Annotated in this window: 100 protein-coding genes and 3 pseudogenes (1 of these 103 running past the window's edge); 71 read left to right on the top strand and 32 right to left on the bottom strand. The window is 66.3% G+C overall.

Features of this window, described 5'->3' with window-relative positions:
• From GJG85_RS35050 to GJG85_RS22800, 3 genes and pseudogenes are all read right to left on the bottom strand, one after another.
• A pseudogene (locus GJG85_RS35050) lies at positions 1–104 on the bottom strand (alpha/beta hydrolase) (its annotated part extends 7 nt beyond the left edge of the window); the annotation flags it as partial.
• Positions 101–907, bottom strand: a complete 807-nt coding sequence (locus GJG85_RS22805) for a DinB family protein (RefSeq protein WP_204384442.1) — start codon at positions 905–907, stop codon at positions 101–103. The gene GJG85_RS22805 and the pseudogene GJG85_RS35050, both read right to left, overlap by 4 nt.
• 111 nt (positions 908–1,018) lie before the next feature.
• Positions 1,019–1,450 (bottom strand): YciI family protein, encoded by a 432-nt coding sequence (locus tag GJG85_RS22800; protein ID WP_089489645.1) that lies wholly within the window; start codon positions 1,448–1,450, stop codon positions 1,019–1,021.
• Between the two features lie 215 nt (positions 1,451–1,665).
• Here GJG85_RS22800 and GJG85_RS22795 point away from each other — a divergent pair, with 215 nt between their 5' ends.
• Positions 1,666–1,896: a hypothetical protein gene (locus GJG85_RS22795; RefSeq protein ID WP_050012270.1), complete on the top strand. Its 231-nt coding sequence runs from the start codon at positions 1,666–1,668 to the stop codon at positions 1,894–1,896.
• Between the two features lie 191 nt (positions 1,897–2,087).
• Here GJG85_RS22795 and GJG85_RS22790 read toward each other — a convergent pair whose 3' ends face one another.
• From GJG85_RS22790 to GJG85_RS22780, 3 genes are all read right to left on the bottom strand, one after another.
• A complete protein-coding gene (locus tag GJG85_RS22790) occupies positions 2,088–3,512 on the bottom strand; it encodes an MFS transporter (protein ID WP_050012271.1) in 1,425 nt (474 codons plus the stop codon).
• Between the two features lie 161 nt (positions 3,513–3,673).
• Entirely contained in the window at positions 3,674–4,435 is a 762-nt protein-coding gene (locus GJG85_RS22785; RefSeq protein WP_050012272.1) for an ABC transporter permease, read from the bottom strand.
• A gap of 3 nt (positions 4,436–4,438) precedes the next feature.
• Positions 4,439–5,383 (bottom strand): ABC transporter ATP-binding protein, encoded by a 945-nt coding sequence (locus tag GJG85_RS22780; protein ID WP_050012273.1) that lies wholly within the window; start codon positions 5,381–5,383, stop codon positions 4,439–4,441.
• 424 nt (positions 5,384–5,807) lie between these two features.
• Here GJG85_RS22780 and GJG85_RS22775 point away from each other — a divergent pair, with 424 nt between their 5' ends.
• The 6 genes from GJG85_RS22775 (at position 5,808) to GJG85_RS22750 (ending at position 12,540) form a co-directional block, all read left to right on the top strand.
• Positions 5,808–6,104 carry a cupin domain-containing protein gene (locus tag GJG85_RS22775; RefSeq protein ID WP_050012274.1) on the top strand — a complete coding sequence of 99 codons (297 nt, stop codon included), beginning with the start codon at positions 5,808–5,810 and terminating at the stop codon, positions 6,102–6,104.
• Positions 6,105–6,743: 639 nt separating this feature from the next.
• Positions 6,744–8,348, top strand: coding sequence for a DUF2957 domain-containing protein (locus GJG85_RS22770; RefSeq protein WP_204384440.1), 1,605 nt, complete (start codon positions 6,744–6,746; stop codon positions 8,346–8,348).
• Between the two features lie 71 nt (positions 8,349–8,419).
• A complete protein-coding gene (locus tag GJG85_RS22765) occupies positions 8,420–9,673 on the top strand; it encodes a DUF2957 domain-containing protein (RefSeq protein WP_204384438.1) in 1,254 nt (417 codons plus the stop codon).
• A gap of 73 nt (positions 9,674–9,746) precedes the next feature.
• On the top strand, positions 9,747–10,571 hold the full coding sequence (locus GJG85_RS22760; protein WP_050012277.1) for an OmpW family outer membrane protein: 825 nt from the start codon (positions 9,747–9,749) through the stop codon (positions 10,569–10,571).
• Between the two features lie 121 nt (positions 10,572–10,692).
• Complete coding sequence (locus GJG85_RS22755) at positions 10,693–11,196, top strand: hypothetical protein (RefSeq protein ID WP_050012278.1); 504 nt, start codon at positions 10,693–10,695, stop codon at positions 11,194–11,196.
• A 240-nt stretch (positions 11,197–11,436) separates the two neighbouring features.
• Positions 11,437–12,540 (top strand): hypothetical protein, encoded by a 1,104-nt coding sequence (locus tag GJG85_RS22750; RefSeq protein ID WP_124555525.1) that lies wholly within the window; start codon positions 11,437–11,439, stop codon positions 12,538–12,540.
• A gap of 74 nt (positions 12,541–12,614) precedes the next feature.
• Here GJG85_RS22750 and betA read toward each other — a convergent pair whose 3' ends face one another.
• Genes betA through betI form a run of 3 tightly spaced genes read right to left on the bottom strand, consistent with a single transcriptional unit; the run spans position 12,615 to position 16,418 of the window.
• Positions 12,615–14,315: a choline dehydrogenase gene (betA, locus tag GJG85_RS22745; protein WP_050012280.1), complete on the bottom strand. Its 1,701-nt coding sequence runs from the start codon at positions 14,313–14,315 to the stop codon at positions 12,615–12,617.
• A gap of 16 nt (positions 14,316–14,331) precedes the next feature.
• Positions 14,332–15,801, bottom strand: coding sequence for a betaine-aldehyde dehydrogenase (betB, locus tag GJG85_RS22740; protein ID WP_050012281.1), 1,470 nt, complete (start codon positions 15,799–15,801; stop codon positions 14,332–14,334).
• Between the two features lie 32 nt (positions 15,802–15,833).
• On the bottom strand, positions 15,834–16,418 hold the full coding sequence (gene betI / locus GJG85_RS22735) for a transcriptional regulator BetI (protein WP_050012282.1): 585 nt from the start codon (positions 16,416–16,418) through the stop codon (positions 15,834–15,836).
• Positions 16,419–17,137: 719 nt separating this feature from the next.
• On the opposite strand from betI, the gene GJG85_RS22730 reads away from it, so the two are divergent.
• From GJG85_RS22730 to fdhA, 8 genes are all read left to right on the top strand, one after another.
• Positions 17,138–18,040: an alpha/beta hydrolase gene (locus GJG85_RS22730; protein WP_050012283.1), complete on the top strand. Its 903-nt coding sequence runs from the start codon at positions 17,138–17,140 to the stop codon at positions 18,038–18,040.
• Positions 18,041–18,107: 67 nt separating this feature from the next.
• The gene (locus GJG85_RS22725) at positions 18,108–18,677 is read left to right on the top strand and encodes an isoprenylcysteine carboxylmethyltransferase family protein (protein ID WP_050012284.1); all 570 of its coding nucleotides are present in this window, start codon (positions 18,108–18,110) and stop codon (positions 18,675–18,677) included.
• A 17-nt stretch (positions 18,678–18,694) separates the two neighbouring features.
• Positions 18,695–19,978 (top strand): nucleotide disphospho-sugar-binding domain-containing protein, encoded by a 1,284-nt coding sequence (locus GJG85_RS22720; RefSeq protein ID WP_089489643.1) that lies wholly within the window; start codon positions 18,695–18,697, stop codon positions 19,976–19,978.
• Positions 19,975–21,582, top strand: coding sequence for a DHA2 family efflux MFS transporter permease subunit (locus GJG85_RS22715; protein WP_089489642.1), 1,608 nt, complete (start codon positions 19,975–19,977; stop codon positions 21,580–21,582). Before GJG85_RS22720 ends, GJG85_RS22715 begins: the two co-directional genes overlap by 4 nt.
• Before the next feature lie 10 nt (positions 21,583–21,592).
• Positions 21,593–22,531 (top strand): glycosyltransferase family 2 protein, encoded by a 939-nt coding sequence (locus GJG85_RS22710; protein ID WP_124631567.1) that lies wholly within the window; start codon positions 21,593–21,595, stop codon positions 22,529–22,531.
• Between the two features lie 2 nt (positions 22,532–22,533).
• A complete protein-coding gene (locus GJG85_RS22705; RefSeq protein ID WP_050012288.1) occupies positions 22,534–24,384 on the top strand; it encodes an efflux transporter outer membrane subunit in 1,851 nt (616 codons plus the stop codon).
• Positions 24,384–25,574 (top strand): efflux RND transporter periplasmic adaptor subunit, encoded by a 1,191-nt coding sequence (locus tag GJG85_RS22700; RefSeq protein ID WP_050012289.1) that lies wholly within the window; start codon positions 24,384–24,386, stop codon positions 25,572–25,574. Before GJG85_RS22705 ends, GJG85_RS22700 begins: the two co-directional genes overlap by 1 nt.
• Positions 25,575–25,816: 242 nt before the next feature.
• The gene (fdhA, locus tag GJG85_RS22695) at positions 25,817–27,013 is read left to right on the top strand and encodes a formaldehyde dehydrogenase, glutathione-independent (protein WP_011547090.1); all 1,197 of its coding nucleotides are present in this window, start codon (positions 25,817–25,819) and stop codon (positions 27,011–27,013) included.
• Positions 27,014–27,142: 129 nt separating this feature from the next.
• Here the strand turns inward: fdhA and GJG85_RS22690 are convergent, their stop codons facing one another.
• Together GJG85_RS22690 and GJG85_RS22685 are read right to left on the bottom strand one after the other, a co-directional pair.
• Positions 27,143–27,901, bottom strand: coding sequence for a hypothetical protein (locus GJG85_RS22690; protein WP_124555530.1), 759 nt, complete (start codon positions 27,899–27,901; stop codon positions 27,143–27,145).
• 188 nt (positions 27,902–28,089) lie between these two features.
• Positions 28,090–29,526, bottom strand: coding sequence for a PLP-dependent aminotransferase family protein (locus GJG85_RS22685; RefSeq protein WP_204384437.1), 1,437 nt, complete (start codon positions 29,524–29,526; stop codon positions 28,090–28,092).
• A 266-nt stretch (positions 29,527–29,792) separates the two neighbouring features.
• Here GJG85_RS22685 and GJG85_RS22680 point away from each other — a divergent pair, with 266 nt between their 5' ends.
• Positions 29,793–31,202, top strand: coding sequence for a discoidin domain-containing protein (locus GJG85_RS22680; protein ID WP_050012292.1), 1,410 nt, complete (start codon positions 29,793–29,795; stop codon positions 31,200–31,202).
• Between the two features lie 74 nt (positions 31,203–31,276).
• Here GJG85_RS22680 and GJG85_RS22675 read toward each other — a convergent pair whose 3' ends face one another.
• The 5 genes from GJG85_RS22675 to GJG85_RS22655 all read right to left on the bottom strand — a co-directional run bounded on the left by GJG85_RS22675 (position 31,277) and on the right by GJG85_RS22655 (position 35,211).
• Positions 31,277–31,735, bottom strand: a complete 459-nt coding sequence (locus GJG85_RS22675) for a hypothetical protein (RefSeq protein WP_235356160.1) — start codon at positions 31,733–31,735, stop codon at positions 31,277–31,279.
• Entirely contained in the window at positions 31,722–32,369 is a 648-nt protein-coding gene (locus tag GJG85_RS22670; protein WP_060734308.1) for a M35 family metallo-endopeptidase, read from the bottom strand. Before GJG85_RS22670 ends, GJG85_RS22675 begins: the two co-directional genes overlap by 14 nt.
• Before the next feature lie 4 nt (positions 32,370–32,373).
• Positions 32,374–32,910, bottom strand: a complete 537-nt coding sequence (locus tag GJG85_RS22665) for a PAAR domain-containing protein (RefSeq protein WP_060734309.1) — start codon at positions 32,908–32,910, stop codon at positions 32,374–32,376.
• A 10-nt stretch (positions 32,911–32,920) separates the two neighbouring features.
• Positions 32,921–33,415, bottom strand: a complete 495-nt coding sequence (locus tag GJG85_RS22660; protein ID WP_235356161.1) for a hypothetical protein — start codon at positions 33,413–33,415, stop codon at positions 32,921–32,923.
• A gap of 680 nt (positions 33,416–34,095) precedes the next feature.
• Positions 34,096–35,211, bottom strand: a complete 1,116-nt coding sequence (locus GJG85_RS22655) for a GlxA family transcriptional regulator (protein WP_124594757.1) — start codon at positions 35,209–35,211, stop codon at positions 34,096–34,098.
• Positions 35,212–35,566: 355 nt separating this feature from the next.
• Between GJG85_RS22655 and GJG85_RS22650 the strand changes: the two genes are divergently transcribed.
• The 11 genes from GJG85_RS22650 to GJG85_RS22600 all read left to right on the top strand — a co-directional run bounded on the left by GJG85_RS22650 (position 35,567) and on the right by GJG85_RS22600 (position 49,904).
• Positions 35,567–36,841 carry a serine hydroxymethyltransferase gene (locus GJG85_RS22650; RefSeq protein WP_050012294.1) on the top strand — a complete coding sequence of 425 codons (1,275 nt, stop codon included), beginning with the start codon at positions 35,567–35,569 and terminating at the stop codon, positions 36,839–36,841.
• A 42-nt stretch (positions 36,842–36,883) separates the two neighbouring features.
• A complete protein-coding gene (locus GJG85_RS22645; protein WP_050012295.1) occupies positions 36,884–37,855 on the top strand; it encodes a dipeptidase in 972 nt (323 codons plus the stop codon).
• Positions 37,856–37,993: 138 nt separating this feature from the next.
• Positions 37,994–38,527, top strand: coding sequence for a DUF5943 domain-containing protein (locus tag GJG85_RS22640; protein ID WP_204384436.1), 534 nt, complete (start codon positions 37,994–37,996; stop codon positions 38,525–38,527).
• Positions 38,528–38,603: 76 nt separating this feature from the next.
• Positions 38,604–40,667 (top strand): NADH:flavin oxidoreductase, encoded by a 2,064-nt coding sequence (locus tag GJG85_RS22635; protein ID WP_006488987.1) that lies wholly within the window; start codon positions 38,604–38,606, stop codon positions 40,665–40,667.
• Between the two features lie 3 nt (positions 40,668–40,670).
• Positions 40,671–42,596 (top strand): (Fe-S)-binding protein, encoded by a 1,926-nt coding sequence (locus GJG85_RS22630; protein ID WP_204384435.1) that lies wholly within the window; start codon positions 40,671–40,673, stop codon positions 42,594–42,596.
• 4 nt (positions 42,597–42,600) lie between these two features.
• Complete coding sequence (locus GJG85_RS22625; protein ID WP_176016347.1) at positions 42,601–43,770, top strand: electron transfer flavoprotein subunit alpha/FixB family protein; 1,170 nt, start codon at positions 42,601–42,603, stop codon at positions 43,768–43,770.
• Complete coding sequence (locus GJG85_RS22620) at positions 43,767–44,552, top strand: drug:proton antiporter (protein WP_089489634.1); 786 nt, start codon at positions 43,767–43,769, stop codon at positions 44,550–44,552. The genes GJG85_RS22625 and GJG85_RS22620 overlap by 4 nt, the downstream gene beginning before the upstream one ends.
• 53 nt (positions 44,553–44,605) lie before the next feature.
• A complete protein-coding gene (locus GJG85_RS22615) occupies positions 44,606–45,847 on the top strand; it encodes an aromatic ring-hydroxylating dioxygenase subunit alpha (RefSeq protein ID WP_050012300.1) in 1,242 nt (413 codons plus the stop codon).
• A gap of 29 nt (positions 45,848–45,876) precedes the next feature.
• Entirely contained in the window at positions 45,877–47,025 is a 1,149-nt protein-coding gene (locus tag GJG85_RS22610; protein ID WP_050012301.1) for a hybrid-cluster NAD(P)-dependent oxidoreductase, read from the top strand.
• A 134-nt stretch (positions 47,026–47,159) separates the two neighbouring features.
• Positions 47,160–48,023, top strand: a complete 864-nt coding sequence (locus tag GJG85_RS22605) for a glycine betaine ABC transporter substrate-binding protein (protein WP_050012302.1) — start codon at positions 47,160–47,162, stop codon at positions 48,021–48,023.
• 225 nt (positions 48,024–48,248) lie between these two features.
• The gene (locus GJG85_RS22600) at positions 48,249–49,904 is read left to right on the top strand and encodes an APC family permease (RefSeq protein WP_050012303.1); all 1,656 of its coding nucleotides are present in this window, start codon (positions 48,249–48,251) and stop codon (positions 49,902–49,904) included.
• Positions 49,905–50,067: 163 nt separating this feature from the next.
• On the opposite strand, the gene purU is transcribed toward GJG85_RS22600, so the two are convergent.
• Positions 50,068–50,952: a formyltetrahydrofolate deformylase gene (gene purU, locus GJG85_RS22595; protein ID WP_050012304.1), complete on the bottom strand. Its 885-nt coding sequence runs from the start codon at positions 50,950–50,952 to the stop codon at positions 50,068–50,070.
• Between the two features lie 202 nt (positions 50,953–51,154).
• Complete coding sequence (locus tag GJG85_RS22590; RefSeq protein WP_050012305.1) at positions 51,155–52,060, bottom strand: LysR family transcriptional regulator; 906 nt, start codon at positions 52,058–52,060, stop codon at positions 51,155–51,157.
• A 240-nt stretch (positions 52,061–52,300) separates the two neighbouring features.
• Here GJG85_RS22590 and betC point away from each other — a divergent pair, with 240 nt between their 5' ends.
• The 4 genes from betC (at position 52,301) to GJG85_RS22570 (ending at position 57,741) form a co-directional block, all read left to right on the top strand.
• Positions 52,301–53,836, top strand: coding sequence for a choline-sulfatase (gene betC / locus GJG85_RS22585; protein WP_050012306.1), 1,536 nt, complete (start codon positions 52,301–52,303; stop codon positions 53,834–53,836).
• 43 nt (positions 53,837–53,879) lie between these two features.
• The gene (choX, locus tag GJG85_RS22580; RefSeq protein WP_089489633.1) at positions 53,880–54,848 is read left to right on the top strand and encodes a choline ABC transporter substrate-binding protein; all 969 of its coding nucleotides are present in this window, start codon (positions 53,880–53,882) and stop codon (positions 54,846–54,848) included.
• A 259-nt stretch (positions 54,849–55,107) separates the two neighbouring features.
• The gene (locus GJG85_RS22575) at positions 55,108–56,247 is read left to right on the top strand and encodes a porin (RefSeq protein WP_050012308.1); all 1,140 of its coding nucleotides are present in this window, start codon (positions 55,108–55,110) and stop codon (positions 56,245–56,247) included.
• Between the two features lie 243 nt (positions 56,248–56,490).
• Positions 56,491–57,741: an MFS transporter gene (locus tag GJG85_RS22570; protein ID WP_089489632.1), complete on the top strand. Its 1,251-nt coding sequence runs from the start codon at positions 56,491–56,493 to the stop codon at positions 57,739–57,741.
• Between the two features lie 13 nt (positions 57,742–57,754).
• Here the strand turns inward: GJG85_RS22570 and GJG85_RS22565 are convergent, their stop codons facing one another.
• The 5 genes from GJG85_RS22565 to GJG85_RS22545 all read right to left on the bottom strand — a co-directional run bounded on the left by GJG85_RS22565 (position 57,755) and on the right by GJG85_RS22545 (position 63,783).
• Positions 57,755–58,117, bottom strand: a complete 363-nt coding sequence (locus GJG85_RS22565; RefSeq protein ID WP_050012310.1) for a YbjQ family protein — start codon at positions 58,115–58,117, stop codon at positions 57,755–57,757.
• A 134-nt stretch (positions 58,118–58,251) separates the two neighbouring features.
• Positions 58,252–59,505, bottom strand: a complete 1,254-nt coding sequence (locus GJG85_RS22560) for a M20/M25/M40 family metallo-hydrolase (protein ID WP_050012311.1) — start codon at positions 59,503–59,505, stop codon at positions 58,252–58,254.
• Between the two features lie 79 nt (positions 59,506–59,584).
• Positions 59,585–61,297, bottom strand: a complete 1,713-nt coding sequence (locus tag GJG85_RS22555) for a M36 family metallopeptidase (RefSeq protein ID WP_204384434.1) — start codon at positions 61,295–61,297, stop codon at positions 59,585–59,587.
• A 477-nt stretch (positions 61,298–61,774) separates the two neighbouring features.
• Complete coding sequence (locus GJG85_RS22550) at positions 61,775–62,719, bottom strand: GlxA family transcriptional regulator (RefSeq protein ID WP_050012313.1); 945 nt, start codon at positions 62,717–62,719, stop codon at positions 61,775–61,777.
• Between the two features lie 101 nt (positions 62,720–62,820).
• On the bottom strand, positions 62,821–63,783 hold the full coding sequence (locus GJG85_RS22545; RefSeq protein ID WP_089489630.1) for a helix-turn-helix domain-containing protein: 963 nt from the start codon (positions 63,781–63,783) through the stop codon (positions 62,821–62,823).
• Between the two features lie 241 nt (positions 63,784–64,024).
• On the opposite strand from GJG85_RS22545, the gene GJG85_RS22540 reads away from it, so the two are divergent.
• The 7 genes from GJG85_RS22540 to GJG85_RS22510 are packed head-to-tail and all read left to right on the top strand — an operon-like array spanning position 64,025 to position 69,542.
• Entirely contained in the window at positions 64,025–65,182 is a 1,158-nt protein-coding gene (locus tag GJG85_RS22540) for an amine dehydrogenase large subunit (protein WP_176016344.1), read from the top strand.
• 7 nt (positions 65,183–65,189) lie between these two features.
• Positions 65,190–65,744, top strand: coding sequence for a MauE/DoxX family redox-associated membrane protein (locus GJG85_RS22535; protein WP_050012316.1), 555 nt, complete (start codon positions 65,190–65,192; stop codon positions 65,742–65,744).
• Positions 65,741–66,376: a methylamine dehydrogenase accessory protein MauD gene (gene mauD, locus GJG85_RS22530; protein ID WP_050012317.1), complete on the top strand. Its 636-nt coding sequence runs from the start codon at positions 65,741–65,743 to the stop codon at positions 66,374–66,376. The genes GJG85_RS22535 and mauD overlap by 4 nt, the downstream gene beginning before the upstream one ends.
• Positions 66,377–66,415: 39 nt before the next feature.
• Positions 66,416–66,970, top strand: a complete 555-nt coding sequence (locus tag GJG85_RS22525; protein ID WP_050012318.1) for a methylamine dehydrogenase light chain — start codon at positions 66,416–66,418, stop codon at positions 66,968–66,970.
• On the top strand, positions 66,967–67,467 hold the full coding sequence (locus GJG85_RS22520; protein ID WP_204384433.1) for a cytochrome c: 501 nt from the start codon (positions 66,967–66,969) through the stop codon (positions 67,465–67,467). Before GJG85_RS22525 ends, GJG85_RS22520 begins: the two co-directional genes overlap by 4 nt.
• A complete protein-coding gene (locus GJG85_RS22515; RefSeq protein WP_050012320.1) occupies positions 67,464–68,003 on the top strand; it encodes a cytochrome c in 540 nt (179 codons plus the stop codon). The genes GJG85_RS22520 and GJG85_RS22515 overlap by 4 nt, the downstream gene beginning before the upstream one ends.
• A gap of 33 nt (positions 68,004–68,036) precedes the next feature.
• Positions 68,037–69,542: an aldehyde dehydrogenase family protein gene (locus tag GJG85_RS22510; protein ID WP_089489627.1), complete on the top strand. Its 1,506-nt coding sequence runs from the start codon at positions 68,037–68,039 to the stop codon at positions 69,540–69,542.
• Between the two features lie 53 nt (positions 69,543–69,595).
• On the opposite strand, the gene GJG85_RS22505 is transcribed toward GJG85_RS22510, so the two are convergent.
• The gene (locus GJG85_RS22505; RefSeq protein WP_050012447.1) at positions 69,596–70,039 is read right to left on the bottom strand and encodes a DMT family transporter; all 444 of its coding nucleotides are present in this window, start codon (positions 70,037–70,039) and stop codon (positions 69,596–69,598) included.
• A 121-nt stretch (positions 70,040–70,160) separates the two neighbouring features.
• Between GJG85_RS22505 and GJG85_RS22500 the strand changes: the two genes are divergently transcribed.
• The gene (locus GJG85_RS22500) at positions 70,161–71,042 is read left to right on the top strand and encodes a LysR family transcriptional regulator (protein WP_124555550.1); all 882 of its coding nucleotides are present in this window, start codon (positions 70,161–70,163) and stop codon (positions 71,040–71,042) included.
• Positions 71,043–71,077: 35 nt separating this feature from the next.
• Here the strand turns inward: GJG85_RS22500 and GJG85_RS22495 are convergent, their stop codons facing one another.
• Entirely contained in the window at positions 71,078–71,245 is a 168-nt protein-coding gene (locus GJG85_RS22495; RefSeq protein ID WP_160300498.1) for a hypothetical protein, read from the bottom strand.
• A 447-nt stretch (positions 71,246–71,692) separates the two neighbouring features.
• On the opposite strand from GJG85_RS22495, the gene GJG85_RS22490 reads away from it, so the two are divergent.
• From GJG85_RS22490 to GJG85_RS22465, 6 genes are all read left to right on the top strand, one after another.
• Complete coding sequence (locus tag GJG85_RS22490) at positions 71,693–72,646, top strand: choline ABC transporter substrate-binding protein (RefSeq protein WP_050012323.1); 954 nt, start codon at positions 71,693–71,695, stop codon at positions 72,644–72,646.
• 61 nt (positions 72,647–72,707) lie between these two features.
• Complete coding sequence (locus GJG85_RS22485) at positions 72,708–73,637, top strand: 3-keto-5-aminohexanoate cleavage protein (protein WP_050012324.1); 930 nt, start codon at positions 72,708–72,710, stop codon at positions 73,635–73,637.
• 89 nt (positions 73,638–73,726) lie between these two features.
• Positions 73,727–74,692 (top strand): L-carnitine dehydrogenase, encoded by a 966-nt coding sequence (locus GJG85_RS22480; RefSeq protein ID WP_124594773.1) that lies wholly within the window; start codon positions 73,727–73,729, stop codon positions 74,690–74,692.
• A gap of 10 nt (positions 74,693–74,702) precedes the next feature.
• Positions 74,703–75,191: a thioesterase family protein gene (locus GJG85_RS22475; RefSeq protein WP_050012326.1), complete on the top strand. Its 489-nt coding sequence runs from the start codon at positions 74,703–74,705 to the stop codon at positions 75,189–75,191.
• 57 nt (positions 75,192–75,248) lie between these two features.
• Positions 75,249–76,205: an alpha/beta hydrolase gene (locus GJG85_RS22470; RefSeq protein ID WP_204384432.1), complete on the top strand. Its 957-nt coding sequence runs from the start codon at positions 75,249–75,251 to the stop codon at positions 76,203–76,205.
• Between the two features lie 23 nt (positions 76,206–76,228).
• Complete coding sequence (locus GJG85_RS22465) at positions 76,229–77,425, top strand: TauD/TfdA family dioxygenase (RefSeq protein WP_204384431.1); 1,197 nt, start codon at positions 76,229–76,231, stop codon at positions 77,423–77,425.
• Positions 77,426–77,618: 193 nt separating this feature from the next.
• Here GJG85_RS22465 and GJG85_RS22460 read toward each other — a convergent pair whose 3' ends face one another.
• The 3 genes from GJG85_RS22460 to GJG85_RS22450 all read right to left on the bottom strand — a co-directional run bounded on the left by GJG85_RS22460 (position 77,619) and on the right by GJG85_RS22450 (position 79,580).
• Positions 77,619–77,918 (bottom strand): DUF4148 domain-containing protein, encoded by a 300-nt coding sequence (locus GJG85_RS22460; RefSeq protein ID WP_050012329.1) that lies wholly within the window; start codon positions 77,916–77,918, stop codon positions 77,619–77,621.
• Between the two features lie 214 nt (positions 77,919–78,132).
• Positions 78,133–79,119 (bottom strand): oxidoreductase, encoded by a 987-nt coding sequence (locus GJG85_RS22455; protein WP_089489788.1) that lies wholly within the window; start codon positions 79,117–79,119, stop codon positions 78,133–78,135.
• Positions 79,120–79,289: 170 nt separating this feature from the next.
• Positions 79,290–79,580 (bottom strand): DUF3331 domain-containing protein, encoded by a 291-nt coding sequence (locus tag GJG85_RS22450; protein ID WP_039366241.1) that lies wholly within the window; start codon positions 79,578–79,580, stop codon positions 79,290–79,292.
• Positions 79,581–80,242: 662 nt separating this feature from the next.
• On the opposite strand from GJG85_RS22450, the gene GJG85_RS22445 reads away from it, so the two are divergent.
• The 10 genes from GJG85_RS22445 to GJG85_RS22400 all read left to right on the top strand — a co-directional run bounded on the left by GJG85_RS22445 (position 80,243) and on the right by GJG85_RS22400 (position 90,810).
• Positions 80,243–81,007, top strand: coding sequence for an SDR family oxidoreductase (locus tag GJG85_RS22445; RefSeq protein ID WP_050012331.1), 765 nt, complete (start codon positions 80,243–80,245; stop codon positions 81,005–81,007).
• Positions 81,008–81,064: 57 nt separating this feature from the next.
• Positions 81,065–81,907: an ureidoglycolate lyase gene (locus tag GJG85_RS22440; protein WP_050012332.1), complete on the top strand. Its 843-nt coding sequence runs from the start codon at positions 81,065–81,067 to the stop codon at positions 81,905–81,907.
• 23 nt (positions 81,908–81,930) lie between these two features.
• On the top strand, positions 81,931–83,208 hold the full coding sequence (locus GJG85_RS22435; protein ID WP_050012333.1) for an L-fuconate dehydratase: 1,278 nt from the start codon (positions 81,931–81,933) through the stop codon (positions 83,206–83,208).
• 88 nt (positions 83,209–83,296) lie between these two features.
• Positions 83,297–84,073 carry an SDR family oxidoreductase gene (locus GJG85_RS22430; protein WP_050012334.1) on the top strand — a complete coding sequence of 259 codons (777 nt, stop codon included), beginning with the start codon at positions 83,297–83,299 and terminating at the stop codon, positions 84,071–84,073.
• Positions 84,074–84,085: 12 nt separating this feature from the next.
• Positions 84,086–85,624 carry a sugar ABC transporter ATP-binding protein gene (locus tag GJG85_RS22425; RefSeq protein WP_204384426.1) on the top strand — a complete coding sequence of 513 codons (1,539 nt, stop codon included), beginning with the start codon at positions 84,086–84,088 and terminating at the stop codon, positions 85,622–85,624.
• A 27-nt stretch (positions 85,625–85,651) separates the two neighbouring features.
• Complete coding sequence (locus tag GJG85_RS22420) at positions 85,652–86,689, top strand: ABC transporter permease (protein WP_050012336.1); 1,038 nt, start codon at positions 85,652–85,654, stop codon at positions 86,687–86,689.
• Positions 86,690–86,760: 71 nt separating this feature from the next.
• The gene (locus GJG85_RS22415; protein WP_050012448.1) at positions 86,761–87,702 is read left to right on the top strand and encodes an ABC transporter substrate-binding protein; all 942 of its coding nucleotides are present in this window, start codon (positions 86,761–86,763) and stop codon (positions 87,700–87,702) included.
• A gap of 64 nt (positions 87,703–87,766) precedes the next feature.
• Complete coding sequence (locus tag GJG85_RS22410; RefSeq protein WP_204384473.1) at positions 87,767–88,657, top strand: amidohydrolase family protein; 891 nt, start codon at positions 87,767–87,769, stop codon at positions 88,655–88,657.
• A gap of 68 nt (positions 88,658–88,725) precedes the next feature.
• Positions 88,726–89,493, top strand: coding sequence for a FadR/GntR family transcriptional regulator (locus GJG85_RS22405; protein WP_050012337.1), 768 nt, complete (start codon positions 88,726–88,728; stop codon positions 89,491–89,493).
• Positions 89,494–89,664: 171 nt separating this feature from the next.
• On the top strand, positions 89,665–90,810 hold the full coding sequence (locus tag GJG85_RS22400; protein ID WP_050012338.1) for an alpha-hydroxy acid oxidase: 1,146 nt from the start codon (positions 89,665–89,667) through the stop codon (positions 90,808–90,810).
• Between the two features lie 52 nt (positions 90,811–90,862).
• On the opposite strand, the gene GJG85_RS22395 is transcribed toward GJG85_RS22400, so the two are convergent.
• Positions 90,863–92,104 carry an FAD-binding oxidoreductase gene (locus GJG85_RS22395; protein WP_124594778.1) on the bottom strand — a complete coding sequence of 414 codons (1,242 nt, stop codon included), beginning with the start codon at positions 92,102–92,104 and terminating at the stop codon, positions 90,863–90,865.
• Positions 92,105–92,499: 395 nt separating this feature from the next.
• Here GJG85_RS22395 and GJG85_RS22390 point away from each other — a divergent pair, with 395 nt between their 5' ends.
• The 8 genes from GJG85_RS22390 (at position 92,500) to GJG85_RS22355 (ending at position 104,812) form a co-directional block, all read left to right on the top strand.
• Positions 92,500–93,207 (top strand): YfiR family protein, encoded by a 708-nt coding sequence (locus GJG85_RS22390; protein WP_089489623.1) that lies wholly within the window; start codon positions 92,500–92,502, stop codon positions 93,205–93,207.
• The gene (locus GJG85_RS22385; RefSeq protein ID WP_050012341.1) at positions 93,204–94,472 is read left to right on the top strand and encodes a diguanylate cyclase; all 1,269 of its coding nucleotides are present in this window, start codon (positions 93,204–93,206) and stop codon (positions 94,470–94,472) included. Before GJG85_RS22390 ends, GJG85_RS22385 begins: the two co-directional genes overlap by 4 nt.
• A gap of 86 nt (positions 94,473–94,558) precedes the next feature.
• A complete protein-coding gene (locus GJG85_RS22380) occupies positions 94,559–95,068 on the top strand; it encodes an OmpA family protein (protein WP_050012342.1) in 510 nt (169 codons plus the stop codon).
• Between the two features lie 277 nt (positions 95,069–95,345).
• Entirely contained in the window at positions 95,346–97,226 is a 1,881-nt protein-coding gene (tssF, locus tag GJG85_RS22375) for a type VI secretion system baseplate subunit TssF (RefSeq protein WP_204384425.1), read from the top strand.
• Positions 97,227–97,359: 133 nt separating this feature from the next.
• Positions 97,360–99,480, top strand: coding sequence for a type VI secretion system tip protein TssI/VgrG (gene tssI / locus GJG85_RS22370; RefSeq protein ID WP_089489620.1), 2,121 nt, complete (start codon positions 97,360–97,362; stop codon positions 99,478–99,480).
• A 21-nt stretch (positions 99,481–99,501) separates the two neighbouring features.
• On the top strand, positions 99,502–99,924 hold the full coding sequence (locus GJG85_RS22365; protein WP_089489619.1) for a DcrB-related protein: 423 nt from the start codon (positions 99,502–99,504) through the stop codon (positions 99,922–99,924).
• A gap of 7 nt (positions 99,925–99,931) precedes the next feature.
• The gene (locus tag GJG85_RS22360; protein WP_239468992.1) at positions 99,932–104,428 is read left to right on the top strand and encodes a DUF6531 domain-containing protein; all 4,497 of its coding nucleotides are present in this window, start codon (positions 99,932–99,934) and stop codon (positions 104,426–104,428) included.
• A gap of 6 nt (positions 104,429–104,434) precedes the next feature.
• Positions 104,435–104,812: an immunity 22 family protein gene (locus tag GJG85_RS22355; RefSeq protein WP_089489618.1), complete on the top strand. Its 378-nt coding sequence runs from the start codon at positions 104,435–104,437 to the stop codon at positions 104,810–104,812.
• Between the two features lie 53 nt (positions 104,813–104,865).
• Here GJG85_RS22355 and GJG85_RS22350 read toward each other — a convergent pair.
• Positions 104,866–105,191 (bottom strand): annotated as a pseudogene (locus GJG85_RS22350) (IS5/IS1182 family transposase); the annotation flags it as partial.
• A gap of 133 nt (positions 105,192–105,324) precedes the next feature.
• Here GJG85_RS22350 and GJG85_RS22345 point away from each other — a divergent pair.
• Positions 105,325–105,696: a hypothetical protein gene (locus GJG85_RS22345; RefSeq protein WP_089489617.1), complete on the top strand. Its 372-nt coding sequence runs from the start codon at positions 105,325–105,327 to the stop codon at positions 105,694–105,696.
• A gap of 500 nt (positions 105,697–106,196) precedes the next feature.
• The gene (locus GJG85_RS22340; RefSeq protein WP_059721886.1) at positions 106,197–106,418 is read left to right on the top strand and encodes a hypothetical protein; all 222 of its coding nucleotides are present in this window, start codon (positions 106,197–106,199) and stop codon (positions 106,416–106,418) included.
• Between the two features lie 96 nt (positions 106,419–106,514).
• Here GJG85_RS22340 and GJG85_RS22335 read toward each other — a convergent pair whose 3' ends face one another.
• A complete protein-coding gene (locus GJG85_RS22335) occupies positions 106,515–107,165 on the bottom strand; it encodes a hypothetical protein (protein WP_089489615.1) in 651 nt (216 codons plus the stop codon).
• A gap of 185 nt (positions 107,166–107,350) precedes the next feature.
• Positions 107,351–107,467: pseudogene (locus GJG85_RS22330) on the bottom strand (transposase); the annotation flags it as partial.
• 18 nt (positions 107,468–107,485) lie between these two features.
• Between GJG85_RS22330 and GJG85_RS22325 the strand changes: the two are divergent.
• The 6 genes from GJG85_RS22325 to GJG85_RS22300 all read left to right on the top strand — a co-directional run bounded on the left by GJG85_RS22325 (position 107,486) and on the right by GJG85_RS22300 (position 114,506).
• Positions 107,486–108,700 carry an RNA-guided endonuclease TnpB family protein gene (locus tag GJG85_RS22325; RefSeq protein WP_089489785.1) on the top strand — a complete coding sequence of 405 codons (1,215 nt, stop codon included), beginning with the start codon at positions 107,486–107,488 and terminating at the stop codon, positions 108,698–108,700.
• A gap of 824 nt (positions 108,701–109,524) precedes the next feature.
• The gene (locus GJG85_RS22320) at positions 109,525–110,643 is read left to right on the top strand and encodes a branched-chain amino acid ABC transporter substrate-binding protein (protein ID WP_050012348.1); all 1,119 of its coding nucleotides are present in this window, start codon (positions 109,525–109,527) and stop codon (positions 110,641–110,643) included.
• 182 nt (positions 110,644–110,825) lie between these two features.
• Positions 110,826–111,752 carry a high-affinity branched-chain amino acid ABC transporter permease LivH gene (livH, locus tag GJG85_RS22315; protein ID WP_006749488.1) on the top strand — a complete coding sequence of 309 codons (927 nt, stop codon included), beginning with the start codon at positions 110,826–110,828 and terminating at the stop codon, positions 111,750–111,752.
• 11 nt (positions 111,753–111,763) lie between these two features.
• Complete coding sequence (locus tag GJG85_RS22310; RefSeq protein ID WP_204384421.1) at positions 111,764–113,035, top strand: high-affinity branched-chain amino acid ABC transporter permease LivM; 1,272 nt, start codon at positions 111,764–111,766, stop codon at positions 113,033–113,035.
• Positions 113,032–113,805, top strand: a complete 774-nt coding sequence (gene livG, locus GJG85_RS22305) for a high-affinity branched-chain amino acid ABC transporter ATP-binding protein LivG (protein WP_050012350.1) — start codon at positions 113,032–113,034, stop codon at positions 113,803–113,805. The genes GJG85_RS22310 and livG overlap by 4 nt, the downstream gene beginning before the upstream one ends.
• A complete protein-coding gene (locus tag GJG85_RS22300) occupies positions 113,805–114,506 on the top strand; it encodes an ABC transporter ATP-binding protein (protein WP_006484776.1) in 702 nt (233 codons plus the stop codon). The genes livG and GJG85_RS22300 overlap by 1 nt, the downstream gene beginning before the upstream one ends.
• The last annotated feature ends 118 nt before the right edge of the window (positions 114,507–114,624 follow it).

The raw sequence follows: 114,624 nt of genomic DNA, 5'->3' as shown, positions 1-114,624 counted from the left end.
CCGTAGCCGAGCAGGTCGGGGCAAAGAGGCGGGCCGTGCCAGCCGTGCACGTCGAACGTGCCGATGAAACCGTGAATGGAGACGACGGGCGCGGGCGCGATCATGCGGCCGCCGCTGCAGGCAGGGGCGGCAATTCGAGTTCGGCGAGGAGTTCGTCGAGTTCGAGCACGTGCGTGCGGTCGTGATCGAGCAGTTCGCGCACGAGTTCGTCGAGCGACATGCGGCGGATGCCGTCGCGCAGCCCGCACCGTTGGAGTTGCGCTGGCTCCAGCGCGGCCGCGGTGGCGCACAGCGCGGCGCGGCCACTGCCGAATGCCGCGACGGCGAGATCGAGCGGCTGCGCGAGATAGTCGCGTTGCGCGGCGAGCGCGGTGCCGTCGACGGATTCGATCGCGGGAAGCTCGGCCGTGCGCACGGCGTCGATGCGGGCGGCGAACACCGCATCGAGATCGCGCAGGTGGCACGCATGTTCGACCAGCGAGAAGCCGGTGCCGGCCGGGCGGCGCGTGGCCAGCGCGGCCGGCACATGCGCCGCGCAGGCGGCGAGCCGGGCCGGCATGCGCGCCAGCGCGGCGACGATGTCGGCGAACGGCAGCCGGTGCGGGGATGCGCTGAACACCGCGCCATAGCTGAACAGCACACCGCCGAGCCGCCCGCGCGCCTGCACGACCTCGTGGCCGTGGCGGCGCATGACGTCGGCGACCATCGCGCCGCAGAATTGGCGGGCCGTCGTGTCGGCTTCGATTTCGGGGAATTTGTGCGCGATCTCGTCCTGGATCGCGCCGATCGCGGCGACGCCGACGCGCGACAGCGCCGCGAACTCGAGATAGCGCTCGGGCTGTTCGATCAGCGCTTCGAGCTGGGCGCCGAGCGCGGTCAAGCGGAAACGGTCGAAACGGGAATGCATGACGAAGCCCCGGTCAGTAACGTGACAAAAAGATACGTTACTGACCGGGGCTTCGTCAACCGGCTCATTGGGGTACACGCGGACCGCTCCCGCGCCGCCCGCTTGCCCCGCTCAGCGCTTCTGCCGCGCGTCCATTTCCGCGACGATGCGCGCTTCCTGCTCCTGAAGCTCGGGCGTAAACGCGTCGCCGAATTCCTCGAGTTCGTACAGCGGGCGGATCTCGATGTCCGAGTCGCCGGGCATCGGGTTCGGGCAGCGCTTCACCCATTCGACGGCTTCCTCCATCGATTTGACCTGCCACAGCCAGTAGCCGGCGACGAGCTCCTTCGTTTCGGAGAACGGGCCGTCGACGACCGTGCGGTTCTTGCCGGAAAAGTGCACGCGCTTGCCGCGGCTGCTCGGGTGCAACCCGTCGGCGGCGAGCAGGATGCCGGCTTTCACGAGTGCCTCGTTGAACTGGCCCATCGCGGCCAGCATGTCGGTGTCGGGCAGCCGACCGGATTCGGAATCGGCGGTGGCTTTGACGATGACCATGACGCGCATTGTCGTCTCTCCTTGAAAGGGAACAGGGCGCTTGCCGACGGTGCGACGGCAAAACGATCGGTTACGACAACACGACGCGCGACGGCGACGCGAATCGACATCGCGGGCGAGAAATTTTCACGCGCGATGGAGCCGGTGCGCCGCGCGGCCGCTGTCACGGAGCGCATCGGCAAAACTGGTATGCTGATCCGCATCACGTGTACGCGGAGGGCGCCATGGCTGCTAAGGAAGTCTCGAAGAAGAAGTATCTGAAAATCCTGAACAAACGCCTGCGCGCGGAGCCGGCGGCCCCGGCCGGCGCGTCGTTCGTCTTTTTCCCGCTGGGCGCGAAGGCGAAGCACGCGACGGGCGTCGTGTCCGGCGACACGCGCAGCAAGCGCGAGTTGGCCGTGATGGCCGCGGTCCAGCGCAAGGCGGCCGAAGAGTTCGTCGTCGCCGACGCCTGACGGGCGCCGCTGTACCCGTGCCGGATGACCGCCGCCGCGGCTTACGCGGCGGCGGCCTCGCACTGGACGATCGCGCGGCGAGCACGCGCGGAATGTCATGCGCGATCGCCGCGCCGTGCATCGGCAGGATGAGGTCGAGATCGAGGAGCACCTGGATTCGGCTCGAAACGGCCTGAAAACCCACCCGGCGATCAGGACGCCTCGTCCGCCGCCGGTGCCGGATACCGGCCGCTGCCGCCCGCGCCGTCGCCTGCCGCCAGTTGCTCCAGCGCGAGCCCCTTCGTCTCGATCCCGAGCGTCCACACGGCGATGGCCGCCGCGATGAACGACAGCGCGCCAAGCGTGAACACGCCGCCTTGGCCGAACACCGGCAACACCACGCCGACCACGTAAGGCCCGATCAGCGAGCCGATCCGGCCGATCGCCGACGCGAAGCCCGAACCCGTCGCGCGGGCGCCGGTGCCGTACAGCTCGGGCGTGTACGTGTACAGCGCCGCCCACATCCCGAACAGGAAGAACTGCATCGCGAGGCCCGTGACGATCAGCAGCGTCGTGCTGCCGCCGTACAGCGCGCTCTGGCCGTACGCGTACGCCATCGCGCCGCCGCCGATCAGCGACGCGATGCAGGTCGGCTTGCGGCCCCAACGCTCGACGAGCCACGCGGCGCACAGGAAGCCCGGCACGCCGCCGAGCGAGATCAGCACCGTGTAGAACACCGATTTCGTGACTTCGAAGCCGGCCTGCTGCAGCAGCGCGCCGAGCCACGACGTGAGGCCGTAGAAGCCGAGCAGCGCGAAGAACCACAGCAGCCACACCATCACCGTGCGGCGGCGGTACACGCCGCTCCAGATCTCGCGCAGCGCGCCGTGGCCGCGCGCGGCGGCCGGCTCGGCGAGCCGCGACGGCGGCGGCAGCGTCGTGACGCCGGCAGAGCGCATCACCTTCGCCTCGATCGTCTGCATCACCGTGTCGGCTTGCGCGTGCCGGCCCGCATGTTCGAGCCAGCGCGGCGATTCCGGCACGATGCGGCGCACGACCAGCACGAACACGGCCGGAATCGCGAGCAGCGCGAACACGGTCCGCCAGCCGAATTGCGGCAGCACGAAATACGCGACGATGCCGGCCGTGATGAAGCCGAGCGGCCAGAAGCCGTCCATCAGCGCGATCAGGCGGCCGCGCTTCTCGGTCGGCACGAATTCGGACAGCAGCGTCTGCGCGACCGGAAACTCCATCCCCATCCCGATGCCGAGCAGCACGCGGTAGACGATCAGCGCGTCGACGCTCTGCGCGGTCGAGCACAGGTACGACGCGGCGCCCCACAGCACCATGCTCCACTGGAACACGGGCCGGCGGCCGAAGCGGTCGGCGAGCAGGCCGGCCACGGCCGCGCCAAGCACCATCCCGAAGAAGCTCGCGCTCGCGACGAGGCCGGCGGCGGCCGTCGACAGCCCGAACTCCTTGCGGATCGAGCCGAGCACGAACGTCATCGTGCCGAGATCGACCGAGTCGAAGAAGAACGCGATCGCGATGATGAAGAAGATGCGCTTGTGATAGCCGGAGAACGGCAGGCGTTCGAGCCGGGCGGCGGCGGAGGCGGGAGCGGTGGCGGTGGGCATGGCGTCCTCTGAAATGAAAAAGGGGCCGCGCAGCGCATGCTCGACGGCCCCGATGCTTCGTATTCAGTAGACGCGACCACAAACTGCCGCATCGGAGGAAAAGCGCCGCCTGCTTGCCCAAATGCGTCATCGTCGGGCGGCGCGCGCGACGCTCGCCGGCGTCAATTCTTCAGTTTGTAGCCGGTGCGGAACATCCACGCGACGATCGCGAGCAGGATCACGAGGAACAGCGCGGTCGCGGCGAGGCTGATCCACACGTGCACGTCGGCGATCCCGTAGAACGACCAGCGAAAGCCGCTGATCAGGTAGACGATCGGATTGAACAGTGTGACGACGCGCCATGCGGGCGGCAGCATGTCGACCGAGTAGAAGCTGCCGCCGAGGAACGTGAGCGGCGTGATGATCAGCAGCGGCACGAGCTGCAGCTTCTCGAAGCTGTCGGCCCAGATGCCGATCACGAAGCCGAACAGGCTGAACGTGACAGCCGTCAGCACCAGGAACAGCACCATCCAGACCGGATGCAGAATGTGCAGCGGCACGAACAGGCCGGCCGTGGCGAGGATGATCACGCCGAGCAGGATCGACTTCGACGCGGCCGCGCCGACGTACGCGATCACGATCTCCCAATACGACACGGGCGCGGACAGGATCTCGTAGATCGTGCCGGTGAAGCGCGGGAAGTAGATGCCGAACGACGCATTCGAGATGCTCTGCGACAGCAGCGACAGCATCACGAGGCCCGGCACGATGAACGACCCGTAGCCGATGCCGTTCACGTCGCTGATGCGTGAGCCGATCGCGGAGCCGAACACGACGAAATACAGCGACGTCGAGATCACCGGCGCGATGATGCTCTGCATCAGCGTGCGGCGCGTGCGAGCCATTTCTGCGCGGTAGATCGCGCGGATTCCATGCCAGTTCATACGTCAGGCTCCTTGCACGCCGTTGCGGCGGTTGTCGATCAGGCTGACGAAAATGTCCTCGAGCGAACTCTGCGTCGTGTGCAGGTCGCGAAAGCCGATGCCGGCCGAGCCGAGCGCGTTGATCAGCTTCGCGATGCTCGCGTCGTCGCGCTGCGAGTCGTACGTATAGACGAGCGCGGCGCCGTCTTCCGCGCGTTCGAGCCCGAACGGCGCGAGCGCGGGCGGCACGTCCGCGAGCGGCTGCTCGAGCTGCACGGTGAGCTGTTTCTTGCCGAGCTTGCGCATCAGTTCGCGCTTTTCCTCGACGAGCACGAGCTCGCCGCCGAGGATGATGCCGATCCGGTCGGCCATTTCCTCCGCTTCCTCGATGTAGTGCGTGGTCAGCAGGATCGTCACGCCGCTTTCGCGCAGCGAATCGACGAGCTTCCACATGTCGCGGCGCAGCTCGACGTCGACGCCGGCCGTCGGTTCGTCGAGGAACAGGATGCGCGGCTCGTGCGACAGCGCCTTCGCGATCATCACGCGGCGCTTCATGCCACCCGACAGCGTCATCAGCTTGTTGTCGCGCTTGTCCCACAGCGACAGCGCCTTCAGCGTCTTCTCGATGTACGCGGGATCGGGCGCCTTGCCGAACAGGCCGCGGCTGAACGACACGGTGGCCCAGACGGATTCGAACGCGTCGGTGGTCAGCTCCTGCGGCACGAGGCCGATCATTTCGCGGGCCGCGCGGTATTGATCGCGGATGTCGTGGCCGCCGACCGTCACGCGGCCTTCGGTCGGCGTGACGATGCCGCAGATCGAGCCGATCAGCGTCGTCTTGCCGGCGCCGTTCGGCCCGAGCAGCGCGAAGATCTCGCCGGGGCGGATGTCGAGGGTCACGTGCTTCAGCGCCTGGAAGCCGGACGCGTAAGTCTTGGAGAGGTCGGAGACGGAAAGGATCGGTTGCATGCTCACGGATGGCACGGCCGGCCGGCGCGACGGCGGGCGCCGCCCGTGCCCGGCGCCGCCGCCGCTGCGAAGCGGCCGGGACCGGGGACGGCATGGCGAACGGGCGTCATGTCGAACGGCAGGGTAGTGCGGGATCGCGGGACCGCCATATTAGCAATCGGCAGATCGAAATGCATTCTGATGGAAAGGCCGGGTCGTGCCGGTGCCGAATTTGGGTGGATTGCGGTGATATTGCTCAATGATTCGGTGTTTTATTCGAGTGGCGCGAACAATTCCGGTCGTTTTCCGTCAATCGGCCCGCGCTCGCGTGGCCACCCGGCCGGCTGGCCGACTGTGCCGCCCGCCGGCCCTCGCGCCGTACCGGGACGACACGCGTGGCGCTCGCGATAATGCGTTCCTTTCCCGGCGATACGGAGCGGCGCGCATGTCTTTGATCGATTTGAAATCCGTGGCAAACGCGCAGGCCTGCGCATGGCAATCCACGATCGTCGGCGAAGTGGGTCCGGCCCGGATCAAGGTGCTGCGCATGGATGCCCAGCCTTACGAAGCGGAAGTGCACGACTACAACGAGGGGCTGCTGGTGCTCGACGGCACGTTGATGCTCGAGGTCGAAGCGGAAACGGTCGTGGTCGGCGCCGGGCAGATGTATCTCGCGCGCGCCGGCACGCGCCACGCGGTGCTGCCCGGCAGTCACGGCACGCTCGCGATCATCGACGTGTGAGGGTGCGCCGCAGCATGCGTGCTGGCCGCGGAAGGCCGGCCGGCTTGGCCCGGCGCGGATTCGCAGGGCCGTTCAAACGCGTGTTCCACGCGGCGTTTATTTGTCTGAGCAAATAAAATGAAGGCCGTTTGAAAATCTGTTAAATACCGTATAAACGCTAGGATCGCGCGGCGTCCGTCGTTTGGAACTCTGCATCCATTTACTTGCGGGAATGGTCCGATCATAGTCTCGACACACGACGCATCACGAAAACGAATCAAGCGTACGTATGGAGACCAACATCATGAGACGCCTATCCGCCGGGCCGGCGGGACTGCCGCTTCCCGATTTTTCGCTGAATGCAGGCGCGACGCAGGTCGCATGCCTGCGCCGTCACCTCGCCGTGTAGCGGCAGGCCGTAGCGGCGAGCCGTAGCGGCAAGCCACTTTCCGTTTCGATCGTTCCGACGGCGCCGTGCCGCATGACGGCGCCGCGGGAGCGCGTTTGTCCGCCGCCGCGTGTGCCGCCTATGCCCGACCGGTTCGCGGCGGTCCCGCGTGCAGCGTCATGCGCCGCGCATTCGTGCGGCGGCGCGATACCAACCGGCAGGCCATGCAGCCCGGCCGGACGAGACTTGTCGTACCTGAAAAGGAGGGGTTGATGATTTGCATTCCTGAATGGCGGAAGGCGATCCTGTCGTGCGCGGTGCTGGTGCTGCCGTTCGTCGCCGGTTGCGGCGGCGGCGACGATCCGGGGCCGATCACCGTGCCGCAGTGCTCGGGCAGCGCATGCGGGCCGAGCGGCGCCGAAACGACGCCGCCCGTCGTGACGAAGCTGTGTCCGGACGCGCTCGATTACACGACGACGTATACGGGCGGCGCCGGCAGCGGCGAATACGTGAAGGTGAAGTTCGACACGACGAAGCTGACTTACCAGATGCAATTCATCGACTCGTCGGTGCCGACCTCGGCAGGGCAGATCAACGACACGCGCGCGGGCCTGACGATCAGCGGCGCGTTCCATCATCCGACCAACCTCCCGACGGCCGAGCAGAATCGTTGCGCGTTCGTGCTCGACAGCGGCGCGACGAGCGACGGCGCATATTCGGTGACGATCAATCGCGCCGATCCGCCGATGCTGTTCGTCGGCAACGGCGTGGTCGGCGGCGGCATTCCGGGCGCGACGATCGCGTTCCAGGGCATCGAACTCGCGCCGGGCTTCTTCCTCGGCTCGGTGCCGTCGCGCACGTTCGACTTCTATCCGTTCATCGGCTTTACCGATACCGAAACGGACTTCACGAAGGTGGCCGGCGTGTACAACGAAGTCGGCATTCATCTGTCGCCGACCGGCACCACCTATCAGACGACCACGCCGCAAGGCTGGCAGCCGGACGTCGTGAACTGGAACCAGACGCTCAATGCGGACGGCTCCTGCACGATCACGCAAGGCAGCGACTACTCGTGTCAGACGACCGGTTCGCCGTGGACCTTGCGCAAGAATGCGGACGGTACGCCTGACAACGTGTTCGTCAGCAACGCGCAGTCGGGGCAGGCCTATCCGTCGGCAGGCCAGGGGCAGCCGCTCGTGATCCTCGTGCCGAGCCAGGCGCACGGCGTGATGATCGTCGGCAAGCTGAACGGTGCGCTGGTGCCGGTCGTGATCCGCGTCGGGTATGCGTATGCCGCGCCGGGCAATCCGCTGGGCTCGGTGGCCGATGCGGAGGTCGGCATCTCGATGCTCGCGCCCGCCAAAGCCGTCGCGCGCAACGTGCTGAAGGGCGGGTTCATCGGGGCGACGAGCGCATCCGCATGCGGCGTGGTGACCAACAACGGGCCGTCGGGCAGCGCGGCAGGCCAGGGGCCGAGCTTCAATCCGTTCGTTCCGCATCCGGACCTGCCCGGCGCGTTCAACACGACTTTCAATTACTTCACGCCGTCTGCCGGCAACTGCAGCGACGGCACCGCCGTGTCGACCATCGCGGCGAACTACACGTCGACGCTGTTCCAGGGCAATACCGCGGCGTTCATCGATCCGCAAACGTCGTCGCCGACCGCGCAGTTCGGGCTCGACTACACGCAGGCATCGCCCGGCAAGGTCAAGGTCACGGCCAACAGCGACTTCAACGCGAAGGGCGCGGCCGGCAACGTGGCGATCTTCAAGAAGGGCGATACGGGGTGGATCGTGACGGCCGGGAATGTCTACGCGATGGTCGTCAACAACAGCCAGGTCAACCCGTTCTTCACGGTCGGCGCGTTCGTCCAGTAACCCGGCATCGAACACGTCACACCGGCGGCGCATGCGCTGCCGCCGGTGAATCGAATTTCAAGAGGATTCCTATGAATTTTAAGCATTGGATGGCCGCGGCATCGGTCGCACCCGTGCTGGCCGCATGCGGCGGCGACGGCGACCCGCCGCCCGCGCCGGTGGTCCGGCTGTGCCCGCAGACGATCGACTACAACACGGTGTTCGTCGGAGGCTCCGGGTCGGGCGAGCTCGTGAAGGTGCAGCTCGACACGACGAAGATGACGTACCGGATGGCCTACCTCGCGTCGCCGGTGCCGACCACCGCGGGCACCGTGCAGCCGACGCGCGACACCGCGCCCGCGAACGTGGTCGACGGCACGCTGGCCGACGAAACGGGGCTGCCCACGGTGAAGCTGAACCAGTGCACGTTCCGGATGCAGAACGCGAGCCTCGACCCGAGCCGGCCCGCGCGGCTGTTTCTCGGCGAAGGCGTGCTGGGCGGCGCGATCCCCGGCGCGACGATCCAGTTCGACGGCGTGATCGGCGTCGGCAAGATCCCGAAGACGACGTTCCCGTACTACCCGTTCATCAGCTTCTCGTCGCTCGAAACCGACCTGACGAAGATTGCCGGCACGTACAACCAGCTCGGCTATCACCAGGTGCCGTCGCAGAACTTCCAGCCGGTGGCGCTCGACCAGAAGGTGACGATCAACGCGGACGGCAGCTATACGGAAACCGACAACTTCGGCAAGAAGAACGGCGGGCAGCCGCTGGCGTCGAGCGCGACCGTGAACCAGCCGTTCACGCTGCGCCCGGATGCGCCGGCATTCCAGTCGCTCAATTACCAGCCGCAGATTCCGCGGACGCTCGCGGCGCTCGATCCGGCGAAGGCCGGCAAGGGGATCCTGATCGTCGGCAAGCTGCGCAACCAGCTCGTGCCGATCTTCATCCGCACCGGCGCCGCGAATGCGGACCTCACGCAAGGGGCGCCGAGCGCGGACGACGAATCGGGCATCTCGTTCCTGAGCCCGCAGACGGCGGTCTCCCAGGGCTCGCAGAACGGCGAGTACACGGGCGTCGACAGCGCGTTCAACTACCGCGCGACCGCGCTCGTCGGCGCGCAGGCCACGCTGCTCGATCCGTTCAATGCGTCGCAGGCCGCGCTCACGCGCGCGCTGAACCTCGACTACACGCAGACAGTGCCGGGCGTCGTGACGACCGTGCACGCGGACGCGGCGTCGGGGCCGGCGACCGGCAAGTTCGTGTTCACCGGCGGCGTGTTCGGGTTCCTCGACATGGCCGATACGAGCAATCCGTACTTCACGGTCGGCGCGTTCGTGCAGTGACCGCGTGTGGATGGAGACACGGCGGCGCCGCGCGCGAATGCGCGGCGTCCCGACAGAATGAGGGGGAGACTTCATGAAGAAGCTGATTGTCGCGGGTGTCGTCGCAGGCGTGTCGACGCTCGCATCGGCCCAGCAGGCGGGCGACAACGTCGCGACGCTGGGCTGGCTGCACATCATGCCGCAGGATTCGACCAACGGGCTGACGACGAATCTTGCAAGCATGCCGATCAACGGGCCGCTGCGCCTGCCCGGTTCGTTCACGTCGCCGGGCACGAGCCTGACGGTCAACAACGCCGACACGGTCGGCCTCACGCTCACGCACTTCTTCACCGATCACATCGCGGTGACGTCGGTGCTCGGCGTGCCGCCGGAATTCACGCTGACCGGACACGGCGTGATCAGGCCGCCCGGCCCGGCCGGCGCGCTCGGCAACGTCGACATGGACAAGTCGGCGAACCAGCCGGCCGTGAAGAACGCGCGGCAGTGGAGCCCGACGGTCATTCTGCAGTACTACTTCAATTCGCCGACGGCGAAGTTCCGTCCGTTCGTCGGGATCGGCGTGGCCTACAGCTGGTTCAGCAACATCGAACTGAACGGCAACTTCGCGAAGGACATCAACGAGAACCTCGGCAGCGTGCTCGCGGCGGGCGCCGGCAAGCCGGGCGCGACGTCGGTCGAGGGCAAGGCGTCGTCGTCGTTCACGCCGGTCTACAACGTCGGCGCGAGCTATGCGATCGACAAGCACTGGGGGCTCACGGCGACGCTGACGTACATGCCGCTGAAGACCTACTCGTCGCTGGTGATCAAGGCGGCCGACGGTTCGACGCTCGCGACCACGCGCACGCGACTGAAGGCCGACCCGTTGATCACGTTCGTCGGGATTTCCTACAAGTTCTGAGCCGACCGGCGCGCATGACGCGTGCCGGCGGCTTCCTGCGACCGGCTGGCCGGAGGGTTCCGGCCGGAAGATCGCGTTCCTGGCGGCGTGCCGCCATTTGTGAAGAGAGGGGGCAGTTCAAATGAGCATTCGCAAAATCGTATCGCTTGTTGCTGCAGTGGCTTTCACCGCGGTTTCGGCCGCGCCTGCTTTCGCGGTCACCGTTTCGCGCGCGGACGGTCAGCCGATGAACCCGAACGGCGAGCCGTTCTCCGCATCGGGTCTCACGAACCTGAGCAAGGGGTCGATCACGGCGGCCTGTACCGCGACCTTCAACGGCACGATCACGTCGACCGGCATCGTCAACATCACGTCGACGACGTTCACGGGCGGCGCGACGTGCTCGCTGATCAGCGGCAGCGCGAGCAGCACGTCGCCGTGGACCGGGCAGGCCGACAGCACGACGCAGCTGTCGATCAACAACGTGAAGGTGAACGTTACGCTGCTCGGCGCGTGCGGGCCAAGCAAGGTCGTGACGGCGTGGAGCGATGCGAACTCGTCGCTGACGTTCAACAACGCGACGCTGACGCCGGACTGCACGGTGGGCGGCACGGTGCTGACGTCGCCGAAGTTCCACGTGCAGTAAGCGTCGCGCGATCGAAGCGGAACCCGCCGCGCGCGAGGGCCGTGCGGCAAGCGCGGCGGGTTTTCGCGGCTTCGATGCTTCGACGGGGTCGAGCCGTCGCGCGTATCGGCGCGGCGGCCGGTTGACCGCCCGTGTCGCGATCCGGCACGGGCGGCGTGGCAGGGCGGCGTCGCGTACTGCGCCGCCCGGTTCGATTGAAACAAAACCAGGTCAATTAGCCAGAACCATCCCGGACGACCCATGCTTACCGATCCAGCAAAGTATGGCGACGCCCGCGGCGCGACGCCCGACCGGCTGCGCACGGCCGCGTGGCTGCAGTACCTGATCGAACATCTCGACGGGGCGGCTTGCGCCGGCGACCCGGTTGTCGTCCCGTCGCACGCGATACATGTGGGCGCTGGCGCGAGCCTGTCCCGCGAAGCGAGGGCCGTGCTTCACCGGCTGGTCCCGTGGATCGCGACGGATGGCAGCGGTTGCGCGTGCGATCCGGCCGATTCGCCCGGCGCATGCTCGCACGTGCCTTCCGCGCAGCAACTCGCGCAAGCCGAACGTTGCTGTCCGGGCTCGCGTGCCGTATTCGACACCGCGCACGGCGTGATCGATGCGTGCGCATTCGATGATCCCGAACTCGGCTGGGCCGCGCTCGAACGGATTGCCGGCGGCGTCGAACGCAGCGGCGACGACGCGGGCGCATGCATCGCGAACGAACACGACGGGCCGCGCGAGACGCCGCCTGCGAAGAACCTGAGAGAAAATCCGACGGCGGTCGCGACAACGGGCACGGAAACGCCGGCCCGTCCCGGCGCCGTGATCGACGCGATCGTGCTGCGCGCCTGTGGCCCGCGCGACGACGCCGCGCGTATCGACGAGATGGCTGCGCTCGCGACGTTCTCCGCGGAGCTTGCGGCTGGCCACGGCGTTTCCGTTCAGGCGTACGGCGGTCAGCACAATCTCGTCGCGCGCGCGATCCGCGCGCATCGCGCCGATCTCGCATCGACGGACGGGCTGCTTGCCGCGCTCGCCGTGTGCCGGCTCGATCGGCTCGTCGGTGCGGGCAGCTTCTGGGCCTATTACCTGTTGGCGGGCATCGCGATCGCCGCACCGGATACGGTGCGGGAAATCGGCCGCAGGTTTCATGGCGACATCTGGCAGACGTGTGTCGACCACGTGCTCGCGTGGCCGGCGGTCAGCCGCTTCGGGCCGACGGAGGATGCCGCGTTCGAGCGCCTGCGTGACGCGATGAGCCTGACGTCGCGCTGGAACCCGATCGTCCGCGCCAAGCGGATGCGGACGCGGAGCGTGTCGGCCGCCCGGCCGCGCAGCGCAAACGAGCCGGCCCAATGAAACGCGGCTCGCGGCGAGAACGCCGCGAGCCGCAGGAGTGGTATCGCGGCGCCCGGTGCGGGCGGCCGCCTTCGTCAGACCGTCTCGGGCTGCCGCACGGCCTTCGCGACGTTGCGCGCCGGTGCGCCGTTCGCGACGAAGTACGGCACGTCGACACGCGCGAGCGGCGTGCGGCCGCGGATCTTGTCGGCGATCTTCTCGGCGATCATGATCGTCGGCGCGTTCAGGTTGCCGGTCGTGATGATCGGCATGATCGACGCATCGACGACACGCAGCCCGTCGAGCCCGTGCACGCGGCCTTCCTCGTCGACCACCGCCATGTCGTCGTAACCCATCTTGCACGAGCACGACGGATGGAACGCGGTTTCCGCGCGGGCGCGCACGAACGCGTCGAGTTCCTTGTCGCTCTTGCAATCGGCGCCCGGATTCAGCTCGCGGCCGCGATAGCGGTCGAGCGCCGGCTGCCGCATGATCTCGCGCGTCGCGCGGATCGCATCGCGGAACTCGCGCCAGTCGAGCGCTTCGGCCATGTAGTTGAACAGGATGCTCGGATGGTCGTTCGGGTCGCGCGAGCGCAGCTTCACGCGGCCGCGGCTCGGCGAGCGCATCGAGCCGACGTGCGCCTGGAAGCCGTGCATCTCGATCGCGTTCGAGCCGTTGTAGTTGATCGCCACCGGCAGGAAGTGATACTGGATGTTCGGCCACAGGTCGTCGTCGCGCGTGCGGATGAAGCCGCCCGCTTCGAAGTGGTTGCTCGCGCCGAGGCCCGTGCCGTTCAGCATCCATTCGAGGCCGATCTTCGGCTGGTTCCACCACTTGAGCGCCGGGTACAGCGACACCGGCTCCTTGCACTCGTACTGGATGTACATCTCCAGGTGGTCCTGCAGGTTCTGGCCGACGCCGGGCAGGTCTAGCACGACCGGAATGTCGAGTGCCTTCAGCCATGCGCCGGGGCCGACGCCCGAGCGCTGCAGCAGTTGCGGCGACGCGATCGCGCCGCTGCACACGAGCACTTCGCGGCGCGCATGCGCGGTCGCGCGCTCGCTGCCGCGCAGGTACGTGACGCCCGACGCGCGCTTGCCGTCGAACAGGATGCGATCGGCGAGCGCGTGCGTGACGATCTCGAGGTTCGGCCGCACCTTCGCCTGATCCAGATAGCCGCGCGCGGTGCTCGCACGGCGGCCCTTCGGCGTGACGGTGCGATCCATCGGGCCGAAGCCTTCCTGCTGATAGCCGTTCAGGTCGTCGGTGCGCGGATAGCCGGCCTGCACGCCCGCGTCGACCATCGCCTCGAACAGCGGGTTCGCGCCCGGCTTGCTGGTCGTGACCGACACGGGGCCGCTGCCGCCGTGATAGTCGTTCGGGCCGACGTCGCGCGTCTCGGCTTTCTTGAAGTACGGCAGGCAGTCGAGATACGTCCAGTTCTCGAGGCCCTTGTGCGTCGACCAGTTGTCGTAGTCGAGCGCGTTGCCGCGGATGTAGCACATCCCGTTGATCAGCGACGAGCCGCCGAGCCCCTTGCCGCGCCCGCACTCCATCCGGCGGTTGTCCATGTGCGGCTCGGGATCGGTTTCGTACGCCCAGTTGTAGCGGCGGCCCTGCAGCGGATAGGCGAGGGCGGCCGGCATCTGCGTGCGGAAGTCGAAGCGGTAGTCGGGACCGCCCGCTTCGAGCAGCAGCACCGTGACGTCCGGATCTTCCGTCAGGCGCGTTGCGAGCACGTTGCCCGCGGAACCCGCGCCGCAGATGATGTAATCGTATTCGCGTGTCGTCATGACGGATCTCCTTGTCTTAGAACACCGGGTTGTAGCGGCCGAGCTCGACCTGCACCGACTTGATTCGAGTGTAGTGCTCGAGCGTCGTGATGCCGTTCTCGCGCCCGACACCGGATTGCTTGTATCCGCCAACCGGCATTTCGGCCGGCGATTCGCCCCACGTGTTGATCCAGCAGATGCCGGCTTCGAGGCGATGGATCGTGCGGTGCGCGCGCGACAGGTTCTCGGTCACGACGCCGGCCGCGAGCCCGTAGTGCGTGTCGTTCGCACGCGCGATCACTTCGTCCTCCGATTCGAAATCGAGGATGCTCATCACCGGCCCGAAGATTTCCTCGCGCACGATCTTCATGTCGTCGCGGCAATCGCCGAACACGGTCGGCGCGACGTACTGACCGTTCGCGAAGTGGCCGTCGGTCAGGCGCGTGCCGCCCGCGAGCAGCTTCGCGCCTTCGGCCTTGCCGCTCTCGATGAAGCCGAGCACCTTGTCGAGTTGCGCGGCGGAGACGAGCGGGCCGAAGTTGGTGTCGGCATCGGTCGGCTTGCCGACGCGGATGCGCTTCACGCGTTCGAGCACCTTCTGCGTGAACATGTCCTTGATCGAGCGGTGCACGAACACGCGCGTGCCGTTCGTGCAGACCTGGCCCGAGCTGAAGAAGTTGGCGGTGACCGCGATGTCGGCCGCGCGATCGAGATCCGCATCGTCGAACACGATCAGCGGCGACTTGCCGCCGAGTTCCATCGTCACTTCCTTCAGCGACGATGCGCCGGCGAGCGACATCACCTTCTTGCCGGTTTCGACGCCGCCGGTGAACGACACCTTCGCGATGTCCGGATGGCCGGTGAGCAGCGCGCCGACCGAGCCGTCGCCCTGCACGACGTTGAACACGCCGGCCGGCACGCCGGCTTCCGTATAGATTTCCGCGAGCTTGAGCGCGGTCAGCGGCGTGACTTCGCTCGGCTTGAACACCATCGCGTTGCCGGCCGCGAGCGCGGGCGCGGTCTTCCAGCACGCGATCTGGATCGGGTAGTTCCACGCGCCGATGCCCGCGCACACGCCGAGCGGCTCGCGGCGCGTGTAGACGAACGACTCGGCACGCAGCGGCACCTGCAGCCCTTCGATCGCAGTCGCGAGGCCCGCGTAGTACTCGATCACGTCCGCGCCGGTGACGATGTCGACCGCGAGCGTCTCGCCGATCGGCTTGCCGGTGTCGCGCGTTTCGATCGCTGCGAGTTCGTCGTTGCGCTCGCGCAGCAGGTCGACCGCGCGGCGCAGGATGCGCGAGCGCTGCATCGCGGTCATCGCGGCCCATTCGCGCTGGCCTTCCTGCGCGGACGCAACGGCGCGGTCGACGTCGGCCGCGCTCGCCTGCTGCACCTGCGCAAGCAGTTCGCCGGTGGCGGGATCGAAGGTGTCGAAAGTCTTGCCGCTGGTGGCATCGACGTAACCGCCGCCGATGTAGAGGCGCTGCAAACCGTATACGGACATGAGGATCTCCTTGAGGGCGACTGCGTCGCGCGTCAGTCGGACGCGAGCAGCAGGTCGATGTAATCGTGGGCGAGCTTCAAAGCAGCTCGGGTGTCGATCGGGCCGCCGGCGAGTGCGCCGCGCAGCCACAGGCCGTCGATCAGCGCGGCGAGGCCGCTGGCGGCTTCGCGCGCCTTCGCGAGCGGCAACGCCTTCGCGAATTCGGCGCACAGGTTCGAATGCAGGCGCCGCGTGTTCACGTGCTGCAGGCGCTTGAGCATCGGGTCGTGCATGCTCTGCGACCAGAACGCGAGCCACGTCTTCATCACGGGCGCGCTCACCTGCGTGACGTCGAAGTTCGCGGCGACGACCGCGCGCAACCGCGAACGCGGGTCTTTTCGTGCGGCGACGCGGCGGCGCGTGGTGGCCGACCACAGGTCGCGCAGTACGTGCCGCATCGTCGCTTCGAGCAGGCCGTCCTTGTCGCCGAAGTAATGGCTGACGATGCCCGTCGAGATGTTCGCGCGTTGCGCGACCGATGCGAGCGTCGTGCCGGGCAGGCCCGCTTCGTCGATCGAGCGCAGCGTGGCGTCGATCAACTGCGCGCGGCGTATCTCCCGCATTCCGACTTTCGGCATCGCGACTCCCTTCGCCCGGGCGGGCCGTCCATGGAAGTCGAGAGCTTAGCGGTTTTTTATTGATCGTTCAATCAACAAAAAATCGGGGCCGAACGGCGGGCTGCGTTCCAAACGGGAAGGATCGCCGCCGCCGGAGCCGTGTGCAGGTGCGGAAAAACGAGTTGAAAGAAGGTTAATTAAGTTTGAATCTGTTTAAAACGATTCGTGAAAACATGATGCAATTCGGAGGACCGTTTCCATGCTCGATTTCATTACAAATGGAAAGAATGTCGAAATCTGAAAAATTATTCACGATATGAAATCGTAAAATCGGATGGTGAAGGTGGGTGGTTTTGCGGAAACCGTTTTAATCCGCCGATTTAAACTTCATAACTCATTGATATTAATGAATAAGTATGGTTTTTTTAACGCTGAAGAGGATTGCTCGCAAACGATTGCCATCGTCTTTTTTGAGATTCTGCATACCATAGAAATCGACAAATAAATTTGAATCTGGCGGATTTCCGGGCCGAGTAGAGGGATTTTTGGAATGACTTGAGTGAGCAATATCGACCGTATTAGTATGGCGCCGCACCACGAGGAATGAATGGCGCCGCCGGCAATTGCCGCGGTGCGTCGGCAATCGGCGCGTCCATCGATCGCGCACGGGCCCGACGTCAGCCATTGCGCAGCTGCAGCATGCCGCGACGTCGAGACGCCGCATTCACCGGAGAACGACGATGCCGACCGAAAAACACGTGGTCCCGCTGCCGAATGGTCTGAAGGTTTATGTCGAACGGAACGTGTTCGATCCGGCCTTCGACACGGCGATGCTCGTCAACGGCGCGCTCGCGACGACGGCGTCGTTCGGCCAGACCGTCCAGTATCTCGGCGAGCGGATCAACACGATCTGCTTCGACCTGCCGTATGCGGGGCAGTCGCGCCAGCACAACCCCGGCTGCTCGATCCTGACCAAGGACGACGAAGCCGCGATCCTCCAGTACCTGGTCGAACACTTCGCGCCGGCGTTCCTCGTGTCGGTGTCGTGGGGCGGCGTCGCGTCGCTGTTCGCGCTCGCGCGCGGCTGCCCGAGCGTGCGGCGCGCGGCGATCTGTTCGTTCTCGCCGTTCCTGAACGACGCGATGATCGACTACGTGACGCGGGCCCGCGACCACATCGCGGCCGGCGAGAACCTGAAGGCCGCGCAGCTGCTCAACGACACGGTCGGCCGCTATCTGCCGCGCATCATGAAGCTGTACAACTACCGCTATCTCACGCGCCTGCCGCGCGACGAGCAGGACCAGGTCGCGTTCCACGTCGACCAGATCCTGTCGCTGCAGCCCGAGCGCTACTTCAGCGAGTTCTCGAACATCGGCTGCGAACTGCTGTTCCTGAACGGCGAGCGCGACGAATATACGACGCCGGCCGACGTGCGGCAGCTTGGCGCGCATGTGGCGCGCGCACGGTTCGCGACGGTGCCCGACGCAGGCCATTTCCTCGACATCGAAGGCCGCGCGCAGCGCGAAGCCACCCGTACCGCGCTGCTCGATTTCTTCTGCGGCGAAGCGCCCGCCGCGGCCGGCATCGCACGTGCCGCCGCGCACGCATGCGTGCCCGCGCCGATGCACGCGCTGTCGTCGTGACGCCGTCCGTCGAGCAGCGGGCACGTCCCGCGCATCCGAATTCCCATCCCAACGAGGCAGGCCAGCCGTGAATATCGTTCAGACCATCGCCATCGTCGTTCCGTGGGCCGCGTGGCTCGCTTACTGGATCGCCACGTCGCAGCGCGTCAAGACGACCGTACGCAAGGAGGCATCGCGCTCGCGCACGCTCCAGTCGATTCCGCTGATCGTCGGCGGCGCGCTGATCATCCTGCCCGATCCGTCGTGGCAGGCGCTCGCGCCCGACTGGCAGCGCTTCGGCCTGCAGGCGCAGTGCGGGCTCGCGGTGCTGGTGGCCGGCCTGCTGTTCTCGGTATGGGCGCGGCTGCATCTCGGCACGAACTGGAGCGTGTCGGTCACGCTGAAGGAAGACCACGAACTCGTGCGCACGGGGCCGTATGCGTTCGTACGTCACCCGATCTACACCGGCTGCCTGATCGCGCTGGTCGGCGCCGCGCTGATCGGCGGCGAATGGCGCGGCGCGCTCGGCGTGCTGCTCGTGTTCGCGTCGCTTGCGTACAAGGTGCGCGTCGAGGAGAGCTGGCTGACCGGGTATTTCGGGCCGGCCTATGCGCAGTACCGCCGCGAGGTCGCGGCGCTGATCCCCGGCTTCTACTGACCCCCGCGAGGCGCGCGATGGCGAAGATGATCGTGACCGCGATCGGTTCGGCGGGCGACGTGCATCCGTTGCTCGGCGTCGCGCGCACGCTCGCCGCGCGCGGTCACGACGTCGTGTTCTGCACGCACGCGCCGTTCGAGGCGGCCGTGCGCCGCTGCGGGTTCGCGTTCGTGCCGGTCGGCACCGCGGCCGACTACGACGCGGCGATGGCGAACCCCGCGCTGTGGGATCCGCGTACGTCGTTCCGCACGCTGTGGCAGGTGATCGCGCCGACGCTGCGCCCGCATTACGACGCGCTGCGCGCGCTGACCGATGCCGACACGGTGCTGGTCGGCACGCTATGGGCGTTCTCCGCGCGCTTCATGCAGGAATTGCACGGCACGCCGTACGTGTCGGTGCAGGTATCGCCGTCGACGCTGCTGTCCGCGCATGCGCCGCCGACTCATCCGCGCCTGACGATTCCGGCGCGCTGGCCGTTGCCGGTGAAGTCGGCGCTGATGACGCTGATCGAGCGGCAGGTGCTTGACCGCGTGTGCGGCCCGGCGCTCGACGCGGTGCGCCGCGAACTCGGGCTCGCGCCCGCGCGGCGCGTGCTCGGCCGCTGGCTGCATTCGACCGACGGCGTGCTGTGCCTGTTTCCCCAGTGGTTCGCGCCGCCGCAGCCGGACTGGCCGTCGAACCATCTGCAAAGCGGTTTTCCGCTGTTCAACGATATTTCGACCTCCGACGATGATGGGGCACTCGATGCGTTTCTCGCGGCAGGCGAAGCCCCGGTCGTGTTCACGGCCGGTTCGACCCTCGTCGATCACGCGGCGTATGCGCGTGCGGTGGCGGACGCGCTGCGCGCGACCGGCGCGCGCGGCATCCTGCTGACGCCGCACGATGCGGCGCAGGATGGCGACCGGCTGCTCGTGCGCCGCTTCGTGCCGATGCGCACGCTGCTGCCGCGTTGCCGCGCGCTCGTGCATCACGGCGGGATCGGCACGGCGGCGCTCGCGTGCGAAGCCGGGATCGTGCAGGTCGTCACGCCGTTCGCGCACGATCAGTTCGACAACGCGCAACGCGTCGTCGCGAACGGTTGCGGCGTGCGGGTCGACGGGCCGCTCGACGGCGCGCGGCTCGGCGCGGCGCTCGCGCGCGTGCTCGACGAACCCGCGTTCGCGGTGCATGCGGCGCGTACGCGTGCGCTGCTCGCGGCCGCGCCGGACGGCTGCGGCGCGGCCGCCGATTTCATCGAACGCTTCGTGCCGAAGCGCGGGCGGGTGGCCGCGCGGGCCGATATCGCGGTGGCCGGCACATGAGCACCGCATCGCCGCTGCACGACGGGCCCGTCGCGCCGTCCGCGCTCGACGTGTCGGCGCCGGTGCCGGTGCCGGTGCCCGCCGCGCAGCCGGTGCGCGGCATCCGGCTCGCGCTGCTGACGTTCGCGCTGTCGCTCGCGACCTTCATCGAAGTGCTCGACTCGACCGTGACCAACGTCGCGGTGCCGGCGATCTCCGGCAGTCTCGGCGTGTCGAACAGCCAGGGCACGTGGGTGATCAGCTCGTATTCGGTCGCGGCCGCGATCGCGGTGCCGCTCACCGGCTGGCTTGCGCGCCGCGTCGGCGAGTTGCGGCTGTTCGTCGGCGCGGTGCTGCTGTTTACGCTGACGTCGCTGCTGTGCGGGCTCGCGCGCGACTTGCACGTGCTCGTGATCTGCCGCGCGCTGCAGGGGTTGTGCTCGGGGCCGATGGTGCCGCTGTCGCAGACGATCCTGCTGCGCACCTTTCCTCCAACCCAACGCACGATCGCGCTCGCGCTGTGGGCGATGACGGTGCTGCTCGCGCCGATCTTCGGGCCGGTGGTCGGCGGGTGGATCGTCGACAACTTCTCGTGGCCGTGGATCTTCCTGATCAATTTGCCGATCGGGCTGTTCTCGTTCGCGGTGTGCACCGCGATGCTGCGCCCCGACGCGCAGCGCGGCGCGGCCGGTCCGATCGACGTGCCGGGCATCGTGCTGCTCGTGATCGGCGTCGGCTCGCTGCAGGCGATGCTCGATCTCGGCCACGACCGCGGCTGGTTCGATTCGCCGCTGATCGTCACGCTCGCGGTGGTCGCGGCGCTCGCGATCGTGTCGCTGCTGATCTGGGAAGCAGGCGAAGCGCATCCGGTGGTCGATCTGAGCCTGTTTCGCGACCGCACGTTCTCGTTCTGCGTGCTGATCATCTCGCTCGGGATGATGAGTTTCTCCGTGGTCGGCGTGGTGTTCCCGCTGTGGATGCAGGCCGTGATGGGCTACAACGCGTTTCATGCGGGGCTCGCGACCGCGTCGCTCGGCGTGCTCGCGCTCGTATTCTCGATCCTCGTCGGGCTGCATGCGCACCGCTTCGACGCGCGCGTGCTCGCGACGTTCGGCTTCCTCGTGTTCGCGGCCGTGCTCGCCTGGGACGCCCATTTCACGCTGAAGATGACGTTCGCGCAGATCGCCGCACCCGGGCTGATCCAGGGGATCGGGCTGCCGTGCTTCTTCATTCCGCTGACCGCCGCGACGCTGTCGCGCATTCCGGACGACCGGCTCGCCGCCGCGTCGAGTCTGTCGAATTTCCTGCGCACGCTGTCGGCCGCGTTCGGCACCGCGATGAGCGTGACGCTGTGGGACAACCGCGCGACCTATCACTACGACGTCGTGTCGCAATCGGTCACGCACGCGTCGGCGAACACGCAACGCTTCGTGCATGCGCTGAACGCGATGGGCGTGGACGGCGTGCGCGAGCTGACGACGCTGCATCACGTCGTGATGCAGCAGGCCTACATGATGGCGACCAACGACATGTTCTGGATGGCGAGCATGACGTGTGTCGCACTCGCCGCGATGATGTGGCTGACGCGGCCGAAACGCGGCGCGGCCGCATCGTTCGGACATTGAGGAGCAGACCATGACGACACTCGGCGCACTCGTGATCCTGTATCACCCGAGCGACGCGCAGCTCGACGCGTTGCGCGGATGGCGGCACGCGTGCGACGTGCTGCTCGTCGTCGACAACACGCCGCAGCCCGATGCGCGGGCCCGTGAACTGTGCACACGCGAAGGCATCGCGCTGCTGCATCACGGCAATCGCGGCGGCATCGCGGGCGCGTACAACGCGGGGCTCGCGGCGCTGTTTCGCGACCGCATCGACGCGGTCGCGCTGTTCGACCAGGATTCGTCGGTGCCGGCTGCCTATTTTCCGACGATGCGCGACGTCTGCGCGGGGCTTGCCGGGCGTGCGTTCCTGGCCGGCCCGCGCATCTTCGACGAGAACGCACGCAGCTTCCTGCCCGAACTCGCGACGAACGGCATCGGCGTGCGCCGCCTGCACATCGACCCGGGCACGCCGATGCAGCGCTGCGCGTTCCTGATTTCGTCGGGCTGCGTCGTGTCGCGCGACGCGTTCGACGTGCTCGGCCGTTTCGACGAAACGTTGTTCATCGATCACGTTGATACCGAATACAGCTTCCGCGCGCTGTCGCGCAACGTGCCGCTCTATGTCGTGCCGTCGCTGGTGCTGACGCATCGGATCGGCGCAAAGCAGCGGCACGCGATCGGCCCTTTTGAAATGACGTCGATGAATCACTCGTGGCAACGGCGCTACTACAGCGCGCGCAATGCGGTGCAGCTCGGGATGCAGTACGGGCTGCGTTTTCCGGTGGCGCTCGTGCCGAACCTGCTGACCCTGTGGCAGGTCGTGCAGATCGCGCTGGTCGAGCGCGACAAGCGCGCGAAGCTGGCCGGCATCCTGTTCGGCGTCGCGGACGGCCTGTTCGGCCGGCTCGGCCCGCTCGAGCGCACGCGGCCGCGTCTGGCTGCGCGGGCGCAGCGCGTTCGGCAGGGGTGACGATGCGGCGTTCGACGAAAGCGGCAGGTTCGGCGCGTGGCGCGAAGGGCGGCTCGATGGTCGCGGCGGCGGCCATGCTGTTCGCGTTGGGCGGATGTGTGCCGTCGGGCTTCCTGCCGTCGCTGTCGCTGCGCGCGCCGGCCGACGATGCGCTCGCACGGACGGCCGGCCCCGGCGCGAACGGCGCGTGGCCGGCGCCCGACTGGGTGAAGCAGCTGCAGGACCCGCAGCTCGACGACCTGGTCGCGGAGGCGTCGCAGCACAGCCCCGATCTGCAGGTCGCACAGGCGCGGCTGCGGATCGCGCAGGCGCAGCTTCAGCAGTTCGATTCGCTGACCGGTTTGACCGGCACGGCCGGCGCGACGATCAGCCGGGCACGGATGCCGAAACCCGGTGACATCGCCGACGTCACGGCCGGCGGCTATCGCGTGCCGGTGCAGATCTTCGGCGATCCGAACGTATCGCCGTCGTCGATCTTCGTCGGGCTGAACTACCAGCTCGACCTGTGGGGCAAGAACCGCGCGGCGACGAAGAGCCTGATGTCGCTGCGCGACGCGGCCGGCGTCGAGGCCGAACAGGTACGGCTCACGCTCGCCGTCGCGATCGTCACCGTGTATTGCCAGCTCGACCAGGCGTACGCGGTGCGCGACCTGTTGCAGCAGAAGCTGAAGATCAGCCAGCGCGTGACGGCGGTGCTGCGCGAGCGTACCGCGCGCGGCCTCGACAACGCGTACGATGCGAGCGACGCGTCGATCAAGCGCAGTCGACTGCTCGAGCAGATCGCGTTGAACGACGAGCAGATCAAGCTCGCGCAACTGCAACTCGGCGTGCTGTCGGGCCGTGGCCCGGAGCGCGGGCTCGCGCTGCAGCGGCCGCGCGTCGGCGCGTTCGCGGGCGGCGCGGTGCCCGCCCGGCTGCCGGCCGACCTGCTGGGCCGCCGGCCCGATATCGTCGCCGCGCGGCTGCGGGTCGAGGCCGCGTTCGCGAATGCCGACTCGACGCGTGCGCAGTTCTATCCGGACGTGAACCTCGTCGCGCTCGGCGGCGTGTTCGCGTTGACGCCCGCGTCGCTGTTCTCGCGCGATTCGCTCGCGGGCTCCGTCGGCCCCGCGATCTCGCTGCCGATCTTCGACCGCGGCCGGCTGAAGGCGAAGCTCGGCGCGGACGTCGCGCAGGCCGACGTCGCGATCGGGCTGTACAACAAGACCGTCGACGACGCGCTCGGGCAGGTCGCGCAGCTCGTCACGTCGCTGCAGACGTCGCAGACGCTCGTCGCGCAGCAGCAGGATGCGGTCGCGGCCGCGCAGAAGATCGTGCAGATCGCGACCGATCGGCATCGACGCGGCGTGCTGATGCAGAAGGACGTCGATGTCGCGGATCTCACGCTGATCGACGAGCGCGCGCAGATGATCGCGCTGCTCGGCAAGCAGCGGACATTGCGCGTCGGGTTGATCGGCGCGCTGGGCGGCGGGTTCGATGCGGGCGCAACGGTCGCGCAGGCGCAGGCGTCGGCCGTGCAGCGGGCGCGTAGCGGGGCGGCCCGGCGCGGGGCGGCCGTTGCCATGGCCGCGAACCGGGCTGCGGTGGCGGGCCCGTCGAACGACTCGCAAGCGGGGCGCACGGCAATGTCGCCGGCCGCTGCCACGACGCGGGCCGCGTCCGCGCCCGAATCCGTCCGACGCGACGACCCCGCGCGCCCGTCCACGGTCGGTGCCTCCCGCCCCGACGCGATGCCGCGCAGCACGCCCGTTCTCGCGCGCACGGCCTCGGCGAGCCCGATGCCGGGCTCGGCGTCGACGCCCGCGATTCCCGTCTTCCAGCACGATCGTCTGATCGTTACGCAAAGCGACTGATGCACCACGACAACCTTCATTCCGCCGCGCCGCCGGCCGCGCTGAACGATCCGGCCCTCGACGCGCGCCGCGCGACGCGCCGCAAGCGCTTCACCGTGTTCTTCGCGATCGTGCTGCTGGCCGCGATTGCGTGGATCGCGTACTGGCTGTTGAGCGACCGGTACTACGAAGACACCGACGACGCATACGTCGCGGGCAGCATCGTTCAGGTCGCCGCGCAGATCCCGGGCGCGGTGACCGACGTGGTGGTTGCCGACACGCAGGCCGTGCGCGCGGGGCAGACGCTCGTGAAGCTCGACGACACCGAGGCGTCCGTCGCGTTCGCGCAGGCGAAGGCGCAGCTCGCGCAGGCCGTGCGCCAGGTCGCGAACGCGAGGATTTCGAACACGATGTACGTCGAGGCCGTGAATGCGCGGCGAGCCGACCTGTCGCTCGCGCAGCGCGCGCTCGCCGCGCGTTCGGGCGCATCGGTCGAGATCGTCGCGCCGGAAGAACTGGCGCGGGCGCGCGCGGCGGTGGCCGGCGCGCAGGCGAACCTCGCGGCCGCGCAGGCACAGCTCGATGCGGCGCGCGCGCTCGGCAGCAAGCTGCCCGTCGACGAAAGCCCGGCCGTCATGCAGGCGGCCGCGCAGTTCAAGCTCGCGTACCGAAACCTGAAGCGCACGACGATCGTCGCGCCCGTCGACGGCACGATCGGGCAGCGCTCGGTGCAGGTCGGCCAGCAGGTCGGGCCCGGCGTGCCGCTGATGTCGATCGTGCAGCTCAACCGGCTGTGGGTCGACGCGAATTTCAAGGAAGGGCAGATCCGCCACATGCGCGTCGGGCAGCCGGTCGAGGTCGTGTCGGATCTCTACGGCTCGCGCATCGCCTATCGCGGCCGCGTGCAGGGCTTCTCGGCCGGCACGGGCAGCGCGTTCTCGATGCTGCCGTCGCAGAACGCGGCCGGCAACTGGATCAAGGTCGTGCAGCGCGTGCCGGTCGTGATCGCGCTCGATCCGCGCGATCTCGCCGCGCATCCGCTGCGCGTCGGGCTGTCGATGCGCGCGACGGTCGACACGCACGACCGCAACGGCCACGCGCTCGACAGCGAGCCGCCGACGCCGGCCGTCAGCACGCGCGTGCACGACGGCGTCGCGGGCGACGCGGAAGCGGCCGCCGCCGCGATCATCCGCGAGAATCAGGGCGGGTAGCGGCTGCCGGTCGGGGCGCGGCCGGCAGCAACGGCCGGTCCGGCCCCTGTGTGTCTCGCGCCCGGTAGATTCCCGCCCGACTTTCGTATTTCCGCCGTCGATGTCGGCGCCGATCAAACGCATGTCGCGTTTGAGACATCGGCGCCCCTGCCTCCCGGACTACTCTCGAACAGCACGTTGCGCGTGCGCCGCATGGCGCCGGCGCGCCGCGGCGCCATCCAACGAGACATGGAGACAATACGATGAGCAGCAATCGAGGTGTCGTCTATCTTGGGCCGGGCCAGGTCGAAGTCCAGAAAATCGATTATCCGAAGATGGTCGACCCGAGCGGCCGCGCGATCGGCCACGGCGTAATCCTGAAAGTGGTCAGCACGAACATCTGCGGCTCCGACCAGCACATGGTGCGCGGCCGGACGACCGCGCCGGTCGGCCTCGTGCTCGGTCACGAGATCACCGGCGAAGTGGTCGAAGTGGGCCGCGACGTCGAGACGCTGAAGCTCGGCGATCTCGTGTCGGTGCCGTTCAACGTTGCGTGCGGCCGCTGCGCGATGTGCAAGGACACGCATACGGGCGTGTGCCTGAACGTGAATCCGTCGCGTGCGGGCGGCGCGTACGGCTATGTCGACATGGGCGGCTGGATCGGCGGCCAGGCCGAGTACGTGCTCGTGCCGTATGCCGATTTCAACCTGCTGAAATTCCCGGATCGCGACCAGGCGATGGCGAAGATCCGCGACCTGACCTGCCTGTCCGACATTCTGCCGACCGGTTATCACGGTGCGGTGAGCGCGGGCGTGAAGCCCGGCTCGACGGTCTACATCGCGGGCGCGGGCCCGGTCGGGATGGCGGCGGCCGCCTCGGCGCGCCTGCTCGGCGCGGCCGTGACGATCGTCGGCGACATGAACGCGGAACGCCTCGCGCATGCGCGGGCGATGGGCTTCGAGACGGTCGACCTGTCGAAGGACGCGTCGCTCGGCGAGCAGATCGAGCAGATTCTCGGCGTGCCCGAGATCGATTGCGCGGTCGACTGCGTCGGCTTCGAGGCGCACGGCCACGGCTCGTCGGGCCATTCGGAGGAAGCGCCCGCGACGGTACTGAACTCGCTGATGGAAATCACGCGCCCGGCCGGCGCGATCGGCATCCCGGGCCTGTACGTGACGGACGATCCGGGCGCGAAGGACAAGGCCGCGCAGCACGGCAGCCTGAGCATCCGCTTCGGCCTCGGCTGGGCGAAGTCGCATTCGTTCTTCACGGGCCAGACGCCGGTGCTGAAGTACAACCGCAACCTGATGCAGGCGATCCTGTTCGACCGGCTGCCGATCGCGAAGATCGTCAACGTCGAAGTGATCTCGCTCGACCAGGCGCCGGAAGGCTACAAGAAGTTCGACGGCGGCGCGCCGCGCAAATTCGTCATCGACCCGCACGGGTTGCTGGCGGCGTGATGCGCTAGCGTTCGACGCGCACCACGCGAAGCGGGCGGTTCCGGAAACGGGCCGCCCGTTTTTTCGTTGCGGGAGCGACGGTGACGGCAGTGCAACGCGACGACCGCTGAGCCCGAGCCCGGGTCACGCTCAGTGGCCGCGATAGAGCTTCGCGAGTTCGGCGTTGCTGGCCGCGGCGCGACGTGTGCGCCCGGTGTGCACGCTGACGCGGCGGATCGCACGCGTGCGATGGGCGGTGTCGCGGCTGCCTTTCCAGTCGGCCACGCGGACCGCGCCGGCGCGCGTCCGGTCAGGCGGGCGCAACGATGGCGCGGCTTGTGCAATGGCCATCTTGCGAGCAGGTTGGGCTGCGAGTGGGGCGCCTGGTGGCAGACTGGCCGCCACTTGCGTTTCATCGGGCGAATGAAACGGGTAGACGGGTGCCGGCACGACCGGCAGCAACGGATCGTTCGACGCGGGCAGCATGGTTTCGGTCGCGACGGCGGCCGGCGCACCGGATCCGCGACAAACGGGATCGGCCTTGCAGGTCTGGTCGACCGCCACGTAGCCGCCGACCAGCAGCACGAGCGTAAGGATGCTCAGGATCGGCGCGCTCGACGCGCGCGGCCGCTGGAAAGCCGCGTTGCGCATCGCGCGGGCGATGCGTGACGACCACGTGTGAAACGATCGCGGCGCATGGGCGGCGTGCGCATCGGCCGACGTGTGTCGGATCGGTTCGAACGGCCCGTTCCATTGACCGCAGACGGGGCAGTGCTCGAGCGCACGGAACGCCACGAAGCCGCATTCGCGGCAGCGGCAGCACGTCGCGTGCCGCGATTCGGCGCGCGCATTCAGCACGGCACGCCAGGCATCGCGCGCGCGGACGCTGCGGCTAGGCAGGACACGCATGTCAGCGACCGACGGGCGCGATCGTCGGGCTAGAGATCGGCGGTCGTTCGCATGCGGTGCTCATGGGATTCTCCATAACATCGGACGGGTGGAACCCGTTCGTCCACGTCTGCCTGCTGCTTCATTCTTGGTCGTTCGCGCACGAAACGCAAGGCGCATGTCGCGCATTCCGCTCCGTACGTTTCGTCCTAGCTGCCGTGCCGCTGTCGGGCCGCGAGCGTGCCGAGCGTCTCCAGCGCGCGCTCGACCGCCGGTGTCCACGGCCGCCCGTAATTGAGTCGCAAATAGCGGCGGAAGCCGCCGGTCGTGGAGAAGATCGGTCCGGGTGCAATGCTCACGCCGTTCTCCATCGCATCGTCGAACAGGTGCATCGCATCCATGTGCGGCGGCAGTTCAATCCATAGAAAATATCCGCCGCGTGGCGCGAACACTTCGGTGTCAGCCGGAAAGTACGCGCGTACGGCCGACAGCATCTGCGCCTGGTGCGCGGCGAGATTGCGGCGCAGCTTGCGCAGGAAGCGGTCGTATGCGCCGTCGCGCAGGTAACTCGAAATCGCCATCTGCGCGGGTACGTCGGCGGCCGGCGCGCTCGCGCCTTTGGCCTTGCGGATCTGCCGGACGAAGCGGCCGGCCGCGACCCAGCCGATCCGGAATCCGGGCGCGAGACATTTCGAGAACGACCCGCAATGCAGGACGAGCCCGCTGTCGTCATACAGTTTCGCGGGGCGCGTGGGCGCCGTGCCGAACTGCAATTCGCCATACACGTCGTCCTCGATCAGCGGCACGCCGCGGGACGCGAGCAGGTCGATCAGCGCGCGCTTGCGCTCGTCGGTCAGCGTCGCGCCGGTCGGGTTGTGGAACGACGTCATGAACCAGCACGCGCGCACCGGATGCGTGTCGAGCGCCTCGGCGAGCGCGTCGAGGTCGAGGCCCGTGCGCGGGTCGACCGGAATCTCGACCGCTTTCAGATGCAGGCTCTGAACGGCCTGCAGCACCGCGTGGAAGGCCGGCCGTTCGATCGCGACGATGTCGCCCGGGCGCGTCAGCGCCTGCAGGCTGAGCGTCAGCGCTTCGGTCGCGCCCGTCGTGATGACGATTTCCTCGAGCGGCAGCGACGCGCCCGCGTTCAGGTAGCGCAACGCGATCTGACGGCGCAGCGCTTCGTTGCCGGGCGGCAAGCCTTCGAGCAGTTTCGTGCGGTCCATGTGGCGCGCGGCCGACGCGACCTGGCGCCACAGGCTGCTCATCGGGAACAGCGAATAGCTCGCGAAGGCCGAGCCGAGCGGCACGATGTCGTCGCATTTGAGCGAGTCGAGCAGACGGAACAGCGCATCGTCGTCGCCGGGTTGCGCGGCGTCGTTTTGCGCGGCGCCCGGCTTGCGCGGCGGATCGCGCGCGAACCGCACGTGCTTGTCCGCGACGTTCGCAACGAAATAGCCGGAGCGCGCCCGCGCGACGATCAGGCCCTCGCTTTCGAGCGCGTAGTACGCACGAAACACCGTGGAAGGACTCACGCGATGCGCGCGGCATGCGGCTCGCACGGTGGGGATGCGCGCGCCGGGCACCAGATCGCCGCGCCGGATCGCGTCGGCGATCGTCTGTGCCAGCACCGCATAGCGCTTCATGCGCGTTCTCCCGGCCATCGACCTCGATGACAAAGAGTAGTACGGCAGCCGTCACGTGCAAGCGCGCCCCACATCGCTGATCCGTATGTTTTATCGGCGCTCTGATCCTGTTCTTTCGTCTGACAAACGGGCATCCTCTCGCAAGCTTTGTTCCCGCTGTCCGACCGATACGGAATTTACGCTGCCCGACCGCGAATCCGTGACGCCCGCGCGTGTCGCGCGAGTCCTTTTCTGCGGCGTCCTTACCTTACCCGGAAGTATCCAGCGTGACATTGAAGACCCTCGTCGCGGGCCTCGCGGCCGGCATTGCCCTCAATCTGTTCAGCGGCGTGGCCGCCGCAGCCTGCGTCAACAATCCCGCCGCCCAGCCGAACGCGACGTTCCCCGCCGCGCTGACCGGCAAACTCGTCTATCACAGCTACGTCAAGTACGGCGACGGCACGAGCCAGTTGTTCCTCTACGATTTCTCGGCCCGTACGCTGACGCAACTCAGCAAGAGCGCGTGGGGCATCACCGATCCGATGAACGGCGTGTTCAGCCCCGACGGCAAGTGGCTCGCGTTCATGGGCATCCGCAACGGCGCATGGAACGTGTTCATGCTGCAGCTCGGCGCCGGCACGCCGCCCGTCAACATGACGAACAGCACGGGCGCCACGCGCAACGAAGACCCGAAGTTCAGCACGGACGGCAAGACGCTCGTGTTCAAGCAGAACGGCGACGTCAAGCAGGCGACGCTGTCGTACACGAGCGCGGGCCCGGTGTTCACGTCGGTCGTGAGCCTGACGAACGCGCCGGCCGGCGCCGAATATTCGATGCCGTTCCTCGCGCCGGACGCGAGCGCCGTGTACTACGCGACCGGCACCGGCTCGAACATGGGGCTGATGAAGCGCACGATCGCGACCGGCGCGACCGCCGTGTTCGATCGTCCGGCCGGGCTGCAGACGTACTACCCGACCGTGCGCGCGGACGGCATGGTGTACTACGCGCGCTGGAAGGACAGCGGCGGGGCCGACCAGATCTATGCGAAGACGGCGGACCCGGCCTCGACGCCGAGCGCGCTGGCGCTCAACGACTGCATGAGCAACAACTCGGACCCGGCGCCCGTCAGTGGTACGAACTACCTGTTCTTCTCGTCGACGACGGCCGGTGGTTATCAGCTCTACGTCGGCGACGTGACGACCGGCCAGCGCTGGAGCCTGTCGCAGTTCGGCGTGAATGCCGATGCGACGAAGGCGAAGCTCGGCGCGAACTACTACGGCGGCGCGGCCGCGGCACGCACGCTGCTGTCGCAGGGGCGGCCGGCCGCGGCGTCGGCAAGCTACAACGCATCGCTCACGCCGGACAAGGCATTCGACGGCAACACGACGAGCACGCGCTGGGATTCGCCGGAAGGCACTGGCGTCGATCCGCAATGGATCTCCGTCGATCTCGGCGCGACGAAGACCATCAGCAGCATCGATCTGTATTGGGATGCGGGCGCACTCGTCTACCAGATCCAGACGTCGAACGACAACGCGAACTGGACGACGATCTATTCGACGAGCAATGGCGTGTCGTATGGGCACGTGACGTTGCCGAACCTGAACGGGCAGGGCCGTTACGTACGGATGGTTGGCACGAAGCGGGCGACGCAGTGGGGGTATTCGCTCGATGAAATGCAGGTGTGGGGATCGTAAGCGCTAGCGGGAAGGTGTGAAAGGCAGGGGAGGACGGCCCGCGTTGTGCGGGCCGGTAAATGGACCGTGCCGTGTCAGTGTGTCTTGGGTATCGGGTTCAGGTTCGGGCAGCAGTGGTCAGGGCATCCCGGGCCGAACGTGATCTCGACGCGACGCCCCGTATCGTCGAACTCGCTCGCGGGAAACGGCAACTTATAGATCCGCGCGATGATGGAATTTCGTTCGCCATAAATCGAAAATTGATCCAATGCTGCCTTGACGTTCGCGGCACGTCGTTGAGCTAGAGCCTTCGGATCTTGCTCCGTCGATTCCGCCAGTCCGACAATCGACACCGCATCGATAATCGAAAAGCGGTTGCGCATGTCGGTCGACCATACTGACAGTTTCGCCAGTTCGGCGATGGATAGGTCGCTCGAATCCTTGCTGAATCGAACATCAAAATCCCAACCCGGCAAGTTCGACGGACCTTCACATGCCAATACCGATTGTGTGCAGCTCAACGCGAGCGCTGTAAGGAATTTAGTCAATGTCAACGACGTACCCCGCGATGCTGTCGGCGTTGTTGATTGATAACTTGGGATGTGATCGTCCCCACCCAGGGAGCAACGGGGTAATCGTGTATTGGTCATCGGTTGACGACATAGTGTCGTGGAAATGAGTCGCTTCGTGAATGATAGTTGATACGTGCGAATCGGCATTCGCGGTCCACGGGCGCATCGTGCAGAATCGCTCGCCAATCGCGATCGTATGCGTCGTTGTGTCAGGCGCACACACGTGAGCGGCCTCGTTAATCGTTCCGCGCGGATGAGGAGTGCAACCCGTCGCTAGATCGCCGGCGCTACCGCTCCGAACGACGTTGTTTTCATTGAATGCCCGAACTACGCCAAGTACCTTCGTTAAACCCGTGAGCAAATGCATTCGAGTTTTGTCGTCGTCTCGACCGAACCACTTGAACACGCGATCTTTGTCTTGCTTTGACCACTTTTTCAAGTCGGCGATGCGAATCGTCAATCGATCGACTGCGCGCCCCTGTGCTACCGCAAACATCTTGCGAAATTCCGAGTTCGTCATGTTTTCGCAGATCGGACGCAAGTCGACGTCTGCGAATCGCTGTGAGCCCTCAATGGTGTTTGTCGTTGTCTCGGCAACGGTAGTTTGGTTTCCCATCTTCTCAGTCCTCGATGACCAGCTTCAAAATTTGCGCGTCTTCGGTTTGCACGCGTGCGGTACAACCATGCCGATCGCTCACGCCCGTTGCAAGTACGTTTCCGGCTCGATCCTTGATCCAATAGCGCACGTTGCTTAATCGCTGCTTTGTCCGCACGTCGCGGATCACGAATTGGTCGTCGTGGATACCGGGTGCCGCCATGTGCCGCGTGGGCGCCACTGCCGAACCCGCAGCGAACCGGTTCGCTGCATTTCCGCTACCGCTGTCGCTATAGAAAATCGTGCTGTCGCTCCCCGCGATCAGTCGGTTTCGACCGCATGGGCACAATACGGCGTCACCCTCCAGCGCAACACATCGCCCGTGGTGAATCATGCGCTGTGCGCCGCCCACTATCGGGAACGCCCCTTCGCAATTTCCGCATGTCGCCTTGTCGCCATCCAAGGCTACCTGTTTGCCGTGATTGAACATCGTGGACGTCACCGCGATGACGACACCGCCCGTTGTCGTCGGATCCCCATTTCTTGCTGCTCGTCGACTCATGGTCGTTTCCTCAATCGAAGTTGGTAAAGATCCAGTCGACCGAATCGGGATCGTAAATCGCGTATTGATCGATCTCCGCGCCTTCAATGACGACGGTCGGTGGCATATGTGCCAATGCTTCGGCCTCTGCATCGGCGATTTGCTCGGCGGTCCATGTATCCATCATGTCGAGCGTCTTGACGAACTCGGATAGTCCGGCTCGTGAATAGGCGGTTTCAATCCGATCGACCACGCTGTCAGGGAAGCGGATGGTGAAGTGGTCGCGATGCTCGACCGGCACGTCGAAGGATGCAAACGTGTAGGTCATCAGCGGATAGCCTGCATCGGAAACCACCAGACGGCCTCCGGTCGCCGCATACGCATAGTTCACGGCGATCAAAAGCCGGCCATGCTGCTCCATGAAATGACGGGTATCGACCTGCCGGAAATCGATTGGCCAGAAGTCGTCGTCGTGCGCAAGCGTCCGCGAACCTATGACTGCATCAACGGTGAAAGGTAGGTGCAAATGAACGGATCACTCGTGCAGACCATTTGCATATTGCCGCTATATGCTGAATCGATCGTGCCGGGTGCGCAGGGCCGCGTGGTGCTCAGGTGCTGAACCATCGCGTAAAGTTGGATCGACGAGTGAAGAAAATATGGACAATCGGCTTGTTCTTTTTCTGTCATGGGCTCGGATATCTCATGCATGAACGAGCTATGAACGTTCGCCGGGAATTGTTGCCGTGTCTATCGGACAAGTATGATTTTAGTTTGGATTCCGACTGAAAAGAGACGCCGTGACAATCGGCAATATTGAGTAGGCGTCAATTACTCGATTCCGAAGCGTGCTGTGCTTTGAATAAGCGACTCGCGAAAGCTTCCCGCCAACTTCGAACGCGTGATCGCGCTTATCGTCGCGCCGGACGACAGCGGGCGCGATTGCGCGATGGAATCGGAATGTCCGCTAGCGGGAATTCCCAAGCGCGGACGGGCGGCGTGTTCAGTGCGCCCTCCGCCGATTTCCGGCGAACGTCTTCTTGTGGCAGGAGCGCACCGGGAAGAGGAAAGTCGGCGATTACAACGGTAATGCCGTCAGTTGAAGCGGCGCGAAAGCATCGCGCCGAAAGGCTGAAACGTCCGTCTGGCTTTTTTGATCATGCCTTCGCAGTCGCTCGGCATGTTTCCTGCCGCACAGCGCCCGCCTCACGCATGCAGCACATGCGCCGGAAACGCCGGCCCGGCACTCGCCGCACCCTGCGCGAGCGGCGCCACCTGCTTGCGTCGCTCACGCGTCGGCGCGACGCCGAACGCGTCGCGATAGCTCTTGCTGAAGTGGCATGCCGACTGGAAACCGCACGCCATCGTGATGTGCATGATCGACATGTCGGTCTGCAGCAGCAGCTCGCGCGCACGGCGCAGCCGCAGCGTCAGGTAGTAATGCGTCGGCGTCATCCCGAGATGCTCGCGGAAAAGGCGCTGCAATTGCCGCTGCGACATGTTCGCGAGCCGCGCGAGTTCCTCGCGCGACAGCGGCTCCTCGATGTTGTTCTCCATCAGCGAGATCACTTCGAACAGCGACTTGTTCGCCGAGCCGAGGCGGGCGACGAGCGGCATGCGTTGCTGCGCGCTCGTGTCGCGCACATGTTCGACGATGAACTGCTCGGCGATCTGCGTGACGCGCGCGGTGCCGACGCGCGCGGCGATCAGGTTCAGCATCATGTCGAGCGGCGCGACGCCGCCCGTGCACGTGATGCGGTCGCGGTCGATCACGAACAGTTCTTTCAGGAAGCGCGTGTCCGGAAACTCTTCCTTCAGCGCCGACATATTCTCCCAGTGGATCGCGCACGCGTAGCCCGCGAGCAGCCCCGACTTCGCGAGTGCATAGGTGCCCGTGCACAGGCTGCCGAGCGGGAGCCCCATGCGTGCGAAGCGACGCAGCGTCGACAGGTGGGCGGACGTCGTCGCGCGCTGCACGTCGACGCCGCCGCACACGAATACGATGTCGGGTTGCCCCACGCATTCCGCCGGCCCCGTGTCGACCGTGAGGCCGTTGCTCGCCGTGACCGGACCGCCGTCCGGGCTGATCACCGACCAGCGGTAGAGCGGCTGGCCGCTCAGGTAGTTCGCCATCCGAAGCACCTCGATCGCATTGGTGAACGCGATCATCGTGAAGTTCGGTAACGGCATGAACGCGAAGTGGGACAGCGACGCTGTGCGGTCGGGCGACATGGGGAGCGTTCCTTGAATCTCTAATAGCTTTTGGCCCGGGGCACGAATCGGGCTGCGGTATTGTGTGAGCGAGTGCAACAAGCGTGCCATACGGCTAAACCCTAGCTCCAAGCGTTGTCTGGGCATCGGGCCGTTGCTGCACTGCACCGTATCCGGGAGAAGCCGCACGCGAACGTGCGGCAAACGCACTGCCGGTGTGCGTGTCCATAGGTGAACCATCGATACCGTTTCGGGCGCTCGTCCCGAAAAGCACGACCGGTCACTTGTACAAAACGGACGCGCATGGCGGAAAAGGCAAAGAACGCGTCTAAATTCATCAATCCGCCGAAAATCCGAACGACAAGAATAGAGCCGTCGGCAGCCTTGCACTGGACGAGCGGGAAACCCAGTGATGGCGGGCCTTGAGCTTCGGTTGCAGCCCTTTATTCTTCGTCACGGACGCACTATGTCGAACACTCAGCCTTTCTTCTCGCAGCCCCTTGCCGAGCGCGACGCGCCGGTGCGCAGCGCCATCCTGAAGGAACTCGAGCGTCAGCAGTCGCAAGTCGAGCTGATCGCGTCGGAAAACATCGTGTCGCGCGCCGTGCTCGAGGCGCAGGGCTCGGTACTGACCAACAAATACGCGGAAGGCTATCCCGGCAAGCGCTACTACGGCGGCTGCGAATTCGCCGATGAAGTCGAGGCGCTCGCGATCGAACGCGTGAAGCAGATCTTCAACGCCGGCTATGCGAACGTGCAGCCGCACTCGGGCGCGCAGGCGAACGGCTCGGTGATGCTCGCGCTCGCCAAGCCGGGCGACACGGTGCTCGGCATGTCGCTCGACGCGGGCGGCCACCTGACGCACGGCGCGAAGCCGGCGCTGTCGGGCAAGTGGTTCAACGCGGTCCAGTACGGCGTGAACCGCGACACGCTGCGCATCGACTACGACCAGGTCGAGGCGCTCGCCCACGAGCACAAGCCGAATCTCATCATCGCCGGCTTCTCGGCGTACCCGCGCGCGCTCGACTTCGCACGCTTTCGCGCGATCGCCGACAGTGTCGGCGCGAAGCTGATGGTCGACATGGCGCACATCGCCGGCGTGATCGCCGCGGGTCGCCACGCGAACCCGGTCGAGCACGCGCACGTCGTCACGTCGACCACGCACAAGACGCTGCGCGGCCCGCGCGGCGGCTTCGTGCTGACCAACGACGAGGACATTGCAAAGAAGATCAACTCGGCCGTGTTCCCCGGCCTGCAGGGCGGCCCGCTGATGCACGTGATCGCCGGCAAGGCCGTCGCGTTCGGCGAAGTACTGCATGCGGACTTCAAGACCTACATCGACAGCGTGCTCGCGAACGCGCAGGCGCTCGGCGAAGTGCTGAAGGCCGGCGGCGTCGATCTCGTCACGGGCGGCACCGACAACCACCTGCTGCTGGTCGACCTGCGCCCGAAGGGCCTGAAGGGCGCGCCGGTCGAGCAGGCGCTGGAACGCGCGGGCATCACCTGCAACAAGAACGGCATTCCGTTCGACACCGAGAAGCCGACGGTCACGTCGGGCATTCGCCTCGGCACGCCGGCCGGCACGACGCGCGGCTTCGGCGTCGCGGAGTTCCGCGAGATCGGCCGCCTGATCCTCGAAGTGTTCGACGCGCTGCGTGCGAACCCGGAAGGCGACCCGGCAACCGAACAGCGCGTGCGCCGCGAGATCTTCGCGCTCTGCGAGCGCTTCCCGATCTACTGATCGACCCACCCCACAAGAACAGTCACACGAGCGAGAGCAGATATGAGCACGCTGCATCAGGACAGCATCATCATCGACGGACTGAACATCTCGAAGTTCGAGAAGCCGGTGTTCGAGGACATGCGCAAGGGCGGCATCACGGCCGCGAACTGCACGGTGTCGGTGTGGGAGAACTTCACGAAGACCGTCGACAACATCGGCGTGATGAAGAAGAAGATCCGCGACAACGGCGAGCTGCTGACGCTCGTGCGCACGACGGACGACATCTTCCGCGCGAAGCAGGAAGGCAAGACCGGGATCATCCTCGGCTTCCAGAACGCGCATGCGTTCGAGGACAACCTCGGCTACATCGAGGCGTTCGCCGACATGGGCGTGCGCGTCGTGCAGCTTTGCTACAACACGCAGAACCTGGTCGGCACCGGCTGCTACGAACGCGACGGCGGCCTGTCGGACTTCGGCCGCGAAGTGATCACCGAGATGAACCGCGTCGGCATCATGGTCGACCTGTCGCACGTGGGCGGCAACACGTCGTCGGAAGCGATCGCGTTCTCGAAGAAGCCGGTGTGCTATTCGCACTGCCTGCCGTCGGGCCTGAAGGAACATCCGCGCAACAAGAGCGACGCGCAGTTGAAGGAAATCGCCGATGCGGGCGGCTTCGTCGGCGTGACGATGTTCGCGCCGTTCCTGAAGCGCGGCATCGAGGCGAACATCGACGACTACATCGAGGCGATCGACTACGTCGTGAACCTGATCGGCGAAGACGCGGTCGGCATCGGCACGGACTTCACGCAGGATTTCGCGAAGGAATTCTTCGACATGCTGACGCACGACAAGGGCCGCTATCGCCAACTGACGAACTTCGGCAAGGTGATCAACCCGGACGGCATCCGCACGATCGGCGAATTCCCGAACCTGACCGCCGCGATGGAACGCCACGGCTGGAAGGAGTCGCGGATTCGCAAGATCATGGGCGAGAACTGGGTGCGCGTGTTCAAGGACGTGTGGGGCGCGTAAGCGCCCGCCGAGCCGAACCGCACTCGTCGTTTCAACATAAAAAAATCGGGACGTGCCAGCGCAAGCCGCGCGGGCACGCGGACGATGTCGCGCCTGCGCACTGAGCCGCGCGGCCACTTTCCTCACGGAGTCACCACGATGCAACCGCAACTGCCGATCAACGTCGATCCCGATACCGGCGTCTGGACCACCGACGCGCTGCCGATGCTGTACGTGCCGCGCCATTTCTTCACGAACAACCACGTCGCCGTCGAGGAAGCGCTCGGCGTCGACGCGTATGCCGAGATCCTCTACAAGGCCGGCTACAAATCCGCCTACCACTGGTGCGACAAGGAAGCCAAGCTGCACGGCCTGACCGGCATGGCCGTGTTCGAGCACTACCTGAAGCGCCTGTCGCAACGCGGCTGGGGCCTGTTCTCGATCATCGAGGCCGACCCGGCGAGCGCCCGCGCGAAGATCGAACTGCGCCACTCGTCGTTCGTGCTCCAGCAGCCGGGCAAGGAAGGCAAGCTCTGCTACATGTTCGCGGGCTGGTTCGCGGGCGCGATGGACTGGGTCAACGACACGACGCCGGAAGGCAAGGGCGCGCCGCGCGCATACTCGAAGGAAGTGCAATGTGCGGCCGAGCATCACGATCACTGCATCTTCGAAGTGTCGCCGATCGCGAACTGATGCACTGACGCATTGATTCACTGAAGCAGAACAACACCCGCAACACGAGACATTCGAACGCCAGAGGTCGCCAGCGATGCGTTATCCCCACCTGTTCAAACCCATGCAGCTGAACCAGCTGACGCTGCGCAACCGGATCGTCAGCACCGCGCACGCGGAGGTGTATGCCGAGCCGGGCGGCCTGCCGGGCGACCGCTATATCCGCTACTACGAAGAAAAGGCGAAGGGGGGCGTCGGCCTGGCCATCTGCGGCGGGTCGAGCCCGGTATCGATCGACAGCCCGCAAGGCTGGTGGAAATCGGTGAACCTGTCGACCGACAAGATCATCGATCCGCTCACGCGCCTGGCTGACACGATGCACAAGCACGGCGCGAAGATCATGATCCAGGCGACGCACATGGGCCGCCGCTCGTCGTTCCACGGCGAGCACTGGCCGCACCTGATGTCGCCGTCGGGCGTGCGCGAACCCGTGCACCGCGGCAACGCGAAGATCATCGAGATCGAGGAAATCCGCCGCATCATCGGCGATTTCGCGGCGGCCGCGAAGCGCGTGAAGGCGGCCGGCATGGACGGCATCGAAATCTCCGCCGCGCACCAGCACCTGATCGACCAGTTCTGGAGCAAGCGTTCGAACCACCGCACCGACGAATGGGGCGGCAGCCTCGAAAACCGCCTGCGCTTCGGCATCGAAGTGCTGACGGCCGTGCGCGAGGCGGTCGGCAAGGATTTCTGCGTCGGCCTGCGCATGTGCGGCGACGAATTCCACGAGGACGGCCTCGATCACGAAGCGTTGAAGGAAATCGCGCAGGCGATGTCGGAGACGGGCCTGATCGACTACCTGAGCGTGGTCGGCTCGGGGGGCGATACGCACAACACGATCGCCAACTGCATGCCGCCGATGGCGTTGCCGCCGGAGCCGTTCGTGCACCTCGCAGCCGGCATCAAGTCGGTCGTGAAGATTCCGGTGATGCATGCGCAGAGCATCCGCGATGCGGGCCAGGCCGAGCGCCTGCTCGCGAACGGCATGATCGACCTGGTCGGCATGACGCGCGCGCAGATCGCCGATCCGCACATGGTGATCAAGATCCGCGACGGCCGCGAGGACGAAATCAAGCAGTGCGTCGGCGCGAACTACTGCATCGACCGCCAGTACAACGGCCTCGACGTGCTGTGCATCCAGAACGCGGCGACGTCGCGCGAAGCGACGATGCCGCACATCATCGAGAAGTCGCGCGGCCCGAAGCGCAAGGTCGTGGTGGTCGGCGCCGGCCCCGCGGGCCTCGAGGCGGCGCGTGTCGCGAAGCTGCGCGGCCACGACGTCGTGCTGTTCGAGAAGAACGCGGAAGTCGGCGGCCAGGTGATGATTGCCGCGAAGGCGCCGCAGCGCGAGCAGATGTCGGGGATCATCCGCTGGTTCGACATGGAAACGAAGCGCCTGGGCGTCGACCGGCGTCTCGGCGTGGCCGCCGACGAGAAGATGATCATGGCCGAGAAGCCGGACATCGTCGTGCTCGCCACCGGCGGTTCGAGCTTCACGTGGCAGGTGCCGGCGTGGGGTGTGGCCGAAGGCCTCGCCGTCAGCTCGTGGGACATCCTGACCGGCAAGGTCGAGCCAAAGCAGAACGTGCTGCTGTTCGACGGCGTGAGCACGCATGCGGGCGCCGGCGTGGCCGATTTCATGGCGAGCCGCGGCTCGAAGGTCGAGGTCGTCACGCCGGACGTGAAGGTCGCCGACGACTGCGGCGGCACCACGTTCCCGATCTTCTATCGGCGCCTGTACGCATTCGGCGTGATCCCGACGCCGAACACGATGCTCGATCGCGTCTATGAAGAGAACGGCAAGATGATCGCCGTGCTGCGCAACGAGTACACGGAAGAACTGGAAGAGCGCGCGGTCGACCAGGTGGTGATCGAGAACGGCTCGTCGCCGAACGACGAGCTGTACTGGAAGCTCAAGCCGGAATCGGTGAACCGCGGCCAGATCGATCCGCACACGCTGTTCGCGGCCGAGCCGCAGCCGTGCCTGTCGGAAGAACTCGGCAACGGCCGTTTCCTGCTGTTCCGTGTCGGCGACTGCATCTCGATGCACAACGTCCACGGCGCGATCTACGACTCGCTGCGTCTCGTGAAGGATTTCTAAAAGATGAACCCGTCCTTCCTCATTACCGCCCTGCTGTGGCTGTCGGTGGCGGGGCTCGCGTTCGCGGTCGCGAAGCGCTCGTCCTACTGGCGTCTGGGCCGCGCGACGGCGCCCGGCTCGTTCGGCGTCGCGAACCTGTTCGCGATTCCGAAGCGTTATTTCGTCGACCTGCACCACGTGGTCGCCCGCGATCCGTACATCGCGAAAACCCACGTCGCGACCGCCGGCGGCGCGATCGGCGCGCTCGCGCTGGTGTTCGTCAACTACGGCCTCGCGATCTACTCGCCGTGGCTCGACAAGCTGATCTTCCTCGCGGCGCTCGCGATGCTGGTCGGCGCGGTGTTCGTGTGGCGCCGACGCGCGGCGAAGGACGTGCCGGCGCGCCTGTCGCGCGGCCCGTGGAATACGCTGCCCTGGCTGCTCGGTTCGTTCGCGCTCGGCCTCGTGCTGTTCATGCTGGTGCCGACCGGCGCGATGTCGGGTGCGTTCGCGGTGCTCTGCGCGCTGCTGATCGGCGTCGGTGCGTTCACGATGACGGTCGGCGCCGCGAAGGGCGGCCCGATGAAGCATGCGATCGCCGGCCTGCTGCACCTCGCGTTCCACCCGCGCCAGGAGCGTTTCGCGGCCACGCGCGAATCGTTCACCGGCAACGGCACGGCCACGCCGCCGACCGCGCTGAAGCTGCCGGACATCGAGCATCAGGAGTACGGCGTCGCGAAGCCGGTCGAATTCCGCTGGAACCAGCTGCTGAGCTTCGACGCGTGCGTGCAGTGCGGCAAGTGCGAAGCCGCGTGCCCCGCGTTCGCGTCGGGCCAGCCGCTGAACCCGAAGAAGCTGATCCAGGATCTCGTCGTCGGGATGGCCGGCGGCACCGATGCGGCGTACGCGGGCAGCCCGTCGCCGGGCATCCCGGTCGGCCAGCATCGCGGCGAGCCGAACGGCCCGATCGTGTCGGGCCTGATCGAGGAGCAGACGCTGTGGTCGTGCACGACCTGCCGCGCGTGCGTGCAGGAATGCCCGATGCTGATCGAACACGTCGACGCGATCGTCGACATGCGCCGCAACCGCACGCTCGTGCACGGCACGGTGCCGGGCAAGGGCCAGGAAGTGCTCGCGAACCTGCGCGAGACCGGCACGATGGGCGGCTACGACACGGCCGCGCGCTACGACTGGTCGGTCGACCTCAGCGCGCCGGTCGCGCAACCCGGCAAGCCGGTCGACGTGCTGTTCGTCGCGGGCGAAGGCGCGTTCGACATGCGCTACCAGCGCACGCTGCGCGCGTTCGTGAAGGTGCTGAACAAGGCGGGCGTCGACTACGCGGTGCTCGGCCCGACGGAAACCGACACAGGCGACGTTGCCCGCCGGCTCGGCGACGAAGCGACGTTCCAGCAGATGGCGAAGCGTCTGATCGGCACGCTCGGCACGCTGTCGTACAAGCAGATCGTGACGGCCGACCCGCACGTGATGCACAGCCTGCGCAACGAATACCGCGCGCTCGGGCTGCGCGTGACGGTCAAGCATCACACGACCTATCTGGCCGAACTGGCCGACAGCGGCAAGATCGCGCCGAAGGCGGTCGAGGCGCTGCAGGAGAAGCGCACGACCTATCACGATCCGTGCTACCTCGGCCGCTACAACGGCGAGATCGAAGCGCCGCGCAAGCTGTTGAAGACGATCGGCATCCAGGTCGTCGAGATGGAGCGCAACGGCATGCGCGGCCGCTGCTGCGGCGGTGGCGGCGGTGGGCCGCTGACCGACATCCCCGGCAAGCAGCGCATCCCGGACATCCGCATTGCCGACGCGCGCACGATCGGCGCGGACGTGGTCGCGGTTGCGTGCCCGAACTGCACGGCCATGCTCGAAGGCGTCGTGGGCCCGCGCCCCGACGTGCTCGACGTCGCCGAACTCGTCGCCGCCTCGCTGGAGTGAATCGATGAATACGATCAAACGAATCGATCCGCGCCGGCCGTTCATCATCACGGCCGCCGGCCTGAAGCGCATCACGCTCGGCGAGGAAGGCAGCGCCGATGCGAACGCCGCGCAGTGGTCCGCCCACGGCCATGGCGTTGCGACCGCGAAGCCGCGCCGTGCGCTGCAGGACCCGAAGCACGTGATGCTGGTGGTCGCTCACAGCGAACGCGGCGCGCTCGACGACCATTCGCGTCAGGCGATTGCCGCCGCCGCGGTGCTCGCCGATGCGCAGACGGAAGTCGCGCTGCTCGCGTTCGGCGAATTGAAGGACGACGTGGCCGAACTCGGCGTCGACAAGCTGCTGGAGCTGACCGGCTTCGATCGCCGTGCGTTCGATCCCGAAAGCGAGCTGCAAGCATTGCAGGCGTGTGTTGCCGCGCTCGCCCCGAAACACGTGTTCGTGCCCGACAACGCGACGGGCGACGGCGATCTCGGCCGGCGTTACGCGGCGGCCGCCGGCGCAAGCGTCGCGACGCACGTGGTCGAAATCGACGCGAAGCACGTGGGGACGTATGCGCAGGCCGGGCGGGCGTTCGCGACCCGCGCGCTGCCCGACGTGATCCTGCTCGCGCAGAACGCGGTGGACGCGAAGCTGCCGTTCGTCGGCGCGGGCGAGCGCGTGGCGTCCGATTTCATCCGCCCGGCGCATGACGCCGCGCAGCCGTACCGCGATCTCGGTCTCGACGAAATCGACGCGGCCCAGGTCGCGCTCGAGGAAGCCGATTTCATCGTGTCGGCCGGCAACGGCGTGTCCGACATCGGCGCGTTCGAGCGGCTGGCCGGCGTATTCGGCGCGGCGATCGGCGCGAGCCGCGTCGCGGTCGACAACGGCCACTTCACGCGCGACAAGCAGGTCGGCGCGACCGGCAAGACGGTCGAGGCGAGCGTGTACATCGCGTTCGGCATCTCGGGCGCGGTGCAGCATTTGCAGGGGATCAAGGACTGCCGCCACGTGATCGCGGTGAACCTCGACGGCAGCGCGCCGATCGCGAAGCGCGCGAACCTGACGGTGGTCGGCGACGCGCAGGCGACGATCGCCGCGCTGATCGAACAGGTCCAGGCCGCGCGGGCCGCGCGCGGCGAATCGCCGGCCGCGGTCGGCACCCGTGAACCCGAAGGAGTCGCCGCATGAACGCCCCCCGCTCATTGCAACGCATCGCGGTGCTCGTGTCCGTCGGTCGGCATCCGGTCAGCGGCATCGCGCGCTACAGCCGCAACGATGCGGCCGCGCTCGAAACCGGCCGCCAGCTTGCCGAGAAGCATCGCGCGACGCTCGACGTGATCCACGCGGGTGACCCCGCGAACGCGGCGCTGGCCGAGTATCTCGCGCTCGGCGCGCGGGAGGTCGAGGTGCTGGCCTGCCGCGACGGCGACGATGCCGTGCACGCGCTCGCCGCGCGTGTCGAAGGCTACGACCTCGTGCTGACCGGCACGCGCGCCGAGGGCGCGTACGACACCGGGATGCTGCCGTACCGCGTCGCCGCGGCGCTCGGCTATCCGCTCGTCGGCTCGGCCGTCGACGTGACGGTCGAAGGCGGCCGCGCGGCGGTCCGGCAATTTTTGCCGAAAGGGCTGCGACGGCGGGTCGACGCGGCGCTGCCGGCCGTCGTCGCCGTCCACCCGCTCGCCGGTGTCGAGCCGCGCTATGCGTATGCGCGGCTGCGCGCGGGCGCGATCCGTCCGGCGCTCGCGGCGAGCGGCGCGGACGCCGATGCGGCCGCGTGGACGGTCGGCCCGATCGAGCGTAAACCCGTAAAACTGGTCGCCGCCGAGAAGCGCTCCGGGCATGCCCGGATGCTGTCCGCGACGACGACCGAAAGCCGTGGCGGCAACGTCGTAAATGAAGGGAGTTCGGTCGAAAAAGCACAAGTGATCCTCGCGTATTTGCGCGAGCATCAGCTCATCGACTACTGATTTTGATGCCTGTCGGCAAGCAACCCAGGGATGCAAGGAATCCGGAGCAAACGATGAAAGTATCGGCAGACATTCGTGCACTGATCGAACGCCGCAAGGAAGGCCACAGCCTCGAAGCGCCGTTCTACACGAGCGAGGACATCTTCGCGCTCGACATGGAGGCGATTTTCCGCCAGCACTGGATCCAGGTGGCGATCGAACCGGACATTCCCGAGCCGGGCGATTACGTGACCGTGGAGCTGGGCAGCGATTCGATCCTGATCGTGCGCGACGACGACATGGCGATCCGCGCGTTCCACAACGTGTGCCGTCACCGCGGCGCGCGCCTGTGCAACGAAGACAAGGGTTCGGTCGGCAACATCGTGTGCCCGTACCACAGCTGGACGTACAACCTGACGGGCCAACTGATGTTCGCCGAGCACATGGGCGAGAAGTTCGACCGTTGCAAGCACAGCCTGAAGTCGGTGCACGTCGAGAACCTCGCGGGCCTGATCTTCATCTGCCTCGCCGACGAGCCGCCGGTCGATTTCGCGCAGATGCGCGCGGAGATGGAGCCGTACCTGCTGCCGCACGATCTGCCGAGCACGAAGATCGCCGCGCAGATCGACATCATCGAGGAAGGCAACTGGAAGCTCACGATGGAGAACAACCGCGAGTGCTATCACTGCGTCGCGAACCATCCGGAGCTGACGATCTCGCTGTACGAATACGGCTTCGGCTACCAGCGCTCCGACGCGAACGCCGAAGGCATGGACGCATTCGCTGAAACGTGCGTGCGGCGCGGCAAGGAGTGGGCCGAGATGGGCCTGCCGTCCGCCGAAATCGAAAAGCTGCTCGACGTGACGGGTTTCCGCACGCAGCGCCTGCCGCTCGACCGTCACGGCGAATCGCAGACGCTCGATGCGAAGATCGCGTCGAAGAAGCTGCTCGGCGGCTTCGACAAGGCCGACCTCGGCGGGCTGTCGTTCTGGACCCAGCCGAACTCGTGGCACCACTTCATGAGCGATCACATCGTGACGTTCTCGGTGATTCCGCTGTCGGCCGGCAAGACGCTCGTGCGTACGAAGTGGCTCGTGCACAAGGACGCGAAGGAAGGCATCGACTACGACGTGAAGAACCTGACGGCCGTGTGGAACGCGACCAACGACCAGGATCGCGCGCTCGTCGAATTCTCGCAGCGCGGCGCGACCAGCAGCGCGTACGAGCCGGGCCCGTATTCGCCGTACACGGAAGGTCTCGTCGAAAAATTCTCGGCCTGGTACATCGGCCGGCTCGCCGAAAAAACCGGCGCGTAGCACCCAGCAGCGTATAAGCGGAGCAAGACATGATGCGAGATGCGGCCAATTTCGAGCCGGCGGACAGCCGGGTGACGCACCCGGCCTTCTGGAACGCGCTGCCCGAGCGCTGGACGAGCGACGTCGAGGAAACGCTGGTGTGCTGCCACGTGCGGCAGGAAACCCACGACGTGAAGAGCTTCTTCTTCCGTTCACCGCAGGGCCGCACGTTCTCGTTCGAGCCCGGGCAGTTCATCACGCTCGAGCTCGACATCGACGGCGAGACGATCAACCGCTGCTACACGATTTCGTCGTCGCCGGCGCGGCCGCACACGATCTCGATCACGGTGAAGCGCGTGCCGGGCGGCAAGGTGTCGAACTGGCTGCACGACAACCTGCAGCCGGGCGCATCGGTGCGCGTGCTCGGCCCGGCCGGCGAATTCACGTGCGCGCGGCATCCGGCACGCAAGTACCTGTTCCTGTCGGCCGGCTCGGGCATCACGCCGCTGATGTCGATGAGCCGCGCGCACCATGATCTCGCGGAAGACCGCGACATCCTGTTCGTGCACAGCGCACGCACGCCGGACGACATCATCTTCGCGCGCGAGCTCGACCTGATCGCGTCGAACCACACGAATTTCCGCACGTCGTTCGTCGTCGAACGCGTCGGCGCACGCACCAACTGGCCGGGCGTCACGGGCTTCCTGACGCTGCCGCTGCTGAAGCTGATTGCGCCGGATTTCATGGAACGCGAGATCTTCACGTGCGGCCCCGCGCCGTACATGAAGGCCGTGCGCGACCTGCTCGACGAAGCCGGTTTCGATCGCAAGCAGTATCACGAGGAAAGCTTCTCGTTCGAAACGCTCGCGCAGACCGCGAGCGATGAAGTGCTCGCCGAACTCGTGCCGCCGGCGGAAGGCGGCGACGCCGCGACGAAGCAGTACACGGTCAGCTTCGCGAAGAGCAACCGCGAGATTTCGTGCGGCTCGGAGCAGCACGTGCTCGACGCGGCGCGCCAGTCGGGCGTGCGGCTGCCCGCATCGTGCACGCAGGGCATGTGCGGCACCTGCAAGGTGAAGCTCGTGTCGGGGCAGGTCGAGATGAAACACAACGGCGGTATCCGCCAGCGCGAAATCGATCAGGGAATGGTGCTGCTGTGCTGCAGCAAGCCGCTGTCGGATCTCGTGATCGACAAGTAGTCGAAACGCGTCATCGGCTGTCCGGGCGCGTCGCGTCCGGACAAGCATCTGTCGGAAAACAACGATACCGCGGATTTGTGGTTGAAGAACCTAGAGAGACAACGCGCACGGTGCGCAGACCAAGGAGATCGACCATGAAATTGTTCGGAAAACTGTTTTGGACCGGCACCCTGTCGGCGATGGTGGCATTGAGCGCATCGGCGCTCGCCGATACGAAGCCGACGCTGAAAATCGGCTACGTCGAAGGCTGGGACGACAGCGTCGCGACGTCGAACGTCGCGGCCCGCGTGATCGAGAAGAAGCTCGGCTACGAGGTGAAGCTCGTGCCGGTCGCTGCCGGGATCATGTGGCAGGGCGTCGCGCGCGGCGATCTCGATGCGACGCTGTCCGCGTGGCTGCCGGTCACGCACGGCTCGTACTGGAGCGAATACAAGAGCAAGGTCGTCGACGTCGGCGCGAACTTCCCCGACGCGAAGATCGGCCTGATCGTCCCGGATTACGTGAAGGCGAAGAGCATCGACGACCTGAATGCGGAGAAGGCCAGCTTCGGCGGCCGCATCGTCGGCATCGATGCCGGTGCGGGCGTGATGCGCAAGACCGACGAAGCGATCAAGAACTACGGGCTGAGCTACACGCTGATGCCGAGCTCGGGCAGCGCGATGACGGCCGAGTTGTCGCGTTCGGTCGGCGCGAACAAGCCGGTGATCGTGACCGGCTGGGCGCCGCACTGGATGTTCGCGAAGTGGAAGCTGCGCTTCCTCGAGGATCCGAAGAAGGTGTTCGGCGGCGCCGAGCATGTCGACAGCGTCGTGAATCCGGGGCTCGAAACCAAGGCGAAGCCGGTCGTCGCGTTCCTGAAGAAATTCCAGTGGAAGCCCGGTGAAATCGACAGCGTGATGCTGGCGATCCAGAACGGCTCGAAGCCGGAAGCCGCTGCGGATGCGTGGATTGCAGCGCATGCCGACCGCGTGAATGCGTGGACGGAAGGCGCGCAGTAAGCATCGCGACATACGTCGTACGAGTCATCATAAAAACACGCCGGGAATGGCACGCAGGAATCCGAAATAATCAGGATGCAATGCGGCCATATCCCGGTTTTATTTTGCTGATTCTGCAAAAAAGCCCGTAAATTGTTACACTACGGCCCTTGTGCGGAATCATCTGCTTTGCATCGGACCAGAGTAAGCGCTGAAGCGCCAACTCTGATCGAGAGGAGGAATTGGATGAGTCAAGCAGGACTGCGTGCGAATCGCACCAGTGATGTTGAGGCAACGATCTCACATGATTCGACGGGCCACACGCTGCATCGTGGCCTGACCTGGAAAGACGCTTTTTGGGTGACGAGCGGCGTGCCGGCAGGCGTGCTGTTCACGATCGGCGGCGTATGCGCGACGATCGGCCAGCCCGCGTGGGCGATCTGGATCGCCGCGATCACGATGGGGCTGATTCAAAGCGCGACTTATGCGGAAATATCGGGGCTATTTCCCCATAAATCGGGCGGCGCGTCGGTGTACGGCGCGATTGGCTGGGTCCGTTACAGCAAGCTGATTGCCCCGGTTTCCGTGTGGTGCAACTGGCTCGCGTGGTCGCCGATGCTTGCGCTCGGCTGCGGCCTCGCGGCGAGCTATGCGCTCACGAGTCTCTTTCCCGCCAATGCGGCGGTGCTGCACTGGCAGCTCAAGGTGGCGGATCTCGGTTTCATCAAGCCCGGTCTCTCCCTGCGAATCAACGCGACGTTCATCATCGCGACGATTCTGCTTCTCATCACGTTCAAGCTTCAGCACAGCGGTGCGTCAAAGGCTGCACGTACGCAGCGCATTCTCGGCATTGCGTCGCTCACGCCGCTCTTGATCGTCGGCATCGTGCCGTTCGTCACCGGCGACGTGCCGATGTCGAACCTGCTGCCGCTCTTGCCGCTCGGTCACGACGCGCAGGGCAACCTCACGGCCGCGACGTTCGGCTCGTGGAACGGGCAGGGCGTGACGATGGCGCTCGGCGCGATGTTCATGGCCGGCTGGGCGTCGTACGGTTTCGAGACGGCCGTCTGCTACACGCGTGAATTCCGCGATCCGCGGCGCGATACGGCCAAGGCGATCTTCTGGTCGGGTGCGCTGTGTCTGGTCGTGATGACGCTCGTCCCGCTCGCGTTCCAGGGCGCGCTCGGCACGCAGGCGATGCTCGATCCGGCGATCGGCGACGGCACCGGCGTCGCGGCCGCGATGGCGAAGATCGTCGGCGGCGGCGCGTGGGTCGCGAATGCGGTCGTCGTGATGCTGATGCTGTCGATCCTGCTGATCGTGATGACGTCGATGATGGGCTCGTCGCGCACGCTGTACCAGGCATCGGTCGACGGCTGGCTGCCGAAGTACCTGTCGCACGTGAACGAGCACGGCTCGCCCACGCGCGCGATGTGGACCGACCTCGGCTTCAACCTCGTGTTGCTGATGATGTCGGACTACATGACGGTGCTGTCGATTTCGAACGTCTGCTACATGCTGTTCGTATTCCTGAATCTTCAGTCCGGCTGGATCCACCGGATGGATCGCGGCAACTGGGATCGGCCGTTCCGTTGTCCGACCTGGCTGCTCGTCGGCGGCGCGATTTGCGGGTACGCGAACCTCGTCTACGTCGGCGCGGGTGCGAACCTGCAAGGCGAAGGCACGCTGCGCAACGGGCTGATCGCGATGCTGCTGATCGTGCCGGTGTTCCTCTATCGCCACTACTGGCAGGATCGCGGCCGCTTCCCCGCGCAGATGCAGCGCGACATGGAGCTGGAAGTGCCGAAGCGCGCGCTGTGGCTGAGCCTGATGCCGTATGCGGCGCTGATCGGTGCGGGGTTGACGATCGGGTTGTCGTATTACTTCGCGTGGGTGAAGTGACGCGGTAATGCGTGCGTGTCGGGGCACGCGATGGCTTCGGAAACCGCACACGGGGCCATCGCGCGAAGCGCCGGCGCAGCGCGACGACAAAAAAGGCCCGACCGGTTACACGCCGGTCGGGCCTTGTTCGTTGACGCCGCGTTCGAGCGCAGCTGCGATCCGCTTACGGAAATACCACCGTCCGGTCGCCATTCAAAAACACCCGCCGCTCGATGAACGCCTTCACCGCGCGCGCGAGCGTGAGGCTTTCGACGTCGCGCCCCACCGCGAGCAGTTGCTCCGGTCGCAGCGCATGATCGACGCGCTCGACGACCTGCTCGATGATCGGGCCTTCGTCGAGATCGTCGGTGACGAAGTGCGCGGTCGCGCCGATCAGCTTCACGCCGCGCGCATGGGCCTGGTGATACGGCTTCGCGCCCTTGAAGCCGGGCAGGAACGAGTGATGGATGTTGATCGCGCGGTTCGCGAGCTTCGCGCTCGTCTCCTGCGACAGCACCTGCATGTAGCGTGCGAGGATCACGAGCTCGGCGCCGCTCGATTCGAAGAAGTCGAGCCATTGCGCTTCCTGCTGCGCCTTGGTGTCGGCCGTGATCGGGAAGTGCCGGAACGGCAGCCCGTGCTGCACGGCGAGCGGCTCGAAGTCGGGGTGGTTCGACACGATGCCGACGATGTCCATCTTCAGCTCGCCCATCCGCCAGCGGAACAGCAGATCCGCGAGGCAGTGCTCGAGCTTCGACACCATGATCAGCACCTTCGGCCGCGCATTGACGTCGTGGATCGCCCACTGGATGTCGCCGTCGCGGCCGCCGAGTCCGGCCGCGATCGGCCCGAATTCCTGACGCAGCGCGTCGATCTGCAACGTCTCATCCGTCGGATGAAAGACGCAGCGCACGAAGAAGCGGTTGCTGAGATCGTCGTCGAACACGTTCAGCGCATCGACGTAGCAGCGATGGCGATCGAGAAAGCCGACGACGGCGGCGACCTGACCGGCCGCGCTCGGGCACGACAGTGTCAGGACGAATTGATCGGGGCGGTGCTCGGCGGTCATGAGACTCCTCGGATGGCGTGGGGCGCACGGCCGCGCGACGGCGCACGACAGCGCCGCGCCGCGCGGGTAGCGGGAGGCTCAAGTAAATCAGGACGATTCCGGGGCGGATAGAACCAACGCGCCGTGTGGCTGGTATCGGCGCGCCAGCGGGCGCGGGCCCGGGAGCGGGGAAGGGGGACGGAAACGGGGCGGGCGCGCCGCGTCAGGCCGCCGCGCACGCGTCGAGCAGCCAGCGCCGGAACACGTGGGTCGCGTCCGGCTCGGGCCGCTGCGGCGGGCGCACCAGGAAGTAGCCGCGCGACGTGACGACGGGCGCGTCGACCAGCTTCACGAGCTGGCCGGACGCGACGAGTTCGTCGACGAGCGGCGCCCAGCCGAGCGCGACGCCTTCGCCGAGCAGTGCCGCATGGATCACGAGCGCATAGCTGTTGAAGGTCACGCCGCGCGCGGCGGCCGGCGGTTCGAGCCCGTGCGCGTCGAACCAGCCCGACCACGACAGCCAGCGCTCGGGGCGCGTCGGCTGCACGTGCAGCAGCGGCAGCGCAAGCAAATGGTCGGCCCGCGCGACGTCCGGGTGCGCGTCGCGGAACGCGGGCGAGCAGACCGGCGTGACGGATTCCGGAAACAGCCGCGCGGCCGTGCACGACGGCCAGTGGCCGTCGCCGAACAGGATCGCGATGTCGCCATGGTCGCGCTGCGCGTCGTAATCCTGTGACGTGACGACGCGCACGTCGACGTCCGGCATCACGTGCTTCAGCCCGGCCAGGCGCGGCATCAGCCAGTAGGTCGCGAAACCGAAATCGGTGACGATCGTGAGCGCGCCGTGCTCGCGGCGCGCACGCAGCGTCGCGGTCGCGCCGCGCAGCGTGTCGAGGCTCAGCCGCACGGCTTCGTACAGGCACTGGCCGTCGGCCGTCAGCGTGACGCCGCGCGGGCTGCGTTCGAACAGCGGCACGCCGAGTTCGGCTTCGAGCTGGAACACCTGCTGGCTCACGGCCGGCTGCGTCGAGCCGAGCTCGCGCGCGGCGGCCGTGAAGCTCGCGAGCCGGGCGGCCGATTCGAACGCGCGCAGCGCCTGCATCGACGGTAACGGTTCGGATTTCGACATAAGTCCCTCTAATGGCCCCATAAGGGCCGGACGCCTACCCGCGCGAATTCGGGCGGGCGATAGTGCAGCGGACGGTGCGGCAGATGCGCTTCATGCGCCAGCGCGCCACGCATTCCGCGATTCTAGCCAGCGCGGCCCCCGCGCGCGGCGGTTTCTGCGGATCGCCTCCGTCATGCCGGACGTCTCGCTGCCAAAGCGGCGCGCCGTTCCATTCGAACACCGCTTTCCCCACGATCGCCGATGACGAACCCGACACCCAACATCCTGATCCTGATGGCCGACCAGCTCACGCCGTTCGCGCTGCCCGCGTACGGCAACCGCGTCGCCCGCACGCCGACGCTCGACCGGCTCGCCGCCGAAGGCGTGGTGTTCGACGCCGCGTACTGCGCGAGCCCGCTGTGCGCGCCGTCGCGCTTCTCGCTGCTGACCGGCAAGCTGCCGTCGGGCATCGGCGCCTACGATAACGCCGCCGAATTGCCGGCGCAAACGCTGACGTTCGCGCATTACCTGCGCGCGGGCGGCTACCGGACGATGCTGTCCGGCAAGATGCATTTCTGCGGGCCCGATCAGTTGCACGGCTTCGAGGAGCGACTCACGACCGACATCTATCCGGCCGATTTCGGCTGGGTGCCGAACTGGGACAGCCCGACGGAGCGGCCGAGCTGGTATCACAACATGAGCTCGGTGCTCGATGCGGGCCCCTGCGTGCGCACGAATCAGCTCGACTTCGACGACGAAGTGACGTTCGCCGCGAAGCAGAAGCTGTACGACGTCGCGCGCGAACGCGCGGCCGGGCACGATGCGCGGCCGTTCTGCATGGTCGTGTCGTTGACCCATCCGCACGACCCGTATGCGATCACGCGCGAATACTGGGATCTGTACGGCGACGAAGAAATCGACATGCCGGCCGTGCGGCTCGATGCGGCCGAAAGCGATCCGCATTCGCAGCGGCTGCGCTTCGTCTGCGAAAACGACCGCACGCCGCCGACCGACGCGCAGATCCGCGCCGCGCGCCGCGCATATTACGGCGCGACGTCGTACGTGGACACGCAGTTCGGCAGCGTGCTGGCCGCGCTCGAGCAATGCGGGTTCGCCGACGACACGATCGTGATCGTCACGTCCGACCACGGCGACATGCTCGGCGAGCGCGGGCTCTGGTACAAGATGACGTTTTTCGAGGGCGGCTGCCGCGTGCCGCTGATCGTGCATGCGCCGGGCCGCTTCGGCGCCGCGCGCGTGCGCGGGCCCGTGTCGCACGTCGACCTGCTGCCGACGCTCGTCGATCTGGCCGGCGCGGCGCCGGCCGGCGGCTGGCCGGACCCGGTCGATGGCGCGAGCCTCGTGCCGCACCTGCAGGGCACGCCCGCGCACGACGTCGCGCTCGGCGAATACCTCGCGGAAGGCGCGCTCGCGCCGGTGGTGATGATTCGGCGCGGCGACTGGAAATATGTGCATTGCCCGGCCGATCCCGACCAGCTCTACCACCTGTCGGACGACCCGCGCGAGCTGACGAACCTGGCCGGGCAGCCGGAAGCCGCCGACGTGCTCGCCGCGTTCCGCGCGGAGGCCGCGCAGCGCTGGAACCTGCCCGAGCTGGACCGGCAGGTGCGCGCGAGCCAGCGACGCCGGCGCTTCCATTACGCGGCGACGACGCAGGGCCGCATCCACGCGTGGGACTGGCAGCCGTTCACCGACGCGAGCCAGCGCTACATGCGCAATCACATCGAACTCGATACGCTCGAAGCGATGGCGCGTTTTCCGCGCGTCGGGCGTTGAACGTCCCGCAGCGATCATTGAAGAACGACGGAGGAAGCGAACCATGAAACGGCAACGCAATGCAGCATTCCGAAGGATCGGCGCGGCGTTCGCCGCCGCCGCGTGCGTGGCGGCGACGCAGCCTGCGTCCGCCGCCGATCCGCAGACCTGCGGCGACGTGAAGATGGCGGCGCCCGGCTGGACCGACATCGACGCGACGAACGCGATGGCGGGCGTCGTGCTGAAGGCGCTCGGCTACCGGCAGGACGTCGCGAACCTGTCGGTGCCGATCACGTACCAGGGGTTGAAGAAAGGGCAGGTCGACGTGTTCCTCGGCAACTGGATGCCCGCGCAGGCGCCGCTCGTGAAGCCGTTCGTCGACGAGAAATCGATCGACGTGCTGCACGCGAACCTGAGCGGCGCGAAGTTCACGCTCGCGGTGCCCGACTATGTGGCCGCGGCCGGCGTGCACACGTTCGCCGATCTCGCGCGCTACGCGGACCGCTTCGGCGGCAAGATCTACGGGATCGAGCCCGGCGCGCCCGCGAACCAGAACATCAAGCGGATGCTGTCCGACCACGCGCTGGGGTCCGCGAACTGGTCGCTCGTCGAATCGAGCGAGACGGGCATGCTCACGCAGGTCGAGCGCGCGGTGCGCGACAAGCGCTGGATCGTGTTTCTCGCGTGGGAACCGCATCTGATGAACACGAAGTTTCATCTGACGTATCTGTCGGGCGGCGATGCGTACTTTGGACCGAACTACGGCGGTGCGACGGTCAACACGGTCACGCGTGCCGGGTTCGCCGGCCAGTGCACGAACCTCGCGCGGCTGTTCCGGCAGATGACGTTCTCCGTCGACGTCGAGAACCGGATGATCGCCGACATGCTCGACCACAAGACGTCTCCCGCGCTCGCGGCGCAGCATGCGCTGAAGGCCGAGCCCGCGCTGCTCGCCGGCTGGCTCGACGGCGTGACGACGGCGACCGGCGCACCGGGCCTGCCGGCCGTGCGCGCGGCCCTCGACGGCCGCTGATTGCCTTCCTCCTGGCGGCCGGTTTTTGCCGTGCCGCCCGTCTACGTGTTTTCCCGACCCGTCGCATCGTGACCATTTAGTGTCGCCTTCAGACGGGTGACCGGAAATATGGGTTTGTATTTTTCGCCAATGGCTGCGTTATTGCGGAAAACGAAATAGCGGAGCCAGCAGACGTACCGAATTCGAATCAGCCGGCGTATTGCGGCACGCGCCAGGCCACGGTTCTTTCCATCGAACGGTTCAGGGAGGGTGGTCGACAATGAAGCAAAAGAAAGTCGCCGTAGCCGCCGCGCTTGCATGCGCGGCCTGTATTCCCGCCATCGGGCATGCGCAGAGCAGCGTGACGCTGTACGGGATTCTCGACGCGGGCATCACGTACGTGAACAACACGGGCGGCTCGCACGTGGTCAAGTTCGACGACGGCATCGCCTACGGAAACCGCTTCGGCCTCAAGGGCACCGAAGACCTGGGCGGCGGCCTGAAGGCCGTGTTCACGCTCGAGAGCGGCTTCCACCTCGGCAACGGGCAACTCGGCTTCGGCGGCGCGGAATTCGGCCGGCAGGCGTATGTCGGCCTGCAGAACGACTGGGGCACGCTGTCGTTCGGCAACCAGCTCGACATCACGAACGAACTCGTGTCGATCTACAACATCTCGGCGTGGGGCAGCGGCTATGCGATCCACCAGGGCGACTTCGACCGCTTCAACGGCGACCGCCTGCCGAACTCGGTGAAGTTCCTGTCGAACGACCTGAGCGGCTTCAAGTTCGGCGCGATGTATTCGTTCGGCAACGTCGCGGGCAACTTCCATCGCAACAGCGCCTGGAGCGCGGGCGCGAGCTTCACGAAGGGCGACTTCTCGATCGGCGCCGCGTACACGCGCCTGAACAACCCGAACGGCATCTACGCGTTCGACCCGTACGCGATGATCGGCACGCATACGTTCCTCGGCCAGCAGACCGTCACCGTCGATCCGGCGACCGGCGCCCGCACCGACCTGTTCTCGAACACCGCGATGGACGTCGACAGCCAGGGCACGTTCGGCATCGGCACCAGCTACACGATCGGCAAGCTGACGCTCGACGCGAACTACTCGTACACGACGATCAAGGGCTTCGGCCAGTCGTCGCACATGCAGGTGTACGAAGGCGGCGGCCTGTACCAGTTCACGCCGGCGCTGAGCTTCATCGCGGGCTACCAGCACACGCGCTTCGAAGGCCATCACTGGAACCAGGGCACGGCCGGCCTGCACTACCTGCTGTCGAAGCGCACCGACATCTACATCTCCGGCGATTACCTGCGTGCGTCGCAGGGCGTCGATGCGGTGATCGGCTACAGCTTCACGCCGTCGACGACGCAGACGCAGGCCGACGTGCGGATCGGGATGCGGCATTCGTTCTAAGCGGCGTGGCAGGATGATGTGACGTCTTCAGCGAGGTCTCTCTTTGGCGCGAACCACGGTTCGCGCTTTTTTTTGTGCGATGCGCCGGCTTCATCGGGCGCGCGGCCGACTGCCGGCCGGTTTTTCGTGGTTGGCATATCATCGCGGTTTGGCCGCGTCCGCACCGTCGCCGCGCGCACGCACTCGCGTGTGTCGTCGTTTCCCGAACGGTTGCGGTGCGCAGCGCCAACCGCCGAGATCCCGATGACCACCCCCGTGCCCGATTCCCGTCCTTTATCCCCGTTACCCGCCAATCTGTTCCGCCACGCACCGTTCCAGCGTTTCTGGGGCACGCGCGTGATGTCTTCCCTGGCTTTCCAGATCCTGTCGGTCGCAATCGGCTGGTATGTGTACGCGCTCACGCACAGCGCGTTCGCGCTCGGTCTCGTCGGCCTCGCGCAGTTCGTGCCGATGTTCGCGCTGACGCTCGTCGTCGGGCAGGTGGCCGACCGCTACGACCGCCGGCGCATCGCGACGATCTGCCAGAGCGTCGAGGCGCTGGCCGCCGGCGTGTTCCTGATCGGCGGGGTGCAAGGGTGGCTGGCCGCGCCGGCCGTGTATGCGCTCGCGGCGATCGTCGGCACGGCGCGCGCGTTCGAGTCGCCGTCGGTGTCGTCTTTGTTGCCGGCCGTCGTGCCGCGCACCGACCTGCCGCGCGCGACCGCGCTGTCGACGTCCGCGAACCAGGCCGCGCAGATTCTCGGGCCCGCGTTCGGCGGGCTGCTCTACGGTGTCGGCGCGCCCGTCGCGTTCGGCACGAGCGTCGCGGCCTTCGCGATCGCGGCGATGCTGAGCGGCACGATTCCGCTGCGTACCGCGCCGCCGGCGCGCGAGCCGGTCACGCTGCGCTCGGTGTTTTCGGGCATCGCGTTCATCCGGCGCGAGCCGGCGATCCTCGGCGCGCTGTCGCTCGACCTGTTCGCGGTGCTGTTCGGCGGCGCGACCGCGCTGCTGCCGATCTACGCGCGCGACATCCTGCAGGTCGGCCCGTGGGGGCTCGGCGCATTGCGCGCGGCGCCGGCGGTCGGCGCGCTCGCGGGCACGCTGTGGCTCACGCGTTTCCCGTTGAAGGGGCGGCCGGGCCGCGCGATGTTCGGCGGCGTGATCGCGTTCGGCATCGCGACGATCGTGTTCGGATTGTCGCGGCACTTCGCGTTGTCGCTCGTGGCGCTGGCCGCGCTCGGCGCATCGGACGTGATCAGCGTCGTCGTGCGACTGTCGCTCGTGCAACTGCGCACGCCGGACGACATGCTCGGCCGCGTGAGCGCGGTCAACTCGCTGTTCATCGGCACGTCGAACCAGCTCGGCGAATTCGAATCGGGCGTGACGGCTGCGTGGTGGGGCGCGCCGGCCGCGATCGTCGTCGGCGGCGCGGCGACGATCGCCGTCGCGCTCGCATGGATGCGGCTCTTTCCGCAGCTCACGAGCATGAAGTCGCTCGAACGCGACGCATGACGCGCATCACGCGTCATGCATCCTGCGTCACGCGCACGGCCGTGCCGTAGCAGATGACTTCGGTCACGCCCGCGCCGATCTCGGTCGAGTCGTAGCGCATCGCGACGATCGCGTTCGCGCCGAGCTTGCGCGCGTCGGCGAGCATCTTGTCGAACGCCTGCTCGCGCGCCTTCTCGCACAGCGACGTATAGAGTGTGATGTTGCCGCCGAAGATCGTCTGCAGCGACGCGCCGAACGAGCCGACGATCGAGCGCGAGCGCACGACGATGCCTTGGGCGACGCCGAGCGAGCGGACGGTCGTATGGCCAGGCAGGTCGAAGGCGGTCGTGACGCGGGCGGGCGACAGGTCGTCGATGGAGCGGATGGGTTCGGTCATGGTGGGCAAGCGTGTGGCGAGTGGTCGAACGACGATTCTAGCCGGACCGAGACAACGCATTCGAACGGGCGCCCCCAGAAGCAGACGGGCGCCCGTGTCGTTGCCGAACGCGAGAGCCGCTCGGCAACGCACGCTCAGCGCTTGATCGTCGCGCCGGCAATGCCGCCGAGATCGACCGCATAGGCGAGCGCGAGCTTGCCGAACTTCAGCGCATGGTTCGCCTGTCGATCCGAGTTTTCCAGCGTGTCGTTCACCGTGTGGATGTATGGGCTGTCGTTCTGGTCGGCTTCGAACGGGAACGATGCCGGGTACCCCTGCGCATTCCACGACGCATGATCCGAGCACGCATAGCCGCACTGCGACGTGCCGATCGCGAGCTCCGGCAGGTAGGTCGCCGCCAGGTTCTTCACATAGGTGTTCTGCGCGGCGTTCGTGTAGTCGGTGATCAGGTAGATGTCCTTCGGATCGCCCTTGTAGTTCGTCATGTCGAGCTGCAGCACGCCGACCACGTTCGCATTCTGCGTGCGGAACTGCTTCGCGATCGCCTTCGAGCCGAGCAGGCCGGCTTCCTCGGCCGCATACCCGACGAACTTGATGGTCCGTTTCGGCCTGTAGTTGTTCGCGAGCAGCACGCGCAGCGCCTCGGTCAGGCTGGCGATGCCCGACGCGTCGTCGTCGGCGCCGGGCGAGCGCGAGTTCTCCGTCGTGCGGCCGACGGTCGAATCGAGGTGGCCGCCGAGCACGACCGTGCCCGCGGCCGGATCGCTGCCGCGGATCGTCAGGATCACGGATTTCTGCGGAAAGCCCGTGTGCGCGAACTGTTCGACGGTGATGTCGGCGCGTGAGCCCGCCAGCTGCTTCCACTGCAGCGCGAGCCAGTCGGACGCGGCGACGCCGTGCGACGTCGTGTAGTAGCGGTTCGTGAAGCCGGACAGCGACGTGATCGTGCCGACGATGTTGCTCGCTTGCAGTTGCTGGACCCACGTGCCGATCTGCGGCACGTTGGACACCGTGTACGCGGGGGCGGCGGCCTGTTTCGCGAGCGTCGCCGGTAACGGCTGCAGCGCCTGCCGCGCGTCGTCGAACGAATCGTGCACGACGTAGCCGGGCCCGTGGCCGCGCGTGTGGTGGACGGCGTGGGCCAGCTCGCCGAGCCGGGCATCGTCGATCTCGACGACGTGAACGGTTTCGCGGCGCGCGGCGCCGTCGGCCGCCTTGCCGGCGTCGACGGTCGTGCTGTACCGCGCGGTTGCGGACGCATCGATGCGTTGAAGCTGGCGGAACGCGGTGTCGCCGAGCGTGATCCAGACGGGTGTCGCGTGCGCGGCGGCGCTCAGCAGCATGCCGCCCAGCGCGGCGCTCAGGCGGGTTGGTGTCAGAGTGGGCATGTTCGATCTCGTGAGGATGGCGATGTCGATGAAGGGAGCGCGCCGCAGGTCGTGCGACGCGCGCCCGCCTGCGGCGGTATTACGACTTCTGCGGAACGGTCACGCCGTACGTGCAGCTCTTGTTGTACGCGTTGCCGATCGCGGTGAGCTGCGCGCTGCTGTAGCCGAGCGCGGAGGCAGCCGTCAGCACGGCCTGCGCGGCGGCCTTCTGGTTGGTCGAGCTGTTGGTCATCGACAGCCCCTTCAGGAACGCCTTGTCCATCGCCTGCGCGCCGATCGCGTCGCGCGCGACGAGGTTGCACGACGCCCAGTACTGGCCGGCCGTGTGGATCTCCGCGCCGCGCGCCTGCGCGTAGGTGCGCCCGACGTTCCAGTTGGTCACGCGGCCGCCCCAGAACTCGTTGTGACCGTCCCAGTTGTAGACCCAGTGATACTGCGCATCCGACGGGCTCCACTGGTTGAAGTCGCGGCTGTACGCGGCGGCGAGATAGTCGCCGGTGCCTTCCGACAAGCCTTCCTGTTGCGACAGGCCGCCGTTGGTGACCCAGTCGTGGATGCCGTGGCCGAGTTCGTGGATCACGACGTCCGCGTCTTCCGCGTCGTCGACGCCGCCTTGCCCGAACGTCAGCCGGCCGCTGCTCGACGAATACGACGAGTTGTCGTCGCCCGATTCGCCGTGCGGGTCGTACTGCACGCCGCCCGTGTACTGGTACGGCAGCGCCTTGATGCCGAGCGTCTGGTTCACGTAGCGCAGGAACGTGTCGATGTGGTAGTACACGTTCACGGCCTCGAAATACAGGTTGCCGCGCGTGAACTCGAACGCGGGCGTGGACTGCGACGGGCAGGCCTTGTCGAGCGGCGCATCGAAATCGATGCACGACGCGTACGGGCCCGTCAGCGTGTAGCGCGTGCCCGACTGCGCGAGATCCTTCAGCGTCACGCGCACGCGCGCGGCCGCGAGCTGCGTCGAATCGGCGTCGTTGCTGTCCTTGTAGCCGGTGCTGCCGTAGCTGCTTTTCGTCGGCGACAGCGGATCGGGGCGGAACACGAAGCCGGTGCCGTCGGTCGCGTAGAACGCCTTGTCCTCCGCGCGCAGCACTTCGCCGCTTGCCGAGTCGATCAGCAGTTCCCAGTCGCCTTTCGGGCCGTCCTGCGGACGGCCGCGCACCTTCCACGCGGCGTGCGTGCCGGCCTTGTCGACGAACGCGACGAGCTGCGCGTCGAGATGCGTGAAGCCGCTCACGCCGAGATACGCGCGGGCGCGGTCGAGCGCCTGCTGCTGGTCGACGGCCTGCGACTTGCGCGTCGTCGCGACCACGCCGTTGATCGTGTTGCTCGCGACGTACAGGATGCGGCCGTCCTTCGCGACGGTCACCGCGATGTCGCTGCCGTACACGGGCAGCCCGGCGGCCTGCTGCTGCAGGCGCACGACGGTGAAGTCGGCGTCGTTGCGCTCCGACGTGACGACGAGGCTCGCGAGCGCGGCCGCGTCGAGCCCGAGCTGCGCCGCCTGCGACGCGACGAAGTCGCGCGCGGTGGCGGCGGGCGTCGCGGCAGCTTTCTTGACGCGATAGGCCGGGTTGTACAGCGTGACGGCGACGCCGTCCGCGCGGAATTGCCCGGCGGCCGTGTCGGCCTTCGCGGCCGGCGGCGCGACGCCGCGCGTCAGGCTTTCGCGCAGGCTCGCGGCCTGCGGATTCGGCACTTTCGTATCGGCCTGGGTGCCGCCGACGATGCCGAAACCGAGCACGAGACCCAGGGCGAGCGGCAATGCTTTGCGTGATGTCTGCATACGTGATCCTCATCTCAACGGTTGGACACGCCCGCGCGCTCGTGGCGAGCAGGCACGACACGGCCCGCGCGCCGGTTCGATGGGACCGGTGCGGCGAAGCGGTGTGGGAATGTCGACTGACTAAGGAGCTCTAAATGTCAGGTCGAAAAGAAGCGGGCAGGCGAAGCGGAGAAGAAGCGAACGGCAGGCAGGTGCGGCGACGGCGAATCGAGCATCGTCATGTCATACCCCTCGGATCGATCGTGATATCGGTGGGCAGCCTGCGTGGCACGACGCGCGCGAGATGAAGCAGGCGTATCGTTAGGCTGCCTATCTAACTTTTTTTGGTATGTTACAGAATATTTTCAACGACATTCCAGATTATTTTCGACGACCGCTTCGGTTCGTCGACCAGTTGCCGACATTGTTCAGCGAACGGACGGAAACGCCGCCGGAACGCGCAATACCGCGCCGGATTGTGATCAAAAGCCGAGACGATCAGCGCGTCGCCCGCCGGTCGCTGCGCGGGCTCATTCCGAATCGTGCGCGATAGGTGCGCGAGAAATGCGACGGCGATTCGAAGCCGCACGCGACGCACACCGACGTGATGCTCATGTCGGTCTGCTGCAGCAGTTCGCGTGCGCGATCGAGGCGCAGGTTCAGGTAGAAGTGCGTCGGCGTGTCGTTCAGCGTCGCGCTGAACAGCCGTTCGAGCTGGCGCCGCGTGATCGACACCTCCTGCGCGAGCGCGTCGGAGCCGAGCGGGTTCTCCATGTGCCGCTGCATCGTGCCGATCACCTGGATCAGCTTGCGGTTGTGCACGCCGTAGCGCGCGGCGATCTCGAGCCGCTGGCTGTCCGAGCGCTGCCGGATGCGGCTGACGACGAACTGCTCGGAGATTGCGGCCGCGAGATCGGCGCCGTGCCGGCGGCCGATCAGGTCGAGCATCATGTCGATCGACGCGGTGCCGCCCGCGCACGTGATGCGCCGGTCGTCGATCTCGAACAGCTCCTGCGTCGCGTTCAGGCCGGGATAGCGCTCGCGGAACGCGGCCAGCGCTTCCCAGTGCAGCGTGAGCGATTGCGACGCGTCGAACAGCCCGGCCTCCGCGAGCACGAAGCTGCCCGTATCGATGCCGCCGAGCGTGGCGCCGTGCCGGTGCTGGCGGCGCAGCCAGTCGCCGAGCGTGCGCGTGTAGCACACGAGCGGATCGAAGCCGGCGACGACGAACACCGTATCGACCTGCGGGACGTCCGCGCACGCGGCTTCGGCGGCGACCGGAATGCCGTTGCTCGCGGCGACGGGCGCGCCGTCCGCGCTGATCACGTGCCAGCGATACAGCTCGGTGCGAAAGCGGTTCGCGACGCGCAGCGGCTCGACCGCGGACATGAAGCCGAGCGCGGAGAAGCCGGGCAGCAGCAGGAAGTGGAAATCCTCGGGCATCGGGGCGTGGGGTGGAAGCAGGGGGGCGCTGCGCACCGCGCGGGCCGGCGCGCAGTGCGCCGAACGTTCAAGCCGGGATTATCGCGGTTTTTTGCCGGCGCTCAGCGCGTTTTTGCACCACTCACCGTGCGGCGCGCCGTCGTCGACGGCAATTCGCCGAATTGGGCCTTGTACGCGTTCGCGAAATGCCCGAGATGCATGAAGCCCCAGCGTGCGGCCGCTTCGCTGATCGGCAGGTCCGATTGCCGCGTGTCGAGCAGCAGGCGTCGGACCTGCGCGAGGCGCAGCGCGCGCGTGTAGTTGAGCGGGCTCGTCTGGACGACCGACTGAAAGCTGTTCTGCATCGTGCGCCGGCTCACGCGCAGTTGCGTGCACAGGCTCAGGATGTCGACGGGCGCTTCCGGGTGCTCGATCACGTAGTCGTGCACGCGGCGCACGATGTCGGCGTGACAGGCATGCGTGAGCCGGTTCGACGGCTCGGGCATCCGGTACGTGAGGAGATCGACGAGCACGTTGCCGACGTCGGCGCGCAGCGCGTGTTGCGCGGGCGCCGCGTCGAACGCATCGGGCGCCGACAGCACGCGTTCGAGCAGCGTCGCGAGCTGCATGCTCGCACGGTCGCGCGCGGCGACCGGCACCTCGACGACGCCGCGCCGCAGCGCGCGTGCGTCCAGCCGCACGTCGGCCGCATCCTCGATCTGCTGCATCAATTCGGGTTCGACAACCACGCCGATCAGCGACATGTCGTCGGGTGAATGGAGTTCGAACGGCGCGCCGCCGCGCGCCATCACGATCGTGCCGCGCTCGAGGCGCGCATCGCCGAACGCGAAGGTGCCCGAGCCGGTGAGCGGCATGCCGAACACCGTATGGCCGTGCGGCAAACATCCGCGCTGGATGATGCGCACGTTCGCCGCTTCCTGGAACAGTTGCGCGCCGTCGAACACCGCGTTTTTGACCGCGCTGCGATACGCGCCGGACCCGATCTGGTCGTAACGCTGATTCCAGCCGCGCAGCGCCTCGGCATGTCGGTCTGCGTCGTCGAACCTCTGATGAAACGCGAGCACGGCCCCTCCGGCGATCGTTCGAACCGCGCAAGATTAAACCGACCGAATAGTCGGCGCAATACGGGGCAGCGCTATTCCGTGTGCATGTTTCAGAGGGTCGGAAGGGGCGGTACAGCGAGGCTTTCACGCGCATTTCCAATATCCCGAATCGGCACGTACGCGTTGCCGGTCCGGGTGCTGACGGGATTTATTGTCGAACTACAGTCGCCCCACATAACGTGAATTCCCCACTGGAGGCGGCATGAGGACAAGGCGACGAACCGCGGCGCTCGCGGCGACGCTGGCGTTGGCGGCGGCATCGGCCGGCAGCGCGAACGCGACGGAAAAACCCGAAGAGCTGGTCGTGCAGAAGATGCCGCCGTGGCATCCGCACGAGGTCTATGTCGTCGACATCTCGATGCCGTCGATGACCGACGGGCGCATCCACGTGTACGACGCGGATGCGAAGAAGCTGCTCGGCCAGATCGACGGCGGCTTCGCCCCCGGCTTCGCGATCTCGCCCGACCGCAAGACGAGCTTCGTCGCGACGACCTATTTCTCGCGCGGCTCGCACGGCACGCGCACCGACGTCGTCGAGATGATCGACAACACGACGCTCGATCACGCGGGCGAGATCGTGATTCCGGCGAAGCACGGGCAACATGTGCCGTCGCCGTACAACACCGCGTTCAGCGCCGACGGCAAGCGGCTGTACGTCGCGAACGTCACGCCGGCCGCGTCGGTGACGGTGATCGACGCCGTCTCGAAGCAGGTGCTGTCGGAGATCGACATGGCTGCGTGCGTGCTCGCGTATCCGTCGGGCAACGACCGCTTCACCGCGCTGTGCGAAAGCGGCAAGGCGCTGACCGTCACGCTCGACGCGAACGGCAAGGAAACGAAGCGCACGATGTCGGACGCGTTCATCGACGTCGACAAGGATCCGGCGTTCGTGAACGCGTCGCGGTACAACGACGGCTATCTGTTCACCACGTACGGCGGCACCGTGCGCAGCGCCGATTTCAGCGGCGACAAGCCGGCGTTCGGCACGCCGTGGCCACTGCTGACGGACGCCGAGCGCGCCGAAGGCTGGCGTCCGGGCGGCCTGCAGCAGACGGCCGTGCACGCGAAGCAGCACCGTTACTACGTGCTGATGCACAAGGGCGCCGACGGCTCGCACAAGGATCCCGGCACGCAGGTGTGGGTGTACGACCTGAAGACGAAGCAGCGCGTTGCGCGCTGGGATCTCGCGCAGCTGAAGGTCGAGCCGCTCGTGTCGATCCAGATCAGCGAGGACGACAAGCCGCTGTTCTACGGGCTGACGGCGACCTCCGATCTCGTCGTGATGGACGCGCGTACCGGCACGCTGCGGCACGTCGAGAAGCAGATCGGCAATACGTCGTCGCTGCTCGTCAACCCGTGAGGCCGCGATGACCGTCGATCCCGTACTCGCCACCAGCGCGCAGGCCGGCGCGGCCGCCGTCGTGCTGCTCGGCGCCTTCGCGAAGATGCGCCGCCCCGCCGCGTTTCGCCACGCGCTCGCCGGCTACCGGCTGCTGTCCGATGCGCTGACCGCGCCCGTCGCGTTCGCGATTCCGCTCGCGGAAGTCGTCGCCGCCGTGGCGCTGCTGTTTCCCGACACGCGCGCGGCCGGCGCGACCGGCCTGATCGCGTTGCTCCTGGCGTTCGCGGCCGGCCTCGCGATCAACCTGCTGCGCGGCCACACCGACATCGACTGCGGCTGTTCCGGCTTCACCGCCGCCCGTGCGGACGCGCCGCGCGGCATCGGCTGGCTCCATGTCGGCCGCGTGCTGTTGCTCGTCGCGCTGGCCGCGACCGCGTTCGTCGAGCCGGGCACGCGCGCCGTCGTGTGGTTCGACTACCTGACGCTGTTCTTCTCCGTGCTGCTGATCGTCTGCGCGCTGCTTACCGTCGACGTGCTGCTCGCCAACGTCCCGCGCCTTTCTCATCTGAGGAATTCATGATGCAAACCGCTCTTACCGTTTCCACCGCCCTGTTGTGGGTGGCCGTCCTCGCGCTCGGCGCGATCTGCCTCGCGCTGGTGCGCCAGATCGGCATCCTGTACGAACGCATCATGCCGGCCGGCGCGCTGATGATCGACAAGGGGCCGGCGGTCGGCACGATCGCGCCGACGTTCGAACTGACCGACCTTCGCGGCTCGCACGTGAAAGTCGGCGGCATCGATGCAGCGGGCAAGGCGACGCTGCTGTTCTTCCTGTCGCCGACGTGCCCGGTCTGCAAGAAGCTGCTGCCGCTGCTGCCGTCGCTGCAGGCCAGCGAGGCGACGCCGGTGAACATCGTGCTCGCGAGCGACGGCGATGCCGACGAACATGCGCGCTTCGCGCGAAAGCACGACCTCGGGCGCTTCCCGTACGTGCTGTCGCAGGAGCTCGGCCTTGCGTACCAGATCGGCAAGCTGCCGTATGCGGTGCTGCTCGACGAAACGGGCGCCGTGCGCGCGAAGGGGCTCGTCAACACGCGCGAGCACCTCGAGAGCCTGTTCGAGGCGAAGGAGCGCGGCGTCGCGTCGCTGCAGCAGTTCGTGCACGGCGATCACAGCCACGATGCGCACGACGCGCACGCGCAGCACGCATGACCGGCCGGACCTTTTTCAACGTCATTGGAGAACGACGACATGGGCGTGTTTGATTCATGGTTCGAGCGGTCGGCGCGCGGCGTCGCGCAGCATAGTTCGCGGCGCAGCGCGATGGCGAAGCTCGGCAAGGTGCTGGTGGGGTCGGCGCTGCTGCCGCTGCTGCCCGTCGATCGCACCGCGTATGCGGCCGATGCGGCATCCGGGGCATCGGCGGCGCCGGGTGCATCCGGTGCCGCCGCGGCGGGCGCGAGCGACGACCCGACGAGCTGCGACTACTGGAAATACTGCGCGATCGACGGCTGGCTTTGCAGCTGCTGCGGCGGCACGTCGAGCAGTTGCCCGCCGGGCACGACGCCGTCGCCGATCACGTGGATCGGCACCTGCCGCAATCCGCACGACGGTTCGGACTACATCGTGTCGTACAACGACTGCTGCGGCAAGACCTCGTGCGGCAAGTGCTTCTGCAACCGCAACGAGCGCGAGAAGCCGCTGTACAAGCTGTCGCTGAACAACGACATCAACTGGTGCATGGCGAACGGTAATTCGAATTACCACTGTTCGGTTTCGGTTCTGCTAGGGGCGGCTAAGCAATGAAAGTGAAGCAGGCAGGAAGGATCGTCGTTGCATGCATGGCGGCCGTGGGGACCTTCGCATTACCCGGCGCGGCCGGCGCACAGGATGCCGTGCATCACCCGGCCGGAAAAAGCCTGTTCGACGCACAGTGCGCGGTGTGTCATCAGGCGGGCGGAAAAGGGCAGGACGGGCTGGCGCCGCCGCTGACCGAGTACCCGGGCAAGTACGCGGCGGCGGAAGCCGGCCGGGCGCAGCTGATCGCGACGCTGCTGCACGGCATGTTCGGCGAGATCGAGGTGCACGACAAGCGCTACAACTTCAAGATGCCGTCGTTCGCCAGCGCGAGCGACGACGACATCGCGCACGTGCTGAACTACGTCGTGTTCGACCTCAACGCGCAGCACGGCGACGCGAAGCCGTTCACCGCGGCCGATATCCGCGCGGCGCGCGCGAAGCAGATGGACGGCACGGCCGTGCACGCGCAGCGCGCGGTGGTGATCAAGGGGCTCGGCCTGTGAACGGCGTGCGCGCGTCCGTGCACGGCACGCGGTGCGCGTCGTCGTCATCGCGGTTCGGCGGCCTGCCGCGTCGCCTGTCGTGCTGGCTGCTGCTGTCGGGCGCCGCGGCCTGCGCGTTCGTCGTGTCCGCACCCGCACAGGCCGACGGCGCGGCCGATGCCGCGCTTGCCCGGCAACACTGGGTGCTCAACTGCATGGGTTGCCATACGGCGACGGGCGGCGGCATTCCCGGCAAGGTGCCGCCGCTCGCGAATTCGCTCGGCTATTTCACGCATCTGCCGGCCGGGCGCGAGTACGTGATGCGCGTGCCCGGTGCGTCTAACTCGGCGCTGTCGGATCGGGAGCTGGCCGACGTGCTGAACTGGGTGCTCACGACGATGAACCGCGACGCGCTGCCGCGCGACTTCAAGCCGTATACGGCCGCCGAAGTCGCCGCGCATCGCCGCCCCGCGCTGTCCGACGTCGCGACCGTGCGCACCGGGCTCGTCCGCGCGTTGCAGGCGCGCGGGATCGACGGCGTCACGGAGCGCTACTGACCGACTCACTCAACGAATCAGGGAAACAGGAACATGGAGACGAACGAAACCTTTGCGCTGCTCGACGCGACGCGTGCGTTTCTCGCGAAGCCGAAGAAGATGCTGATCGGCGCCGAATGGAGCGACGCCGCGTCGGGCCGCCAGCTCGATGTCGTGAACCCGGCCGACGGCGCCGTGATCGCGCACGTGCCCGAAGCCGACGAGCGCGACGTGCAGCAGGCGGTCGCCGCCGCGCGCCGTGCATTCGATGCTGGCCCGTGGCGCACCGCGAAGACCACCGACCGCGAGCGCCTGATGCTCGTGCTCGCCGACCTGATCGAAGCGAACGCGCGCGAGCTGGCCGAGATCGAATCGCTCGACAACGGCAAGCCGGTGACGGTCGCGCAGGGGCTCGACGTCGCGATGGCCGCGCAGTGCTTCCGCTACATGGCCGGCTGGGCGACGAAGATCGAAGGCAGCGTGATCGACGCCGGCATGCCGTACCTGCCGGACAGCGAAATTTTCGCTTATACGCGCAAGGAACCCGTCGGCGTGGTCGGTGCGATCATCCCGTGGAATTTTCCGTTGCTGATGGCCGCGTGGAAAATCGCGCCGGCGCTCGCGACGGGCTGCACCGTCGTGCTGAAGCCTGCCGAAGACACGCCGCTGAGCGCCTTGCGGCTGGGCGAGCTGATCCAGGCGGCCGGCTTCCCGGACGGCGTCGTCAATATCGTCACCGGCTACGGTCACACGGCCGGCGCGGCGTTGTCGCGCGATCCGCGCATCGACAAGATCGCGTTTACCGGGTCGACGCAGACGGGCAAGACGATCGGCCACGTGGCGCTCGACAACATGACGCGGATGTCGCTGGAACTCGGCGGCAAGTCGCCGGTGATCGTGCTGCCCGACGTCGATCTCGACAAGGCCGCGCAGGGCGTGGCGAACGCGATCTTCTTCAACCAGGGGCAGGTGTGCACGGCCGGCTCGCGCGCGTACATCCACGCGAAAGTGTTCGACGGCGTGATCGAGCGCGTCGCGAAGCTCGCCGCGAGCCTGAAGATCGGCCCGGGGATGGACCCGGCGACGCAGATCGGCCCGCTCGTGTCGGCGAAGCAGCGCGAGCGCGTGTGCGGTTACATCGACTCGGGGTTCGGCGAGGGCGCGCGCGCGGCGGCGGGCGGCCGCGCGCTCGACGGCCCCGGCTTCTTCGTCGAACCGACGGTGCTGGTCGATACGACGCAGGCGATGCGCGTGGTGCGCGAGGAAATCTTCGGGCCGGTGCTCGTCGCGATGCCGTTCGACGACGTCGATACGGCCGTGCAGCTCGCGAACGACACGCCGTACGGGCTCGGCGCAAGCATCTGGTCGAACGATCTTGCGGCGATCCACAAGCTGATCCCGCGTATTGCCGCGGGCACCGTGTGGGTCAACTGCCATTCGCTGCTCGACAACGCGTTGCCGTTCGGCGGGATGAAGCAGTCGGGCTTCGGCCGCGAACTCGGCCGCGCGGTGATCGACCAGTACACGGAGAGCAAGTCGGTGATGATGAACTACGCGTGAGCGTCGCGGCGCGTGCGTGCGCGGCCGGCATATCGGCCACGCACGCGCCGCCGTCACGCGCGGATCAGCACGACCCCGACGATGAGGCACGCCGCGCCGGCGATGCGGATCGCGCTCGCCGAATGCTGCGGGATGCCGAGCACGCCGAAGTGGTCGAACACGAGCGCGCCGGTCATCTGCCCGACGACGATCAGCGCGAGCGTCGTCGCCGCGCCCAATCGCGGCACCATCAGGATCGCGACGCCGACGAATACCGCGCCGAAGAATCCGCCCGTCCAGCTGAACCACGACCCGGCGCCGGACAACGTGCCGCTCACGCGCGGGTGAGGCGACAGCAGCGCGACCGCCAGCATCGCGGCGAGGCCGACGACGTAGCTGACCGACCCGGCCCACCACGGTGAACCGATCTGCGTGCGCAGGTTCGCGTTGAGCACCTGCTGCAACGCCACGCTGATGCCGGCCGCCACGACCAGCAAATAAGAGAGGACGGTAGTCACGAAGATGAACGCTCCGAAAGCGTGGCCGCCACGGTGGTGCGGGCACGGAAGGCTTTCATTCTGCGCAGCGCGCCGGTATAACACAAATATCGAATCTGGCGCTCATCCATCTCGTTTCGGCATGCCATCACTCCGGCAAATCCAGTATTTCCTGACCGTGGCGGACCTCGGCGGCTTCACGCCGGCCGCGGGTGCGCTCCATGTCGCGCAGTCGGCGCTCAGCCGGCAGATCGGCCAGCTCGAGGACGAACTCGGGTTCCTGCTGTTCGACCGCGAACCGAGAGGCGTGCGGCTCACGCCGGCCGGCGCGCTCTACCGCGAACGCGTGGCGTCGATCCCGGCCACGCTGATGGCGGCCGCCGACGAAGGCGCGCAGTTCTCGCGCGGGGAGGCCGGCGTGCTGCGGCTGCTGCATTCCAGTACCGTGCCCGTCAGCAGCCTGATGCCGGATCTCGACCGCTTCATGCGCGATTGTCCGGGCGCGCGCATCGATCTCGACCGCGCGTCGTCCGAGGATCAGGTGACGGACATCGCGAACGGCCAGGCCGATGTCGGGATCGTCCGGTTGCCGGTGCTGCGGCGCGATGCACGCGTGCGTTTCGTCGAGCTGGCGGCCGAACGCCTGTGCGTGGCGGTGCCGGCCGATCATCCGCTCGCGCACCGCAAGCGCGTCGCGATCGCGCGGTTGCGGCGCGAGCCGTTCGTCTCGGCCGTGTATCGGGAGCGGGGCGGCCTCGCGCGCGTCGTGATCGATCTGTGCCTGAAGCGCGGATTCGTGCCGTCGGCCGCGCGGATCGTGTCGCCGAAGACGTCGATGCTGAATCTCGTCGCGGCCGGCCACGGCGTGGCGATCGTGCCGGCGCGGATGGCGAGCATCGGGATCGACGGCGTCGTGTTCGTGCCGATTTCGGACGAGGATGCGAGATCGGTGTGCGCGCTGGTGTTGCCGATCGAGCCTACGGTGCTCGCGGACGCGTTCGTGCGGGTGGTGACGGCGGGCTGAACGCGCCGCATCGCCACCGGGCCCGACGTCGATATTCAGACGCGGTACCCCGCATCGTGCATCAACCGGCGCGACGCGTCTCCGCGCGGGCCTTCCGCATCGAATTGCGCACGAAGTTTCGCATCGGCGCTGCGCATCACGCGGCGGCGCATGGGCACGACGAGGGCGACGAGGGCGACGACGAAGAAAGCGGCAAGCATCATGGTGTTCCTTGGCGGAAAGACCGGAGACGGACATCGCGACGGCCGGCCGTGTCCGTCCGCATCCGTTCGAGCGACGCGCAACGGCCGGACGATACGAGTCGGCACGGCAACGGGCAGGCCGCGCGCGATCGCTCGGCGACTCCCAGCATAGGGCCGGCCCACGGCCTCCGGCGACCTGTCGGAAATCCGTCAGCAAGGCCATGGCGGAATCGAAAGGTGCGCGCCGCATCCGGGCAATCCCGCCGCTCCCCGGAGAAACCCGAAACCCCCATCAGTCAAGCCTTAGACGAAACATAGTGGTTTCCACTCATAGTCGCAAACAGGCAAGAACAGGTCGCCGACGGTCTTCTCGCGGCGAATATGGCTCGTTACTTTTACTCCCACGATGCAGGCCGGCGCACACTCCGCGCACCGGCTGCCGCGAGACCAACCGGGAGGAATCGAACCATGAAGTCGACGAAGATCGCCGCGCTCGCCGCGGCCGTGCTGGCGACCGGCGCGTTCACGCACGCCGCGCTGGCCGAGACGGAGGCCGCGACCTGCCGCACCGTGCGTTTCGCGGATATCGGCTGGACCGACATCACGTCGACCACGGCGCTCGCGTCGACCGTGTTCGAGGCGCTCGGCTACAAGCCGACCACGACGATCGCGTCGGTGCCGATCTCGTTCGCCGGTCTCAAGAGCAAGCAGCTCGACGTGTCGCTCGGCTACTGGTGGCCCGTGCAGCAGAAGCAGCTGCAGCCGTTCCTCGACAGCAAGTCGATCAACGTCGTCGAGCCGCCGAACCTGTCCGGTGCGAAGGCGACGCTCGCGGTGCCGAGCTACGCTTACCAGGCCGGCCTGAAGACCTTCGACGACATCGCGAAACACCGTGCGGAACTCGACGGCAAGATCTACGGGATCGAGCCGGGCAGCAGCGCGAACGCGACGATCCAGAAAATGATCGACACGAACCAGTACGGGCTGGGCGGCTTCAAGCTCGTCGAATCGAGCGAGGCCGGGATGCTCGTGACGGTCGAGCGCGCGGCCCGCGAGAAGAAGTGGGTCGTGTTCCTTGGCTGGGAGCCGCATCCGATGAACATCCAGCTCAGCATGAACTACCTGTCCGGCGGCGACGCGGCGTTCGGCCCGAACTACGGCGAAGCGCGCGTGTACACGCTCACCGCGCCCGACTTCATCGCGCGCTGCCCGAACGCAGGCAAGCTCGTGACGAACCTGCGCTTCTCGACGCAGCTCGAGAACCAGCTGATGCAGACGGTGATGAACAAGACCAAGCCGGCCGATGCCGCGAAGGCGTACCTGAAGAAGAACCCGCAGGTGCTCGATCCGTGGCTCGCGGGCGTCAAGACGTTCGACGGCAAGGACGGCCTGCCTGCGGTGAAGGCGTATCTCGGGCTGTAACGGCCCGCGCCCCTATGCCATTAGCAATGCGACACAACCCGAATCAAGCGAGGCACCCATCATGAATCACGAAGTCATCATCACCTGCGCGGTCACCGGCGCGGGCGATACGGTCGGCAAGCATCCGGCGATTCCGGTCACGCCGAAGGAGATCGCGGCCGCCGCGATCGAAGCCGCGAAGGCCGGCGCGACGGTCGCCCACTGCCACGTGCGCGATCCGCAGACGGGGCGCGGCAGCCGCGACCCGAACCTGTATCGCGAAGTGGTCGACCGCATCCGCTCGGCCGACGTCGACGTGATCATCAACCTCACGGCCGGCATGGGCGGCGATCTCGAGATCGGCCCGGGCGAGGACCCGATGCGCTTCGGCAAGGGCACCGACCTCGTCGGCGGCCTCACGCGCCTCGCGCACGTCGAGGAGCTGTTGCCCGAGATCTGCACGCTCGACTGCGGCACGCTGAATTTCGGCGACGGCGACTACATCTACGTGTCGACGCCCGCGCAGTTGCGCGCCGGCGCGAAACGCATCCAGGAACTCGGCGTGAAGCCGGAGCTGGAGATCTTCGATACGGGCCATCTGTGGTTCGCGAAGCAGTTGCTGAAGGAAGGGCTGCTCGACGATCCGCCGCTGTTCCAGCTGTGCCTCGGCATTCCGTGGGGCGCGCCGGCCGACACGGGCACGATGAAGGCGATGGTCGACAACCTGCCGCCGGGCGCGCACTGGGCCGGCTTCGGGATCGGCCGCATGCAGATGCCAATGGTCGCGCAGGCGATGCTGCTCGGCGGCCACGTGCGGGTTGGTCTCGAGGACAACATCTGGCTCGACCGCGGCGTGCATGCGACCAACGGCACGCTCGTCGAGCGCGCCCGCGAGATCGTCGAACGGCTCGGCGGCCGCGTGCTGACGCCGGCCGAAGGCCGCCGCAAGCTCGGCCTGCCGGCGCGCGGCGAACGTCCGCTCGAACGTCGCGCGCTCGCCGAATTCGCGTGAGTTTTTCGCCGACTGACTGACATGACAGGGTGGCCTGCGCGCACGCGAGACCACCCACCGATTTCCCCTGATTCGAAGGATGCGTTGACATGGCTGTGAAGACCGACATCAACACGTTTGCCGCCATCGGCACCGGCGTGATCGGCAGCGGATGGATTGCCCGCGCGCTCGCACACGGTCTCGACGTGGTTGTGTGGGACCCGGCGCCGGGCGCCGAAGCGCGGTTGCGCGCGAGCGTCGCGAACGCGTGGCCCGCGCTCGAACGCGTCGGCCTCGCGCCGGGCGCCGATCCCGCGCGGCTGCGGTTCGTGTCGACGATCGAAGCATGCGTCGCCGATGCCGATTTCATCCAGGAAAGCGCGCCCGAGCGCGAGGCGCTAAAGCTCGAGCTGCACGAGCAGATCAGCCGCGCGGCGAAGCCCGACGCGATCATCGCGTCGTCGACGTCGGGGCTGCTGCCGACCGATTTCTACGCGCGGGCGACGCATCCGGAGCGCTGCGTGGTCGGCCACCCGTTCAACCCCGTCTACCTGCTGCCGCTCGTCGAGGTGCTCGGCGGCGCGCGCACGTCGCCGGAAGCGGTCGAAGGCGCGATGGAGGTCTATCGCACCCTCGGCATGCGGCCGCTGCACGTGCGCAAGGAAGTGCCGGGCTTCATCGCGGACCGTCTGCTCGAAGCGTTGTGGCGCGAGGCGCTGCATCTGGTCGACGAAGGCGTCGCGACGACCGGCGAGATCGACGATGCGATCCGCTTCGGCGCGGGCATCCGCTGGTCGTTCATGGGTACGTTCCTGACCTACACGCTGGCCGGCGGCGATGCGGGCATGCGACACTTCATGCAGCAATTCGGCCCTGCGCTCGAACTGCCGTGGACGAAGCTGGTCGCGCCGACGCTGACCGACGCACTGATCGACCGCGTCGTCGAAGGCACGACCGAACAGCAGGGCACGCGCAGCATCAAGGAGCTCGAACGCTATCGCGACGAGTGCATCACCGAGGTGCTGAAATCGATCGCCGCGGTGAAGGCGCGGCACGGGATGCGATTCGACGAATAAAGGACAGGCGATGACGGGCGATACCCCGCTGACGATTTACCGCGACGTGGTGCGGCCCGAATGGGTCGACTACAACGGCCACCTGCGCGATGCGTTCTACTTGCTGATCTTCAGCTTCGCGACCGATGCGTTGCTGGATCGCATCGGCCTCGACGACGCCGCGCGTCGCGAACGAGGGCGCTCGGTCTACACGCTCGAAGCGCACGTGAACTACCTGCGCGAGATCAAGGAGGGCACGCCGGTGCGCGTCGATGCGCGTGTGCTCGCGCACGACGCGAAGCGCATGCACCTGTATCTCGAACTGTTCGCCGACGGGCATGACGACGCGGTATCGGCGAGCGAGCAGATGCTGTTGCACGTCGATACGCGCGACGGTGCGAAATCGGCGCCGTTCGACGACGACGTGGCCGCGCGCGTGGCCGAACTGCATGCGTTGCAGCGCGAGTGCGCGGCGCCCGCTTATGCGGGCCGCGTGATCGGGCTGCCGCCGCGCCGCTAGCGGCGGGCTTCATTTCACGATCTTCTACCTTCGGTCTTCGACCGCGGAGCGCACACGATGCTCGAACCGGAAATCGCGGCGTTCGTCGCGGCCGTCGACGCGTGGTATCCGGCCGATGCGGCGGCGCGTTCGCCCGACGAGCAGCGCCGCCTGTACGACCGCTTCGCGGCCGAATGGACGCCGGCCGCGCTGCCCGCCGGCATCGTGCAGCAGGACGCCGTGTGGCGCGCGCCGGACGGCCGCGCGATCGCGCTGCGGCGCTATACGTCCGCGCACGGCACGCCGCGCGGCACGGTGCTGTTTTTTCATGGCGGCGGTTTCGTCGTCGGCTCGCTCGGCAGCCATGCGCTGATCACCGCGCAACTGGCGGCCGATACGGGCCTCGACGTGATTGCCGTCGACTATCGCCTCGCGCCCGAACACCGCGCGCCGGCCGCGCTCGAGGATTGCGTGGCAGTCACGCGTGCCGCGCGCGATGCACGCTGGTCGTTCGGGCCGTGCGTGCATCCGTTGACGCTCGCGGGCGACAGCGCGGGCGGGATGCTCGCGGCGGCGGTGGCGACCGCGCTGCGCGATGCGGGCGAAGGCAGCGTGGACGGCATCGCGCTCGTTTATCCGATGCTCGGTTTCGAACCGCAGTCGCCCGCGCGCGAAACAGAAGCGCACGCGCCGATGCTGACGCTCGACGACGTGCATCGCTATCGCGCGCTGTATTGGGGCGGTGACTTGTCCGACGTGCTGCGAAACGGCAACCCGTTGCTGCGCGCGTCGGTGCCGCTCGAAGCCGGGCGGTTCGACGGCTTGCCGCCGGTGCTCGCGATCGGCGCGGAGCACGATCCGCTGCGCGACGATGCGCGCGTGTACGTCGAACGGGTTCGCGCGGCGGGCGGCGTCGCGAACTACTGGATGGGAGAGGGGCTGGTGCACGGCTGCTGGCGCGCGCTCGGGACGAGCCCGCAGGCCGCACGGATGCACCGGATGGTCGGCAGGTTCTTGCTCGCACCACACGCGTAGCGGGCGTTTTCCGGGAGGCAACGATGCAGGCGGCAGCGCAAGACCGTATCGAGGACTGGCGGACATTTTCGGCCGACGCGGCGATCGCGGCGGCGACGATTGGCGACGGCAAGGTGGACGTCGAATGGAGCGACGCGCGACGATCGCCGTTCCATTTCGACTGGCTGCGCGACAATTGCGCGTGTTCCGCGTGCGTGCATGCGATCACGCGCGAACAGGTCTTCGAGATCGTCGATGCGCGCGCGGATCTGTCCGCGCTTACCGTGCACGTCGAAACCGACGGCGCGCTGCATGTCGAATGGAACGACGGACACCGCAGCGCGTGGTCGCCGGGCTGGTTGCGTGCGCATGCATATGACGACGCGTCGCGCGCGGAGCGCGTGGCCGCGCACGGGCGGCACATATGGACCGGCGACGATGCGACGGCGATCGGCGTGTTCGCGTGGCGCGACGTGATGGAGGACGATCACGCGTTGCTCGCATGGCTCGGCGCATTGCAGCGCACGGGGCTGACGCTCGTCGAAGGCGTGCCGGCCGAGCGGGGCCGCGTCGACGAGGTCGCGCGCCGCGTCGGCCTGATCCGCGAAAGCAATTTCGGCGTGCTGTTCGACGTCGAATCGAAGCCGCGCCCGGACAGCAATGCGTATACGTCGCTGAATCTTCCGCCGCACACCGACCTGCCGACGCGCGAATTGCAGCCGGGCGTGCAATTCCTGCATTGCCTCGCGAACGACGCGACGGGCGGCGACAGCATCTTCCTCGACGGCTTCGCGCTCGCGGATGCGCTGCGGCGCGAACATCCGGACGATTTCGAGCAGCTCGCATCGACGCCGTTCGAGTTCTGGAACAAGAGCGCGAACAGCGACTACCGCTGTTCGGCGCCGGTGATCGGGCGCGATGCGCGCGGCAACGTGACGGAAGTGCGCGTCGCGAACTTCCTGCGCGGGCCGCTCGATGCGCCGGCCGGCTCGGTCGCGGCCGTCTATCGCGCGTACCGGCGGTTCCTCGCGTTGGCGCGCGAACCGCGCTTTCGCGTGCAGCGCCGGCTGCGGGCCGGCGACATGTGGGCGTTCGACAACCGGCGCGTGCTGCATGCGCGCACCGAGTTCGATCCGTCGACGGGCCGCCGGCATTTGCAGGGCTGTTACGTCGATCGCGACGAATTGCTGTCGCGGTGGCGCGTGTTGTCGCGGGCGGTGCCGGCCGACGCTGCGCGCTGATCGACACACACGGCGTCTTCACGCAAGACCTCTTGGGGAAAAAGCACCCGGACGCTAGGCGTCCGGGCGAAGCCACCCGCTGCCGGGCGGCGGAGGTATGCGTTTCACAAAACAGACGAGCCCCGCGAAGGGGCTCGTCCGGACTGCGTGACTTCATCGCGCGACGCGCGGCGCCCGCCGGGGGCGCATCGGCTTACTGGCCGAAGAAGATCGAGTCGCGTGCGTTCGACGAAGCGGCTGCCGGCGCGCCCGAATGGACGAGCGGAGCCGGTTGTGCGCCGTAGCCGCTGGTGTCGGCGCCATGAACGCGCGCTTCGGCGCTCTGGATGTCGTTCGGGTAGTACGGGCTCGACACGCCCGGCTTGTAGCCGGCTTGTTCGAGCTGGACCAGTTCGTTGCGCACTTGAGCGCGCGTCACGGTGCTTTGAGCGAATGCGCCGAACGAAGCGGACAGGGCGGCAGCGGCAACGACTGCGGAAACGAGCGATTTCATGGTGACCTCCGGTGTTTTATTGGGTTCGCTCCCGACACCATGTCTTGAGCGATTGATCCAATCTTAGTCACCGGCGGGTTCAGGGTAAACGCTGATTTTGACGATAAATTGTTTCCTGACCGGTAACAGTGCGGCGGCGCATCAGTCTTTCAACGGGCTTTCTTTTCGGTCAGCGTAATAAGTATGAGGAATATTGCGATCGCCGGCGCACGACTCAGCGCGCTTCGGCCGCCGTATCGAGCGGCCGACCCGGCGAGCGGCCGGCGGGTGCCCCGGCGCTGAGGAAGCGCACGCCGGTCGCGGCTTCCGATGCTTCCCACAGCAGCGCCGCCGCCGCCACGCTGCGCGCCGCGCGCGGCACGCTCGCCGGCGCCGGCAGCCCGCGCGATTCGAACCAGCCGGACGGGCCGATGTACGCGCCGCCGGCCAGATCGGGCGACGTGGCCGCATGAATCGCCGGCAGCGCGCCCTGGTCGGCCGGTTGCGCGAGATAACGGTTCGCGGCGCGCATCAACGCGGCGCGGGCGGGCGAGCGGTCCATCGCCGGGCCCGCGAACTGCAGGTTGGTCGCCGCATAGCCGGGATGCGCGGCGACGCTGATGCCCGCGAATGCCGCGCGCGCGAAGCGGCGCTGCAACTCGATCGCGAACACGAGGTTCGCGAGCTTGCTGTCGCAATAGGCGAGATAACGGTTGTAGCGCTGCGCGGCGCGCAGGTCGTCCACGCGAATCCGGCCACCGCGGTTGAAGCCGCTCGACATCGTGACGACGCGCGCCCGGTGCGCGGCGCGCAGCGCCGGCAGCAGATGGCCGGTCAGCGCGAAATGGCCGAGGTGGTTGGTGCCGAACTGCATCTCGAAGCCGTCGCGCGTGTGCCGCAGCGGCAGGAACATCACGCCGGCGTTGTTGCAGAGGATGTCGACGCGGCCGTGGCGTTCGCCGACGTCGGCCGCGAAGCGTGCAATCGATGCGAGATCGGCGAGGTCGAGCGGATCGACTTCGACGCGTGCATGAGGATGAAGCCGGCGGATCGCGTTGGCGGCCTGCGCGCCGCGTGCGCCGTCGCGGCAGCCCATCACGACCGTCGCGCCTTTCGCGGCCAGCGTTTCCGCGAGATGCCAGCCGAGGCCGCTGTTGGCGCCGGTCACGACCGCGACCTTGCCGCCTTGCGCCGGGACGTGGCGCGCGCTCCATGCATGCATGTCTGCCTCCATCGGCGCGGCCGGTCGGCCGCGGCACTTAATCGTTACATTGAGTGGTGTAACGATAGTGCGGGCGGACGGAGCAGACAAGCGGAGGAATTAGACCGGCGCTTCTAGGGATTCGGGGCTCAGGGTGTGGCGCCGCGAGTCCGGCGCAGGACCGGCGGGTGTTACCTGCCGCCGGCCAGCGCGAGCACCTCGGCGGCGGAGATCATGGCGGCGGCGTTCGCGGGGGCCGGGCGCTCGGCCGGGCGGAACACTTCGTCGCCGCGGTGGATGACCTGGCGCGACAGCGCGCAGGTGCCGGTGCGTTGCGCGAAGCGGCGGCGCCAGCGTTGTTCGCCGTAATGACAGCGGCCGGGTTCGACCCAGCGGACGACGAGCAGCGTATCGGAACGTTCGAGGATTTCGACGTGGACGTCGGCGGGATCGAGCGCAGGCAGGGATTTGGAGGCCTTCATTTTGCCGTTTCCTAAAGCCCGTGCGGGTTCGGCCATGGCAGTGGGTGTCACTACCCAAGGGGGAATCCGTAGGGGTTTCCATGAGTTGTGCGCTAAATGTAAGCGTCTGTGACCGGAAAAAACATCCTGTCCGGCTCGAATTACCTTTTGCCGATTTAGAAACAATCGACGCTTGTTTTCTTGGAAAACCAAAGACAAAAAGCCCCGGACAAGAAGCCCGGGGCGGAAAATCGGCCCGCACACCGTGTCTGCTCGCCCAGTCACGGGATACATCGCCGGGGGACGGAGGTGCCCGCTCGGGATCCGGAGCGGGCGGGGGGCGATGTACCGGAAGCGCGGTCCGGCAACGCCATGATGGCGTGCGGCACCCGTTGGCACCCTGACGCGAACATGACTTTTTTGTCAGTTTCGCCCGTGCGCGGTACGGGACGCGCCTGAAGAATCGGCTGGAACGCCGGTATTGGGTTTGAACGGATCGCGGGGCAGCACTTCAACGCCGGTCGCGCGCCGCATTCTCGTGCGCCGCACGGATTGACCCGCCCCGGGTAAATACTGAATCCCAATTTCGTGACAAACGCGCGATCCGTTCCTATGATTGGTTGGACCTTTAGTCCTTTGTGCCAATCGGCCGACTGGCGGCCGGCTTTTTCGGAGAGAAGCTCATGAGATTGCAGGGCAAACGCGCGCTGGTGACGGCGGCCGGGCAGGGCATCGGCCGCGCGACCGCGCTGCGGTTCGCGAGCGAGGGCGCCGACGTGCTGGCGACCGACATCAACGAAGCCGCGCTGGTGCGGCTCGAAGCCGATGCCGAGCGCGCGGGCGGCCGGCTGGCCACGCGGCGGCTCGACGTGACCGACGCGAACGAGGTGGCCGCGCTCGCCGCGAGCGAACGCGCGTTCGACGTGCTGTTCAACTGCGCGGGCTACGTGCATCACGGCTCGATCCTCGAGTGCGACGAAGACGCGTGGGCGTTCTCGCTGAACCTGAACGTCACGTCGATGTACCGGCTGATCCGCGCGCTGCTGCCCGCGATGCTCGAAGCCGGCGGCGCGTCGATCGTCAACATGGCGTCGGCCGCGTCGAGCGTGAAGGGCGTGCCGAACCGCTTCGTGTACGGCACGACCAAGGCGGCCGTGATCGGGCTGACCAAGTCGGTGGCCGCCGATTTCGTCGAGCGCGGTATCCGCTGCAATGCGATCTGCCCGGGCACGATCGAATCGCCGTCGCTGGCGCAGCGGATCGCCGACCAGGCGCGCACGCGCCACGTGTCCGCCGACGAGGTGCGCCAGGCGTTCGTCGCGCGCCAGCCGATCGGCCGCATCGGCAGCGCGGACGAAGTGGCCGCGCTCGCGCTCTATCTGGCGTCCGACGAAGCGTCGTTCACCACCGGCACGATTCACCTGATCGATGGCGGCTGGTCAAACTGACCGTGTCGAACTGACCGCGCCTTCCTATTTACCTTCCGATTCCATTCAGACAACGCTATGAAACTGCTGAGATTTGGCGACAAACACCATGAAAAGCCGGGCCTGCTCGATGCGCACGGCCAGATTCGCGACCTGTCCGGCGTGATCGACGATATCGCCGGCGACGCGCTGACCCCTGCATCGCTCGCGCGGCTGCGCGACATTCCGCCGTCGTCGCTGCCGCTCGTCGAAGGCATGCCGCGGCTCGGCGCGTGCGTCGGCCGCGTCGGCAAGTTCATCTGCATCGGGCTCAATTATTCGGATCACGCAGCCGAATCCGGGATGGAGGTGCCGAAGGAGCCCGTCGTGTTCGGCAAGTGGACGAGCGCGATCTCGGGCCCGAACGACGACGTCGAAATTCCGCGCGGCTCGGAAAAGACCGACTGGGAAGTCGAACTCGGCGTGGTGATCGGCCAGGGCGGCCGCTATATCGACGAAGCCGATGCGCTGTCGCACGTCGCCGGCTACTGCGTGGTGAACGACGTGTCGGAGCGCGAATACCAGCTCGAACGCGGCGGTACGTGGGACAAGGGCAAGGGCAACGACACGTTCGGCCCGATCGGCCCGTGGCTCGTGACGGCCGACGAAGTGCCCGATCCGCACGCGCTGCGACTGTGGCTGGAAGTGGACGGCCACCGCTACCAGAACGGCACGACCGCGACGATGGTGTTCCGCGTGCCCCACCTGATCAGCTACCTGAGCCGCTTCATGAGCCTGCAGCCGGGCGACGTGATCTCGACCGGCACGCCGCCGGGCGTCGGCCTCGGGCAGAAACCGCCCGTCTACCTGCGCGCCGGACAGGTGATCACGCTCGGCATCGACGGGCTCGGCGAGCAGCGCCAGCGCACCGTGCAGGCCTGATTCCCTTCAACGGACGGTTCGTCATGCCTATCATTCGATCGATGCGCGTCCTCGACGTGCGCTTTCCGACCTCGCGCCAGCTCGACGGTTCCGACGCGATGAATCCGGACCCCGATTATTCGGCGGCCTACGTCATCCTCGAAACCGATCGCGACGGGCTCGCAGGTCACGGGCTCACGTTCACCATCGGGCGCGGCAACGAAATCTGCTGCGCGGCGATCGACGCGATGCGCCACCTCGTCGTCGGCCTCGACCTCGACTGGATTCGCGAGGACATGGGCCGTTTCTGGCGGCACGTCACGTCGGACAGCCAGTTGCGCTGGATCGGCCCCGACAAGGGCGCGATCCACCTGGCGACGGGCGCCGTCGTCAACGCGGTGTGGGATTTGTGGGCGAAGGCCGTCGGCAAGCCACTGTGGCGGCTCGTTGCCGACATGAGCCCGGAGGAGCTGGTGCGGGCGATCGACTTCCGCTACCTGACCGACTGCCTGAGCCCGGACGAAGCGCTCGACCTGCTGCGCCGGCAGGCGCCCGGCAAGGCCGCGCGGATCGCCGCGCTGGAGCGTGACGGCTATCCGTGCTACACGACGTCGGCCGGCTGGCTCGGCTACAGCGACGACAAGCTGCGCCGGCTGTGCCGCGAGGCGGTGGAAGCAGGTTTCGAGTACGTGAAGCTGAAAGTCGGCGCGAACCTCGCCGACGACATCCGCCGCGTGACGATCGCGCGCGAGGTGATTGGCCCCGACCGCAAGCTGATGATCGACGCGAACCAGGTGTGGGAAGTCGACGAGGCGATCGACTGGGTGCGCGCGCTCGCGTTCGCGCGGCCGTGGTTCATCGAGGAGCCGACGAGCCCCGACGACGTCGAAGGGCATCGCAAGATCCGCGAGGCGATCGCGCCGGTGCAGGTCGCGACCGGCGAGATGTGCCAGAACCGCGTGCTGTTCAAGCAGTTCATCGCGCGCGGCGCGATCGACGTCGTGCAGATCGACGCGTGCCGGCTCGGCGGCGTGAACGAGATTCTCGCGGTGATGCTGATGGCCGCGAAGTACGGGCTGCCGGTGTGCCCGCATGCGGGCGGCGTCGGGCTGTGCGAATACGTGCAGCACCTGTCGATGATCGACTACGTGTGCATTTCCGGCACGAAGGAAGGGCGCGTGACCGAATACGTCGATCACCTGCACGAGCATTTCGTCGAACCGTGCGTGGTGCGCGGCGCGGCGTACATGCCGCCGACGGCGCCCGGTTTCTCGATCGAGATGAAGCCCGAATCGCTGGAGCAGTACCGGTTCCGCGGCTGACGCACGGCAACGCACGACGGCGCGCCATTTGCGTGGTGCGCGTGGTGCGCACCGTGCGCGGCGACAACATGAACGACGGAGACGCGAAGTGGATTTGAACCTGCAAGACAAGGTCGTGATCGTGACCGGCGGCGCGTCGGGCATCGGCGCCGCGATCTCGATGCGGCTGGCCGGCGAAGGCGCGATTCCCGTGGTGTTCGCGCGCCACGCGCCCGACGATGCGTTCTGGCGTGCACTTGCACAGAAACAGCCGCGCGCCGCGTGCGTCACTGTCGAACTGCAGGACGACGCGCAGTGCCGCGACGCGGTCGCGCAGACCGTCGCGCGCTTCGGCCGCATCGACGGCCTCGTCAACAACGCGGGCATCAACGACAGCATCGGGCTCGACGCGGGGCGCGACGCGTTCGTTGCGTCGCTCGAACGCAACCTGATCCATTACTACGTGATGGCGCATTACTGCGTGCCGCACCTGAAGGCGACGCGCGGCGCGATCGTCAACATCTCGTCGAAGACGGCCGTGACCGGGCAGGGCAACACGAGCGGCTATTGCGCGTCGAAGGGTGCGCAGCTGGCGCTGACGCGCGAATGGGCGGTCGCTTTGCGTAACGACGGCGTGCGCGTGAACGCGGTGATTCCCGCGGAGGTAATGACGCCGCTCTACCAGAACTGGATCGCCGGCTTCGACGATCCGCAAGCGAAAGTCGCGGCAATCGCCGGCAAGGTGCCGCTCGGCCAGCGCTTCACGACGGCCGACGAGATCGCCGATACGACGGTGTTCCTGCTGTCGGATCGCGCATCGCACACGACGGGCCAGTGGCTGTTCGTCGACGGCGGCTATACGCATCTCGATCGTGCGATCAGCTGAGGGCCGCGTTCCATGCAACCCGACCTGAACCCGAACACCGCGCCGCCGTTGATCGCGCTGACCGGCATCGGCAAGCGCTTTCCGGGCGTGCAGGCGCTCGACGATTGCCGTTTCGACCTGCGTGCGGGCGAAGTGCATGCGCTGATGGGCGAGAACGGCGCCGGCAAGTCGACGCTGATGAAGATTCTCGCGGGCGTCTACCCGCGCGACGCGGGCGAGATCCGGATGGACGGCCGCCCGGTGGAGATCGCCGACCCGCGTGCCGCGCAGGCGCTCGGCATCGGCATCATCCATCAGGAGCTGAACCTGATGAACCACCTGAGCGTCGCGCAGAACATCTTCATCGGTCGCGAGCCGCGCGGCCGCTTCGGCGTGTTCGTCGACGAAGACCGGCTGAATCGGGACGCTGCCGCGATCTTCCAGCGGATGCGGCTCGATCTCGACCCGCGCACGCTCGTGGGCCGGCTGACGGTCGCGAAGCAGCAGATGGTCGAGATCGCGAAGGCGCTGTCGTTCGACTCGCGCGTGCTGATCATGGACGAGCCGACCGCCGCGCTGAACAACGCGGAGATCGCCGAGCTGTTCCGCATCATCGGCGACCTGCGCGCGCACGGCGTCGGCATCGTCTACATCTCGCACAAGATGGACGAGCTGCGCCAGATCGCCGATCGCGTGACCGTGATGCGCGACGGCAAGTACGTCGCGACCGTGCCGATGGCGGGCACGTCGATGGACACGATCATCGCGATGATGGTCGGCCGCCAGCTCGATGCGGACACCCGCACGCCGCCCGATACGTCCGCGAACGAGATTGCGCTCGAAGTGCGCGGGCTGTCGCGCGGCCGCGCGATCCGCGACGTCGGCTTCACGCTGCGGCGCGGCGAGATCCTCGGCTTCGCCGGGCTGATGGGCGCGGGCCGCACCGAGGTCGCGCGCGCGGTGTTCGGCGCGGATCCGGTCGATGCGGGCGAGATCCGCGTGCACGGCCGGGCCGTGACGATCCGCACGCCGGCCGACGCAGTGAAATACGGGATCGGCTACCTGTCCGAGGATCGCAAGCACTTCGGGCTCGCGGTCGGGATGGACGTGCAGAACAACATCGCGCTGTCGAGCATGCGCCGCTTCGTGCGCCGCGGCCTGTTCCTCGACGCGCGCGCGATGCGCGACGCCGCGCAGTCGTACGTGCGCCAGCTCGCGATCCGCACGCCGTCGGTCGCGCAGCCCGCGCGGCTCTTGTCGGGCGGCAACCAGCAGAAGATCGTGATCGCGAAGTGGCTGCTGCGCGACTGCGACATCCTGTTCTTCGACGAGCCGACGCGCGGCATCGACGTCGGCGCGAAAAGCGAGATCTACAAGCTGCTCGATGCGCTCGCCGCCGACGGCAAGGCGATCGTGATGATCTCGTCGGAATTGCCCGAGGTGCTGCGCATGAGCCACCGGATTCTCGTGATGTGCGAAGGCTGCGTGACCGGCGAGTTGCGCGCGGCCGACGCCACGCAGGAAAAGATCATGCAGCTCGCGACGCAGCGCGAGTCGACCGTGTTGTCCTGATTGTCCCGATTCAGACGCCTAACGATCATGTCCAACGATACGCATCCCGTTCCGCCCCTTGCCACCGGCGACACGCCGGCGGCCGCATCGAGCCTGAAAGCGCGCTTTTTCAACCCGGCCGCGCGGCAGAAGCTGCTCGCGTTCGCGAGCCTCGTGCTGCTGATCGCGTTCTTCAGCTTCGCGTCGTCGAACTTCCTCGACGTCGACAACCTCGTGTCGATCCTGCAGGCGACTGCCGTGAACGGCGTGCTGGCCGTCGCCTGCACGTACGTGATCATCACGTCCGGCATCGATCTGTCGGTCGGCACGCTGATGACGTTCTGCGCGGTGATGGCCGGCGTCGTGCTGACGAAATGGGGGATGCCGCTGCCGCTCGGCATCCTGGCCGCGTTGTGCTTCGGTGCGCTGTCCGGCTGCGTGTCGGGCTTCGTGATCGCGAAGATGAAGGTGCCGCCGTTCATCGCGACGCTCGGCATGATGATGCTGCTCAAGGGGCTGTCGCTCGTGATCTCGGGCACGCGGCCGATCTACTTCAACGACACGCCGGGTTTCACGTCGATCGCGCAGGATTCGCTGATCGGCAACCTGATTCCCGCGCTGCCGATTCCGAACGCGGTGCTGATCCTGTTCCTTGTCGCGATCGGCGCGTCGATCGTGCTGAACCGGACGATCTTCGGCCGCTACACGTTCGCGCTCGGCAGCAACGAGGAGGCGCTCAGGCTATCCGGCGTGAACGTCGATGCGTGGAAGATCGCGGTCTACACGTTCAGCGGCGCGGTGTGCGGGATCGCCGGCCTGCTGATCGCGTCGCGGCTGAACTCGGCGCAACCGGCGCTCGGGCAGGGCTACGAGCTCGATGCGATCGCGGCCGTCGTGATCGGCGGCACGTCGCTGTCGGGCGGCGCGGGCAGCATCGTCGGCACCATCATCGGCGCGTTCATCATGAGCGTGCTGACCAACGGCCTGCGCATCATGTCGGTCGCGCAGGAATGGCAGACGGTCGTGACGGGCGTGATCATCATCCTCGCCGTCTACGTGGACATCCTGCGCCGGCGCCGCCGTTGACACACGCAGGCATGCGCTTCACCGCCGGTTTCGGCCGGCATTTCATTCGATACGAAAAAAGGAGACGCGAAGTGATCAGGAGCAAGGTGTTGAACGCGATCGTCGGGCTGACGTTCGCCGTCGGCGTCACGGCCGGCGCGCACGCGCAGGAAACCTACATCCCGCTGATCTCGAAGGGCTTCCAGCATCAGTTCTGGCAGGCCGTGAAATCGGGCGCGACGCAGGCCGCGAAGGACTACAAGGTGAAGGTGACGTTCGAAGGGCCCGAAACCGAGGCGATGGTCGACAAGCAGATCGACATGCTGTCGGCCGCGATCGCGAAGAAGCCGGCCGCGCTCGGCTTCGCGGCGCTCGACAGCAAGGCCGCGCTGCCGCTGCTGAAGAAGGCGCAGGCCGAGAAGATCCCGGTGATCGCGTTCGACTCGGGCGTGGACAGCGACATTCCGGTGACGACGGCCGCGACCAACAACAAGGCGGCCGCCGCGCTCGCCGCCGACAAGCTCGCCGCGCTGATCGGCGACGAAGGGCAGGTGGCCGTGGTCGCGCACGACCAGACGAGCCGCACCGGCATCGACCGCCGCGACGGCTTCCTCGACCGGATGAAGTCGGCGCACCCGAAGGTGCAGGTCGTGACCGTGCAGTACGGCGAAGGCGATCAGCTGAAGTCAACCGAAGTGACGAAGTCGATCCTGCAGGCATATCCGAAGCTCAAGGGGCTGTTCGGCACCAACGAGGGGTCGGCGATCGGCGTGGTCAACGGCGTGCGCGAGATGAAGCGCAAGGTCGTGATCGTCGGCTACGATTCCGGCAAGCAGCAGAAGGACGCGATCCGCAGCGGGCTGATGGCCGGCGCGATCACGCAGAACCCGATCGGCATCGGCTACAAGACGGTTGAGGCGGCCGTGAAGGCGATCAAGGGCGAGAAGCTGCCGAAGGTGATCGATACCGGGTTCTACTGGTACGACAAGACCAATATCGACGATCCGAAGATCGCGGCGGTGTTGTACGACTGAACGTGGCGGACGTGCGGCGGCGGCGATGACCGTCGCCGCCGCGATGATCGAACACGAGGGCATCATGGGCGCAGTGCGTATCGATTCGCATCAGCACTTCTGGCGTTATCGCGCGGCCGACTATCCGTGGATCGGCCCCGGGATGGGCGTGCTCGCGCGCGACTACCTGCCCGACGCACTGTGGCCGCAGATGCATGCGCAGGCGCTCGGCGCGTCGATCGCGGTGCAGGCGCGCGCCGGGCGCGACGAGACGGCGTTCCTGCTCGATGTGGCGCGCGACGACGCACGCATCGCGGCCGTGGTCGGCTGGGAGGATCTCGGTGCGCCGGCGCTGGCCGACCACGTTGCCGAGTGGCGCAGCCCGAAGCTGCGCGGTTTCCGTCATCAGGTGCAGGACGAAGCCGACGTCGGCGCGTTCGTCGCGGATCCCGGCTTCAATCGCGGCGTCGCATGGCTGCAGGCGAACGGCTATGTGTACGACGTGCTCGTGTACGAGCGCCAGTTGCCCGACGTGCGTGCGTTCTGCGCGCGGCACGATGCGCACTGGCTCGTGCTCGATCACGTCGGCAAGCCCGCGCTCGCCGAGTTCACACGCGACGACACGGCGCTCGCGCGCTGGCGCGCGTCGCTGCGTGAACTCGGCGCGCTGCCGCACGTCGCGTGCAAGCTGTCGGGGCTCGTGACCGAAGCCGACTGGCGGCGCGGCCTGCGCGCGCAGGACATCCGGCATATCGAGCAGTGTCTCGACGCGGCGCTCGACGCGTTCGGCCCGCGGCGGCTGATGTTCGGGTCGGACTGGCCCGTGTGCCTGCTCGCGGCGTCGTATGACGAGGTCGCGTCGCTCATCGAACGCTGGGCCGAAGCGCGGCTGTCGGCGGCCGAACGCGCCGCGTTGTGGGGCGGCACGGCCGCGCGCTGCTACGCGGTGCCGGGCGATGTGAAGCGCGGCATATAAAATAGGCGCGAACGGTCGATGCGATGCATCGGACCGTCCGGAACGAAACCGATTACCAGCGTCAACGTATGTCCATCCAGCCGATTCAGAACCGCCGCCTCTACCAGCAGATCGCCGACAAGCTCAGTGCGATGATCGAGTCCGGCGATTTCCCGCCGGGCAGCTATCTGCCGCCCGAGCGCGAACTCGCCGAACGGTTCGGCGTGTCGCGCACGTCGGTGCGCGAGGCGCTGATCGCGCTCGAAGTGAACGGGCTCGTCAGCGTGCGCGTCGGCGACGGCGTGAAGGTGCGCCATCCCGAAACGGCCGCCGCGCCCGAACCCGTGACGGCACCCGACGCGACGGTCGCGCCGTTCTCGATCGTCGAGATCGATCCGGAGCTCGGCATCGCGCTCGACCTCGACACCGAAATCCCGCCGTTCGCGCTGCTGCAGGCGAGGCGGCTGATCGAGCCGGAGGCCGCGTCGCTGGCCGCGAAGCATGGCTCGGATGCGCAGATCGAAGGGATTCACGAAGCATTTCTGCGCAATCAGGACGATAACCGCAGCGGCTCGCTCACGCACCCGGGCGACCGGCTGTTCCATATCCGCATCGCGGAGGCGAGCGACAACGCCGCGTATGCGCTGATGATCAAGCAGCTGCTTGCGCACAAGTACGACCTGATGTTCCAGCGGCTGCAGTCGCTGTACATGCCGAACGACATGCCGCACCGGTCGGAGCGCGAGCATCGCGCGATCCTCGATGCGATCCGCGCGCGCGACCCGGACGCCGCGCGCCGTGCGATGGCCGAGCATCTCGACGAAGTGATCCGCATTTTCGGCCGCGCGCTCGATTGAGCGTGTGAATCGATTTCCTGTATGGTCGGCAGCGGTGTCCGCGATGCGCACCCACCCCGGTGCCGACGCGGCCTCGTACGGGGTGATGACCCGGCCGTCGCCATAGAACGAACGCCGCGATGCGTGCCGGCCCACCGGCATGCCGCTCGTGCGCGGAATGGAGTGTGACGAATGCGCGTGAACGATTGCCACAATTTCCACGATTTCCGCGAGCTGGCGCGACGGCGATTGCCGGGACCGATCTTCAATTACATCGACGGTGCGGCCGACGATGAAACCACGTATCGGCGCAACACGAGCGCGTTCGAAAGCTGCGATCTGGTGCCGAACGTGTTGCGTGGCGTGCGCGATGTCGATCTGTCGGTGACGGTCATGGGGCAAAGGCTCGGCATGCCGGTTTACTGTTCGCCGACCGCGCTGCAACGCCTGTTTCATCACGACGGCGAGCGCGCCGTCGCCGCCGCGGCCGCGAAATTCGACACGATGTTCGGCGTGTCGTCGCTCGGCACCGTGAGCCTCGAAGAGGCCCGTGCGATCAGCGCGGGCCCGCAGGTGTACCAGTTCTATTTCCACAAGGACCGCGGTCTCAACCGCGAGATGATGAACCGCTCGCGGGAAGCCGGCGTGAACGTGATGATGCTGACGGTGGACAGCATCACCGGCGGCAATCGCGAGCGCGACAAGCGCACCGGTTTCTCGATTCCGTTCCGGCTGACGCTCGCGGGGATGACCGAGTTCGCGTTGAAGCCGGCCTGGGCGATCAACTACCTGACTCACGAGCGATTCCGTTTGCCGCAACTCGACCGGCATGTCGACATGGGCGGCGGCGCGATGTCGATCAGCCGCTACTTCACGGACATGCTGGATCCGTCGATGACATGGGACGACGTCGCCGCGATGGTGCGGGAGTGGAACGGGCAGTTTTGCCTGAAAGGCGTGATGTCGGTCGACGACGCGCGCCGGGCGGTGGACATCGGTTGCACCGGCATCGTGTTGTCGAACCACGGCGGGCGGCAACTGGACGGTTCGCGCGCCGCCTTCGACCAGCTTGCCGAGGTGGTGGACGCGGTGGGCGACCGGATCGACGTGATGATGGACGGCGGCGTGCAACGGGGTTCGCACGTGCTCAAGGCGCTGGCGCTCGGTGCGAAGGCGGTTGGCCTGGGGCGTTATTACCTGTTTCCGCTCGCCGCCGCCGGGCAGCCCGGCGTCGAACGTGCGCTGCAACTGATGCGTACGGAGATCGAACGGGACATGCGGCTAATGGGCTGCGCGTCCGTTGCGCAGCTCGGGCGGAATCAGCTGCGCTTTCGCTGACGACGGGTTTCGGCGCCAGCCGAGCCTTCGTGCCGGCGCCGGTATCGCGCGCTCAGAAGCGATCCGCGCGATACGGCGCCGGATCGGTGAACGGCGCTTCGCCGGTCATCATCTCGGCCAGCAGGCGGCCGGTGACGGGGCCGAGCGTCAGCCCGTGATGGTTGTGTCCGAACGCGAACCACAGCCCGCGATGCGCGGGCGCGGGGCCGATCACCGGGCGCATGTCGGGCGTGCACGGGCGGAAGCCGAGCCACGGATGCGGGTCGAGCCGCTCGCCGAACCCGAACACCGGCCGCGCGACGCGTTCCGCGCGTTCGAGCTGCACACCCGTTGGCGGAAGGCCGCGGCGCGCGATCTCGACGCCGGTCGTCAGCCGCAGCCCGCGCCGCATCGGCGCGATCACGTAGCCGTATTCGCGATCGACGATCGGCGCCGACGGCACGCCGCGCGCGGACGGCGCGTAGTGCATGTGATAGCCGCGTTTCTCGCGCAGCGGGATCTTGTAGCCGAACTTGCCGAACACCGTGTCGGACCACGGGCCGAGCGCGACCACGACGGCCGGCGCGGCCGCCGGGCCGTCGTCGGTCCGGACCTGCCAGCCGGGCGACAGCGCGTCGAGGCTCGCGGCGTCGCCGGTCAGCAGCGTGCCGCCGCCCCGCACGAACAGGTGCGCATACGCTTTGACGAGCGCGGCCGGATCGACGACGCTTTTGGGGTCGAGCCAGTGCAGCGCGCCGCAGAAGCCCGGGGCGAGGCTCGGTTCGTGCGCGCGCAGCGCGGCCGCGTCGAGCGGCGTGATGCCGAGCCCGTGGCGGCGCGCGGTGAGGCTGGCGTCGGCCACGCCCCGTTCGAAGGCGGCCGGCGTGCGGAACGCTTCGAGCCAGCCGCTCGCGCGGATCAGTTCGCCGGCGCCGGCCCGCGCGATCAGCGCATCGTGTTCGACGATGCAGCGTTCGATCAGCGGCAGCATGTCGCGCGACGCCGCCGCGTGACGCAGCGGCGCCGATTCCCACCAGAACCGTGCGAGCCACGGCGCGAACGCGGGCAGCGACGCGCTGTGCCAGTAGAGGTCGGTCGAGCGGTTCAGCGCATAGCGCATCAGTGTGAACGGGCTGCGCGGGAACGGGTACGGTTCGACCGACGAGCGCTCGATCAGCCCGGCATTGCCGAAGCTCGTGCCTTCGCCGGGCGCGCCGCGATCGACGAGGGCAACCTTGCGGCCGCGATCCTGCAGGTGCAGCGCGGCGGAAACGCCGACGATGCCGGCGCCGAGAACGATGACGTCGAAATCCATCGATGGTGAGTGACGGTTGGCGGGGCGCGTGGCCGCGGTACGGTGTGCGCGCCCGGGTTGGGAATCGTTCGAACCGCAAGCATACTCGCGCCGGCGTGGGGGGCCAAGAGGGGGCACGCGGTCGATACGTGGCGGCTGGCCCGTGCGCGACGATCAATCCGCCGATCAATTCGCCGACGCCGAGATCGAATCGACATCGGTCGACGCGTCCGTCCGTCTCATCGGGCAGCCACACGGAATCCGCCTGCTTTCCGATGCTTTCGCGGGTGTTTCCCACTGCTTGGTCATCCGAATTTTTACCTAAGATGGAAGGAATCGTGCGCGTGATACGGTGCCTGCACGCGCATGGCAGGCAGGAGGCAGGGCCGGGAACGACTGCGGCAGATGTTTCCATCATGGATGCAAGTGTGTGCGCGGCGGCTGCGAGTCTCGCAGTCGCATCGACGCCAGCGTGCGCGGCGGCCATCGCCGCGCGAAAGGCGTCCGGCCGGCGGGGCCGAGTCGCCACGGTCCGCCAGGCGTTTGCCGCAATCGTTTGCGTTCTGAGCGCCGTACCGGTCGTCGCCGGCGCGCCTGCCGTGATGGACGAGCACCCGATCGATGCGGTGCAAGTTGCCGCCACCACCACGCCGGCCAGCCCAACGGGTCCCGCCTTTTCGTCACACGACTCCGCCGTGCGTCAGGTGGTGCTCGGCATCATCAGCTTCACGCGCTGGCCGACGACGCCCGTCCGTCTGCATCTGTGCGTGACCGGCAGGCCCGACTACGCGGGCGGCCTGACCGACACGCTGCAGGCCGGCTCGACCGTGCTCGACGTGCAGCGCGTCCGCTTCGACGACCCCGCGCTCGGCGTCGCGTGCGACGTCGTCTATCTCGGCGCCCTCGGCAACGACGAGCGCGCACGGGTCAGGGCCGTGTTGTCCGGCCGCCCGGTGCTGACCATTGCCGAACACGATATGTCCTGCACCGCGGGCGCGATGTTCTGCGTCACGGTCGAAGGTGAACGCGTCACCTTCGACATCAATCTCGATGCCGTCGCGCGCAGCGGCGTGCGCGTGCATCCGAACGTCCTCAACCTTGCACGACGGCCGGTGGCGCCATGACACGATCCGCGCCCCCCGTTCCCGCTTCGCGCCCGCCGCGCCCGACGCTGCAAAGCGTGCTGCGCCGCGCGCATCTGCGCCTCGCGTTCGTCGCCGTAACGATGGCCGCCGTGTCGTTGATCGTCGTCGCCGTGATCGCGTTGCGCGCGTATGCCGGCAACAACCTGAATCTGCTGGCGCGCTCGCTCGGTTATACGGTCGAGGCGGCGCTCGTGTTCGGCGATCGCGTCGCGGCGAACGAGGCGATCGGGATGATCGCCGGCGACGAGGACGTCGCGCAGGTGGTCGTCACCGACAGCAAGGGACAACTGTTCGCGACGTGGCAGTTGCCGGCCGGAAACGGGGTCGCCCGGCTCGAGCGCGCCGTCGCCGACGTGGCGCTGCCCGGGCCGGTCACCGCGCCGGTGATGCATGACGGCATCATCGTCGGCCACGTCGTCGTGCGCGGGCGCGGGCATCAGTTCTTCGGCTTCCTGCTCGGCGGCGTCGGCGGCATTCTCGGCTGCCTCGCCGTCAGCGTGTTCGGCGCGTATGTGAGCTCGAAGCGTCTGCTGCGCAACATCGTTTCGCCGCTGCGCGCGCTGGCGGGCGTCGCGCACGCGGTGCGGCGCGAGCGGGCGTTCGCGCGGCGCGTCGAGCCGACGGCGATCGCCGAACTGAATCAGCTCGGCGACGACTTCAACGCGTTGCTCGACGAATTCGAAGACTGGCAGAACACGCTGCGCGACGAGAACGCGTCGCTCGAGCACAAGGCGACGCACGATGCGCTCACCGGGTTGCCCAACCGCATGCAGTTCGAATCGCGCCTGGCGCTTGCGCTGTGCGATGCCACGTTGACGGGTCATCGGGTCGCGGTGCTCTATCTCGACTGCGACCGCTTCAAGGAGATCAACGATTGTCTCGGTCACGACGCCGGGGACGCGGTGCTGATCGGCATCGCATCGCGGTTGCGCACGCGGGTGCGCGAGACCGATCTCGTCGCGCGCTTGGGCGGCGACGAATTTGCGGTGATGCTGGCGGCGGTGCCCGAAGCGGGCAGCGTGTGCCGGATCGCCGACGAGATTTTGTCCGGCATGGCGCCGTCGATCGAGCTGTCCGACGGCCGCGTGGTGGCCACCATGATGAGTGCCGGCGTTGCGCTGTATCCCGATCACGCGTCGGACGCGAGCGGCCTGCTGCGCGCGGCGGATATCGCGATGTACCGCGCCAAGCGCGCGCGGCCGGGATCGTGGCAGTTGGCGGAGAGCGTGGCAGGGCCGGTGTGATGTCGATCGACTCGCGCCGCGGACGAGGCCGCGGCGGCGGTTAAAAGAAGCGCTTGCGGAGCGGGCGCGATGGAAGGGGATGCGAAATGAACCACTCGTTTCCTGTGAGCATGAGGCGGACGTGCGTCGGGAGTGCGCTGCTGCTGGGCATGCTGCTGGGGGGCTGCCAGACGCCGCCGCTTCATCGCGGGCTGACGCAGACGCAGGTCACGGCGCTGAAGTCGGCCGGGTTCCAGGAGACTGGGCAGGGGTTCGAGTTCGGGGCGGCCGGGCCGATCCTGTTCGATTTCGACCGGTACAACCTCAAGCCGGATGTCCGGCGGATCGTCGAGCGGATCGGGCGGACGTTGCAGTCGGCGGGGATCAACGGGGTGCGGGTGTACGGGTATTCGGATAACGAGGGGACGGAGAAGTACGACGTCGAGCTGTCGAGGCGGCGGGCTGAAGTCGTGGCTGTCGAGTTGGTCGACGCGGGACTCGATGCGAAGCGGATCGCGATCGTCGGGAAAGGGAAGCGCGATCCGGTAGGGGATAACAAGACGCCGGGCGGGCGGGCGCAGAATCGGCGAGCGGCGATCGTGGTTTCGCCGCGGTGACGCGATGCATGGCGCGTGGCCGCCGCGTCGACGAGCACGCTGTGCTGTCTGTTTTAACGGTTCGCCACCATTGGCGCGAAAATTTGCGAGCGGCCATTCACACGCGGCGAGCCCTGATATTCGCCGAAGGCAGGATGGCCATCGACCGAATTCGCCGCCGCCAACATGGTGGCCGTTCAATTCATTGGAAATAAAAAGCGACCTATCCGAATAAGATCGTTCCGCTTTCATGAATGCTGCATCGTCGTAGGCGAATGCAGCGACGGACGGAACGAGTATGGCCATCGAACCCAAGGATCTGCTGCCGCACTTCGAACGCGAGATGACGCTGCTGCGCCATTCGATGCAGACGTTTGCTCAGCGCTTTCCCAAAATAGCCGCTCGGCTGGCGATCACCGGCGAGCATTCGGACGATCCGCACGTCGAACGCCTGTTGCAGTCGTTCGCGTTGATGGCGGCGTGTCACGACATTCGTCTCGAAGATGACGTGCCTGCGTTCACGGGCAGTTTTCTCGATACGCTCGACGGCGCTTTTCTGCGCCCGTTTCCATCGTGCGCGATCGCGCAATTCCATGGCGACGGCAGCAGCGAACTGACTGCGCCGCGCGTCGTTCGTCGCGGCGAGCGGCTGATCGCACCGGTCGGCAAGGAAGTATTCCGCATCGCCGACGATGTCGAGATCGTGCCGCTGACGGTATCGTCGGTGCGCTACACGACCTCGTCGATCGCGCCGCGCGACGTCGCGTTGCCCCCGGAAACGACCGGTTTGCTGACCTTCACGTTCGAACTCACGACGCCGAAGGCGACGTTCGCCATCGTGCCGGACACATTGCGCATGCATTTCACCGGTGCGCGGGAAATCGTCGCGGCGCTCGCCGATGCCGTGTTGCTTCTTGCCGGCCGAAGCTTCGTCGAAGCAGGCGATGCAACGCGCTGGAAGCGTCTGCCGGACGCGACGTTCACGGCCGTCGGCTTCGATCCCGCCGATGCGTTGCTGGACGTGCGGCCCGACGATGCGCTCTGGCCGCTCCACTTGCTGATGACGTATTGCGCGGTGCCAGAGCGTTTCGACTTTGTCGACCTGGACATGCGGGCGATCAAGCGAATCGCCAGCGTCAACCGTCGCGTCGCGCTCCACCTCGCGATCGCGGGCGTGCATCCGGATTCGCATCGCGCGCAACGCCTGGCCGCCGCCACTGCCGACCACGTCCGGCTGTTTTGTGCGCCGGTCATCAACCTGTTTCCGGACGACGCCCAGCCGATCGAGACGCGCGCCGGTTGCGCCCATTACGCGGTGAAGGCGCTTGCGCAGGCCGGCGCGTCGCGCACGGCTATCTGGTCGATCGACACCGTTCGCCATGTTTCCGACTCGGGCGCGTCGATGCTGGCGCCGTTCCGGTCGCTGCAACATGGCGCGGGCATGCGTCCCGGATTGTTCTGGATGACGTTGCGCGACGAGGCACGGCGGGCGCCTAAGGAGCCTGTCGATTCCCGGTCCAAGGAGACGGAGGCGACTCCGCCGCCAGTCCCGGCAGACACTGCCGAGTCGCGCCGCGGCGTCGAACTGGAACTGGTCGACCAGGATGGACGACCTGCCGATCCCGGTCATCGCAAGCTGGAGATACGGCTGTCCTGCACGCAGGGCGATCTGTCCGGGATGCGGGGGCGCGAGCTGGCGTTGCCCAGCGGCGACCCGGTGGGAACGATTTCGCTGCTGAACCGGCCGACACGGAGCCAGCCGCCCGCTTTCCGTTACGGGGAGCTGTGGGATCTGCTGTCGCTCCTCGTGCCGCAGGCGATCCGGCTGGACAAGGGCGGCCTGACCCAGCTCAGGCGGCTTTGCGCACGCTGGGCGGAGGACTCCGTCGACGCCGGCCGGCGCTTCGATGCGCTCGTGTCGCTGTCGACGGCGCGCGTGCGGTGCTGGCTGCCCGGCAAGCCGGCGTCGGCGTTCGTGCACGGGCTGGAGGTGCGGCTGGTCGTCGACGAGCAGCGTTTCGCCGCGTTCAGCCTGAGCGGATTCGCGCAGGTGATGGACCGGTTTTTCGCACCATACGTGCCGGTCACGAGCTTCGTGCAGGTCGTGCTGTTTTCGGCCGCTACCGGCGTGCTGCTTCGGCGTGGGATGCCGCGTCCGGGTACCCAGCCGCTGGTTTAGTTTCTCGCTTTTCAGGGCTCGAACGAAAACGTTTGCGGACGTCTTTCAAGCGCTCGGGTTTTACCCTACATTATCGAAGCCGCGGACCGGCGAGCCGGCCGATGGAACCTGAGATCACACGCAAGGAACAAGAATGAGTTTCGCTCCGAACGGGGGTATTCCCAGTGGATTGGGCGGCAGTGCGCTCGGCTCGTTGAGCGCGCTCGGGGGCCTCGCCGGCCCGGTGGCGTCGAGTGTGGCCGGCAGCCTCGGGCCGCTTGCCGGCCTCGCGGGGCACGTCGACACCGTGCAGCGCGCGCTGCAACTCGCGCAGACCGGCTTCTCGCTGATGGAGAAGACGCCCGGCGCCATCGCCGAAGCGATCAACGGCGCCGCGAACCCCGCGCGCCTGACGCAGCTCAACCGTTACGTCACGCTCGATACGCCGCTCGGCCCGGATGTGCTGCTGGTCAGCGCGGCCGTCGTCGACGAGCACGTGAACCGCTTGCCGGAAATCCATCTCGACCTGCTGTCGCATCGCCACGACCTGAGGCCCGAGGACCTGATCGGCCAGCAGGTCAAAATCCGCTTCGACCAGCAGGCGCGCCTGTCGACGCTCGAACGCGTGGTGGCGTCGGGCACCGGCGACAACGACCGCTATTTCGACGGCTACGTCGCGTCGTTCGACCGCGCCGGCAACCCCGGGAACGTCACGCAATATCACCTGACGGCCGTGCCGTGGTTCTGGTTCCTCACGCGCTCGACCGACTGCCGGATCTTCCAGAACAAGACCGCGCAGGACATCCTCACCGAGATTTTCCAGGAACACGGTTTTTCCGATTTCGTGTTCGACATCCGGACCAGCCAGAAGCCGCTCGAGTACGTCGTGATGTACCAGGAGAGCTACTACAACTTCTGCGCGCGGCTGATGGAGCAGGAGGGGCTCGTGTGGACGCATCGTTACGAGAAGGACAAGCACCTTCTCGTGATCGGCGACACGAACCTGCTGTTCCGCCCGATCGACGGGCTCGCCACCGTGCCGTTCGCCGCGACCGAGGCGAGCGAGGACAGCGGCATCGACCAGTTGCACGAAGGCCGGCGCTTCGGCGTCGGCAAGGTCACGTTCCGCGACTTCAATCACCAGAATCCGTCGTCGCCGCTGATGCTGGTGGAGGTCGGGCCGCAGAATCTCAAGCATGCGCGGCTCGATGCGACCGAGCGGTTCGAGCACCAGTCGCTGTACGACCACGGCGACGACGGCAACCGCTATGCCCGTTTCGCGATGGAGGCCGAGGAGGCGCAAGCCCATCGCTATACCGGCGGCGGCTACGCGTGGCGCATGACCACGGCCGGCGCCGTGGCCGTCGCGAATCATCCCGTCCTCGAAAACAACCAGGAATACGTGATCCTGCACGTGCGTCACGAGGCCGTGAACGACTACACGCAGCACAGCGCGAAGCTGCCGTACCGCAACAGCTTCGCGCTGCTGCCGAAGAAGGTTCCGTACCGTGCGCCGCGCGCGACGCCGAAGCCGGTGATTCACGGCACGCAGTCGGCGATCGTCGTCGGGCCGAAGGGCGAGGAAATCTATACGAACGGCAGCGCGGTGAAAGTGCATTTCCCGTGGGACCGGCGCGGCAAGAAGGACGGCTCCGATTCGATGTGGGTGCGCGTGTCGCAACCGTGGGCGGGCGACGGCTGGGGCGCGGCCGCGATTCCGCGGATCAAGCAGGAAGTGCTGGTGGCGTTCAATCAGGGCGATCCGGATAACCCGGTGATCGTCGGCCGCGTGTTCAACGGCGAGCAGGGCAACCCGTATCACGGCGCGGCCGGGCAGACGATGGGGATCAAGAGCCAGACGCATAAGGGGCAGGGGTCGAACGAGTTGCTGATGAGCGACGTCAATGGTGCACAGATGCTTTACATGCATGCACAGAAGGACATGCATACCGTTGTCGAGGACGCGCAGTGGACTCAAGTTCTCAAAGGCGACCGGACCGTCGAGGTCGGCAAGGGCAACCATACGACGGCTATCGCAGTGGGCAACCTGTCGGACGTTGTAGTGCAGGGCAATACGCTGCATCAGACTCCGCAGGGCGTGCACACCCTGGAAGCCAAGGAACTCTGGATCAAGATCGGTGGCGATGGCGGTACGCGGATTCACATGACTGCCGACTCGATCGACATCTATAAGGGCGATTCGGTGATCCACCTGGATGACAGCAACATCAACATCCAGGCTGCTCGGACCGACATCAACCCGAAGAACGGCTAATCCCAATAAGGATAACAAAGCATGTACCAGATGCAGGAAGGCACGTTGGCGCTGCCCGTGGAGTGGCAGGATAAAACGATGAACGTATTTGTGTCGGCAGCGACAGGCACGGAAGGCGTGAGCTTCGTGATTACGCGCGAGCGCCTGCCGTGGGGCATGAAGTTCGCCGAATATGTGACAAGCGAAATCCGGAAGGTGGCGAAGCAGGTTCCAGATTACGCCGAGGTGGCAAATGAGGACGCCACGGTATCCGGGCGTGCTGCGCACGTGCATGAGTTTACTTGGGCGAACAACCAGGCGCCCATTCACCAGCGGCTGACGATGGTGGAATACGGGCAGGTCGTGCTGATGCTCACCTTCACCGCGCCCGGTACGCTGAGTGACACACAGCGCGACCAAATCCGGGCGGTGATTCAAAGCCTTCAGTTGCGCGATCCGATCTGAGGCGGCAATGTCGGACACGCCGAATTACAACGAGCCGAGCGGCAGCGCACAGGAACGTCTCGATCAAATCGCCAGGCTGGAGGACGGTGAGGCCGCGAAAGCGGCCGAGCAGCCGTTTTACGAGCACCTCAACTATGGGATGCTCGGCGCCGATGCGGGCCTGACCGCCATCGAGGGGACGGCTGCCGGGCTGGGTGCCGCCGGTACGGCGCTGGCAGGTGGTGCGACCGGCGGGGCGGCACTGGGTGCGGGCGCGGTTGCGGCGGGCACCGTCATGCTTCCGCTGGCGATTGCAGTCGGTGGAGCGTGGGCGCTCGACAAGGTTGGCGTGACCGGATGGCTGTCAAAGGAGTTCGCGCAGGTTGGCGACGCACTGGGCCTTACCATCGGCCGAGGCGATCCACATCCCGCCTGTATTGGCGATCGGATCGCGCACTCGTCAGGTTTTATGGGGATTCTCGCCGGCATTGCCGTCGGGGTCGCGATTGGCGTGGCAGTGGCGGCGACTGTGGCAACAGGTGGGCTCGCCGGCGCGCTGATCGTCGGGGCGTGCATGGCGGGCGGCCTGACGCTGGGTAGTGCGCTCGCGTCAGCCAGCCAAAGTATGGGAACCAACTGTGGCGAGATCGTCACCGGTTCGAGCAATGTGTATTTTGAAGGTAAGAAAGTGGCGCGCGTCACGGACCTGGTGAAATGCGATCACCATTCCGGCGCGCCGCAGGCACTCGTCGACGGCAGCAAAACCGTGTTCGTCAACGGCCTGCCGCTGGTGCGGATCGGCCACGAGACCCACTGTAGCGGCAAAGTTAATTCGGGGCGCAACAGCATCTGGATCGACAAGACGACCGGAAATTATGGTCCGAAGAACCCGGAGCTGTCGGCGACTCAGGAATTCCTGGCGGGTTTGCTCGGGGGGCTCGTAGGCGGTGGAGCGGGAAAGTTTGCCGGCAAGGGTCTGCGCGAAAAATTCAGACCTGAGCCTACCCGATCTGCGGAACAAAGGGGTATCAAGGACGAGAATCGACCGAAGTGCAAGGATCCGGTTGATCCGGTATCCGGAGAAATGCTGGAAATCCGTACGGATCTTGCCATTCCCGGAATCCTGCCTCTCGAGTTCAAACGACGCTATCGGACTCGATCGGACGATCATGGATTGCTCGGTCACCGCTGGTCGGACAACTGGTCGCAGCAAATGACGTTCGATGGTGGCCGCTTCGTGAGATTCCACGACGGCGCCGGCCTTGTGATCGGCTTTGACGCGCCGGATATGGCGCTCAACGGCATCAACTTGCGCGAGCCGCGTTATCGGCTGGTCGGAAGCAGACTCGAACCGCGCATTTTCGATCGCGATACGCGGCAACTGCGTATTTTCGCGCCGCTCGTCGAGGGGTGTTCGTCCCGCCTTGAACGGATTGAAGACCTCGACGGCAACAAGATCGTTCTTTCCTACGATATTGCTGACCGTTTGAGTGGCATGGCCCATAGCGACGGCTATCGGCTCGACATCGCCTATCACGGGCGCGATCGTCGGCTGCAACGGATCGTCCTCCATGATGCGGACGGTGGTTCCAGAACGCTTGTGGACTACGACTACCAGGGCGGCATGCTTACCCACGTGGCGAGCTTCCAGTTTGGCCAGTTCTATTACGCGTACGACGAACACGGCTGGATGACCCAATGGCGGGATACAGATCAGACCGATGTTCGATATCGGTACGACACCGATGGTCGTGTAGTCGAGACAGGTACCCGGCAGGGCTATCACACGGGCCGATTCATCTACGAAGCCGGCTGCACACGCGTGATTGACGTCGACGGCGAATGGACCTACGCCTATAACGACGAAGGTCTTGTAACGGCCGAAACCGATCCGCTCGGCCATTGCACTTACTCCGAATGGGAGCTTGGTCGTTTGATGGCCCGGATTGATCCGCTTGGCCGACGGACGGACTATCGATACGACGATCGAGGCCAACTGACTTCGGTCGTCGAAAGCTCGGGGAGGACGGTTGACTTCGACTATGACGACGAGCAGCGCCTTACTGGGGCGCGCTTGCCGAACGGTGGCACGATCAAGCTCGAGTACGACCATCTGTATCGGTTGATTGCACGCACCGAGCCGGACGGCAACAAAACGACTTATCGCTATGGGCCCCATGGCGAATTGCTGCGGGTGGTTCAGGGTGATCGCGAGACGCGCCTGGACTACGATGACCGGTTGCGGCTGACGGACATCGAGTTGCCAACGGGTGCGCGCTTTAGGCGCAAGATAGACACGCTGGGCCGGCTGCTGGAGGAAACGTCGCCCGACGGGCACGTGACTCGCTTCGACTATGCTGACGGCCCGGCAAATCCGCGCGGTCTGCTGAGCGCGGTTACGCGCCCCGACGGCTCAGTATCGACGGCACGTTATAACAGCGAGAGCCTGCCCGTCGAGTGGATCGATCCGCTAGGACGTACGATCCAGCGAACCTACGGTCCATTCGATCTGCTCACGGCGTCGATCGACGCGGCCGGTCATGCAACGCGTTTTGAGTACGACCACGCGACCCGGCTGACGAAGGTTATCAATGCGCTGGGAGAAACTTACACGTACCGCTACGACGCGGCCGGGCGTCTCGCGACCGAGATCGACTGGGGAGGCCGCGCGACCGAATACGAGCGCGATGCCGTTGGTCGCCTGCTGACGAAGACACTGCCCGATGGTGGCCAGTGGCGCTATACGTACGATGCATCCGACCGGCTTATCGAGATCGATGCCGGCGACGTGAAGCTTGCCTACCGCTACGATGCGAGCGGGCGATTGGCATCGGCGGAGGTCCAGGATGAGCACGCTCATGTGACGCGTTTTGCCTACGACAGGAATGGCCGCTTGATCGGCGAAGATCAGCACGGCCAACTTATGCGGCACGTCTACGACGCCGACGGACAACGCAGTCTGCGGATGACACCCAGGCGCGAGACCGCCTATGCGTACGATGTATCCGGGGCTTTGACGCAAGTCGGGGAACTGACGATCCGGCGTGATGGGTTAGGGCGCGAGATCGGCCGTGAGGCGGGAGACTTTGTCGCGCAGCAACAGTACGATGCGCTCGGCCGTATCCGCCGGCAGATTGCAGGGCCTGCCGTAGCCTTCGATGCCTTGCAAGCCGATCCGGCCCGTGCGCTCGAGCAATTGACGCGGCAGGTCTATCACTACGACGCAGCCGGGCAACTGGAGCGAGTCGACACCGACAGAGATACGCTTACGTATCGGCGCGATACGCGCGGCCAGATCGTCACCGCAGAAAGTCTGCTGCAGCCGACGGAGCACTTCCGTTACGACGCGGCGATGAACATTGCCGCGCATGGGCGCCAGGCCCCCGTGGATGCTCACCATTACTACCGAGGCGGCCTGCCGGAACGGATCGGCCATGCGCGCTATCGGTACGACGCACGTGGCCGCACGATCGAAAAGACGGTCGAACAGCCCGGGTTCCGGCCAAAGACGTGGCAATACACGTGGGATGGGCTCAATCGGCTCGTGAAGGTCGCGACGCCCGAACGCGGCGTGTGGCTGTACCGCTACGATGCTTTCAACCGCCGAGTCGAGAAGCGGCAACTCGGCGGCCGCGAAACCGTGAAGTTCCTGTGGGACGGGGCGACGCTAGCAGAACGCTGGATCGAGCAGCGCGATGGCACGACGGGCCAGGTCGTAACATGGCATATCGAACCCGGCGGTTTCTCGCCGCTTGCGCAGGAGACTGACGACGGCCTCTACCCGATCCTGACCGATCAGGTTGGTCTGCCGAAGGCCGTGTTTGACCAATACGGCAAGCCAGTGTGGAAGGCTGCGTATTCGTTGTGGGGCAAACTGCTGCCGGCACGGCGTGCAGCTAATGGCGGCGTGTCAGCAATTGACACAACGCTGCGCTTTCCTGGCCAGTGGGTGGACGACGAGACAGGGCTGAGTTACAACCTGAATCGGTATTATGATCCAGATTCCGGCGCATATCTTAGTCAGGATCCGATCGGCCTGGGGGGCGGCACTCGCATCTACGGATACGTCCCGACTCCGACTGACGAGACTGATCCGTTGGGGCTCCAGCGATGTCCGATTCCAGGTATCCGTGAAGGCTTCGCGGAATGGTTTAATAAGTTAACGCCCGACGAGTTCGATACCTACTGGAAGGACTATCGAGGGACGATTGAGGACAGATTGCGTTGGCCTGGCAAAATGCACGAGTGGTTGCCAGTAAGTCGTGCCCCTACCTTTAAGCGTTGGGGGCTCACAGCGGAAGATATCTGGGGAAATCGAACGCCGACGAAATCTACTGGTGGTATCAATCCTGACTGGATGCACGGAAAGAAAGGATCAGGGACAGCGCACGGTGAAATCATCGATATTGTCGATTCATCCATGGACTATGCAACGTACTTACGGCGTTTGCAGAACTGGGGAAATTATCGGCTCACTAATGGCGTCGACGATCTGCCCGTGGGTCTTCGGCCGCCGACGGAGTAAGGAAGAATGGAAAAAGCTAATAAAGTATCAGTCTGGGTCGGGAAGTTCACTGACGACGATGATCTTACGGACTACATCGAGAACGCCTACGATGAGAATGGTGACTCTTTCAATCAGTTTCGAGACGATACCGGAATTGATTGGTTTGACGATGGCTTCCGCGAGGCGGACATGCTGCAACCGGATCTAAGCCTCCGAGAGAATCTTGTGGGATTTTCTTGGATCGATAGTTTTGCCGACGTGCTGATTCTTCAGCTCGAAGCTATGCGCAGTGCTGACGATAATGGTCTGATCCTACTTTATAACTTCCAGTACGAGAACGCAGAAAGCGTCCGTCCTGCCTCCCGCGTGCGCTTCGTCGGGACGTTTGATTTTCAGACGTAGGCTTGGTGGTGTAGTTCGAAACGAGGAGATCGAAGTACACAGGGCTTACGAACTCAAGGATACGCCCCATGTTGGAATACGCCCATGCGGATAGCGACCTCGGTCGCTTGTGATTCTGTTCGACGTGCCCATAGCCGTACCGGTGAGCGTCTTCAGGCGATACATCGCGTTCTCCGCGAGCGAGCGCCGATGGTGGCCGTAACCTTTCTTCCACTTGTGATCGCCGTCTCGGACGATCCGCATCGGCCGTATCGTTCTGCCACATCATACCCGGCGTATTGAGGGAGCAACGAGCGGCACCATCGCGCGGTGGGATCGAAGGGGCCACGCCGTGTGCGGCAATGGTGGCATGACGCGGTTTAGTGCCGTAGACCCCGTCGCTTCGAGTTCGACGCGTATGGTCGGCGGATCTGGAAGCTCAATGGCAGTTATCCCCGGTCCGGACGTTGTGGGAATCTATACTGACGGTAGCGCCGCTGTAGTGTCACCGGCACAAGAACAGGGATTATGGAATGCCAAATGAGATTTTGAATAGCATCGATTCGGAGATATCCAAGCCTGGATTTTTCGATTTTTTTACTGCCCTGGATTTCGATGAGCTACTTGACAAAAGGGACGCCGCATCATTCGATGATCTCTGGATGCAGGCGTTTAACGAAGTCAATGGATTCGACCTCGTAGCCGACGACAAGAAATTCTTGAATTTTATTAGAGAGAAGGCATTCAAGCTCTCGTTTCGAGCCTCGGGAAATCCTGACATCGCGGGAAGAGTTTCAGACGACGTCGAACTGATCGCAAAGAGCATGTTGGCCGGGAAACCGGATGGTTGGCCAGTTAAGGTCCTGTGGAGCGGCTATAAAAAAGGGGGCTTCCCTGCCGAATGAGGGTGACGGATAGGTCCCGCTCAGCACAAGTGGAATCCGCAAGCGCGCACTCAAAAGACCTTGCAATGGCTAACCAAGTATCGAGCCCGCCCCACATCGTCGAGTCCGACCTCATAGAACTGTTTCAAATCGTCACGTTCGGATCAATCGTGTTTCGAATGGATGGCGTAGGCGTCGACATGCTCGCCATTATCGTCAACACGCGCAATAACCAGAAAACTGACCAAGCCGCGTACCTATACCCAATGGCTAACGTGCGCTCAAATGCGCACCAATGATGGTTTAATTGGTGATGTTCAATTGATGATGATCGTGTTGCCCGCAGTGCACGCGAACGGAAGTGCCACACGCGCCGACCCTCTACCGAAGCATCGCTCCCATCGATCCACCAACAAAGGAGGAATCCAAACCATAAAAACGCCGCGGTAAACGAGCGCGGGCCGCAAGTGCTACCAACACTCACGACCCGCTAACCACAGCCAACTTCCAAGGAGTTGCCCATGGCTAAGCCGAATCATAAAGCACGACCGCCGAAGACGGAACGTTTCGTCACGATCCAGGAAATGTGGGGTACCCCGAAGACCATGGATCCGAGGCCGGAGACGTTTTATCCGTACATGAAGATTGGTGGAATGTGGCTGATCAACGATGCGTGTTTTGTTCCGGGCCGCAAGGCGAGGATCGATATTGAGCCCGGCAGGCTGATCATCACGCAGCTGTAAGCGCAACGCCGCGGGATGCGGCCGCGCTGCGCGATGTCGCGCAGCGCGCCGGACAGGGTAGAGCAGCCGTAAGCGGCAGCCGCCCAAAACCGCACATCACCAAGCGATATCGCAAGACGACCGCGATGTCCCCGCACCGCCGGTAGCCGTGCATTTCGTCCCCGATCCGTTGTCGTAGAACGTCCGCGTCTCTGGTTGCGGCACCGAAGGATCGAACGGATTCGGCGCCCCGTGCGGACCGCGCGGCGCATCGTACGGCCGCTGCGGCGCGTACGAGCCGCCACTACCAACCGGCCGCGAACCGTTAGCACGCAGGTATTCATTCCAGTTCTGCTCGCGCTGCTCATACCCAGGGACTGCGCGACCCAAGCTATCGCTCCCGCCCGCACCAAGCGCGACGCGGTTCGGAGCCAACGCAAAATCGAGTTCATGTTTAAAAGCAGGCGGCGATGTCACGAGCGCATCGCTCGTCACCCGCAACGGCCGCGTATCCGGCGTATCGAACGGGCTCCGTTCGGGAGGCGCAGCGAACTGCACTCGTCGCCGGCTCTTTCGTGCCGCATGCCCATCATCCCGAGCAGCCGCACGCCGCTCCGAGCGAAACACGTTGGCACCGGCCGACCGATCGGTCAGCGCATCGCGTCCCGAAGCATGGGCAGCAGAAACAGAAAGCGCGCACGCGATCGCGGCGGCGGAAGAGAGGCGGGTAGGGCAATTCATGGGCGATCCGAAGCAGGTGATGTGCATTGAACAGGGGAGCGGCAATCCTCCCCGTTCAGGGGGAGGAAGGATAGCGCGGACAGCGTAGCTGTCCTTCTGCGGCGTTAGTGTGGCGTCCGCTGCTGCTCGGTGTACTGGCGCACGACTCGGCAAAGTAGGACGGCGACCTCGCGCACCGTCCCACAACTTACACCGATGCACGGGCACGTCTTCTGCTGAATCGGCCGGCTCGAAACACCCTTCAGGCTGTTCGCCAGCGCCAATACCGCAACCTTCGGCGGATAGTTCGCCAGTGGGTGTACATGGTTGCCTTCGCCGTCGAACTCCACTCGCGATACTATGGCTCCATGCAACGACTCCAAGCCTTTAAATTCGAACTGATGCCGACCGGTGAACAACAGCGCAAGATGCGCCAGTTCGCGGGCGCGTGCCGATTCGTCTACAACAGGACGCTCGCGTTGCAGAAAGAAACGTATGAGGCAGGCGGCAAGTACATAAGCAAGTTCTCAGTCGGGAAGCACCTGACCCAATGGCGTAACAGCGCCGATACACCGTGGCTCTCAGACGCTCCGCGTCATGCGCTGATGATGGCGCAGCAGGCGTGTGATCGTGCATTCCAGAACTTCTTCGCCAAGCGTGCGGATTTTCCGCGCTTCAAGCGCAAGGGCGATAGCGATCGGTTCCAGTTTCCCGACAAGAACCAGATCGTGGTCGATAGCGCCAACGGCCGCATCAAGGTTCCGAAGCTCGGCTGGCTGCGCTACCGCAACAGCCGAACGGTGCTCGGCGAGGTTCGCAGCGCGACTGTTTCGCTGCGAGCGGGCAAGTGGTTCGTGTCCATCCTCACAGCACGCGAAGTTGAGCAGCCAGTGCCGCACGGCGCGGCTGTAGGTATCGACGTGGGTGTAGCCCGCTTTGCGACCCTGAGCGATGGCACGTACATCCCGCCGCTCGCCAGCTTCAGGAAACATGAGCAGCGTCTCGCGAAGTATCAGCGGCGCATGGCCCGCAAGGTCAAAGGCTCTGCGAACTGGAAGAGGGCGAAGGTCCGCATCCAGCGCATTCACGCGCGCATCGCCAACGCGCGAGCAGACTTCCTGCACAAGGCATCCAACACGATCAGCAAAAACCACGCGATGATCGCCGTCGAAGACTTGCAGGTTCGCAACATGAGTAAGTCTGCAAAGGGCACGGCTGAGGCGCCGGGACGCAATGTCCGCGCGAAGTCGGGCCTCAACAAGTCCATTCTGGACCAGGGCTGGGGCGAGTTTCGTCGTCAATTGGAATACAAGACAGCATGGAATGGCGGGTATTTCGTCGCGGTTCCGCCGAAGAACACGAGCCGTACATGCCCGCGCTGCGGCCATATTTCAGCCGAGAACCGCAAGACGCAGTCGCTATTCGCCTGTATCGAGTGCGGGCACACGGCAAACGCCGATCACGTCGGCGCGATTAACGTTTTAGCGGCGGGGCACGCCGTTTTAGCCTGTGGAGAGAAGGTGCAATCAGGCCGCTCGAAGAAGCAGGAACCCACCGAAGCGACTCAGGTTCTCGCAGCCTAAGCGCAGTAGGAATCCCCCTCCTTCAGGAAGGGGAGGATGTCAACAAAACGGCAGATCACTGGCTGGCGGCTGGGCGACGAGGGGGCGTCGAGGCGGCCCTGAAGCGACTGCGAGGCGCGGCGGGCGCGACTTGCAGGGAGGCTGGCTGGATTGCAGAAGGGAATTCGTATTATTTCATGGATATATCAAAAAGCTTTCAGAGTGTTTAGATTTGACTGGTAAACAGAAAGATTTACCGACTCGCCGAGCGCCCCGTCCTGGTGCGCACTCCCGCAATCATCAGTCGATTGATTTCCAGCGACCGGGCCCTTGGTAGCCCGAAAAATACGAAACCGAGAACCGCCCCTCGCCAAACACCAAGCCCAGCAAGGAACCCACCCCGATCCCCCTACCAAATAGCAACCCGATTGCACCCAAAGCAACCGTCCCCGCCTCCCGGAAGTTGCACCCCCATCGCCACCCACCCATCTCAAAAACCTACGTGTTTTCCCTCAATCGACAGGCATTTTTGACAGACGATTGAAAAACGCCCATATAATTTCGGCTGCCTTGCCAATGGCTGTCGGACCATCCCTCCGAACCAGCGATTTGGCAAGCGGGGCAGGCGAAACGCTTGCGCAATGCAAGACGCATCACGATGTCTTTCCGAACCAGACGTCCCCTTCGGGGACTGCAAGAGCCGGGCCCCGCTACGCAACATTCCGCTGGAGTTCCGTCTTCTATGTGTCTCGGGCGTGTCCCCTGTCCTCGCCCCGGGTGCTGTTCGATTGCGCAAGTCATGCCGCCTTTGCCCGTATGACTAAACAACATCGAGGAGCTCCCAGATGACGCTGTCCCGTCTTACGTCCATTTCCGTCGCCGCCGTGCTGTTCGCCGCCGGCGCCGCCGCCGCGCAAGCGGAAACCGTGAAGATCGCCATCGCCGGTCCGATGAGCGGCTCGGTCGCCCAATACGGCGACATGGTGAAGGCCGGCGCGCTGACCGCGATCGAACAGATCAATGCAGCCGGCGGTGCGGGCGGCAACAAGTTCGAAGTCGTGCTGATGGACGACGCGTGCGAACCGAAGCAAGCCGTCGCCGTCGCCAACAAGATCGTCAGCCAGAAGATCAAGTACGTGATCGGCCACGTGTGCTCGGGTTCGACGATTCCGGCGTCGGACATCTACGAGAACGAGGGCATCGTGATGGTCACGCCGTCGGCCACCGCGCCGCAACTGACGGAAGGCAAGAAGCGCCACTTCATCTTCCGCACGATCGGCCGCGACGACCAGCAAGGCCCGGCCGCCGCGCACTACATCATCAACAACGTGAAGCCGAAGAAGGTCGCGGTCCTGCACGACAAGCAGTCGTACGGCCAGGGCATCGCGTCGTCGGTGAAGAAGGACCTCGAAGCCGCGAAGATCCCGGTCGTGCTGTTCGAAGGCGTCAACGCCGGCGATTCGGACTACTCGGCGATCATCACGAAGCTGAAGTCGCAAGGCGTCGATTTCGTCTACTTCGGCGGCTACCACCCGGAAATGGGCCTGCTGATGCGCCAGGCGCGCGAGCAGGGCGTGAAGGCGACGTTCATGGGGCCTGAAGGCGTGGGCAACAAGGACGTGACGGCGATCGCCGGCCCGGCTTCGGAAGGCATGCTCGTGACGCTGCCGGCCGACTTCTCGGCCGATCCGGCCAACGCGGCGCTCGTGAAGGCATTCGCGGACAAGAAGCGCGACGCGAACGGCCCGTTCCAGATGCCGGCGTACGCAGCGGTGAAGATCATCGCCGACTCGATCGCGGGCGCGAAGACGACCGACCCGACGAAGGTCGCCGCGTACATGCACAAGACGACGTTCGACACGCCGATCGGCAAGGTCGCGTATGACGCACAGGGCGACCTGAAGGCGTTCAAGTTCGTCGTCTACACGTGGCACAAGGACGCGACGAAGACCGCCGCCAAGTAATACGGAGTACCCGCCCGCGCACCCGCCCTGTCCGAAACCCGGACGGGGCGGGTGCGCATTGGTCGCGCTTCTGACCCGTGCGCGCCAAAGGGCGGCCCGAGACGACACCGTGCGTTGCGCGCGGCCGACCGCCGTGATCCGGCGGCGGCACGCGACGCAATGCCAACGGGAGCTTCCCGCACATGACTGACTTCTTTCCTCAATTCGCCCAGCAGCTGGTCAACGGCCTGACGCTGGGTGCGATCTATGCGTTGATCGCCATCGGCTATTCGATGGTCTACGGCATCATCGGCATGATCAACTTCGCCCACGGCGAGATCTACATGATCGGCGCGTACGTGGGCCTCGTGACCCTCACGGCGATCGGCATCTCCGCCGGCTATCCGCTGCCGCTCGTGCTCGGCGCCGCGCTGATCGTGTCGGTGATCGTCACCGGCCTGTACGGCTTCGCGGTCGAGCGCGTCGCGTATCGTCCGCTGCGCGGCGGCCCGCGCCTCGTGCCGCTGATCTCCGCGATCGGCATGTCGATCTTCCTGCAGAACTACGTGCAGATCGGCCAGGGCGCGCGCGACGTGTCCGTGCCCGTGCTGATCTCCGGCGCGTTCGAGATCCATCTCGGCGGCGACTTCGACGTGACGATTCCGTATGCGCGCCTGTTGATCGTCTGCGTGACGCTGGTGCTGATGATCGCGCTCACGCTGTTCATCTCGCATTCGCGGATGGGCCGGGCGTGCCGCGCGTGCGCCGAGGACATGAAGATGGCGAACCTGCTCGGCATCGACACGAACCGCGTGATCTCGTTCACGTTCGTGCTCGGCGCGATGCTGGCGGCCGTCGGCGGCGTGCTGATCGGGCTGACGATCGGCAAGCTGAATCCGTATATCGGCTTCGTCGCGGGCATCAAGGCGTTCACCGCCGCGGTGCTCGGCGGGATCGGCAGCATCCCGGGCGCGATGCTCGGCGGCGTGCTGCTGGGCCTCGCCGAAACCTTTGCCGCAGGCTACATGCCGGCCGAGTACAAGGACGTGGTTGCGTTCGGCCTGCTCGTGCTGATCCTGCTCTTCCGCCCGACCGGCCTGCTCGGCAAGTCGGACATCGAAAAGGTTTGAGGGAGACGCAGATGAGTCAAGTCATTTCCGTTCGCCGCCCGGCCGCCGACGCATCGATCGGCCAGGCGTTGAAAAATGCGGTGGCCGCCGCGACCCTGACGGCGATCCTCACGATTCCGGTGCTCGGGCTGCAACTGAAGCTCGATGGTTACCAGGTGGTGCTGACGCCGCACTGGCGCCCGGTATGGATCGCGGTCGCGGCCGTGTTCCTGTTCCAGTTGTTCAAGCCGTGGCTCGTGCGCGCGAAATCGGCGGTGAAGCTGCCGGCGATGCCCGCGATGGGCGCGCGGCAGCAGCGCGCGATCATCTGGGTGCTGCTCGCCGTTGGCCTCGTGTGGCCGTTCTTCGGCTCGCGCGGCGCGGTGGACGTCGCGACGCTCGCGCTGATCTACGTGATCCTCGGCCTCGGGCTGAACATCGTGGTCGGGTTCGCGGGGCTGCTGGATCTCGGCTATGTCGGCTTCTATGCGGTCGGCGGCTATACGTACGCGATGCTGAACCAGTATTTCGGATTGTCGTTCTGGGCGTGCCTGCCGATCGCGGCGATCGCCGCGGCGACGTTCGGCTTCCTGCTCGGCTTCCCGGTGCTGCGCCTGCGCGGCGACTATCTGGCGATCGTCACGCTCGGCTTCGGCGAAATCATCCGCCTGCTCGCGAACAACCTGACGAGCCTCACCGGCGGTCCGGACGGCATCTCGAGCATTCCGAAGCCGACGGTGTTCGGCTTCGAGATGGCGCGCTCGGCGAGCGTCGAAGGCGCGAAGACCTTCCATGAACTGATCGGGCTGGAATACAGCGGCGAGCACATGGTGATCTTCCTGTACCTGATCGCGCTGGTGCTGGTCGGCTTCACGCTGTTCGTGACGAGCCGCCTGATCCGCATGCCGATGGGCCGCGCGTGGGAAGCGCTGCGCGACGACGAGATCGCATGCCGGTCGCTGGGGCTGAACCCGACGCGGATCAAGCTGTCGGCGTTCACGCTCGGCGCGGCGTTCGCGGGGATCGGCGGCGCGTTCTTCGCGGCGCGTCAGGGCCTCGTGAATCCCGAATCGTTCACCTTCATCGAATCGGCGCTGATCCTCGCGATCGTCGTGCTCGGCGGGACGGGCTCGCAGCTCGGCGTGATTCTCGCGGCGATCCTGCTGACCGTGCTGCCGGAAGTCGCGCGCGGGTTCGCCGAATACCGGATGCTGATCTTCGGTCTCGTGATGGTGTTGATGATGATGTGGCGTCCGCAGGGCCTCTTGCCCGCGAGCCGTCCCCACGTGGAGCTGCCGCAATGAGCGCGAATACGGAACTGTTGAAGGTCGCCGGGCTGCAGATGCGCTTCGGCGGGTTGCTCGCGGTGGACGGCATCGATTTCGACGTGCGCCGCGACGAGGTGTTCGCGATCATCGGGCCGAACGGCGCGGGCAAGACCACTGTGTTCAACTGCGTCGGCGGCTTCTACAAGCCGACCGGCGGCGACGTCGTGCTCGACGGTCACGCGATCGCGGGCTTGTCGAGCCATCAGATCGCGTTGAAGGGCCTGGTGCGCACGTTCCAGAACATCCGCCTGTTCAAGTCGCTGACCGTCGTCGAGAACCTGCTCGTCGCACAGCATCGCAAGGTGAAGGCCGGGTTGCTGCACGGCCTGTTCGCGACGCCTGCGTATCGTCATGCCGAGAAGGAAGCGCTCGAACGCGCGGCCGTGTGGCTCGACCGGATGGGGCTGACGGCGGTCGCCAACCGGCCGGCCGGCACGCTGTCGTACGGGCATCAGCGGCGTCTGGAGATCGCGCGCTGCATGATCACCGAGCCGCGCCTGCTGATGCTCGATGAGCCGGCGGCCGGCCTCAACCCGCAGGAAAAGATCGAGCTGCAGCACCTGATCGACACGCTTCGCCGCGAATTCGGCGTATCGGTGCTGCTGATCGAACACGACATGAGCCTCGTGATGGGCGTGTCCGACCGCATCCTCGTGATGGAGCACGGCCGGCCGATCGTGATCGGCACGCCGGAAGCGGTCCGCAACGACCCGCGCGTGATCAAGGCCTATCTGGGGGAAGAGTGATGCTGAAGCTGGAACAGGTCCATACGCACTACGGCGCGGTCGAGGCGCTCGCGGGCGTGTCGATCGAGGTGAACAAGGGCGAGATCGTCACGCTGATCGGCAGCAACGGCGCCGGCAAGACGACGTTGATGATGACGGTATGCGGTACGCCGCGCGCGTCGTCGGGCCGCGTGCTGTTCGAGGGCAACGACATCACCGCGATGTCGACGCACCAGATCATGCGGCAGGGGATGGCGATCTCGCCGGAAGGGCGGCGCGTGTTTCCGAGCCTCACGGTGCTCGAGAACCTGAAGATGGGCGGCTTCTTCGCGAGCCGTCACGAGATCGACGACGGCATCGAGCACGTGTTCAAGCTGTTTCCGCGCCTGAAGGAACGCGCGGCGCAGCGTGCCGGCACGATGTCGGGCGGCGAGCAGCAGATGCTGGCGATCGGCCGTGCGCTGATGAGCAAGCCGCGGTTGCTGCTGCTCGACGAACCCACGCTCGGCCTCGCGCCGCTCGTGATCGCACAGATCTTCGACATCATCCGGACGATCCGCGACGAAGGCGTCACGGTGTTCCTCGTCGAACAGAACGCGAACAAGGCGCTCGGCGTGGCCGATCGCGGCTACGTGCTCGAAACGGGGCGCGTGGTGCTGGCCGACACGGGCGCGAACCTGCTCGCGAACGACCGGATCAAGCAGGCGTATCTCGGCGGTTGATCGACGGGACGCCGCCGGCCTGCAACGGGCCGGCGGCGCAGCCGTCGTCTTGCAGGGAACATGTGGCCGGATTGGCTTCGTTCGCTGCAAATTCGGCTACATGGGCCCAAACGCGGAT

Source organism: Burkholderia sp. MS389 (assembly GCF_016899425.1).
GTDB classification, from domain to species: domain Bacteria; phylum Pseudomonadota; class Gammaproteobacteria; order Burkholderiales; family Burkholderiaceae; genus Burkholderia; species Burkholderia sola.
This window is presented reverse-complemented; position numbering and strand designations above follow the sequence as displayed.

What these genes read in the sequence shown, in the direction of transcription:
- GJG85_RS22490 (WP_050012323.1), top strand. Translation starts at nt 71,693, where the DNA reads ATGAAGTCGACGAAGATCGCCGCGCTCGCCGCGGCCGTGCTGGCGACC.
- GJG85_RS22770 (WP_204384440.1), top strand. Translation starts at nt 6,744, where the DNA reads ATGATTTGCATTCCTGAATGGCGGAAGGCGATCCTGTCGTGCGCGGTG.
- GJG85_RS22435 (WP_050012333.1), top strand. Translation starts at nt 81,931, where the DNA reads ATGCCTATCATTCGATCGATGCGCGTCCTCGACGTGCGCTTTCCGACC.
- GJG85_RS22500 (WP_124555550.1), top strand. Translation starts at nt 70,161, where the DNA reads ATGCCATCACTCCGGCAAATCCAGTATTTCCTGACCGTGGCGGACCTC.
- GJG85_RS22700 (WP_050012289.1), top strand. Translation starts at nt 24,384, where the DNA reads ATGCACCACGACAACCTTCATTCCGCCGCGCCGCCGGCCGCGCTGAAC.
- GJG85_RS22670 (WP_060734308.1), bottom strand. Translation starts at nt 32,369, where the DNA reads ATGGGAAACCAAACTACCGTTGCCGAGACAACGACAAACACCATTGAG.
- GJG85_RS22760 (WP_050012277.1), top strand. Translation starts at nt 9,747, where the DNA reads ATGAAGAAGCTGATTGTCGCGGGTGTCGTCGCAGGCGTGTCGACGCTC.
- GJG85_RS22475 (WP_050012326.1), top strand. Translation starts at nt 74,703, where the DNA reads ATGACGGGCGATACCCCGCTGACGATTTACCGCGACGTGGTGCGGCCC.
- GJG85_RS22755 (WP_050012278.1), top strand. Translation starts at nt 10,693, where the DNA reads ATGAGCATTCGCAAAATCGTATCGCTTGTTGCTGCAGTGGCTTTCACC.
- GJG85_RS22365 (WP_089489619.1), top strand. Translation starts at nt 99,502, where the DNA reads ATGTACCAGATGCAGGAAGGCACGTTGGCGCTGCCCGTGGAGTGGCAG.
- GJG85_RS22785 (WP_050012272.1), bottom strand. Translation starts at nt 4,435, where the DNA reads ATGAACTGGCATGGAATCCGCGCGATCTACCGCGCAGAAATGGCTCGC.
- GJG85_RS22420 (WP_050012336.1), top strand. Translation starts at nt 85,652, where the DNA reads ATGTCCAACGATACGCATCCCGTTCCGCCCCTTGCCACCGGCGACACG.
- GJG85_RS22390 (WP_089489623.1), top strand. Translation starts at nt 92,500, where the DNA reads ATGGATGCAAGTGTGTGCGCGGCGGCTGCGAGTCTCGCAGTCGCATCG.
- GJG85_RS22620 (WP_089489634.1), top strand. Translation starts at nt 43,767, where the DNA reads ATGAACGCCCCCCGCTCATTGCAACGCATCGCGGTGCTCGTGTCCGTC.
- GJG85_RS22690 (WP_124555530.1), bottom strand. Translation starts at nt 27,901, where the DNA reads ATGCGTGTCCTGCCTAGCCGCAGCGTCCGCGCGCGCGATGCCTGGCGT.
- tssF (WP_204384425.1), top strand. Translation starts at nt 95,346, where the DNA reads ATGGCCATCGAACCCAAGGATCTGCTGCCGCACTTCGAACGCGAGATG.
- GJG85_RS22440 (WP_050012332.1), top strand. Translation starts at nt 81,065, where the DNA reads ATGAAACTGCTGAGATTTGGCGACAAACACCATGAAAAGCCGGGCCTG.
- GJG85_RS22795 (WP_050012270.1), top strand. Translation starts at nt 1,666, where the DNA reads ATGGCTGCTAAGGAAGTCTCGAAGAAGAAGTATCTGAAAATCCTGAAC.
- GJG85_RS22550 (WP_050012313.1), bottom strand. Translation starts at nt 62,719, where the DNA reads ATGCCCGAGGATTTCCACTTCCTGCTGCTGCCCGGCTTCTCCGCGCTC.
- GJG85_RS22455 (WP_089489788.1), bottom strand. Translation starts at nt 79,119, where the DNA reads ATGCATGCATGGAGCGCGCGCCACGTCCCGGCGCAAGGCGGCAAGGTC.
- GJG85_RS22665 (WP_060734309.1), bottom strand. Translation starts at nt 32,910, where the DNA reads ATGAGTCGACGAGCAGCAAGAAATGGGGATCCGACGACAACGGGCGGT.
- GJG85_RS22605 (WP_050012302.1), top strand. Translation starts at nt 47,160, where the DNA reads ATGAAATTGTTCGGAAAACTGTTTTGGACCGGCACCCTGTCGGCGATG.
- betI (WP_050012282.1), bottom strand. Translation starts at nt 16,418, where the DNA reads ATGCCGAAAGTCGGAATGCGGGAGATACGCCGCGCGCAGTTGATCGAC.
- GJG85_RS22510 (WP_089489627.1), top strand. Translation starts at nt 68,037, where the DNA reads ATGGAGACGAACGAAACCTTTGCGCTGCTCGACGCGACGCGTGCGTTT.
- betC (WP_050012306.1), top strand. Translation starts at nt 52,301, where the DNA reads ATGACGAACCCGACACCCAACATCCTGATCCTGATGGCCGACCAGCTC.
- livH (WP_006749488.1), top strand. Translation starts at nt 110,826, where the DNA reads ATGACTGACTTCTTTCCTCAATTCGCCCAGCAGCTGGTCAACGGCCTG.
- GJG85_RS22555 (WP_204384434.1), bottom strand. Translation starts at nt 61,297, where the DNA reads ATGCAGACATCACGCAAAGCATTGCCGCTCGCCCTGGGTCTCGTGCTC.
- GJG85_RS22540 (WP_176016344.1), top strand. Translation starts at nt 64,025, where the DNA reads ATGAGGACAAGGCGACGAACCGCGGCGCTCGCGGCGACGCTGGCGTTG.
- GJG85_RS22355 (WP_089489618.1), top strand. Translation starts at nt 104,435, where the DNA reads ATGGAAAAAGCTAATAAAGTATCAGTCTGGGTCGGGAAGTTCACTGAC.
- GJG85_RS22705 (WP_050012288.1), top strand. Translation starts at nt 22,534, where the DNA reads ATGCGGCGTTCGACGAAAGCGGCAGGTTCGGCGCGTGGCGCGAAGGGC.
- GJG85_RS22560 (WP_050012311.1), bottom strand. Translation starts at nt 59,505, where the DNA reads ATGCCCACTCTGACACCAACCCGCCTGAGCGCCGCGCTGGGCGGCATG.
- GJG85_RS22655 (WP_124594757.1), bottom strand. Translation starts at nt 35,211, where the DNA reads ATGGCACGCTTGTTGCACTCGCTCACACAATACCGCAGCCCGATTCGT.
- GJG85_RS22600 (WP_050012303.1), top strand. Translation starts at nt 48,249, where the DNA reads ATGAGTCAAGCAGGACTGCGTGCGAATCGCACCAGTGATGTTGAGGCA.
- GJG85_RS22720 (WP_089489643.1), top strand. Translation starts at nt 18,695, where the DNA reads ATGGCGAAGATGATCGTGACCGCGATCGGTTCGGCGGGCGACGTGCAT.
- GJG85_RS22590 (WP_050012305.1), bottom strand. Translation starts at nt 52,060, where the DNA reads ATGTCGAAATCCGAACCGTTACCGTCGATGCAGGCGCTGCGCGCGTTC.
- GJG85_RS22565 (WP_050012310.1), bottom strand. Translation starts at nt 58,117, where the DNA reads ATGACCGAACCCATCCGCTCCATCGACGACCTGTCGCCCGCCCGCGTC.
- GJG85_RS22765 (WP_204384438.1), top strand. Translation starts at nt 8,420, where the DNA reads ATGAATTTTAAGCATTGGATGGCCGCGGCATCGGTCGCACCCGTGCTG.
- GJG85_RS22780 (WP_050012273.1), bottom strand. Translation starts at nt 5,383, where the DNA reads ATGCAACCGATCCTTTCCGTCTCCGACCTCTCCAAGACTTACGCGTCC.
- GJG85_RS22610 (WP_050012301.1), top strand. Translation starts at nt 45,877, where the DNA reads ATGATGCGAGATGCGGCCAATTTCGAGCCGGCGGACAGCCGGGTGACG.
- GJG85_RS22310 (WP_204384421.1), top strand. Translation starts at nt 111,764, where the DNA reads ATGAGTCAAGTCATTTCCGTTCGCCGCCCGGCCGCCGACGCATCGATC.
- GJG85_RS22395 (WP_124594778.1), bottom strand. Translation starts at nt 92,104, where the DNA reads ATGGATTTCGACGTCATCGTTCTCGGCGCCGGCATCGTCGGCGTTTCC.
- GJG85_RS22405 (WP_050012337.1), top strand. Translation starts at nt 88,726, where the DNA reads ATGTCCATCCAGCCGATTCAGAACCGCCGCCTCTACCAGCAGATCGCC.
- GJG85_RS22805 (WP_204384442.1), bottom strand. Translation starts at nt 907, where the DNA reads ATGCATTCCCGTTTCGACCGTTTCCGCTTGACCGCGCTCGGCGCCCAG.
- GJG85_RS22485 (WP_050012324.1), top strand. Translation starts at nt 72,708, where the DNA reads ATGAATCACGAAGTCATCATCACCTGCGCGGTCACCGGCGCGGGCGAT.
- GJG85_RS22465 (WP_204384431.1), top strand. Translation starts at nt 76,229, where the DNA reads ATGCAGGCGGCAGCGCAAGACCGTATCGAGGACTGGCGGACATTTTCG.
- GJG85_RS22380 (WP_050012342.1), top strand. Translation starts at nt 94,559, where the DNA reads ATGAACCACTCGTTTCCTGTGAGCATGAGGCGGACGTGCGTCGGGAGT.
- GJG85_RS22685 (WP_204384437.1), bottom strand. Translation starts at nt 29,526, where the DNA reads ATGAAGCGCTATGCGGTGCTGGCACAGACGATCGCCGACGCGATCCGG.
- GJG85_RS22470 (WP_204384432.1), top strand. Translation starts at nt 75,249, where the DNA reads ATGCTCGAACCGGAAATCGCGGCGTTCGTCGCGGCCGTCGACGCGTGG.
- GJG85_RS22635 (WP_006488987.1), top strand. Translation starts at nt 38,604, where the DNA reads ATGCGTTATCCCCACCTGTTCAAACCCATGCAGCTGAACCAGCTGACG.
- GJG85_RS22800 (WP_089489645.1), bottom strand. Translation starts at nt 1,450, where the DNA reads ATGCGCGTCATGGTCATCGTCAAAGCCACCGCCGATTCCGAATCCGGT.
- GJG85_RS22520 (WP_204384433.1), top strand. Translation starts at nt 66,967, where the DNA reads ATGAAAGTGAAGCAGGCAGGAAGGATCGTCGTTGCATGCATGGCGGCC.
- GJG85_RS22640 (WP_204384436.1), top strand. Translation starts at nt 37,994, where the DNA reads ATGCAACCGCAACTGCCGATCAACGTCGATCCCGATACCGGCGTCTGG.
- GJG85_RS22410 (WP_204384473.1), top strand. Translation starts at nt 87,767, where the DNA reads ATGGGCGCAGTGCGTATCGATTCGCATCAGCACTTCTGGCGTTATCGC.
- GJG85_RS22460 (WP_050012329.1), bottom strand. Translation starts at nt 77,918, where the DNA reads ATGAAATCGCTCGTTTCCGCAGTCGTTGCCGCTGCCGCCCTGTCCGCT.
- GJG85_RS22300 (WP_006484776.1), top strand. Translation starts at nt 113,805, where the DNA reads ATGCTGAAGCTGGAACAGGTCCATACGCACTACGGCGCGGTCGAGGCG.
- GJG85_RS22645 (WP_050012295.1), top strand. Translation starts at nt 36,884, where the DNA reads ATGAGCACGCTGCATCAGGACAGCATCATCATCGACGGACTGAACATC.
- GJG85_RS22650 (WP_050012294.1), top strand. Translation starts at nt 35,567, where the DNA reads ATGTCGAACACTCAGCCTTTCTTCTCGCAGCCCCTTGCCGAGCGCGAC.
- betA (WP_050012280.1), bottom strand. Translation starts at nt 14,315, where the DNA reads ATGACGACACGCGAATACGATTACATCATCTGCGGCGCGGGTTCCGCG.
- purU (WP_050012304.1), bottom strand. Translation starts at nt 50,952, where the DNA reads ATGACCGCCGAGCACCGCCCCGATCAATTCGTCCTGACACTGTCGTGC.
- GJG85_RS22340 (WP_059721886.1), top strand. Translation starts at nt 106,197, where the DNA reads ATGGCTAAGCCGAATCATAAAGCACGACCGCCGAAGACGGAACGTTTC.
- GJG85_RS22575 (WP_050012308.1), top strand. Translation starts at nt 55,108, where the DNA reads ATGAAGCAAAAGAAAGTCGCCGTAGCCGCCGCGCTTGCATGCGCGGCC.
- tssI (WP_089489620.1), top strand. Translation starts at nt 97,360, where the DNA reads ATGAGTTTCGCTCCGAACGGGGGTATTCCCAGTGGATTGGGCGGCAGT.
- choX (WP_089489633.1), top strand. Translation starts at nt 53,880, where the DNA reads ATGAAACGGCAACGCAATGCAGCATTCCGAAGGATCGGCGCGGCGTTC.
- GJG85_RS22480 (WP_124594773.1), top strand. Translation starts at nt 73,727, where the DNA reads ATGGCTGTGAAGACCGACATCAACACGTTTGCCGCCATCGGCACCGGC.
- GJG85_RS22360 (WP_239468992.1), top strand. Translation starts at nt 99,932, where the DNA reads ATGTCGGACACGCCGAATTACAACGAGCCGAGCGGCAGCGCACAGGAA.
- GJG85_RS22730 (WP_050012283.1), top strand. Translation starts at nt 17,138, where the DNA reads ATGCCGACCGAAAAACACGTGGTCCCGCTGCCGAATGGTCTGAAGGTT.
- GJG85_RS22445 (WP_050012331.1), top strand. Translation starts at nt 80,243, where the DNA reads ATGAGATTGCAGGGCAAACGCGCGCTGGTGACGGCGGCCGGGCAGGGC.
- GJG85_RS22325 (WP_089489785.1), top strand. Translation starts at nt 107,486, where the DNA reads ATGCAACGACTCCAAGCCTTTAAATTCGAACTGATGCCGACCGGTGAA.
- GJG85_RS22385 (WP_050012341.1), top strand. Translation starts at nt 93,204, where the DNA reads ATGACACGATCCGCGCCCCCCGTTCCCGCTTCGCGCCCGCCGCGCCCG.
- GJG85_RS22345 (WP_089489617.1), top strand. Translation starts at nt 105,325, where the DNA reads ATGCCAAATGAGATTTTGAATAGCATCGATTCGGAGATATCCAAGCCT.
- GJG85_RS22615 (WP_050012300.1), top strand. Translation starts at nt 44,606, where the DNA reads ATGAAAGTATCGGCAGACATTCGTGCACTGATCGAACGCCGCAAGGAA.
- GJG85_RS22715 (WP_089489642.1), top strand. Translation starts at nt 19,975, where the DNA reads ATGAGCACCGCATCGCCGCTGCACGACGGGCCCGTCGCGCCGTCCGCG.
- GJG85_RS22450 (WP_039366241.1), bottom strand. Translation starts at nt 79,580, where the DNA reads ATGAAGGCCTCCAAATCCCTGCCTGCGCTCGATCCCGCCGACGTCCAC.
- mauD (WP_050012317.1), top strand. Translation starts at nt 65,741, where the DNA reads ATGATGCAAACCGCTCTTACCGTTTCCACCGCCCTGTTGTGGGTGGCC.
- fdhA (WP_011547090.1), top strand. Translation starts at nt 25,817, where the DNA reads ATGAGCAGCAATCGAGGTGTCGTCTATCTTGGGCCGGGCCAGGTCGAA.
- GJG85_RS22335 (WP_089489615.1), bottom strand. Translation starts at nt 107,165, where the DNA reads ATGCACATCACCTGCTTCGGATCGCCCATGAATTGCCCTACCCGCCTC.
- livG (WP_050012350.1), top strand. Translation starts at nt 113,032, where the DNA reads ATGAGCGCGAATACGGAACTGTTGAAGGTCGCCGGGCTGCAGATGCGC.
- GJG85_RS22425 (WP_204384426.1), top strand. Translation starts at nt 84,086, where the DNA reads ATGCAACCCGACCTGAACCCGAACACCGCGCCGCCGTTGATCGCGCTG.
- GJG85_RS22320 (WP_050012348.1), top strand. Translation starts at nt 109,525, where the DNA reads ATGACGCTGTCCCGTCTTACGTCCATTTCCGTCGCCGCCGTGCTGTTC.
- GJG85_RS22775 (WP_050012274.1), top strand. Translation starts at nt 5,808, where the DNA reads ATGTCTTTGATCGATTTGAAATCCGTGGCAAACGCGCAGGCCTGCGCA.
- GJG85_RS22625 (WP_176016347.1), top strand. Translation starts at nt 42,601, where the DNA reads ATGAATACGATCAAACGAATCGATCCGCGCCGGCCGTTCATCATCACG.
- GJG85_RS22495 (WP_160300498.1), bottom strand. Translation starts at nt 71,245, where the DNA reads ATGATGCTTGCCGCTTTCTTCGTCGTCGCCCTCGTCGCCCTCGTCGTG.
- GJG85_RS22710 (WP_124631567.1), top strand. Translation starts at nt 21,593, where the DNA reads ATGACGACACTCGGCGCACTCGTGATCCTGTATCACCCGAGCGACGCG.
- GJG85_RS22525 (WP_050012318.1), top strand. Translation starts at nt 66,416, where the DNA reads ATGGGCGTGTTTGATTCATGGTTCGAGCGGTCGGCGCGCGGCGTCGCG.
- GJG85_RS22790 (WP_050012271.1), bottom strand. Translation starts at nt 3,512, where the DNA reads ATGCCCACCGCCACCGCTCCCGCCTCCGCCGCCGCCCGGCTCGAACGC.
- GJG85_RS22750 (WP_124555525.1), top strand. Translation starts at nt 11,437, where the DNA reads ATGCTTACCGATCCAGCAAAGTATGGCGACGCCCGCGGCGCGACGCCC.
- GJG85_RS22570 (WP_089489632.1), top strand. Translation starts at nt 56,491, where the DNA reads ATGACCACCCCCGTGCCCGATTCCCGTCCTTTATCCCCGTTACCCGCC.
- betB (WP_050012281.1), bottom strand. Translation starts at nt 15,801, where the DNA reads ATGTCCGTATACGGTTTGCAGCGCCTCTACATCGGCGGCGGTTACGTC.
- GJG85_RS22630 (WP_204384435.1), top strand. Translation starts at nt 40,671, where the DNA reads ATGAACCCGTCCTTCCTCATTACCGCCCTGCTGTGGCTGTCGGTGGCG.
- GJG85_RS22535 (WP_050012316.1), top strand. Translation starts at nt 65,190, where the DNA reads ATGACCGTCGATCCCGTACTCGCCACCAGCGCGCAGGCCGGCGCGGCC.
- GJG85_RS22400 (WP_050012338.1), top strand. Translation starts at nt 89,665, where the DNA reads ATGCGCGTGAACGATTGCCACAATTTCCACGATTTCCGCGAGCTGGCG.